Source organism: Klebsiella sp. CN_Kp088 (assembly GCF_040064335.1).
Classification (GTDB): domain Bacteria; phylum Pseudomonadota; class Gammaproteobacteria; order Enterobacterales; family Enterobacteriaceae; genus Klebsiella; species Klebsiella aerogenes.
The window spans coordinates 171,295-286,637 of record NZ_JBEAIQ010000021.1; the positions used below are offsets into that span (position 1 = coordinate 171,295).

The window sequence follows — 115,343 nt, forward strand, 5'->3', positions numbered from 1 at the left end:
GACCAGGTATGCCAGCGCTGCAACGCGGGGCCGCGTTCCGATTCATAGATTCGTCCGATGAAAAACACCACCACAACAATAGCGGCGGCGACCAGCGCTTTTTTCGCCAGCGAGACTATCCTTAATCCAGATTGATTCAGAATCTTGTTAAATCGCATCAAAGCCATAGGTGTTATTTGCCTGTCCCGCTGCATCGCCGAGTTAAGATTTAACAACGTCAGCTAAACGTAAATTAAACCAATGGGTAGTTTCAGTTGTCTTTAAAACGATAACACGGCAATTATCATTCTGAGTGTAACAAGCCTGGGTGAAAACATGGAGTGGTGGGTAAAGAAAGTACGGAAAAATTCCTCTACAGCAACGACTTGCGTGGTTCTACAGAGCGGTCAGTTCGTGGTGATTGCTGAAATCGAAAGCCGATGCAGACTGCAGGAAGGCGATAAGTTAACGCCTGGCCCTAATGCGCTTTATTACATCAACAATAACGGCGCGGCGACATTAAGAGTGATAAGCGCAAGTAATTTTAGCGCCGAACGTTGGGCAAAGACAGCCTGATCCTGGGTGGCTAAGCTTTTATTATCAACGAGTTTGAATATTTATCCGGGACAGTAATTTTCCTTCGCCATTTTCACGCTGTAGCATACTATCGTCAGTATCAGCAGACCTGAAACAAGGAGCGAATGATGAACCAGAAGGCCGTCAGTCTGACCCCGGAGCAGGCGCTTTCCCAGTTGGAAGCGCAGTATGAAAGAGCGGTTAACGCGTTGCGTAAGGCCATTGGCGAGTACATTCACCACAATATTCTTCCTGATGAAATAGCCCGTGCTGAAGGCTTATTCGTCTATCCTCAATTGTCTGTCTCGTGGGATGGCGCCGAGCACAAAGCCTTAAAAACCCGAGCCTGGGGGCGATTCACCCATGCAGGCTGCTACACCACCACCATTACCAATCCAAAACTCTTTCGCGCTTATCTGCTGGAACAATTAACTCTGCTGTATCAGGATTACGGCGCGCATATTAGCGTCGGCAATTCGCAGCACGAAATTCCCTTCCCTTACGTGATTGATGGCTCTGCGCTGACGCTGGATCGCTCGATGAGCGCCGGATTAACGCGTTATTTTCCGACCACCGAACTGTCACAAATTGGCGATGAAACCGCCGATGGTCTGTTCCACGCCACCGAGTATTATCCGCTGTCGCATTTTGACGCCCGCCGCGTCGATTTTTCACTGGCACGCCTGAAGCACTACACCGGCACGCCGGTTGAACACTTCCAGCCGTATGTCTTGTTTACCAACTACACGCGTTACGTCGATGAATTCGTCAGTTGGGGCTGTAGCCAGATCCTCGATCCGGATAGCCCGTACATTGCCCTCTCCTGTGCGGGCGGGATTTGGATCACCGCCGACACGGAGGCACCGGAAGAGGCGATTTCCGATCTGGCATGGAAAAAACACCAGATGCCGGCCTGGCACCTGATCACTAACGACGGTCAGGGCATTACATTGATCAACATCGGCGTCGGCCCGGCCAATGCCAAAAATATTTGCGATCATCTCGCGGTGCTGCGCCCTGACGTCTGGCTGATGATTGGTCACTGTGGCGGTCTGCGTGAGAGCCAGTCGATAGGCGACTATGTACTGGCGCATGCCTATTTACGTGACGACCACGTACTGGATGCGGTGCTGCCGCCGGATATTCCCATCCCGAGTATCGCCGAAGTGCAGCGCGCGCTGTATGACGCCACTAAACAGGTTAGCGGCATGCCGGGGGAAGAGGTCAAACAGCGTCTGCGTACCGGTACGGTGGTGACCACCGATGATCGCAACTGGGAATTGCGTTATTCCGCCTCGGCGCTGCGCTTTAACCTCAGCCGGGCGGTAGCCATCGATATGGAAAGCGCCACCATCGCCGCGCAGGGCTACCGTTTCCGCGTACCTTACGGCACGCTGCTGTGCGTCTCCGATAAGCCGCTGCATGGCGAGATTAAGCTACCGGGACAAGCGAACCGCTTCTACGAAGGGGCAATTTCCGAGCATCTGCAGATAGGGATCCGCGCCATCGATCTGCTGCGCGCCGAGGGCGACCATATGCACTCCCGCAAGCTGCGTACCTTCAACGAACCGCCGTTCCGTTAATCCGCCCACCCGCTTTGTATGGCATCATGCAAAGCGGGTATACCGCAAATCTAGCGAGAATAAGCCAGCGTTCGGGATAAATAATATCGATACAATGAGAACCCCCCCAGGGCTGCGGCGATTACCGAATTCACCAGCCAGACAGCTGCAAAATTAAAGTACTCGAGTATGACGCTGTTGATGGCGTTGGCCGCAAATAACCCGCCAGCCGCCACCAGTGAAATAGCGCCATCGCGCCCCATGCAATACCGGCACGTAATTCATTAAAAATACGGCTAAATACCGTCTGTGCGAAAATAACGAACAAGGTATTAACGAAGAAAACCACGCTAACAAAATACTCGCTATACTGGTGGGTGATAAATATTGGCAACAGGTACTCAATATGAGAGTAAAAATACATAAAGAAAAATTGCAGGGCAAAAACGGGGAATAACGCTGGATTAAACAGGCTAGCCGAGAGCTCGACTATCAGCGACCGGCGCCCCGCCAATACCATTCATCACCGCAGAAACGAGCAGGATCTCATGATTCGCATTCAAATCCAGAAGCGCAAACGACAGCGCGCGCACCCCCACCCCGGCAAGGGCGGCATAAACGGCAGGAAAAATATCAGCCATGCTGCCGCCAAATAAAGCGAAAACGCGCTGTGAAATGACTTTAATTGAGACCAACACACCGGCAAATGCCACGCCATAACCTAAATTATCTGACACATAAATGGCATAGTAAGGATTGATAATAAAGCTGCCGAGGCTGAATATGAACAACGACAGCAAATAGTTCAGACTACGTTTATCGTGGCAGATAAAAGAGGATTTCATTTGTGCTCCACGCGCTTAGCTAATTTCAGCGGCAGACTCAATAGCCGTCGCCAGCGTCTCTAATGAATTGAGTAACTGCTCATGGCTACTATCGCGCAAAATGATATGGCCAATAAAATCGGCATTCGTCTTAATTTCGCCATTAAGGATGTCGCCGATTTTGGCTGAAAAGCTGGCTTCATGAAGCGTAATACCCGCCTGCAATGCCAATTGCTCAACATCTGGTAATGCCTGCAAGGTTCCTGATACGCGGGCCCGAAGCATGCGGATACCAGAGTAATAGTTCTGTTTGAGCGGCTCAGCCGTATATTTACCCTCCGCAGCCCAACATAGCCACAGCAGCCATGGATTGAAATTTTCAAAGCTCAACATCGCCAGATCCCAAATATGCATACCGGCAGGGCGCATATTGGTTTCAACAGCGGCCGTCGCGCCGGGAAGTAAAAATATTTCGTTATGCCAGGCGCCATTCGACGACGACACCAGTTCACGCATATGTTCGCCTGCAGAACGCAGCAGTATTTCATCCGCCGGGGTCAAACAGGCAGGCACCACCTGTTGATACTCCGCACGGTAGTGGCCTTCAGTAGTATGCTTTTCCGTGATCCACTGCTTACCCGCCACACTATCCCAACTAAATTCTTTCGCATTTTCGATAAGAGATTCCACCAGGATCCCTGCTTCGCGATAAGGCGCCAGTGAAGCCCAGATAGACTCGCATTGCTCAATATACTCAATCACCTGGCACCCGCGGCTATTGCCCTCCTTCGCTGGCTTGATAAACGCCTTACCGCCTAACGAATCGACCAGATCTTTAAGTTCATTCAATGATGTTACCGGCTGGCTGGTTACCGTCCGATAACCGGCGGGATGGAATGAAGCCCTGGCATCCAGTTGACGGAATATTTGCTTATCCAGCCCTGCTTTTGCTTGTTCTGGCAGCGCGCCGGGTAGTCTGTTCTTTTGCGCCAGCAGCGCCCCCAAAGGAACACCTCGATCGGAAAATGGTAAAATACCGATGGGAGAAAGTGATTCGGTTGCCAGATATTGATGAACGACATCCGCTGAGGCCGGGAGTTGTGTAACTTCAAGCGTTGTTTCAATCACCAGATCAGCAAATTGCTCATCGCTTGCTGTTTTTTTCTCAGTAATTAATACAACTTTGGCGTCAAAATATTTTTGTGCCTCAACGCGAATTTTAGCAACATCATAAATTCTGACGTTATTATATCCAACGACAATAAAGCATGGCGTATTCATGATAAGGCTTCCACTGTGCAGGTATTAAAAATTGACTCAATGACTCTTGCGATTTTCGTTTGCTCGCCAAAGACCACACCACTCAATGGCGAGGTTGTCGGTGAGTAAGAAATTGTGCCGCGCGAGGAGACATCCTGATTTTGCACTGGCACGCCAGCCGCACCGTTTGATCTTCTATACCAAGCAATTTGAATAAACGTTTCTCTTTTAAAGTCTTGCCCGTGATATTCTCCATCCCTGATAATACCTTGACTCGACACAACCCACAGTTTCCAGTTTTACAACCAAACCTCATGTTCTCCCTGCATTCTAAAAGGCTCACCACATCCCTGAAAGTGAATTCAGTTTCACTTTTCACAAACATCACTGACGGCATCTATATTTTCCTTATAGAATTTATTTGATGAGTACTTATATTTCCACAGCCAAAGTAATAACGCGACAATAGAAATTAAAGAAAGCACTTCTGTGTTAATCGCCACCGGAAAATAACGCATAACCAGAACCGTTAATCCTGCGCCAAGACTGACGGACAACTCTTTTATTAACAGAGAATTTTCTTGCGCTGCACAATAGTCAATATAACTCAATGCACATTCAGCAATTGATAGTATTGTTAGCCATACCGCTGCTCCCCAAAAAGTATAAACATGGAAAATGCCAGGTACTGCCAAAACGATCAAACCAAGAAGTATAATCACTATCGACAACAGCATTGCTTTATCGCCACTGCGATTAATAAGCGCCATTAATGGTATCTGTATTAATGCAACAATTGCGCTGTTAAAGATGATCATCATGCCATACCAGGCTGGTAGAGTCTGTCGATGAACCAGAATTTCCTGCGGCAGGATAGAGAATACCGCAAATAATTTAACCCCAGTAACAATCCCTGCTAATACCCATTTCAACTTTCCAGATTTGGCAAAGTTCTTCGTCAGTAGCGTCTGCGCCGTCAGGTCACTTGATAAACTAAAATGGCGTGCGGTTGGTAAACAAACGAGCAATAAAGCAGCAATTACAATATAAAATAATAATGGACTCCAGTGCGGATAGAGTAATAATAACCCGGCACACAGACTGCCGAGATTAAGCATAATTTTATTATTAGCCGCTCCTGCCGGGGTTCTGGCCGCATCATTCTTCACGATATAACCCAGCACGGCGACACCATAGCTAAAGAGGACCACCGCCAGCCAATTGACGCCCGTTGCAACATTTAGTGCTAATAATACTAGTCCCAGCAGCGAGACCGACAGAGTAACTATTAATGCACGTTGACCAAACAGACCTAGCGTCAATGGGGTCAATATCAACAGAAACCGATAACCAAAAGCCAGTAAGGCATTACTGGCCGTGTCTAACCAAACATTGGCCTGCCCGAGCAGGGAAAACAGGGCAATTGCAGAGACCATCCGTAGTAACAATAGCTGGGCGGAAGATGTGCCCAACCTTTTGATAAATAATAAATAAAAGTTATTTTTTGCCACTGTCATACACTCATCTTCAGAACCACAATTGATGGGCTAAAGATATATCGCGTTAGTGTAGTACTGTTCATAGAATGTTTAGCGAAATATTCGCTTTCCTTACAGGTAAAATCTCCGGTACAGTTCGAAGAGTCAAGGCAAGTATCAGAGGTAGCCCCATTTTTAGCTTATCCCAACTACAACTGGTGAATGGCACTGCCAAAGTCACCCAGATTGTTGATTTTATCAGCGCGGCAATCATCGGCGGCCAATTATTACCGGGCAGTCGTTTACCTTCCCTGAGGGAATTCTGCGACCAGGTTGAAACCAGTAAATTTACCGTTGTGGAAGCACTGGAACGCTTGCGTGCCAGAGGACTGATCACCTCTATTCAGGGAAGAGGATATTTTGTCAGCCATGCACGGCAAACGACTGAGATTGACGCCGACAAGCCTCTTTCGTTAGTCAGCCCCGATCTGCATTCAAGACTGAAACACGCTTTTGCAAAAAGTAGCTATATTCTTCGTCCCGGATGCGGTTTTTTGCCTGAAGAGTGGTTGGATACTGAGTTTTTCCGTAAAGCGCTACGCCAAATTATCCGCAAACCGCAGCTAAAATTCTCTGAGTACGGTAATCCACGAGGATACCTGCCATTGAGAAAAACACTACAGATGAAAATGAATGAGGCGGGAATTAGCGTACCGGTTGAGCAGATTATTATGGCGAATAGCACCATGAATGCCATCGACATGCTGTTCCGTATTCTGATCAAACCTGGCGATACCGTGCTGATTGACGACCCTTGCTATTTCAATTTTCGCGCCAGTCTGAGTCAGCATCAGGCCAATGTTGTCTTTATCCCTCGCGGCCATACAGGGGTTGATATTGATGAGCTTGAAACCTTATTAAAAGAGTCCCGGCCCAGGGCTTATCTCACCTCCGGACTAATGCACAACCCCACCGGGCAAAGTTATAGTCTGGAAGAGATGTTTGCTTTAATCACCGTATTAAACCGCTACGATTGTCATCTCATTGAAGATGACCTATATCATGACCTGATGGAACCGGCAACCAAGCCAATGTCGGCGCTTGCCGGGCTCACTAATGCCAGTTATATATCCGGCTTCTCAAAATTGCTGAGCGCCAATATGCGGGTTGCCTATATTGCAACGAACCCATTGCTGGCTGAAAAATTAGTACAGCTAAAACAGCAGACTGGCGGCGTCACCTGTGAATTTACCGAGCAGACATTACATCAATTCTTCCGTGACGGTAGCTATAATCGCCATCAGCGCCGGCTTATTGGTAATTTGAGTGACGTCTCCTCGCGGGTAAAAAACTGGCTTCAGGAAGCAGGTTGTCGTTTCCCGGTCCTCCATTCTTACGGGTTGTTTTTATGGGCTGAATTGCCTGAACATATCGATAGTGAAACGCTGGCTGAAAGAGCATTAGCGCAGGGTCTGGCTCTGGCGCCAGGTACGCTGTTTTGTCAAAAAGCGGAAGGGCTACGCTATATGCGCTTTAATATCGCCCATAGCCACAATGATAAAGTTGCCGCGCTGGTTACCCGGTTACTAAAACCCTAATCCCTTGCTGAGACAAACCTGACTATGTGGTTTGTCTCAATACCTTAGACTGACCCCATCTGACCAGTAAAACAAAAAAGCCTGATGATACATTAGCATCATCAGGCTTTTTGATAACTTCACGAAGCTGACTTCATGAAGTCCTGAATTTGGCTCCTCTGACTGGACTCGAACCAGTGACATACGGATTAACAGTCCGCCGTTCTACCGACTGAACTACAGAGGAATCGTGTGAACGGGGCGAATATTAACGACCACGCTCAGCCATGTCAAAGGTGTTTTTTATAATGGTGTTCGTTTGCCGATTTATTCTTCACTTCGTCTAAAAAGTAACACTTATCCAGTATATTCATGACTTTTCTTCCAGCCGAGCCTTTAATCGCGGGTACTTCCACAACCAACGCCCGGTGATCATCCGGCGATAGAACAACAGCCCGCGCACCGCCCAGTCGAGCACCATACCCAGCCAGACGCCGATGACGCCCATGCCCAGCATAATCCCCAGCGTATAGCCAGCTACCACCCGGCAGCCCCACATACCCAGCATCGACACCCACATGGTGTAACGCACGTCGCGCGCGCCTTTAAAGGCGCAGGGCAAGGTCCAGGAGAGCGACCAAATTGGCATAAACAGGGCATTGAGCCACAATAACTCTTTAACCACCACTTTTACGTCTTCTTCGCTGGTGTAGAACGAAGCGATCAGGCCAGCGAACGGCGCGGTGCCCCAGGCAATAAGCGTCAGAATAATAGTCGACAGCCAGAACACGAACCAGGCCTGACGTTCCGCCTGACCAACCTGCCCTTTCCCCAGCCGTTTACCGGTAATAATGGTAGAAGCCGATCCCAGCGCGTTACCCGGCAGGTTAATTAACGAAGCCACCGAGAAGGCAATAAAGTTCCCGGCGATGACGTTGGTCCCCATACCGGCAACAAACATCTGCGTCAGCAGCTTGCCGCCGTTAAACAGTACCGATTCGATGCTCGCCGGGATACCAATACCCATCACCTCCCAGATAATGGCAAAGTTAAACGGCTTAAAGTAACTCTTCAGCGAAATACGCAGCGCCGGGTTAAAACCTGTCATCAATACCCAAATGGTTGCCAACGCGCCAATATAGCGGGCAATAGTCAGCCCCAACCCGGCGCCGACAAAGCCGAGCCCCGGCCAGGAGAAGATGCCGTAAATCAGGACACTGCTGATAATAATATTGAGAATATTCATCCCGCCGTTAATTAACAGCGGTATTTTGGTGGTCCCCGCGCCGCGAAGCGCGCCGCTACCAATTAAGGCAATGGCCGCCGCCGGATAGCTCAGCACGGTCAGTTCGAGATAGGTTAGGGCCAGCGCTTTAACCTGAACCGTGGCGTCGCCGGCAACGATATCGATAATTTGCTGGCCAAAGGCGTGAATAACCGCCGCCAGCACGATTGAGAACAAGGTCATGATCGCCAGCGATTGCCGCGCAGCCGCCCTCGCCCGTTTTCTGTCGCGCTTGCCGAGGCTGAAGGCCACTACCACTGTGGTGCCAAGATCAATTGCGGCAAAGAACGACATGATGACCATATTAAAGCTATCGGCTAACCCCACCCCGGCCATTGCTTCTTTGCCGAGCCAGCTTACAAGGAAAGTACTCAGCACGCCCATCAATAATACGCAGGCGTTTTCCAGCAGGATCGGTACGGCAAGGGGACTGATTTCACGCCAGTAGAGCACACGATAGCTCTTGCGCTTTTTAAACCAGGACGTGCGCGCTACGGCCTGGCGTACTGCTGAAGTGACGTTCAAGGGAGACCTTAGTGAGAAGAGTTGAAACAACATTTCAAATGATGATTGAGAAATGCTAATCCTGCAAAGTATTTTTCCTGGTAAATTGTCGGCAAATACGACAAATTGTTGATAGATGCGGCAGGCGTGACGCTGCAGTTGAATTGATGTTTGACAAAAATTTTTTCGCCGCTAAGATACCACTCCACACGATTCCTCTGTAGTTCAGTCGGTAGAACGGCGGACTGTTAATCCGTATGTCACTGGTTCGAGTCCAGTCAGAGGAGCCAGATTCAAAAAAGCCTGCTTACGAGCAGGCTTTTTTATTTCCACAACTTTAGCTTTTCATCCCTCTGAATTCGCTCAAATTTTCGTTTAAAAAGTAATAAAATCACCGCTACTGCTGAATTTACCAGCGAACGATCGCAAAAGACGTATTCTCCTTTGACATCCCGTAACACACTCGCTAACATGCGCCCCGTTCACACGATTCCTCTGTAGTTCAGTCGGTAGAACGGCGGACTGTTAATCCGTATGTCACTGGTTCGAGTCCAGTCAGAGGAGCCAGATTCAGAAAAGCCTGCTTACGAGCAGGCTTTTTGCTTTCTTATCGCAATACTTTCAATCTATCTCTATTCAGAAATTATCTACGCGTTCGATCATTCGTATTTGATGCTGTGCTCATCCTGCCGCCTGATTTTCACCAGCACCGCACCCAGCAACGCCAGATCCGCCAGCACCGCCAGAGCGTAGACAAAGCCTCCCTTTCCTGAATCGGCATAGTGATTGGTTAGCAGAATCGCCAGGGTAATAAAAACGATACTCGCTATCGTCGGGATGTTCGGCATCATCCCCAAAAAACCTCTTTCTGCCGCATGGGTTTGCCAGACAATGCCCAGCCCTAATCCACCAAAGACGATTCCCGGAATGAGCTCCAGCCAACCGTGTTCGCTATTCCATATCACCAGAACCAGCAACCAACCTATAGCGGACAGCACAAAGGCATAACACGATATTGTCACGCTATAATGCGCTGGCCACGGCTGCCAACGCGCGATTGCATAGCCAACAGCAAAAGCTCCCGCCAGCGCCAATAGCAACGCCAAACTGGCGATAGCGCCGATGATGGCGGAAATGCTCAATAACAGCGCGCCTGCCGCGAATAAGCTGCTTAGCGCGATAGCTTGCGCACGCGGTTCAGCACCGGATGTCGCTACCGCAGCACGCGGGTGCAGGAAAATACTCATTTTTCACTCCTGACATTCTCAAACGATGATGAATTAAATTCAGCTCTTATTTCACATTTCAGTAGACTAGCGCCTGTATAATTACCCACACAAACGCATAGATTTCAGCCATAGATGAGAAAAACTCAGCCATGAGAAAAAACCGTCTCCCCCCGCTGGGCGCGCTACGCGCCTTTCATGCCGTTGCCCGCTGCCGCAGTTTTAAACGCGCCGCCGATATGCTCGGGGTGAGCGCTACCGCAGTAAGTCATCAAATCAAGCTGCTGGAATCTGTGCTGGAGTGCCGGGTCTGTGAACGCAATGCCCTTGGCGTCAGCCTTACCGAAAGCGGCGAAATTCTCTATGTCGGAACCCAGCGCGCCTTTAGCGCGCTGGAAGAGGCTACCGCGCAAATTGTTCGCTCACACCAGCCGCCGTCGCTCACCGTCACCACGACTTCCAACTTTCTGACTCACTGGCTGGTACCGAGACTGGCAGCATTTAAAGCGAAATTCCCCGCCATTGACCTGCGGCTACATACCAGCGTCGAACGGGTGGATCTCAACCAGCGCAGCGTGGATGTCGCGATTCGCTATCGTGAAACGCCGGAGCGCGAACTGCACTGTACCTTGCTACATGAAGACCGATTTATCGTCGTCGCCAGCCCCGCGCTGGGTATTACACGGCTGGAGGATTTGCATCACGCGACCCTGTTCCACGTTGAACATCGTCACGTTCCGGCAGATTCGCCGGGCTGGGAGAACTGGCAACGCCGCTACGGACCACCGCAGCTGAATATCGACGCAGGGTTAACCTTCAGCGACGAGACGCATGCGCTACAGGCGGCGGTGGCGGGACAAGGCGTGGTGATTGCCAGCGAACTGCTGGCGCGCGATCTGTTGCAACGCGGGGTATTAACGGCGCCATTTGAAATGTTCTTACCGGGAGCAAACTATTATCTGGTGGCGACACAAGAGTTAGCCCAGCGCGCCGATATCAGCGCCTTGCGGGACTGGTTACTGCAGCAGATAGCGATGAGTTGAAACCAGAGATAGAGGCAGATATCGGACGATATCTGCCTGACTGAATTTTTACCAACCGCAGACGTTAGTCTCTTCGTCAGACTCATAACCGCGCACAATATTGATGAGCTCTTTCACCGCATCAGCGGCATGCAGTGGATCCTGAAGCGCCTCGATTGCAGCAAAATCTTTATCTACCGATACACCGTTATTATTGTTCGTCACCATCAGGCTGAACCCTTTGCCCTGTGCGTTATCGGTTGAAAGATCCTGAAGCAATTCCGCTACTGCCTGAACCGCGATATCAGGGACATAAAGCGCCATCGGCTTGAGATAAATTTTCTCTCGTTTTTCATTATTGTTGTTATTGACTATCGCTAATGAGTAACCTTTATTTTCACTGTTCATAGACTCAACTTATCCCTCAATCAGAATTTTAGGGTCGACGTAAAAATCGACATTAAATACAGTATCGTCAGTTAATGCCTCAATGCAGTGCCATTTTTCCGGAGGAAAGACACCAAACTGCCCCGCTTCAATAGTCATCGTTTCAACAGGGTCTGGGCTCGTTTCATCGGCATAACCATAATAGCGTATTGCGCCCTGCATCACCGATAAACGCGGGTAGACGCCCTGTCGCGTACCGGCATCAAGATGGCGCTTCCAGATGGACGCGGGCGCGGTCTCTTTGGTCCACATGGGGGTGGAACGGGTCTGAACATAATGGGTAGGTATAATGATTCGTTGCATGATTTGCCTCTCTTTCCGCGCCGTGAAATAGCGCCGCGAATGGAACGATATATTGCATATCATATACCCCTTTCAATTGCTAAGGGTATTATTTTTTCGAATCTATTTTACCTACCACTATTTATACCCATTACGGATTATCGTTATTTAAAATATAAAAAAGCGCCAGTGATAGTTCACCGGCGCCAGTTTAAAGACTGAGGATTATCTTGTTTCAGTTGTTATTTAACTGCCCCGGCTTGCCAATTAAATAGCCCTGAACGAGATCGCAACCCAATTGTTGCAGCGAGGTTAATTGTTCCTCGGTTTCAACACCTTCGGCGACAATGCGCATATGTAAGCTTTTCCCCATACTGATGATCAGGCGCACAATATCGAGGTCATCTTTTTGCATAGGTATATTGACCACAAACGAGCGATCAATTTTGATCTTATCAAAGGGGAAATAACTTAACCGTGACAATGACGAATACCCGGTGCCAAAATCGTCAATCGAAATCTGAATCCCCTGCTCGCGTAACTGGCTGAGGATCTCCAGCGAGCGCGTATTTTCGTTAAATACATCAGATTCCGTAATCTCAAGATCAAGGCGCCGCGGGTCGAGGCCCGTCTTCTTTAGCACCGCAACCACCGTGTCTGTGAGTGAGGTATTGATAAGTTGAATCGGTGAGACGTTAACCGAAACTTTCAGTGGTTGCTCCCAGCGGGCCGCTTCCTCACAGGCGGTCTTCAGCACCCACTCGCCAAGTTGGTTAATCAGGCCGGTTTTCTCCGCCACCGGGATAAATTCCGTAGGCGGTACCATGCCCCGCAGCGGATGAAACCAGCGAACCAGCGCTTCGTAACCATAAATTTCACGCGACACCGTGTCGGCGATCGGCTGGTAGTAAACCTTGAACTGGTCATTTTCCAGCGCATGCAGCAGATCGTCCTCAAAGGATTTGTTGTCCTGTAAACGTTGCAACATGCCGGGACGGAAAATCTCCACATGTCCCGCACCGGATTTTTTCGCTTCATACAACGCCAGATCGGCACATTTGTATAAGTAATCGGTGCGACTTTCAGCATCGGAGATTACGATGCCAATGCAAGCCCCGATGTTAATTAATGAATCGTAGATCTGGTACGGCTGACTGATTTTCTCGCGGATCACATCCGCCCGCTCCAGCGCCATTTCTTCGCTCAGATCCTGCGATACCAGGGCAAATTCGTCGCCGCCAAGCCGGTACAGCGTCTCTGATGTTTTACGGAAAAACGACAGGCGGCTGGCGAGCTCCTGCAGCAGTTTGTCACCGGCATCATGTCCCAGCGTATCATTCACATCTTTAAAATTATCCAGGTCGAACAGCATAACCACAGCGCAACCATGATAAGGTTTCACGTGATTAACCACTTCCTGTAGCCTCTGCCAGAAAGAGAGACGATTAGGCATCCCTGTTAACGAATCGTGATAAGCATCATATTGCAACCGGCGGTTCTGTACCTGCAGTTTCTCTTTCGACAGCTGCAAGTCATTCGCGAGCAATTTCATGCGCACATGAGCGCGTCGCAAGTTGTTATTTTGCCGAAGCATCAATAGCCCAAGAGTGATACACATCGTAATCAGCAAGATTGAAATCACCGAATAGATGTAATAGAGATGCTGAATCTTATCGTGCGTAAGATTAACGACATCAAAGTCCTGCGCCAGGGTCATGGAGGCCAGTGAGGTCATCGGACCATCTAACTTACTCATGGTATGCAGCAGAGTCACCATCTGCTCAGGCGTCATGGTGTCCAGTTGCCGATCGAGTTGATCGAGGATCTGAATCAGACTGGTCACCGTTGCCTGCCGCTGCTCGCTTTTTCTGATGAACTGGCCAAGATCGCCCTGTTGCAGCAGCTCGATCTGACTCATCATTATTTCCAGGCGCAGGCGTACCTCATCGCGGTCGGTCCCCTTCACGTTCAGCGCCAGGGCGCTTAAACGAGCCTCGAGACGCATGTATTCGGAGACCATCTGAGACACAGACCACGAGTCGGTATAACGGGTTAATTTTTGCAGCTCACTCTGCCGCTCATGCACCAGATAGGTAATGTATCCGGTGACGATAAAAAGCGACAAAATAATGGCAGTGAGTATTCGATTCAAGATCAGAGCCTTACTCAATTATAATCTTTGAAACCTGCCATGCCGAGCGGGAATAATAGATTTGGTTCTGTAACTCCGCGCTACTATCGTAGGGATAAACAATAAAAAGAGGCCCTTTATCACGAATGCGCATATATTCACCATTCATCTTCAGCGCCAGGATCACCGGGAATTTATGAAAATCCTCCACCGGTACCTCAGTAGTATAATCGTTAAGGGCCATCACCTTCGCCGTCTTACCTTGCGCGCCCACTAAGTCCATAAGTTTGCTAAGTGAAATACCATCAAAGCGCACTTTCCCTGAATACCACGGAGTAGTGGTGATCACTGTCTCATTGCCCAATTTTTCTAGCGCGGCAATGTCAAATACGGCGGTATCACCTTCGTTTGTATTGGTAATCTTTCCTGAAATGGTTAAAACGGGTTTGCCTGTTGGCGCAGGCAGTTTTTCTGCGAAAGCATTGGGTAAAACCAAAACATAAAATAAAACTGCAAAAATTAGACGCATATCACCCACCATATCCAGCGTTGGAGATAGTAATTGTAAACCATTTACGTGAATTCTTAAAAGCTGTCCCAGTAGGGCCACAAAAATAAAATAGTAGTTATGGTCAACAGTTAACCCACACCAGTGGTGGAAATTAAATGTTCGATTTAGACATTTTTTACTTTATTGTCTTTCATGCTGGTAAAAAACTTTTCAGCTGCGCTTATGCGCGGTAATCTCCTTAACGGCGCGAAGATAAGAAAGCGTCTCATTCAAATAATAACAAGTTAACAACAAACAGGACAGGCATGGACTCAACGCTTATTTCTCCCGACTCCGGCAAGGGGGTTGCTTCTCTTCATCGCGCTCGTCGTGCGGCATGGGGAAGCTTTGCTGGCGCCGTCGTCGACTGGTACGATTTTCTGTTGTACGGCATTACCGCCGCACTGGTGTTCAACCGCGAATTTTTCCCACAAATTGGCCCGGCGATGGGCACGCTCGCAGCCTTCGCGACCTTCGGCGTCGGCTTCCTCTTCCGCCCGCTCGGCGGCATTATCTTCGGCCATTTCGGCGACCGTTTAGGCCGTAAGCGCATGCTGATGATGACCGTGTGGATGATGGGAATCGCCACCGCCTGCATCGGCCTACTGCCTTCCTTTAACCAGATTGGCTGGTGGGCGCCGGTTTTGTTGGTTATTTTACGCGCAGTGCAGGGCTTCGCCGTCGGCGGCGAATGGGGCGGCGCGGCGTTGCTGTCGGTTGAAAGCGCGCCAAAAAACAAAAAGGCGTTCTATAGCAGCGGCGTGCAGGTGGGTTATGGCGTCGGTCTGTTACTCTCTACTGGGCTGGTATCGCTTATCAGCAGTTTCACCACCGATGAGCAGTTCCTTAGCTGGGGCTGGCGCCTGCCATTCCTGTTTAGCGTAGTGCTGGTACTGGGGGCATTGTGGATCCGCAACGGCATGAGCGAGTCGGCAGAATTTGAACAACAGCTGCAGAAAACGCCAGCCGCGGTGAAAAAACGCCTGCCGGTACTGGAAGCGTTGGCGCGCCATCCCGGCGCCTTCTTATTGATCATCGCCCTGCGCCTGTGTGAACTGTTAACGATGTACATCGTGACCGCCTTCGCCCTCAACTACTCGACACAAAACCTCGGCCTGCCCCGTGAACTGTTCCTCAATATTGGGTTGCTGGTGGGCGGTATTAGCTGTATTACCATTCCCTGCTTTGCGTGGCTGGCGGATAGGTTTGGCCGCCGTCGTATCTATATTACCGGGGCACTGATCGGAACATTAAGCGGCTTCCCCTTCTTTATGGCGCTGGAGCAGCACTCGCTGTTCTGGATCCTGTTTTTTGCCCTGATGCTGGCCAACATCGCCCATGATATGGTGGTCTGCGTACAGCAGCCGATGTTTACCGAAATGTTTGGCGCCAGCTATCGTTACAGCGGCGCAGGCGTAGGCTACCAAGTGGCCAGCGTGGTCGGCGGAGGTTTTACGCCATTTATCGCCGCCGCGCTGGTCACCTTCTCTGGCGGGTCATGGCATAGCGTGGCGATTTATCTGACGGTCGGCTGCCTGCTCTCCGCCGTTACGGCGATGTTGATGAAAACCCGCCATCCGGCATAAAAAGGGAGGCTTTATGCGCGAACCACATAACGCAGGCTGTTTGCCCATCCGCTTCAATATCGGCGGATTACCGATTGTCCAATGCGATGATCCCACGCTCGCCGAACAGCCTCTGTTCGAGCGCGCGCGCCGCGGCGAAGCCGTCGCTCAACTCTGGCAGGCGCCGCAAGGGTTCGTGGTTCCTGGCAGTTACCGGAAATTCGCCAATCTGGCCACCGTCAGTGAATCCTTTGCCGCCCGTGGCTGGCCGGTGTGGATGCGTCGATCCGGAGGCGGGCTGGTGCCGCAGGGACCGGGGATCCTCAACCTGAGTCTTGCCTGGCCGGTAATCCAGCCATTAGGCGAGGCCGCCGAACCCATCTATCTGTTGTTATGTGGAATATTGCAACGCACGCTTTCGACTCTTGGCGTCGAAAGCCATTTTCAGGCCGTCAGCGGTTCTTTTTGCGACGGCCGCTATAATCTGGCCTGCGGTGAGGGAGAAAACGCGCGCAAGATTGCCGGTACCGCTCAATACTGGCGGCCCGTAGCCGAAAGCCAGGGTCACATCGTCCTGGCTCACGCCGTGATATTACTGGATGCCGATCTGCAGGCCGCGCATCAGGCGGCCAATGATATCGAGGCGCTGCTCGGCAGCGGTAAGGTCTACCGCGCGGACAAAACGATTACGCTCGCCGAATTATTGCCCGGTGAACCCGACCTCATCGAGCGATTCAGGCTGGCGCTAGCTAAGGCATTGCAAGGGGTGTCTTAATAGCATCACTGACGCGCTTTTTGACCGGCGGCGAGACGCAGTCGAGCCTGCTGTTCGATATTCTCCAGTAGTTCCTGCACATCGTCCTCGCCGATATCAAGGAACTGCCCTTCCATCAGCGCGGCGTGAATATCTTCGCGAGTGACTGCAATCCCCATCGGCACTACATTCGGCTTCACCTCTTCCGCCGCCAGCGGATGCGGATAGCGACGCCCGACCAGATTGTTGAAGACGATCGCCAGCAGCGCCAACATCATGGAGTTCAATAATACCGGCGTCAGCACAAACTGGTAGCCTTCACTGTGTACGCCGGCGCCGCCAAGGATGGCCGTGAGCGCCACCGCGCCGCCAGGTGGATGCAGACAACGCAAAAAGTACATCCCGGCGATCGCCAGCGCCGCCGCCAGGCCGCAGGCGATTGCCGTATCCGGCACCAGTAGTCCGACGGTGACGCCGATCAGCGCCGAAAGCACGTTGCCGCCAACGATAGACCAGGGCTGAGCAAGCGGGCTGCTGGGCACGCCAAATAGCAATACCGCCGAGGCCCCCATCGGCGCAATAAACCACAGATTTACCTCACCCAACAGCCAGTGGCTGAACATACTGGTCACCGCCAGTCCGGTTCCCGCACCGATCGATCCCAGCACAATATGCTTTTTAGCAACGGGTAAGGCATGAGGTTTTAAACGGCCAAGAAAAATACGCGCGCGAGAAAATAGCGGGCGCTGTAAAACGCGTAACATCGAACGAATCGCTCACATCATAGGAATAAATGATGTTTCATTGTCTTTATTTAACCATTCATTAACAACCATGTATTTATGATGCCTATTATTTGCAACTTTACCGGGCAGTGTGGGTTATGTGATTTTTACACCCTGCGTTAGAATCATCTTCCCCACCGGGGTTAAACCCACTCTACGGATTAAAGGTCACAATACGGTGAATAATAAGACAAATTTAACGAAAGAAGTGGCATGGGCCAGCCAGAATATGCCGCGTACCCTGCGTCAGGTGGCGGCCCTTCCTGACCTCAGCGAAGTGCGCCTGGCCTGCTGTATGCATCTCGATATGAAAATGATCCCGCTGGTGCAGGGGCTCCTTGAGAAAGGGGCGAAAGTCTTTTTGACCACCTGCAATCCAACCACCGTGCAGGATGAGGTTGTCTCCTGGCTGGTGGAGCGCGGCGCGGAAGCCTGCGCCTGGCGCAATATGAGTGATGCCGACTGGCAACAATCATGGGAAAAAGCCATCGCCTGGGGGCCAACTCACCTTTGTGAAATGGGTGCAGATATTACCACCCTGCTCCACCAGCGTGGCGAGTTCGGCGATGTCGTCGCCGGCCTTGAAGCCACCGGCTCCGGCGTCAATCGCCTCGGTGATATTCGCCCCGGCTACCCTATCTTTAACTGGGATGATCTGCCGGTCAAAGAAGGGCTACATAACCGCCATATGGTTGGCCTGACGGCCTGGCACACATTCTTCCAGACTACTCACCTGACCCTACATGAGAAAAAAGTGCTGGTGATCGGCTACGGCCTGGTCGGGCAAGGCGTCGCCGCCGCGGCAAAAGCCTTCGGCGGCCAGGTTATGGTGGCGGAAATCGATCCCGCGCGCCGTTTACAGGCCGCTTATGACGGCTGGCATGTCGTGGATTTACAGGATGCCATCGCATCAGCCGACGTCGTCGCTACCGCCACCGGCGGCAAAAAAGTGGTCAACAGCCTGGCGCTGGACAGCGCTAAAGATGGCGTATTTATTCTCAACGTCGGCCACGTGGCGGAAGAGATTGACTGCGAACACCTGCGCCAGTTCCCGCATGAAGAGGTTATGCCCTATATCAACGCTTATCGGATGCCGGGGAAAACAATCTATCTAATGGCCGATGGCTCAATGCTCAACCTTACCGCCGGTTTTGGCGATAGCCTGAATGCGTTTGATGTCACCCTTGCGGTGATGGCTAGCGGCATTCGTCATATCGTTACCGACGGCATGCAGGCTAAAGCGGATGTTTATCTGCTGCCGCAAAGCGTGTGGCAGCAGGCGCTGTAAGCACTGTTTCGGGGGGCTGGTCGGCGCCCCGAAGCCGCTTAACGGGTTTCCGGCAGCACGATATTGCTCTCAGCCAGCGTCCCCATATTGTTGAACATTGCCCCTGCCGCCTCGACCAGATGCATGGCTAACGCCGCGCCGCTGCCCTCGCCTAAGCGCATGCCCATCTCCAGATAAGGTTGCAACTGCAGGTGCTCCAGCGCAATACTTGCCCCCTTCTCCGCCGACAGATGCGACGGAATCAGGTACGGATGCAACTGTGGCGCGATCCGGCAGGCCGCCAGTGCTGAAGCGTACGATAAAAAGCCATCGAGTATCACCGGCAATCCGCAGGAAGCGGCGCCCAGCATGACCCCAGCCATCCCGAGCAAGTCAAAACCGCCCACTTTTGCCAGCACGTCGAGGCCATCGCCCGCTGACGGCTGATTGACCGCTATCGCCCGGCGTACCACTTCCGCCTTATGCGCCAGTTGCGATACCGGCAGGTTTGCGCCGATGCCCACAACATCGCCGGCATCATGGCCGGTCAGCACGCTGACCACGGCCGCAGCAGGCGTAGTGTTCGCCATTCCCAACTCGCCCACGCCGAACAGACGCACGCCCTGGTCCGCAAGCTGGCGGGTGTAGCGCATGCTCGCCAGCAGCAGCGCTTCGGCCTGCTCCCGGCTCATCGCCGCGGTACAGGCAATATTGCCGCTGCCGCGCGCCACTTTCATATTTACCAGCCCAGGGATCGGTTCGGCGTCAATACCGATGTCAACTACCTGAACATCAGCCCCTGCCTGCGCTGCCAGCACGCAAACGCCAGTATTCTTACGGGTCATATTGGCCGCCTGGATAGCGGTCACCGTTTGTGGCGAGACGGTAACACCTTCATGCCAGACGCCGTGGTCGGCGCACATGACCACGATAGTTTTGCGTGCAAAATGTAGCCCGCCCTGTAGCCCCGGCATACCTCCCAGCTGAACCGCCAGCGTTTCCAGACGCCCCAGGCTGCCGGGAGGTTTCAACAAGCCGTCAATATGCTCACGAGCCCGCGACATCGCGCTTTCGTCCGGTCGCGGGATGGCCGCTAACCATTCAGTTATTGTATTCATATGCTTCCTGTCAGCGCGGTGTGTGCTCTATAGCAACGCCAGTAAAAAGATAACTTCGCCCAGTTCAATGGCCGCTCCCAGCGTATCGCCGGTTTGCCCGCCCAGCGTGCGCTTCAGCGCCTGGCCAAGCGCCGATACCACCAGCAGCGTTATAACCGCAGCCAGCAGGCCACGCACGCCCAGCAGCAGCGTTGCCAGCGCCAAGGATAGCGCCAGGGTAATGACGGTCTGACGGAAAGTCACCTTGCCAATAAATACGTTACCAAGCCCCTGCTCCCGGGCATAACGCTGGCGGTACATTAGCAACACCGACATCCCACGCGCCACAGCGCAGGCGGCAGCCAACGCCGCCAGCATTGAGGTACCGCGCAGCGCCAGTTCGCTAATGACGAATACCTTCGCCACCAGCACAAAGATCAGCGCCAGCCCGCCGTGCGTCCCGAGCCGACTATCGCGCATGATCTCCAGCATCCGCTCGCGGCGGCGGGCGGAAAAGATCCCATCGCAGGTATCCGCCAGGCCATCAAGATGAAAACCGCCGGTCAGCAGCGCCAGCGCCAGTACGGCAAACAGCGCGGCCAACGGCAGGCCGCACCAGGCATGAAGCACCAGCATCACCAGCCCGGCAATCGCGCCGAGTAGTAACCCCACCAGTGGAAAAGTAACAATCCCGCGCTCATATTGATCGATTTCCAGCCCCTGCGACCAGCGGGCCGGAACCGGCAAGCGGCTCATAAAAGAAAGCGTGGCAAAGAACGATTTAATCATTTGATTTTGACTCCTATCCCTGAAACAACCAGCCACACCTCATCGGCAGCCGCGGCCAGCATCTGATTCACGCGCCCGGCAATATCACGAAAATGCCGCGCCAGCCGGTTGTCCGGCACGATTCCCAGCCCCACCTCATTGGTAACCAACAGCACCGGCGATGGGCAGGCGCGGCAGGCAGCAATCAGCTGAGTGATTTCTTGCGTGACTGCCTTTTCCATCGCAGCGTAATCCCATTCTTCAGGATCCGTTTCCCCACCTTCAGCGAACAGAATATTGGTGACCAGTGTAGTGACGCACTCAAGCAAAATGGCTTCATCGGGTTCATTATCGGGGGTAATGAGTGGCGTTAGATCACGGCTGCGCTCTGCAGTACGCCAATGCGGCGGGCGGCTATTGCGGTGATGTTGAATGCGTGCGGCCATTTCATAGTCAATAGCGGCTGAAGTGGCGATATAGAGCACCGACGCGAAGGATTGGAGTAAAGATTCGGCGTGACGGCTTTTGCCGCTACGCGCGCCGCCGGTAATCAGTATCATCGCGGCGGTACCTGTAGCTGGGACAGCATGTGATAAACCCTTCCGGTATCAATAAGTTCACGGCGGCAGTATAACAAACTGTCGGCTTAAAGGGCGATGCTTATACGGAGGTTTAACGGCAGGAAGATGGAGGAGCCCGGCGGCAAGCACTGCCGCCGGAACTAATGAGAGGTTTATTCGCCGACTTTGGCTTCACCCATCACTTTGAGTTTTTTGGAGATGTCGCGACGTTCTTTCGACAACTCGGCGTTTTTGATGATGTAATCGTCAACGCGGTCTTCATAATCGGTTTTCATGCTGGCGATGATACCCTGAATGGCTTCAACGCTCATACCCGGCTTGATGTAGTCGCTGAGGTTGTCCAGCAGCAGGACACGCTTCTGGTTATCACGGATCTTTTTCTCAACGTCCTGAATTTCACGCTGCAGTTTGTTCTTACGACGGAACAGACGAACAAACTCCAGAACGTCCTGGAAAGAAGGCTTAGTTGTTTCCATTTTTACACCCCTAATATTTGAGATTCGGATTCGCTAAAGCGACTGCCCTATAGGGCTAACATAACTGCTAGCAGTCGCTGATGACAATGTTTTTTCCTTTGCGTTTATCATAACCCTAAATGCTGCTGAATCGAAGCAACCTGTTCACTTCGCGCACGTATCTGTCTTTTATTTGCGCAGCGCGCGGCAAATAAGGTGCGACAGCAGCTCAAGCTGGCGCGCCAGCTCAATGGTCAGCCAAACATAGCCGTGAATCGGCGTTTCCGACAGATTATCGCCCTGATGCTCTTTGATAAGCTGTCGCAACTCGACCACGATCTCGTTGAGCTTCTCGGTGTTGGCGCGTACCGGCTGCGGGTTTCCCTCATACAGAGCATGGGCGATAGTCAGCAACGTTTGCTGGGTCATCTGTTGGGTTTCGCGCAAAGTCTGGGCGTTAAGCATCACAAAATGGCCCTGGCGAGAGGCCCAATAAGCGTTGATCTGCAGTTCCAGCATGCATACCAGATTACGGCTGACGGTCTGGATGGCTTCGAAGATTGCTTTCTGAATATGCGTTTCTTTGCTGGCCGGGGTTATCAACCCACGCATTTTCACCACGTCATTGAGCGCTTTCTGAAGATGTTTTTCCAGCCGCGGGCGCTCAACCAGATTCGGCGAAAAACCGGCCTGATACAGCCGATTAAACGTTGTGACATAATTCGCCATCTGGATGCGCCAGTGCAAAAACGCCCGCTGCGGCCATATACCGGTAAACAGCATCGCCAACAGTGAACCGAAGATAACATCGCCGCTTCGCCACAGCGCGGTGTTCATATCGCCCGGCGGCGCGCCCACCACCACCGCCAGCGTAATGCCAATCAGCAGCGCCTGATAGGGCCGCTTGCCGAGCGCCAACCAGCCGCAAAGGAACATCGCCACCGCGCACCACAGCACCATGATTGGCAGTGAGATAAGCTCGAGTTTGAGCGCCACCAGCCCCAGTACCGAACCGAGGATAGTGCCGCCAATACGTTCGAAGGCCCGCGGCACCACATTGCCCCAGAAAGAGATAGGCCCCATCACCACCACCAGGGTGATCAGAGGCCAGGTGCCCTCCGGCACGTTCAGCAGACGCACCAGCAGGAAGGTCAGGACAAAAGCCAGCGCGATGCGGATACCGTGCACAATTCGGTAATGACGATACAGACGGATCTCAAATGGCTTAAGTGATTTATCAGCGCGCACGGCCTGCTCCGGCAAACAGAAAAGGCCAATTGTAGCCGCTTTTTTCACGAGCGCACTGCGCTAATGTAAAAAACCTTGTCAAGATAAGGGATAACGACTTACGAGCCGATACGGTTCACCGCCACATACATCTCAATATCCCAGTGACCATCCTGGTTGCCATCGTTAAGATAAATTTCAAAACAGGGCTTATCCGCGATTTCGAACTCGCTGCTCTGCAGCAGGCTGTCAAAGAACTGCAGCCACGGCGTGGAGAAGTCATGGTTAATGACCCGCGCGCTGGCGCAGGCGTAATCGCCGCCGGCAATTGCGGTGAGGATGACCCCTTCACTATTCGGCGGGATGACGTAATCATCCGCCACGGTAACAACGGTGTCACAACGCAGTTTTTCCGCCGGTACCTGCTGCGGATTATCATAATAAACCGCGACCCACTCCTGCGCAGGCACCTGGTGGTGACTGACCCACGCCGCCAGTTGTTCAAACCCCTGCTTTACGGTCTGCTCCCAGGGGCCAACCATATGAAACCCGGCAATCTTGCGGGCATCGAGAGATTGAATGCTGTAGTTCATAGCGCCTCCAGCGTTGATAAAATACTGTATAAATATACACCAAATTTAGCAGCCGGATGAACAACAGTATGTGCGCGGATTCACAGAGTCGCCACAAGCGCGAAATGAATAAAGCCCGCCGCAGAGTGCGGCGGGCCAGAGGGTAACAAGATTAAATGCCGTGATGCAGATAATCGCTCAGGCGGGAAAACATCCCACCCTTGCCGACGCTTTCCAGGGTCACCAGCGGCCAATGCCCGACCACTTTGTCGCCATCGTAAAGCGAGATTTCGCCCACGCGTTGGTTAGCGGCGATCGGCGCTTCCAGATCCTTGGTATCCAGCACATATTTTGCTTTGATACGTGGAACTTCTGATTTCGGGATCGCGAGCCAGAAGTCCTGATCGGTGCCGAGCTTGATCTGCTCTTTGTCGCCATACCAGATATGTTCGACGCCGACCTGCTTACCTTTTTGCAGCACCTGCACGGTGTCGAAGTTCTGCTGACCCCAGTGCAGCAGTTTAGCCGCCTGCTCTTCTCGCCCTTTTGGACTATCGGCCCCCATCACCACGGCAATCAAACGACGCTGGCCATCGACCGCCGAGGCAATAAGATTGAAGCCCGCTCCTGAGGTATGGCCGGTTTTCAGGCCATCGACATTCATGGTTTTGTCCCACAGCAAACCGTTACGGTTCTGCTGGGTGATACCGTTCCACGTCAGGCTTTTTTCGCTATACATGTGATAGACATCCGGCTCGCCGTGAATAATCGCCCGCGACAACACCGCTAAATCATAGGCGGAGCTATGCTGGCCAGGCGCGTCGAGTCCGTGGACGGTTTCAAAATGGGTGTCTTTCAAATGCAATTTTTCAACGTAGCTATTCATCAACGCGACAAATTGCGGTTGGCCGCCGGCGACATAGTCAGCGAGCGCGACGCAGGCGTCATTACCGGAATCGACGATCAGCCCGCGGCTAAGATCGCGAACGCTAACCCGATCGCCCGCTTTAAGGAACATCAGCGAAGAACCGTTAAACACCGGATTGCCCTTGGCCCAGGCATCCTTACCGACGGTGACCATATCATCAAAGGTAATGCGATGGCTGTCGATGGCGCGGTCGACAACGTAACCGGTCATCAGTTTGGTCAGGCTGGCGGGGTTACGCTGTTGGTGTTCATTACCGGCGGTCAGGATTTGACCGGTAGTGTAGTCCATCAGCACCCAGGAACCGGCCTGGATCGATGGCGGCGTCACGGTGACGGGCAAATCAGCGGCAGCAAATGCGCAGGAAACGCTCGAAGCGAGCAAAGTTACAGCAAATAAAAAACGGCCTTTCAACGGCATATCCTCAAGATTTACAGATTCGCCGTCCTTTTTACGGAAGTTCGCCTGAGAGATCAGGGCTAAATTGCAAGAAAATATGACATGACAGTAGATGCATCTGACCGTTACCCTTCTGATGGCTCTACAAATCGTTTACCATACGGAATGCCTTACACCATGGATAACGAATCGATTATGCAAGACAGCGCCAATCAGCCTGGATTTTTATTCCACGACTACGAAACCTTCGGTACCAGCCCTTCGCTCGACCGGCCGGCGCAGTTCGCCGCCATCCGTACCGATAGCGATCTGAATGTCATTGGCGAACCAGAAGTCTTCTACTGCAAGCCTGCGGACGACTACCTGCCGCAACCACAGGCGGTGATGATTACCGGAATTACGCCACAGGAAGCGCTGGCCAAAGGCGACAACGAGGCCGCTTTCGCCCGCCGCATCAACGATCTGTTCACGGTGCCGAAAACCTGTATCGTCGGCTACAACAATGTCCGCTTTGATGATGAAGTCAGCCGTAATATTTTTTACCGCAACTTTTACGATCCGTACGCCTGGAGCTGGCAGCATGATAATTCGCGCTGGGACCTGCTGGATGTGATGCGCGCCTGCTATGCCCTGCGCCCGGAAGGTATCAACTGGCCGGAAAATGAAGATGGTCTGCCAAGCTTCCGCCTTGAGCATCTGACCGTCGCGAATGGCATAGAGCATAGCAATGCCCACGATGCGATGGCCGATGTATACGCCACTATTGCGATGGCGAAACTGGTGAAGACCCATCAGCCGCGCCTGTTTGACTATCTGTACAGTCATCGAAATAAACGCAAGCTGGCGACGTTAATCGACGTGCCGCAGTTGAAACCACTGGTCCACGTTTCCGGTATGTTCGGCGCCGCCCGCGGCAACACTAGCCTGGTCGCGCCGCTGGCCTGGCATCCGGATAACCGCAATGCGGTGATTATGGTTGACCTGGCGGGGGATATGTCGCCGTTGTTGGAGCTCGACGCCGATACATTGCGCGAGCGCCTGTATACTCCACGAGACGAACTCGGCGATTTACCTGCAGCGCCGATTAAGCTGGTGCATTTAAATAAATGCCCGGTGCTGGCGCAGGCCAATACGTTGCGTCCGCAGGATGCCGACCGTTTAGGTATCAATATTCAGCGCTGCCTGGAGAACGCCCAACTGCTGCGCGCAAATCCGCAGGTACGTGAGAAAGTGGTGGCCCTGTATGCCGAAGCCGAACCGTTCGTGCCATCGGATAATGTTGACGCCCAACTGTACAACGGATTCTTTAGCGATGCCGATCGCGCGGCGATGAAGATAGTGCTGGAAACCGAACCGCGTAACCTGCCAGCGCTGGATATTACGTTTGCGGATAAACGCATTGAACGCCTGCTGTTTAACTACCGCGCGCGTAACTTCCCCGGTACGCTTGATGAAAACGAACAGCAGCGCTGGTTAGAGCACCGCCGTAACGTCTTTACGCCAGAGTTTTTGCAGGCCTATGCCGATGAACTGCAGGTGATGTATCAACAGTATGCTGACGATAGTGAAAAACAAGCCCTGTTGAAAGCGCTGTGGCAATATGCGCAGGAAATCGTTTAACCCGGGCCAGGCCGTCACCGTAGCCCGGGAGTACTGACTTAACTTTTCGCGCGGCTGGCGATGATATCGTCGGCCACGTTACGCGGCGCTTCTGCGTAATGATGGAACTCCATGCTATAGGTCGCACGACCCTGCGACATCGAGCGCAGCGTGGTGGAATAACCGAACATTTCGGCCAGCGGCACATCGGCACGAATAATCTGGCTACCGAAACGCTCCTCCATCCCCTGCACCATTCCGCGACGGGAAGAGAGATCGCCCATAATATTGCCGGCGTACTCTTCCGGTGTCTCCACCTCGACGTGCATCACCGGCTCCAGGATCACCGGGTCCGCTTTTCGCGCCCCTTCCTTAAAGCCGAAAATCGCCGCCATACGGAAAGCCATTTCGGAGGAGTCGACGTCATGATACGAACCAAACGTCAGGGTCGCTTTAACGTCGACAACCGAATAGCCCGCCAGCACGCCGGTGCCCATCGCTTCACGCAGCCCTTTTTCCACAGAAGGGATGTATTCACGCGGTACGACCCCGCCTTTGGTGGCATCTTCAAACATAAAGCCGCTCCCCGCCGCCAAGGGTTCCAGGGTCAGCACGACGTGCCCATACTGCCCCTTACCGCCGGACTGACGCACAAATTTGCCTTCCACATCCTTCACCGTTTTACGGATGGTTTCCCGATAGGTAACCTGCGGACGGCCAATATTCGCCTCAACGCCGAACTCGCGTTTCATACGGTCGACGATAATCTCCAGATGCAACTCCCCCATCCCGGAGATAATCGTCTGCCCGGACTCTTCATCGGTATGCAGGCGGAACGACGGATCCTCGGAAGCCAACCGCTGTAGCGCAATGCCCATTTTCTCCTGGTCGGCCTTGGTCTTCGGTTCAATCGCCAGCGAAATGACCGGTTCCGGGAACTCCATACGCTCAAGAGTGATGACCGCATCCGGATCGCACAGCGTATCGCCCGTCGTGACATCTTTTAGACCAACACAGGCGGCAATATCACCGGCATGCAGCTCGTCGACTTCGTGGCGATCGTTGGCATGCATCAGCACGATGCGCCCGATACGCTCTTTCTTGCCCTTCACCGGGTTAAAGACCGCATCGCCTTTTTTCAACGTCCCGGAATAGACGCGAATAAAGGTCAACTGGCCGACGTAGGGATCGGTCATGAGTTTAAACGCCAGCGCCGACAGCGGCTCATCGTCGCTCGGGTGACGCTCCGCCGGTTGCCCCTTATCATCAATGCCCTGAATCGCCGGAATATCCAGCGGCGACGGCATTAACTCAACGACCGCATCGAGCATCCGCTGCACGCCTTTATTTTTAAAGGCGCTGCCGCAGAGCACCGGCTGGATTTCGCCGCCGACCGTGCGTTTACGTAGCCCGGCCACAATTTCCGCTTCGCTCAGTTCACCGCTTTCGAGATATTTATCCATCAGCTCATCACTGGCTTCCGCCGCAGCCGAAACCATTTTTTCCCGCCACTCCTGAGCCGTCGGTAGCAGGTCATCAGGCACAGGCGCATAGCTGAACGTCATCCCCTGCGTTGCATCATCCCACAGAATGGCCCGCATCTTTATCAGGTCGACGACGCCGGTAAAATGCTCTTCGGCGCCAATGGGGATAACAATCGGCACCGGATTGGCCTTCAGGCGATCGATCATCATTTGCACCACGCGGAAGAAATCGGCCCCCGGGCGGTCCATTTTGTTAACGAAAGCCAAGCGCGGGACGTGATACTTATTAGCCTGCCGCCAGACGGTCTCCGACTGCGGCTGTACGCCGCCGACCGAGTCATAGACCATCACCGCGCCGTCCAGCACGCGCATCGAACGTTCTACTTCGATGGTAAAGTCCACGTGCCCCGGGGTATCAATGATATTGATACGATGGGGCTCAAAGCTTCGGTCCATCCCGGGCCAGAAGCAGCTTACCGCTGCGGAAGTAATGGTAATCCCACGCTCCTGCTCCTGCGCCATCCAGTCGGTAGTTGCCGCGCCATCGTGTACTTCACCCAGCTTATGGCTCATCCCGGTGTAAAACAGAATGCGCTCAGTGGTGGTGGTTTTGCCGGCATCGATATGCGCGGAGATACCGATGTTGCGATAACGTTCGAGGGGGATGGGTCGGGGCATGATGCGTCCTTAGTCATTTTGACTGTCAATGAGCGGCTAAATCTGCCGCGGTTAGGTTTACGGCATCTATAATAGTACAACTGTACGAGTATATTCGAACTATTTTCACTATCACTGCTATCGGTCAGCTTGCGACGGCGCGCGTGGCGCAAGAAAAGGAGTTTGGGTATAGTAGCCGCCAGCCGCCGATACGGGTTGCTGTTCGCGTGAACAGCACAACCGCCGACACAGGAATATTATGATCGCCAATCACCCCGAACGTGAACAAATTCGCCTCGAAAATGTTCTTTTTGCCCTGGGCAACCCCTTGCGGCTGGAAATCATTCGCACGCTCTCCGACGGCAGCGAGCAGAGTTGTAACGCATTGCGCAAAGAAGATATCGCTAAATCCACCATGACTCACCACTGGCGGGTGCTGCGCGACAGCGGCGTGATCTGGCAACGCCCTCAGGGGCGGGAAAATCTCATTTCGCTTCGCCGCGACGATTTGGATGCCCGTTTTCCAGGGCTGTTGGATACGCTGCTTAATGTGATGCGACAGGAGAAGTAAGCCATCCCTATGCCCCCGGTAAAGCGACAGCCGCCAGCGGGGAAAACCAGCGGACGCCAGAAACAAAAAAGCCGGAGGTCTCCCTCCGGCTTTTCTATCATAAAGCGTAATTATGCAACGTCTTCGTACTGCGGTACCGGGTTGCGGAAGCTTTTGGTTACGCACGCCAGGTAAATCAGACCGATACCGGCCCAGATCAGACCCAGGATCATCGAGCTCTCTTCCAGGTTAACCCACAGCGCGCCCACGGTCAGGGCGCCGCACATCGGCAGGAACAGATACTGGAAGTGGTCTTTCAGCGTCTTGTTGCGTTTCTCGCGGATCCAGAACTGCGAGATAACCGACAGGTTAACGAAGGTGAACGCCACCAGCGCACCGAAGTTAATCAGCGCAGTCGCCATCACCAGGTCAAAGTTAATCGCCAGCAGCGCGATCGCGCCAACCAGGATGATGTTCATCGCCGGGGTGCGCCAGGTCGGATGCACGTAGCCGAAGAAGCTTTTCGGGAATACGCCATCACGGCCCATCACGTACATCAGACGCGCAACGCCAGCATGCGCCGCCATACCGGAAGCCAGCACGGTGATGGTGGAGAAGATCAGCGCGCCTACCTGGAAGGCTTTACCTGCCACATACAGCATGATTTCAGGCTGTGAGGCATCCGGATCCTTAAAGCGCGAGATATCCGGGAAGTACAGCTGCAGGAAGTAGGTGGCAAAAATGAAGATCAGGCCGCCAATCAGCGCAGTCAGGAAGATAGCGCGCGGAATAACGCGTTCTGCATCTTTGGTCTCTTCAGACAGATTGCTGATGCCGTCAAAGCCGGTAAATGAGAAGCAGAGTATCGTCGCCCCGGTAATCATTGGGATAACGTGCGCATCGCCGGACCAGAACGGACGACTGCTGGCCAGCGTACCGGCGCCCTCGCCTTCAAATACGCCATACACCACCATGCCGAGGATCACGGCAATCAGTACCACCTGCAGCACCACGATAACGGTGTTGAAGTTGGCGACGGACTTGATGCTGCGCAGGTTAAAGGCGGTCATGAACGCGACCAGCGCGATAACAAACACCCACGATGGAATCGAAGGCACCAGCGCTTCAAAGTAGATTTTCGCCAACAGGATGTTGATCATCGGCGCGAACAGGTAGTCGAGCAGAGAAGACCAACCCACCATGAAGCCAACGGTCGGGCTAATGGATTTCTGGGCGTAGGTATACGCGGAACCCGCGGAAGGATAACGGCGTACCAGCTTCCCGTAGCTCAGCGCAGTAAAAAGAATAGCGATTAACGCAAAGGCGTAGGCCGTCGGCACGTGACCGTCGGTCATACCAGAGACGATACCAAACGTATCGAACAGCGTCATCGGCTGCATATAGGCCAGGCCCATCATTACAACCGGAACTAACGTAAGGGTTTTACGTAATTCCACGCGAGAGGTATTTGGAGTAGCGTTATGCGACATAGTTATCCCCTTTTACGGCGAAGGCCAGCGCGTAAGCAAAAAATTGCCCCATTTCTTTCTATTCCTCAGCGACAACGACTGTCGGTTTTTAGTAAATATCTATCCGGTACGAAGCCCGGCCTCTTGGTATTGAATGATGTGTCTTTCGACCAAAAAAATAACCGACACTTTAAAAAAAGCGTCGGCTAGTCTCTGGTTTTCAGGCTGCGTATTTTGCAACAACTTCTGGCTTAATGACAAGATGTTGAAAGGTTTATTAATAGGCTAAGAATTCTAACCGCCTAATATTCATACTATTTTAGTATTGTAGATCTGACGAATAGCACTATTTGCTAATATCGCTTGTAACCACCATTGCGCGGCAAGGCCAAAAACGTCTTCATTCCAGCCAATCCATGCCCGATGCAGCCGCACAGGTGTGCTAATACGTTTCTCGACCAATTTTCCCTTCTCCAGCCAGGCCTCAGCCAGGTAGCGCGGCAGGTAAGCCCAGCCCAGGCCGGCGCATACCAGCTCCAGCAGGCTATTCATATCATAAACCGTCACACTCTCCTGCTTTTCGCTTTGCAGCAACCCGGCATTGCAAATAATCGCCCGATATCGCTGTAACACCCGCAAATTCAACGGTTCCTTAGCCTGCGCCAGTGGATGATTAATCGCGACCACAAAACACAGATCCACATCGCCAAGCAGACTAAAACCATAACCCACCAGCGTTGGCGGCTCGTTAAGCGCGCCCAGCACCATGTCGACCTCGCCTGCCGCCAGAGCATCCCAACCACCAGCGCTAGTGAACTGCAAACGGGTCACGTTGCGTTGTTGATAAAACTGTTCCATTAGTGAAGTTAAAAGAGAGAAAGGAAAAGTCATATCGACACTGATGGTCAGGGTATTTTCCCAGCCCTGATGTAGCCTGATGGCCTGCAGCTCAAGTTCGCGAGCGGTATGGAGTAGCTCACGTCCTTTCTCCAGCAGCATCTGCCCGGTGCAAGTAAAGCGCGCCCGATGACCGCTGCGATCCAGCAGTTGGATATTCAGATCGCTTTCTAATTTATGGATGGTATAGCTCAGCGCCGAGGGGGTTTTATAGAGCTTTGCCGAAGCCGCGGCAAAGCTCCCCTCTTTTTCTAAGGCATCAAGAATTACGAGAACATCCAGCAGTGGTTTCATCGCCCCCCCTTACGGTACGCGATCGTCTGCTGGCGATTACTCCATTGGCATCACCAGCGGATCGGGGTACTGGTATTCAAAGCCAAGCTCATAGCATATCCGGTTGCCATCAATGATTTTGCCTTTACCCCCCTCCGGGTTATCGGTAAATACCGGTAACGGCAGCCCAAGTTCACGGGCCATCTGCGGATAAAAGACGCCGCGCGCCGGATGCTGCGGCGCACATATATTATAGATGTGTCCGCCTTTCGGGGCCTGAAGCAATAGCTCAATCGCGGCAATAACGTCCTGCAGATGCACCAGATTGACCCCGTGCTGGCCATCCGGGGCCGATTTACCGGCAAAGAAACGGCCCGGATGGCGCGATGGCCCAACCAACCCGGCGAGACGCAGAATATCCACCGAGGTACCCGGCAACGCATGCAGCCAGTCTTCCAGCTCTTTCAGTACCCTGCCGCTGGCGGTTTGTGGATTGCGCGGCGAATTTTCCTTCATCGTCCCTTCGGTATTGCCATAAACCGAGGTCGAACTGGTAAAAATAATGCGTGGAATATGCCGCGAGAGCGCGGTATCAACAATCTCCTGCACCGCCTGTAGATAAAAATCTTCCCCGGGGCCCGTGCGCCGCGCAGGTAACGTGATAACCAGCGCATCGACGTTCATCATCGCGTCCAGATCCTCAGCCTCACAGATCAGCTGGGGTTCAAGACGCAGCGGATATCCTTCAATACCGCACATCCGCGCCGCCTCCACGCCGTCCTGCGTCGTTTTACTGCCGGTGACATGCCAACCGCGTGCGCGCAATGACAACGCAAGCGGCATGCCCAGCCACCCTAACCCGACAATCGCGACCTTTTTCATACCCTGGCTCCTGACTCATTCGCTGTGCTGATACTAGGCTACGCTAGCCCGCGAGACCTGACAATTTGTTCGACGAATATGAAATGAATTAATGATGGAAAAAAGGGCTTGCTTTATGCGCCGGAACTGGTTTAGGTTAAAAGACATCAAATGCATAGTCATTCAAAGAGAATTTTATGAACAGCGTTCAATTTAAAAACCACCATCATCACCATCATCCTGACTAGTCTTTCAGGCGATGTGTGCTGGAAGACGTTTGGATCTTCCAGTGGTGCATGAACGCAAAGAGAGCCCCCGGAAGATTCACTTCCGGGGGCTTTTTTTTGGACCGAATTCGGACAGATTCAGACAGGTATTCAGAGGAAAACAACAATGTTAGACAACACCCGTTTACGCATAGCTATTCAGAAATCCGGCCGTTTGAGTGAAGATTCACGCGAACTGCTCGGCCGCTGCGGCATTAAAGTCAACCTGCACACCCAGCGTCTGATCGCCCTTGCGGAAAACATGCCGATCGATATTCTGCGCGTTCGCGATGACGATATTCCGGGGCTGGTGATGGACGGCGTTGTCGACCTTGGCATTATCGGCGAGAACGTGCTGGAAGAAGAGCTGCTGAGCCGCCGCGCGCAGGGCGAAGACCCGCGCTATTTCACCCTGCGCCGTCTCGATTTTGGCGGATGCCGTCTGTCGCTGGCGACACCGGTGGATGAAAACTGGAATGGCCCGGCGGCGCTGGACGGCAAACGCATCGCCACCTCTTACCCGCACCTGTTAAAACGCTATCTCGATCAGAAAGGTATCTCCTTTAAATCCTGTCTGCTAAACGGTTCTGTCGAAGTCGCCCCGCGCGCTGGCCTTGCCGACGCCATCTGCGATCTCGTTTCTACCGGCGCAACCCTTGAAGCTAACGGCCTGCGCGAAGTTGAAGTTATTTATCGTTCCAAAGCCTGCCTGATCCAGCGTGACGGCGAGATGGACGAGGCGAAACAGCAGCTGATCGACCGTCTGCTGACCCGCATTCAGGGGGTTATCCAGGCCCGCGAATCGAAATACATCATGATGCACGCGCCGACCGAACGGCTGGAGGAAGTGGTGGCGCTGCTGCCGGGCGCCGAACGACCAACTATTCTGCCGCTGGCGGGCGATAAACAGCGGGTAGCGATGCACATGGTCAGCAGCGAAACCCTGTTCTGGGAAACCATGGAAAAACTGAAAGCGCTGGGCGCCAGCTCCATCCTGGTGCTGCCGATCGAGAAGATGATGGAGTAATCCAGCTATCCGCATACGGGACAAACAGGGGAAATGACCATGAGCTTCAATACCATTATCGACTGGAATAGCTGCAGCGCCGCACAACAGCAACAACTCTTAATGCGCCCGGCGATTTCAGCTTCCGAGAGCATCAGCAAAACGGTAGCCGGGATCCTCGCTAACGTTAAAGAGAATGGCGATGCCGCTTTACGCGAATATAGCGCCAAATTCGATAAAACCACCGTCACGGCGCTCAAAGTATCTGACGAAGAAATTGCCGCTGCCGGCGCGCGCCTCAGCGGCGAACTCAAACAAGCGATGGCGGTAGCGGTCAACAATATCGAGACCTTTCACAACGCGCAGCGGTTGCAGGTTGTCGATGTTGAAACCCAGCCCGGCGTACGCTGCCAGCAGCTTACCCGCCCTATCGCCTCTGTCGGCTTATATATTCCGGGCGGCTCGGCGCCGCTGTTTTCAACGGTGCTGATGCTGGCAACGCCAGCGCGCATTGCCGGCTGTCAGGAAGTGGTGCTGTGCTCTCCGCCGCCGATTGCCGATGAAATTCTTTATGCGGCGCAGCTGTGCGGCGTGCGTAATATCTTTAACGTCGGCGGCGCGCAGGCTATCGCGGCAATGGCCTTCGGCACCGAATCGGTGGCGAAAGTCGCTAAAATCTTTGGCCCTGGCAACGCCTTCGTCACCGAGGCCAAGCGCCAGGTCAGCCAGCGCCTCGACGGCGCGGCTATCGATATGCCTGCCGGCCCGTCGGAGGTTCTGGTGATTGCCGACGGCGGCGCAACGCCAGATTTCGTCGCCTCCGATTTACTCTCCCAGGCGGAACATGGCCCGGATTCCCAGGTTATCCTGCTGACCCCCGACGCCGACATGGGCTCCCGGGTCGCCGCAGCGGTTGAACGTCAGTTGGCTGCCCTGCCGCGTGCTGAAACCGCACGTGAAGCGCTTTCCGCCAGCCGTATTATTGTCGCTCGCGATCTCGCGCAATGTGTAGAGATCTCAAATCAGTACGGACCGGAGCACCTGATTATCCAGACCCGCAACGCCCGTGAACTGGTTGACGGCATTACCAGCGCTGGTTCGGTATTCCTCGGCGACTGGTCGCCAGAATCGGCAGGTGATTACGCCTCCGGCACCAACCACGTGCTGCCGACCTACGGCTACACTGCCACCTGTTCCAGCCTCGGTCTGGCGGATTTCCAAAAGCGCATGACCGTACAGGAGCTGACGCGTGAAGGCTTCGCCTCCCTCGCCCCGACTATCGAGATCCTGGCCGCAGCCGAACTGCTGACCGCCCACAAAAACGCCGTGACGCTACGCGTAGCCGCCCTTAAGGAGCAAGCATGAGCATTGAAGACTTAGCCCGCGCCAATATCCGCGCGCTGACGCCGTATCAATCCGCCCGCCGTCTTGGGGGAAAAGGCGACGTGTGGTTGAACGCCAACGAATTCCCCACGGCCGTGGAATTCCAGTTGACCGAACAGACGTTAAACCGCTATCCGGAACCACAGCCGAAAGCGGTTATCGAAAACTACGCGCAATATGCCGGCGTAAAACCAGAGCAGGTACTGGTGAGCCGCGGGGCTGACGAAGGTATCGAGTTATTGATCCGCGCTTTTTGCGAACCCGGCGAGGACGCGGTCCTTTATTGCCCGCCTACCTACGGCATGTACAGCGTCAGCGCCGAAACCATCGGCGTTGAGTGCCGCACGGTGCCGACGCTCGTCGACTGGCAGCTCGATTTGCCAGGTATCGAGGCCAATCTCACCGGCGTGAAAGTGGTCTTTGTCTGCAGCCCGAATAATCCAACCGGACAGATAATCAATCCGCAAGATTTCCGCGCCCTGCTGGAAATGACGCGCGGTAAAGCTATCGTGGTAGCGGATGAAGCCTATATTGAGTTCTGCCCGCAGGCGTCGCTCGCTGGTTGGCTAAATGAATACCCGCACCTGGTTATCCTGCGCACCTTATCGAAAGCCTTTGCGCTGGCGGGGTTGCGCTGCGGTTTTACGCTGGCTAACGCAGAGGTAATTAATGTACTGCTAAAAGTCATCGCACCTTATCCGCTCTCGACGCCGGTCGCCGATATCGCCGCCCAGGCATTAAGCCCGGCAGGCATTGCCGCTATGCGCGCACGCGTGGCGCAGATCCTGGATGAACGCGCATACCTGGTCGATGCGCTGCGCGAGATCGCCTGCGTCGAACAGGTGTTCGATTCCGAGACCAACTACCTGCTGGCGCGGATAACCGCCTCCAGCGCGGTGTTTAAATCTTTGTGGGATCAGGGCATTATCTTACGTGACCAAAATAAACAACCCTCATTAAGCGGCTGTTTGCGTATCACTATCGGTACCCGTGCAGAGAGCCAGCGCGTGATTGACGCTTTGACTGCGGAGAATGTATGACCCAGAAGTTTCTCTTTATTGACCGTGACGGTACGCTTATCTCTGAACCGCCGGTTGATTTTCAGGTAGACCGGTTTGAAAAACTGGCCTTCGAGCCGCAGGTGATCCCGGCGCTGCTTAAGCTGCAGCAGGAAGGTTACAAGCTGGTGATGATCACCAACCAGGACGGCCTTGGTACCGAAAGCCTGCCGCAGGAGGAATTCGACGGCCCGCACAACCTGATGATGCAGGTCTTCTCCTCGCAGGGCGTTAACTTTGAATCCGTCCTGATCTGCCCGCACATGCCTGGTGATAACTGTGACTGCCGCAAGCCGAAGACCCAGATGGTATTGCCGTGGCTGGAAGACGGCGTGATGGATAAAGCCCACAGTTACGTCATCGGCGACCGCGCCACCGATATCGAGTTGGCGGATAACATGGGTATCACCGGCCTGCGCTATAACAGTGAAACGCTGAACTGGCCGACCATCTGCGAACAGCTGACCCGTCGCGACCGCTATGCTCACGTTGAGCGCATCACCAAAGAGACCCAGGTTGACGTTAAAGTCTGGCTGGACCGTGAAGGCGGCAGTAAGATCCACACCGGCGTTGGTTTCTTCGATCACATGCTCGATCAGATCGCCACCCACGGCGGCTTTCGCCTGGAAATTAACGTCGGCGGCGATCTTTACATCGACGATCACCACACCGTAGAAGATACCGGCCTGGCGTTAGGCGAAGCGTTGAAGCTGGCGCTAGGTGATAAGCGCGGCATTAACCGCTTTGGCTTTGTGCTGCCGATGGATGAGTGCCTGGCGCGCTGCGCGCTGGATATCTCTGGCCGTCCGCACCTCGAATATAAAGCTGACTTCACCTATCAGCGCGTTGGCGACCTGAGCACCGAGATGGTCGAACACTTCTTCCGCTCGCTCTCCTATACCATGGCGGTGACGCTGCACCTGAAAACCAAAGGTAAAAACGATCATCACCGCGTCGAGAGCCTGTTCAAAGCCTTCGGTCGTACGCTGCGCCAGGCCATTCGGGTCCAGGGCGACACGTTGCCATCTTCAAAAGGGGTATTGTGATGAACGTGGTGATCCTCGATACCGGGTGCGCCAACCTCAACTCGGTGAAATCTGCGGTGAGCCGCCACGGCTATGAGCCAGTGGTCAGCCGCGAGCCGGATGTTGTTCTACGCGCCGATAAACTTTTTCTGCCCGGCGTCGGCACCGCGCAGGCTGCGATGGATCAGCTGCGCGAACGCGAACTCATTGACTTGATTAAAGCCTGTACCCAGCCGGTGCTGGGGATCTGTCTTGGCATGCAGTTACTCGGGAGCCGCAGCGAAGAGACAAACGGCGTCGAGCTGCTGGGCATTATTGATGAAGAGGTGCCGAAAATGACCGATCACGGACTGCCGCTGCCGCATATGGGATGGAACCGGGTGTATGCCAAAGCCGGCGATCGCCTGTTCCGCGGCATTGAAGAAGGCGCTTATTTCTATTTCGTCCATAGCTACGCCATGCCGGTCAATCCGTACACTATCGCGCAATGCAACTACGGCGAGGCCTTCACCGCGGCGGTACAGAAAGATAACTTCTTTGGCGTACAGTTCCACCCTGAGCGCTCAGGTAGCGCCGGTGCGCAGCTGCTGAAAAATTTCCTGGAGATGTAATGATCATTCCAGCTTTAGATTTAATTGACGGTACCGTGGTGCGCCTGCATCAGGGCGACTACGGCCAGCAACGCGACTATGGCAACGATCCGTTACCACGCCTGCAATCCTATGCAGACCAGGGCGCGGAAGTATTGCACCTGGTCGATCTGACCGGAGCAAAAGATCCGGCAAAACGCCAGATTCCGCTGCTTAAGACCTTAGTCGCCGGCGTTACGGTACCGGTACAGGTCGGCGGCGGCGTACGTACAGAAGAAGACGTTGCCGCACTGCTTGACGCCGGCGTGGCGCGCGTGGTGGTCGGTTCAACGGCGGTAAAATCGCCGGAGGTGGTCAAAGCCTGGTTTAAACGCTTTGGCCCCGAACATCTGGTACTGGCGCTGGACGTCCGCATTGATGCCGATGGCAATAAACAGGTGGCGGTGAGCGGCTGGCAGGAAAACTCTGGCGTCACTCTGGAAGAGCTGGTGGAAAGCTATCTGCCGGTCGGCTTGCAACATGTGCTGTGTACCGATATCTCCCGCGATGGCACTCTCGCGGGTTCCAACGTCTCACTGTATGAAGAAGTCTGCGCGCGTTATCCGCAGGTGGCGTTCCAGTCTTCCGGCGGGATCGGCGGTCTCAACGATATCGCCGCGCTGCGCGGAACCGGCGTTCGCGGCGTGATCGTCGGCCGCGCGCTGCTGGAAGGTAAATTCAACGTAACGGAGGCTATCCAATGCTGGCAAAACGGATAATCCCCTGCCTTGACGTCCGCGACGGCCAGGTAGTGAAAGGCGTACAGTTCCGCAATCACGAAATTATCGGTGATATTGTGCCGCTGGCAAAACGCTATGCCGATGAAGGCGCGGATGAACTGGTGTTCTACGATATCACCGCCTCCAGCGATGGCCGGGTAGTCGATAAAAGTTGGGTTTCGCGCGTGGCGGAAGTGATTGATATTCCATTCTGCGTCGCGGGCGGGATTAAATCTCTGGAAGACGCAGCGCAGATCCTCTCCTTCGGCGCCGACAAAATTTCAATTAACTCGCCTGCGCTTGCGGATCCGACGTTAATCACCCGTCTCGCCGATCGCTTTGGCGTGCAGTGCATCGTGGTAGGTATCGATACCTGGTTTGATGAACAAACCGGTAAATATCACGTTAATCAGTACACCGGCGATGAGAGCCGGACTCGCGTCACCCAATGGGAGACGCTGGATTGGGTGCAGGAAGTACAAAAGCGCGGAGCGGGAGAAATCGTCCTCAACATGATGAACCAGGACGGTGTGCGCAACGGTTATGATCTGGAACAGCTCAGAAAGGTCCGTGAAGTGTGTAACGTTCCGTTGATTGCCTCCGGCGGCGCCGGAACCATGGAGCACTTCCTTGAGGCCTTCCGCGACGCCAACGTCGACGGCGCCCTCGCCGCTTCCGTGTTCCATAAACAGATTATTAATATTGGCGAATTAAAAACGTTCCTGGCAGCCCAGGGCGTGGAGATCAGGGTATGTTGAGTGAACAGCTGGATTGGCAAAAAACCGACGGCATGATGCCGGCCATCATACAGCACGCTGAATCTGGCGAAGTGTTAATGCTGGGATATATGAATGAGGACGCGCTGGCGAAAACGCAAGAAAGCGGCAAAGTGACCTTCTACTCGCGCACCAAACAGCGCCTGTGGACAAAGGGTGAAACCTCCGGCAACTTTCTTAATGTGGTCAGCATCACCCCGGATTGCGATAACGATACCTTGCTAGTATTGGTCAACCCGACAGGCCCGACCTGCCACAAAGGGACGTCAAGCTGCTTTGGGGAGACCGGACACCAGTGGTTGTTCCTCTATCAACTGGAACAACTGCTGGCCGAGCGCAAACATGCCGACCCGGAGAGCTCATACACTGCGAAACTGTATGCCAGCGGCACCAAACGTATTGCGCAGAAAGTGGGAGAAGAAGGCGTGGAGACCGCGCTGGCCGCGACGGTAAATGACAAGTTTGAACTGAAGAATGAGGCGTCAGACCTGATGTATCACCTGCTGGTGCTGTTGCAGGACCAGGGGCTGAATTTGACGGAGGTGGTAAAGAACCTGCGTAGCCGGCATAAATGATGATTCAGGCAGGGTTAAACTGACGTTATCTAAAAAGTAGTTGTCAGATAAACCTTGATTAATCTCATCATCAGTATTCCTGATTTTGTTTGTCGCCTCAAAACAAAATCAGGATTTTCTATCTAAGATCTCTCACCAGATATTGAATAATAGTACGCTTAGTTTTCTTGTTCATTAAGTCACCTGTTTTGTGTTGAGGCGAGAATATCACCTTTAATCAGGTGGCCAAATTTACTGTGCCATATATGGACGCCCCGGGTAATGCAAGTACTGATTCGATGCGGTTTGCTGCCATATATCCGGCGTCGTTAGTGGATCTGATGACCCGCGCCATGATGTCATCCAGCAGTCACCGGGACTCCTGTCGGAGATCAACCCCGACAGGGTGTACGCAGATATGGCAAGGGCTTATCGAAACATCATCATAGTATATTAATGATATTTCTGGGACTCCCTCAGCCCATAGGGTATATTTATTTAATATGACCTTTTTTAATCATACAAAAACATTTCGCATGAAATCACAAATAGTCGGTGGCAACCAGTTGCTTATTTCGTGAACTTCCCCACGCATCAAAGTTTTTAAGGCAGGTTATTAACGAATACTTATCCCAGTTTTCTGTACTCGCTAACTCAATCATAGGCATTGCTAGCATTTGCGGACTTAATGATAAACCGAGGCGCTGACGAGCGGGATAGAAAACTTGAGCAAAATGCTCACTACCGCGACACAATGCGTTTACAGATTCGGAGAGACTTTGATCCGCACCGCGTCCAGGATCTTCTATAGGAGTTACCGGTTCTCCCGGTAATAATCCGATAATAGAAGCATGAGGTGCAGAAAAGAAAAATTCCACCGCGACTCTGGCACTGTATATCTTCCCAACCAAATCAGGACTACTATTTGAACTATCAAAAAGTGCCGCCATATTCATCGTATTTTGTCGATGTAACCGTTCCTGAGTATCAGCGAGGCAGAAGTAATAACCATAAATATCCACTTTCATAAATGTACTTATTGCCTGGCTGAAAGCTTCTTGGGTCGTACCACTCCACCCGACATCCACTACGGCAATTTTTTGGTGGCTTTTGATTCCAACTTGTCTCAGATACTGGAATAACGCGCGACGATTACGCTGGCACACCTTTAAAATTTCCCAACGCCAAGCGTACAAAAACTCAACCAATTTATCATGCACTGCCGGGGTTATCACTATATCGTCACCGAGACCAAAGGCTTTCATGATATCTCGCGCCGGAACCTTCACCCCAATCCTTTCAAGTACCTCACACGGGGCCAGCCCATCACATCCAGAGATCAGAAAAGGAATATAAGCACTGAAATTACTGTCTGTGATTGCCGCCAGAGTAAAGGTGGTACGGGAACCATAAAAATAATTAAACGGTGGTAACTCCGACTGCATCTGCTGCTTCGCAACATTGGTCAGAACATAACCGTCGCGAGCGAAAAACAGAATATGATCGATACCGTCAGCTTGTGATTTTGCTTTAATCCACTCAAGAAAACCAACGCTGGCAGGCCCACCGGTTAAAAAGCCCAGCTCTTCATACGAACCATAATCTATCTCACGGGCCTCCATGCGCAGCAAGCCTTCAGCCAATGAAGTGCTCAGACTGACATTTTTCTTCTTCTCACGAAAACGACTAGCAATATAGTGGTAACTCATCAGCCCTTTCTCCGCCGGGCGTTTAAAATCACCAATTTCACTATCACCAATGTGCAGAATCTTAGCTGGTGGTACCCCTAACTTTTCACTGACAAGAGTGAACAACTCACCGCTGTCACGCTTGGTTGCATTTTCATCTGCGGATGAAAAAACAGCCACGCCATTAATTTGCTGTTTTGCCAGAGCCTGATCGAAGAATCGCGCGGAAAAATACATATCCGAGATGATAACAACGCGCTTGCCAGCTGCAAGCAACTGCTCAAACAGCGGGAACAACTCATAGTTAGGCTCGATAAGCTGTAGTTCCAGCTCATACTCTGCCTGCATCAGCGCGTCTTTCGTGTACTGACAATCTGGGAAACAACTATAAATATTATCAAGGGTTATTTCTTTACGCCCTTCCCGAACCATAACGCCAAAAGCATCTGCCTGTGCTTGTTGGCGTTTGGCCTTGAAGTTCTCAATATTCAGTTTTTCACCTAAAAGGGTGAATGCATCTTCCGGGTCTGAAAGCGGGCGCAGATATAACGTATCAAAAAAATCGAATGAAACAACCTCAGCCACATCAATCATTTTAGCCAGTTTAGGTTCACAAAGAAGCTGGCCCTTCGAAAGTTCGTCCATCTTTTACTCCAAATCTAAAATCCAGAAGCGACTTAAGCTGTTAAATCAAAGTTAATTCCATTCGGAGCTAAATTGACATTGTAGAAAGGATCATACTGATAGAAATTAGGATGCTTCTCATACAAACGACGTAACTCACTAAATAGACGCTCTTGTTTAACAGGGTCGACGAGGTCTAAACCGCGGCTAATCGATTCGTAGTGATAAAGTGTTACCGCCTGGCATACGACGTTATAGAAGCCATTTTGGGACAATGTAAAACATAAATCCACGTCGTTATAAGCAATAGGGAAAGATTCATCAAATCCGCCAATCTTCTGATATTTTTCTCGTTCGATCATCAGACAGGCTCCGGTTACCGCCAGCCAGTTATATTCCAGAAGGTTACGCATAAAGTAACCCGGGCTATTGCTATCATGGCGCAAGAAGGCATGTACCGGGCCACACTGCAGGTTCAGCACACCAGCATGCTGAATTTGCTGAGTGCCTGGATATAACAATTTTGCACCGACGGCGCCAATATGTGGAAGTTGCGCATATCCCGCCATTCGCTCCAGCCAGTCATCCATCAGCACTTCAGTATCATCGTTAAGGAACAGTAGAATATCGCCTGACGATGCCGCAACCCCTATGTTATTCAATTCTGAGAAGTTAAACGGGATATCATGATGTATTACCTTCACACGCGAAACAGACGTTAGCTCAGAGAAGTAAGCCAGCGTGGTTTCCGCCACCGAACCGTTATCAACGATGATAACTTCATAATGCTCATATTTCGTCTTCTCGATAAGGGAATCAATACAACGACGTAGAACTTCCGCATTATCACGGGTAGGAATAATGATAGAAATCAGCGGGGTACCCGTCAGATGATAATTGACACGGAAATACCCTGGGACCTCAGTCACAGGCTCGACGGTCCCTTGTAATCCACGGCGTTTTAACGCATCGACTCGCACTTGCCGCGAAGCTTCGAGAACATAGGGCTTAGCAGCAATATCTGATGCTACTGAAGCCGGAATGATTCGCCAGTGATAAAGGATCTTATCAATATGGCTAATACGGTTAGTATGTTCAGCAACTCGCAAAACGAAGTCCCAGTCCTGGCAGCCATCAAATTCGGAACGTAACAGACCGGTTTTTTCCAACAGGCTGCGGCGCACACATGACGCATGACAAGTAAACATCGTACTCATCATGGTGTCAGGTGACCAATCGGGTTTGAAGTGCGGCTGGGTATAGTCCCCGTCTTCGGTAAGCTTATCTTCATCACTGTAAATGAAATCAGGTTGCTGCTGCTCGATACACAGAGCCATTTCATACAAGCAGTCGACCGTAAGCTCGTCGTCATGGTCAGCAAATACGATGAAATCCCCTTTTGCTGCTTTGATACCAAGATTAGTCGCACCTGAAATCCGTAAATTAGATTCTGCATGGATAATTCTAATCTGCGGGTGTGAAATATTTTTTAATGCTTGCTGAAGTTGAGGATCCGGGCTGCAATCATCGGCAAGAATTAATTCCCAATGCGGATACCATTGCGAGGTGATTGATTTCAACAATCCGTCGAGCAGATCCAAAGGGGTATTATAAACAGGTATTACAATAGAGAAGAAAGGCTTACTTTCGATCGCTGCAATGCGCTCAGCGAGGTCGACAGGCCGTGCAGGTTCAACATAGCAGTACCCTGAACGACCAGGTTTCAGCTGATAACCGGTTTTGTTATCGTATGAAATCGAGGCGGCAGGTACGGTATTAAGATTCAAGTTTTCTTGCAATACACTGATACTGCGCTGCTGTTTCAGGCGAGCAATAATCCCAGAAACCCCTTCCTGGCGAATATAATACATACCTTTCTGCGCGACAGCTTTCATTCCATGCTTCTGAATCAGTCCCGTAATCAGTCGATTCGCTTTTTTAAGCTTGAGATTCACCCCACCCGCAATACGGAGAGGTTTTGAGACTTTCCAGCTAGTGGACTCTCTGAAATCATTGATGATACTATTCAAAACCTGAATATGCCCAACATAGTTGGCCAGCTGCGCGTTCTGTGAATCAACTTTTGCTTTTAACTCGAGCAACTCTGCCGTTAATTTTTGCTGAGCCTGCTGTAACTGACTCAGTTCACTTTCGGTTAGAGCATGACTGCGGATTCTTTCCGCCAGGGCTTGAGCAACAACATCAGGTGCGGCCATCTGGAGACTAACATTAACCGTTATCTGCTGACCAATAAACACTTGTGGTATCAATATTTGCGGATCGTTAGAGTTGGAATAATACAGCACACCCTGCTCTAACGCGCATACCTCACAGAGATCCACATAGCTGGCAGTGCCATCTTTCAGGGACCACTGGACATGACCCTCTCGATCTTTCACCTGCAGGTTTTCAATCAATATCCAACCGCTGGTTTCCGAAGGATCCAGTCTCAGATAGTGCTTTTCATTTGGGTTAACCGATACATCTAGTGAATGTGAGACCGTCTGACCGAATTTGAGATTAAAAGACGAGCTTTGCAACTGGGTAAATTCCTGCTCACCATTGCGGTAATAAAGACGACCTTCAGAGGAAAATGAGGACGCTCCACTACTCAAGGGTGCATCAGGGTGCCAGACGTCAAGATATGACTTACTTAAGCCTGTAACTTGCTGCTGGAAAATAATTTCTTGTTCATTAAAAGCATTCAGTTCTGATTCATTAAGCGTGAAACCACATTCCCTAATAACCTGAAGAATAAACTCCTGGCGGGTTATTTCTGGATTTTCAGCCGGTAGCATTACCCGGGCACTTTGCCGTAAGAGGATATTGAGCGTTCTGAATAAAAGATACGTTGTCTCAATTGGCTTAGGTGCTGCCCATTCACAATCAAATAGATGAGGCTGCCCACTGTTATCTATAATGATATTCTGCGGCAACGCATCAATAAACTCACCTGGAATGGTCTGATGGAGGTCAGTTGAATGTCCTTTGCCTGCAAGCAATAACTGCAAATGCGCAAGGTATTCACGTAGCAAAGTAACAACCTGCGCTATACGCCATTCAGGTGAGGTGAATAATGTCACAAACTTAAAACTGAACGGAAAACCATTATGGTAGACAGGTTTATCTACTATTCTACAGATATAGTTGCCCTGCTCGGTTTCTGTCGACTCAGCAAGTTTTTCATAATGAATATTTACGGCAGCATTGTCTGAAGAGAAAATAGTCTCTTTAACATATGCAGGTTTTCGTTGTGTACTGTAATGATACGCTAAGATGTTGGCATCAGTTGCCGGATAATCAGCAACGGTTGCAGCAATCAAAAACGAGTTGGCCAGATCCATGCCAAGGTTATTTCTAAAGATAACCGGCCAGGCGTCGGTCAATGAAAAATTCAGCATAGCCGGCAATTGTGGGTCGGCGGCAACGGTTTGCCAGGCAAAAGCGCCTGCATCAAACTCACTAAGTTTACATCCACGCTCAGTGATGATCGAGGTCGGCATTTTATAATCTGGGAAAGGCGCCATAAACTCGACGGCATGATAGCCACTTCCTTTCAGCAGTTGCTCGATGGCAACTTTGCCATAAGTCTCTGGTTCGCCAGACTTATATCGCCCTTCAACACCGTACATCGGTTTTGCCAGATGATCTTCCGGCGCACCAGCAAAGTATTTGAGACCAAGTTGGTTCTCAATAGCAATAAAAAGAAAACCATCAGGTTTTAAAAAACCTCTGATTTTCTCAAGCATGGCATTTGCAGCATGCTCAGCTGAGCTGAACATGCTGGCATATTCAAGTACGCCGATCAGGGTGATAGCGTCGAATTTTTCATCGGTTTGAAAATCATCAAAACGTTCAGCGAGAACCGTAATATTATCCAGATCGCGGGTACGGCTGGACGCAATCGCAGCTCGGCGCTGACTGCCTTCAAGCGCAAGAATTTGCCCACCATTTTCGCCAAGAAAACGGGTAATTGCGCCACACCCGGCGCCGATCTCCAGTACTTTACCTCTCAGCTTATCCTGGAACGGGCGTAAAATATTGCCTCGCTGGGAACTCAGATGATAAAGCGTCTGCCAGTCAATACATTGATTACGTAGCTCAGAGGAAAATATGGATATATCTTTCGCAGATGCGATGATCTTGGCTAATCGTTGTTCTTCGTAATCGCCATCACTATATGAAATATCCTGGTAATCGGCTCGGGACCAAATTCCATGCTGTGCCAGAAATTTATAACCATTTTTTTCAAGATGAAACATATACTCGACCTATGCAAAATTTAAATCGGACGGTGTATTTTCTTATTCCGATTATGCTTGCTGAATTATTTAACAACTGAATTAAATTGATGAACACTTCATTTTAACACCAAGATCAACCAGACCAATAAATCCTGGTGTGGGTTCTACGGCTAAATGAATTGAATCATAACGACGGTCATGAGGTATGATATTGCCTTCAATATCGCTACTTGCAATACCTACAGAAATAAAATAGTCCCCTTGGCTCAGTATTCCTGGGAATTCGATGGCAATAATATACTCATCCTTTGATGTGTTATCATCGACAAATTGAATACCTTGATATTCAGTATTGGTATTATAAATAGTCACACCTTCTTTGGTTTTGATTGCAAACCCAAAGATCGGCCTGATAATCAGTTGGTTGAATTTGATTCTAAATTTAAACTGGAGAAGTTGATCATTTCGGCAAATAGTCGGGTACTCTTCAGCATTTTGAACGAAATGATAGTCAACAATCTCAGCGGCACGATCACCCCAACGATACTCAGCACTATTATAATTTGCTCGTTGGTCAAAACCAGCATCGCCATATTGCCAGGCGGGTGTTGCATTCTCAGACAGGGGTTGTTGCTCAGAGGCCATTTCACGATCAAGACGCTCTTGTTCGCCTTTTGCTGCTTGATCAATGGAATCAGAAAGTGACGCTTTTTCCGCATTCTCTTTTGGTGACTTTCCAAAGAGCAGATCAAGATAGTGATTCACCACAACCCTTGGGGAATCCTGCAGCATTAACTCGCCATCGTTAAGCAATATTGCACTATCACAATGAGTCACAATCTGTTCCGTCGCATGTGACACAAACAATATAGAGGTTCCATTGGCCTTTAACTGTTTCAGGCGAGCAAAGCATTTCGCCTGGAATTTTGCATCACCCACAGCCAAAGCTTCATCAACAATTAATATTTCGGGGTTAATCTGAGCCTGAACTGCAAATGCCAGCCTTACCAGCATCCCGCTCGAGTAAGAGCGAACCGGGGAATCAATAAAGTGCCCAATATCTGCAAAAGCCAGAATGTCATCCAGTCGATTATCGACCTCAGCCTTCGTCAGACCAAGTAACGAAGCATTAAGATAGACGTTTTCACGGCCACTAAAATCATTATTGAAACCAGCCCCCAACTCCAGTAATGCAGCAACCCGTCCATTAACCCTGACCTCACCAGAAGTTGGCGTCAACGTTCCAGCAAGGATTTGCAGTAGTGTTGATTTTCCTGAACCATTTTTCCCAACAATGCCAATAGTCTGACCACGTGGCAATTTGAAGGAGATATCCTGGAGGGCCCAGAACTCATCATGGTAAACGCGCGCAACGCGACCAAGTCGCTGATCAATTTTAGGTACAATAAAATCTTTTAAACGTCGAAGTGGATTGTCATAAACTTGATAGCATTTACTAATATTATCTACTTCAATTGCATAATCATTAGATGACATCAGCAAAACCCTTCCGTGTTTTCTGGAACCAGATATAGCTCAGCACCATTATGATAACTGAAATGAGGGTGTATACCGCCAAGCCAGCAAAATTAGGAAGCCCGCCCCAAATAATAACTGTTCGTGCTTGCTCAATGATGAAGGTAAGAGGATTCAGCAAAACAATATGCTGGAATGATTTAGGAAGCGCTGATAACGGGTAAAATACTGGCGAGAGAAACATGACCACTGTCATAATAATACCGATTGATTGGCCGATGTCTCTGATATAAACGCCAAGAGATGATAGCAACCAAGCCAGCCCCAATGTCAGAATAACCAAGGGCAAAAACACTAAAGGTGCAAATATTATGGTCCAATGAAGAAAACCATTAAATGTTATGAACGCGATAAGTAACACACAGAAACTAATAAAACTATGGAAAAGTACTGAAAGTAATGTCACAACAGGTAAAATTTCAAGAGGGAACACAACTTTCTTAACATAGTTTGCATGCTGGATGATGAGGCCCGGAGCTCGCATCAGCGTTTCAGCAAAGAATCCGTGAGTAATCATCCCCACGAAAAGAATAACTGCAAACTGGGTCTTTGGTTCATTAACGGCTCCAGCACCCCATTTCGCTTTAAAAACAACCGAAAAAACAATGGTATACACTGCAAGCATAAATATTGGGTTAATAAACGACCAAAACAATCCCATCACTGAACCTTTATATCGCCCGCTGATATCTCGGCGGGTCATTTGATATATAAGGTTTTTATTACGCCATATTGAGGCAAGCATTTTATATAATGCTGTATTTTTTAAGGATAGATGACTCACTGGTATCCTCTTGCTGTTTTAATGCTGTACTGGGAAAAGAAGTGGCCGTCGTTATAACTTCTTTAAAAGGACTGCCATAAACAACGCAATATTACCTAGAGTAGTTTGACGATAGGGTTTTAGTAAACAAAAAACACGCAATCGATCGACCAGGCATGCGCTTCGTAATCTAATGAAATTTCCTAACTTAATTTTACTATCAGGAGTTAAGTATTCATTAAGGCTCATCAGCAGATCAATATTCTTTTGATTCCAGTTTTTGAATTTACCATCCATCAGCTTTCTGATGCGCAAAAGCCTTGCCGTCATTGAAATATTAGAGCCAATGATATTTTGGCCATGTTGGCGATAAAGAATAGCAGGATGCGGGTCATAATATATATGACCATTGCAACCAGAAACAAGAATATAGATCCACCAGTCATGCGAGATAATTTCATCATAACACGGAGTTTGGGATACCAACTCCCGTGCCTGATGATTCAGAATCATAGTATTCCCACCAGCGATGCTCTGCACGAGGGCATTACAAAAAGAGGGGGTATATTCGAATAATGGAGAAAAACCAATAGGATGGCCGTCACCATCTATTAGTTGTGTACGGCCACAGTAAACCGCTGGTTTATTAAACTCACTAAAGCTGGCAAGATATCGAACACCACGCTCAAGCTTATCGTCATACCAAATATCATCCTGGTCGCAAAAAGCAAAATAGTTACAGTCAGAGCCGTTACTTTGTAAAGAGGAGATAAAATTCCAGGCAAATCCTTTACGAGGACCATGTGTAATGTGTAGACGGCCTTCTCCTAACTTACGCTGGTACTCCTCTAGAATAGCAATGGTTCCATCCGTGGAACCATCATCTGAAACATAAATAACCCAATTCTTATAGGTCTGATTAATTATCGAATCAATCTGCTCCTTTAAATACATCTCACCATTGTAGGTGCAGAGCAGGACCGCAATTTTATCGTTTATATTCATGAATTAATTATATACTTCAGCATCACTCAATAATAATCCATTCAGATCTTTTGCAGAAAGCTGAATATCATCAATGTCAGGCCATTTGATGCCAATTTCTGGGTCATTCCAGAGAATACTGCGCTCAGACTGTGGCGCATAGTAGTTGGTTGCTTTATAGACAAACTGTACCGTCTCACTCAGGGCCATAAAGCCATGCGCAAATCCTTCCGGAATCCACAGCTGACGCTTGTTCTCTGCGCTCAGCACCACGCCAACCCACTGACCGAAAGTCGGGGATGAACGACGCACGTCCACTGCCACATCGAACACTTCACCTTCGGTGCAGCGTACCAGTTTGCCTTGAGCATGTGGGGCCAACTGATAGTGCAGGCCGCGCAGCACGCCTTTCTGTGACTGCGAATGGTTGTCCTGTACAAACTCAACATGACGACCCACTGCCTCATCAAACATCTTGCTGCTAAAGCTTTCAAAGAAAAAGCCGCGCGCATCACCGAACACGCGGGGTTCAAAAATCAGGACCTCAGGAATATCTGTTTTAATAATATTCATACTAGTTGTTCACCTATTTACCTAAAACTTCAACCACAACCCGTTCTACACCCTGGCGCCAGTCCGGTAACGTCACACCGAACACCCGCTGGAACTTTTCATTCGACAGACGCGAGTTCAACGGACGTTTTGCCGGCGTCGGGTAGGCCGTAGTCGGGATACCGTTAACTTCTTTCACCGCCAGAGCTGTGCCATGCGTACGAGCAACATCAAATACAAAGCGTGCGTAGTCATACCAGTTGGTTTCTCCGCTGGCCACCAGGTGGTAAATACCTGCCACCGCCCTATTAAGCTGTTCTTCACGAATAGCGATGGCGGTACAGTCTGCCAACAGCTCTGCCCCGGTAGGTGCACCATGTTGATCGTCAATGATCGACAGCGTCTCCTTCTCAGCCGCTAGCCGCAGCATGGTTTTGGCAAAGTTCGCCCCGCGGGTGGCGTACACCCAGCTGGTGCGGAAAATTAGATGACGCGGGTTACCCTGCTGCAACGCCAGCTCACCGGCACGTTTGGTTTCACCGTAGACATTCAATGGCCCGGTGGCCTCATCTTCCTGACGATAGTGACTCCCCTCCCCGTCGAACACGTAGTCGGTGGAGTAATGTACCATCAGAGCCCCCAGCTTCGCTGACTCTTCTGCCAGCACAGCTACGCCCCGGTCATTCAGCAGATCAGACAGCTCGCGCTCGCTTTCCGCTTTATCAACAGCGGTATGCGCCGCTGCATTCACAATCACATCCGGTTTCACCTGGCGGACGGTCTGAGCAATACCTTCGAGATTGGTCAGGTCACCGCACAATTCCGCATCGAAGTAGTCAACCGCCACTACCTCTCCCAGGGTAGACAGTGAACGTTGGAGCTCCCAGCCTACCTGCCCGTTCTTACCAATCAGTAAAATTTTCATGATTAAATACTCTGTGTAAATGGTCGGCAGGCCATTAGCGTTCGCTGAGCAGACGCTGCAGATAAGCGCCATATTCGGTTTTCTTTAACTTTTCGGCCTGCGCCGCCACCCCTTCCGCAGACAGCCACTGGTTACGGAAAGCGATCTCTTCCAGACAGGCAACCTTCATCCCCTGACGTTTCTCGATGGTATGAATGAACTGTGAGGCCTCAATCAGGCTGTCATGTGTTCCTGTATCCAGCCAGGCAAAACCACGTCCCAGCAATTCCACCTGCAGATCGCCGCGCTCCAGATACATCTGGTTCAGGGTAGTGATTTCCAACTCACCGCGCGCAGACGGTTTGACGGCTTTCGCCATCTCCACCACGTCGTTGTCGTAGAAATACAGGCCGGTCACCGCCCAGTCAGATTTAGGTTTCAGCGGTTTTTCCTCAATCGACAGCGCTCTGAAGTGCTCATCGAACTCCACCACGCCGAAACGTTCCGGGTCGAGTACTTGATAGCCAAACACGGTGGCACCAGACGTTTTGCTGGCCGCCGCATCCAGTTTCCGGCCAAAACTCTGACCGAAATAGATGTTGTCGCCCAGCACCAACGCACAGGCGTCGTTACCGATGAACTCTTCACCGATAATAAAGGCCTGCGCCAGACCATCCGGGGACGGCTGAATGGCGTAACTGAAGTTCACCCCGAACTGTGAACCGTCACCCAGCAGACGCTGGAATGCCGGCATATCTTCCGGGGTGGTAATGATCAGAATATCGCGGATCCCGGCCAGCATCAGAACGGATACTGGATAATAGATCATCGGCTTGTCGTAAATCGGCAGCAGCTGTTTAGACACGCCCTGAGTGATGGGATATAAACGGGTGCCGGAGCCGCCGGCCAGAACAATACCTTTCATGAGTTTATATCCTTATTCAGTTATTCAGGCCAAGACGTTCACCGGCATACGAGCCGTCCAGCACGCGCTGCCACCAGGTAGTGTTGTTCAGATACCAGTGAACGGTTTTCTCGATCCCGCTTTCAAAGGTCTCCTGCGGTACCCAGCCAAGGTCACGCTCAATTTTTGCAGCATCAATCGCATAGCGCAGGTCATGACCCGGACGGTCCTTCACAAAGGTGATCAGGTCAGCAAAGTGGCTGATATTGCCCGGCTTCTGCTCCACCACCTTGTCCAGGATGCTGCAAATCGTACGGACCACATCGATATTTTTACGCTCGTTATGACCGCCAATATTGTAGGTTTCACCGTTCCGGCCTTCAGTCGCTACCTTATACAGCGCCCGGGCATGGTCTTCGACGTAGAGCCAGTCTCGGATCTGCTCACCGTTGCCATACACCGGCAGCGGTTTACCCGCGATGGCGTTAAGAATGGTCAGCGGGATCAGTTTTTCCGGGAAGTGGTACGGGCCATAGTTGTTGGAGCAGTTGGTCACCACGACCGGCAGGCCGTAGGTACGGTTCCAGGCGCGAACCAGATGGTCGCTACCGGCTTTAGAGGCCGAGTACGGGCTGCTTGGCGCGTAAGACGTCTCTTCAGTAAAGAGAGCGTCGGTACCGTCGAGGTCGCCATAGACTTCATCCGTGGAGATATGGTGGAAGCGGAAGGTCTGCTTTGCTGTCTCATCGAGGGAGGACCAGTAGTGACGGGCCGCTTCCAGCAGGGTAAAGGTGCCAATCAGGTTGGTCTGGATAAAAGCGGCCGGACCGTCAATAGAGCGGTCAACATGGCTTTCGGCAGCCAGGTGCATTACAATATCAGGCTGAAACTCACTGAACTGTTGAGCCACGCTCTGGGCGTCGGTGATATCCGTACGCGAGAAAGAATAACGGCTGTTGTCGGCTACAGAAGCCAGAGACTCGAGATTACCTGCGTAAGTCAGGCAGTCCATAACGCGAACGTCATTCTGAGTATTCTCAATGATATGACGAACAACGGCAGAACCAATAAACCCAGCGCCACCGGTGACAAGGATCTTCATACTCTCTCTCATTTTTCAATAAGTTAAATGTTAGTAAAGAATACATTGTAAACTGCAGACACGCTACCGCCATTGGCTATCGCAACCAAAATGCGTAATGCTGCCGAACTGTATGCTTAACTGTGACTATCAGTGCTAAAAATCGGCACAGCAACCGTCAGGCGTCCACTTGTTTATGATTAAAGTTCATATGTCATACCCAAGTAAGCCATCCTGTAAGAACAGAGCTATGCCAGTAAACATAGCTTTGTTCTCAAACTCATGGCACTTGGCATAACCAGAATTTATCCGCCCATTTTCACCGTTTTAGATCACTTAATCCATCAGGACTTTCTCATTTACTATGTCATGCATAAGCAGGTCTTTAGCAAGGATAGATTTCGTTCATCCCTAAAACGATACAGCCCTCTCTCAGCCCCCCCCCCGACCTCAGTGAAGCACTGATATAGAAGAAATTATCCTGAGATCGACCACTCTCAACTCCTCTTCCTATTGAGGTATTCCGCATTAGTTAATAGGAATCACACTGAATCCAGCACGGATTTGTTAGTTTGTTTTTTCAATAATTCAATGGCAAGAACATAAAATACCGGCACATTATAGCTCTGCTCATGAAGAATAAAAATGAAAAAGCGTGACTAATCCTTCAGACAAGAAGCGAACATTATTTATACAGAAATTAAACCTTTAAAAGAAAAATACGCAACACATTGATATTAAAAGATAAAATAAAACAACTTTTCTATTAACATAACAATAATTAATAGAACTGTGCGTTAACCCTTAAAATTTATAAATAGATACAATAATACGTTGATATGCCAGCCCCATGAGTTGCTTACAATCTGACCTAACTGATACTATTCACAATAAAAAACAGCAGGTATTATTATTATGCTAAGTTATTTTATGTATGATAATAATTACTATTTGCACTAAAATGCACAAACAGGTCCGGACACAGCTCGGAATGGCAGGTGGTGCTGACCTGCTCCCCGTTGATTAATACACACCGATGTTAGTAATGTCTTCATAAGCTACATGAGAACATCCCCATGAAGAAGCCTTTTTCCGACGAACAGATCATTAGTACTCTCCGTGTGAGGCTGAAGCCGGGGTTTCTGCCCGTGAGCGCTGCCGTAAGCACGCCATTTCCGACCCCACCTTTTACACCTGGCGCAAGAAGTAAGGCGGAATGGAGGAGCACGAGGTTAAGCGCCTGAAGTCGCTTGAGGAAGAGAACGCCAGACTCAAGAATCTGCTTGCTGAAGCCATGCCTGGTAAGGAGGCACTTCAGGTGGCTCTGGGCGAAAGTACGGACGACAGACCACAAGCGGGAAGCCGTTAAGTTTATGAGTGATGCGACCGGTCTATCGCAACGTCGTGCCTGCAGGCTTACAGGTTTGTCTCTGTCGACCTGCCACTACGTGGGACAGCGTCCGGCGTCTAATGCGCTTTTATCAGGGCGCATCACTGAACTGGCACTAGAGCGCAGGCGTTTTGGCTACCGCCGCATCTGGCAGTTACTGCGCCGTGATGACCTTCATGCTAATCACAAGCGCGTGTACCACCTGTATCATCTCTGCGGGCTGGGCGCAAAACGCAGACGGAGTCGTAAAGGCCTGGCAACGGAGCATCTGCCGCTGCTCCGCTCGGCGTCACCCAATCTGACCTGTTCAATGGATTTCGTCATGGACACGCTGACCACCGGTCGCAGGATCAAGTGCCTGGCCTGTGTGGTCGACTTCACTAAGGAGTGTCTGACAATTATCATCGCATTCGGGATTTCAGGCGTTCAGGTCACTCATATTATGGATAGTATTGCACTATTTCGAGGCTATCCGGCGACGATAAGAACGGACCAGGGGCCGGAGTTCACTTGCCGCGCACTGGATCAATGGGCCTTTGAACGTGGTGTTGAGTGACAGTTAATCCGGCCGGGTAAACCAACGCAGAACGGATTTATTGAGAGCTTTAACGGGCGATTTCGCGATGAGTGTCTGAATGAGCTCTAGCTCAGCATATCATTCAAGCCAGGAGAATCATTAACGACTGGCGGCAGGATTATAACGAGTGATGGCCACATTCGGCACTGAATTATCAGACGCCATCAGAGTTTGCAGCACGGTGGTGAAATGGAAAATGTGAAGAGAAACAAACCGACATAACTAACTGACGGTCGTTTCTAATTGGGGGCAGGTCAGTGCGTCATGTCATCTACCCATATCTTGCAACGGTAAAGCAGATGACCTCTGAGGCAAGCCAGTGTAAAATAAGCAAATATATAGCGGGTAACAAGCCCCCCGGAGGATGAATATGAAGTTTTTAGTCACTGGAGCCGCAGGATTTATCGGTTTTCATGTAAGCAAGCGCCTTCTGGAGGCAGGTCACAAGGTTGTTGGTGTCGACAACATGAATGACTACTACGATGTCAGTCTTAAGCAGTCTCGTCTGGATCTACTGCAGTCTCCCCTGTTCACCTTCTATAAAACCGAACTTGCCGATCGAGAAGAAATGGCGCAAATTTTCGCCACTGAGAAGTTTGAACGTGTGATCCACCTGGCGGCACAGGCCGGTGTTCGTTACTCGTTAGAAAATCCTCACGCCTATGCTGATGCTAACCTAATCGGTTTTCTGAACATTCTGGAAGGCTGCCGGCACAACAAAGTACAGCATTTGCTGTATGCCTCTTCCAGCTCGGTGTATGGACTGAACCGCAAAATGCCTTTCTCCACCGACGATTCGGTCGATCATCCGGTATCGCTGTATGCCGCGACAAAAAAAGCCAACGAGCTGATGGCACATACCTATTCTCATCTGTATGGCATTCCCACCACCGGATTACGCTTTTTCACTGTGTATGGTCCATGGGGCCGTCCGGATATGGCGTTGTTTAAATTCACCAAAGCCATGCTGGAAGGTAAAAGTATTGACGTCTATAACTACGGCAAAATGAAGCGCGACTTCACCTATATCGATGACATCGTGGAAGCAATCATTCGTGTACAGGATATTATCCCACAGCCAGATGCAGAGTGGACGGTAGAGAATGGCTCACCAGCAACCAGTTCAGCCCCTTACCGCATTTACAACATCGGTAACAGCTCGCCGGTCGAGTTGATGGAATACATCACCGCCCTGGAAGAAGCGATGGGAATGGAGGCCGAGAAGAATATGATGCCAATGCAGCCCGGCGATGTACTGGAAACCAGCGCGGACACCAAGCCGTTGTATGACCTTGTGGGCTTTAAACCGCAGACGTCTGTTAAGAACGGGGTTAAGAATTTTGTGAAGTGGTACAAAGGGTATTACAACGTCTGAGTGCTCACATCTGTCTTCCTGAACCGCAATCCAGATTGCGGTTTTTTTGCCTTTTTTCATGTGGTTGAGTAAAACTCAGTTTAGACAACGCCATGCATGCCGCGCAGTCGGGAAGTTGGTACATGACTAGTCCTGATATAGGTTGACAGCTTTTCGTCTGTAAATGCCTGATGAACTTCATCGGGCGTTTTGTATTTCAGGGCCAGGTGTGGCCGCTCATGGTTATAAATTGACACGGATTCTTTTACCATTTCCCGGACCTGCGCCAGGTCCGCAGGGCGCGAGAGTAAAAATTCATTTTTCAGGATACCGTTTACTCGCTCAGCCAGCGCATTCTGGTAGCAGTCATAACCATCGGTCATTGAACAAGTTATCCCATTTCTCTCATGGACTGACTGATAAAGTACCGAACAGTTTTGCAGTCCTCTGTCAGAGTTATGGACCAGCGGACCTGTCGTTTTTCTCCCCCTCAGTGCTTGTCTGAACGCTTTTACCACGTTTTCTGTCTGCAAGTTTTCCCCAACATGGTAACCCACGATTTTTCTGGAGCAGGCATCAGTGACCAGACTCAGATAAGCCGTGCCGCTGCACAGCGGAAGAGCTCAAGCTGAGCTTCAAGTTCCCTGATTCTTTGCTCGGGTGTAAGCGGGATAGTCGTCTGGGCCACGGGCAGTTTCCTCTTCACCAGGTCAGGAAGTCCGGGGCTCCAGTCAAGCCGCCCATATTTACGCAGCCAGACAAGAACGGTGGAGCGCCCCTGAATGCCATACCGCTGCTGGGCTTGTTTATAGGTCATCTCACCTTTTTCAACTTGCTCTACAACAGCTATTTTAAAGGATAGAGGATAATCACGTTGGGTGCGTTTGAACTCAGTCATCATCACGTTCTCCGGATTTAAGTCAGGAACGTGTCAACGCTATTCAGGACGGGTTAACAAAAACAAAAAAAGCCCTCATTGTAGGCTTCTTTACCCTTACAGCGCTTATTTTCGGCATCAACATCTCAGTGACGGCAGCTCTTTACAAGAGTGTGATTTAACATATCTGACCACCACATTACCTACAATGAGTTTAGAGCAAAATTACAGCACACATCGCACGACTCGGGATGTTTAGAGAAAATTGAACGGAATATAATCAGTGAACAAATTGTTGACGATGGAATCAATCAGACTGGCGGCAACAACACCGCCAGCCCTTAGTACAAGAGGTAACTAATCGTTGCCGAACAGATCGCGGGTATAGACCTTATCGGTTACATCAGATAATTCTTCCGCCATGCGGTTGGAAATGATGACATCGGCTTCTTGCTTGAAGGCATCGAGATCACGGACCACACGAGAATTGAAGAACTCATCCTCTTGCATCACCGGTTCATAGATAATTACCGGGATCCCCTTGGCTTTAATGCGCTTCATAATCCCTTGGATTGAAGAGGCGCGGAAGTTATCTGAACCACTCTTCATTATCAGGCGATAAACCCCAACAACTTTAGGTTTGCGCGCAAGAATGGAGTCTGCAATAAAATCTTTACGAGTACGGTTCGCATCGACAATAGCACCAATAATATTGTTTGGTACGGATTCATAGTTAGCCAAAAGCTGTTTTGTGTCTTTCGGCAGACAGTAGCCACCATAGCCGAATGACGGGTTGTTGTAGTGATCGCCAATACGCGGATCCAGGCACACCCCCTCAATAATTTGCTTGCTGTTCAACCCCTGGCTTTCTGCATAGCTATCAAGTTCGTTGAAATAGGCAACACGCAGCGCAAGATAGGTGTTGGCGAACAACTTGATAGCCTCGGCTTCAGTCGAATCGGTAAACAGCGTCGGGATATCCTGTTTAATCGCCCCTTCTTTCAGAAGATTGGCAAAACGCTCTGCTCGCTCAGAACGTTCACCAATAACAATACGCGACGGGTGCAAATTGTCATATAACGCCCGACCTTCACGCAGAAATTCAGGAGAGAAAATCACATTGTCGATACCGAGTCGTTCCTTGATATCACGAGTAAAACCAACCGGAATAGTCGATTTTATGATCATCACAGCATCAGGGTTAATCTCAGTCACATCGCGAATGACGGCTTCGACAGTTGAGGTATTGAAGTAGTTAGTTTTTGGATCGTAGTCAGTTGGTGTCGCGATAATGACATAGTCAGCATCGCGGTATGCATCCTGCTTGTCAGTCGTCGCACGGAAATTCAGTGTCTTTTCTGCCAGGTATTCCTGAATTTCTTTATCGACAATTGGAGATACCTTCTGGTTAAGCAGATCAACTTTAGACTGTACGATATCCAGCGCGACCACTTCGTGGTGTTGCGCAATCAGGATGCCGTTTGATAAACCAACATAGCCGATACCAGAAATTGTAATTTTCATTCGTTCACACTTTACTCAGTTAGCGGGAGGGCAGCGAATGGCCACACTATTAATCAAACTGCTTGCGGTTTTACTCTCCGGTCAGAGGGCATGTCAAGACGTAACCAAAAATAGAAAGCCTCATTAATGGTTACGTCCCTGATAAATCGCTAGCGCAGAAGAGCTAAGATTTCTTCCGTTTTACTGTTCATCAAGACGGTATCGGCTTTCGATTCCACATTCAGACGCACTACAGGTTCAGTATTAGAGCTACGGAGATTAAAACGCCAATCGGGGTACTCAATGCTAATGCCATCCGTAGTATCAACATGCGCTGCGGAAGGTTCGTATCGCTCGCGAATAAGCGCAATAGCTTCAGGAGCATTCTTCAGCTTACGGTTAATCTCACCTGACGCAGGAAACGCAGCCTGACGATCGGCCACCAGCGCTTTCAGGGAAGTATTTTTCAGGCACAATAGTTCAGCAACAAGCAGCCAAGGGATCATGCCACTATCGCAATAAGCAAAATCGCGGAAATAATGATGTGCGCTCATCTCACCACCATAAATAGCATCTTCCTGGCGCATCCGCTCTTTAATAAAAGCATGTCCTGTTTTGGACATAATTGGTATCCCACCATTCTCGGTAACAATATCGACTGTATTCCATGTTAACCGCGGATCGTGAATGATTTTAGCACCCGGTTGTTTCTGCAGAAATGCTTCGGCAAGTAAACCGACAATGTAGTATCCTTCAATGAATTCGGACTCATCATCAAACATAAAGCAACGGTCAAAATCGCCATCAAATGCGATGCCGATATCTGCATTATTCAGACGAACCGCATCAGCGGTATCCTGACGACACTCAGGCAAAAGAGGGTTAGGGATACCATTAGGGAAGTTGCCATCTGGATGATGGTGTACTTTAACAAAAGTTACGGGAGCTCCAGCGGCGATAAAACGCTTTTCAATTTCGTCGATTACATGACCTGCCGCACCATTACCTGAATTTACTACAAGCTTAAGCGGACGATTGAAGTTCGCCAGATCGACGTAGCTCATCAGGTGATCGACGTACTCCTGCAATATGGTAATCTTATGCAATGTCCCACGGCGGTTAATATCAACAGGAGGGAAATTATTTTCTTCGGCAAGCCTCTGAATATCACGTAACCCAGTATCACCACTAATCGGCTTCGCATTATCACGCACCAATTTCATACCATTGTAATTCATTGGATTATGACTGGCCGTCACTTCAATCCCACCATCAATCCCAAGATGGAAGGTGGCAAAGTAGATTTCTTCGGTACCACTCAGACCAATATCAAGTACATCAGTGCCGGCATCCATCAGGCCATTAGCCAATGCCAGCTTCAAAGACTCACTAGTAAGTCGGACATCACCACCTACAGCAATACGTTTTGGTTTCAAAAACTCACCATAAGCACGCCCGATACGGTAGGCAATATCTTCATTCAGTTCATCGCCTAATTCGCCACGAATATCATATGCTTTAAAGCAGTTAAGCTGCGCCATTTTTAAGTCCCTAGTAATTGTTAGCAGCGACCATACTGGTCTTTAATTCGAATAATATCATCTTCACCAAGGTAAGTTCCGGATTGAATCTCCAGAACTTCTAACGGAATTTTCCCTGGGTTTTCAAGGCAATGTTCAGCACCAATGGGAATGAAGGTAGATTGATTTTCCGTTAGTAAAAATTGTTTACCATTAACTGTGATCTGACCAGTACCTGAAAGGATAACCCAATGTTCAGCACGATGATGGTGCATTTGCATAGAAAAAGCCCCCCCAGGCTTTACAGTAATCCGATTAACATTAAAGCGTGGTGTCTGTACGATGACATCGCTACGCCCCCATGGGCGATAAATTTCACGATGGCGTTTATATTCACTACGTTGATTGTGTTTTAAATGCTCTACAATTTTCTTTACATCCTGAGCACGGTCTTTATCCATGACCAGTACAGCATCTTTTGTACTGATAATAACCAGATTCTCTACACCGATAGCTGCAACCAACTGACCGTCACTATTAATGTAACAGTTTTGACTATTATGCACCCAAGAGTCCCCAGTCAAAACGTTGCCCTGCTGATCTTTCGGGCTAACATCCCACAGAGCGGACCAGGAGCCGACGTCATTCCAGTCAGCATCCAGGCCCACGACAATAGCATCTGATGTTTTTTCCATCACGGCATAATCAACAGACTCATCAGGGCAATTGCTGAAAATATCATGAGCTATACTGATAAAATCACTCCCGTCATCCGCACTAGCGATGGCTTGTTTACAAGAATCAAGAATGTCTGGGCGAAACTTAGCCAACTCAGAAAGGTATTTCTTAGCGCGGAACATAAACATCCCGCTGTTCCAGTAGTAATCCCCAGAAGCAAGATAAGTTTCAGCGCGGGCACGATCTGGTTTTTCAACAAATCGAGCTACTTTATAAGATGTCTGTTGGGAGTCATCTAAAGCATCTCCACGCTGAATATAGCCATAACCAGTTTCGGCTGAACCCGGTACGATGCCAAATGTCACGAGGTGGCCAACTTCAGCATACTTCTGAGCTACCTGGATGGCATTGTGGAAGACCTGAACATTATTGATGATATGGTCAGCAGCAAGAACCAGCAGCAGAGGGTCGTCCCCATTCTTTGTCGCTTGTAGCGCAGCAAGGGCTATTGCAGGCGCAGTATTCCGCCCTACTGGTTCAAGCATGATATTATGGGATAGTTTATCTAATTGTCTTAACTGCTCGGCAACCAGAAAGCGGTGTTCCTCATTGCAGATAACCATTGGCTCTTGGGTATCAAGTCCAGATAAGCGGGTGATAGTTTCCTGTAACATCGAATTCTGGCCATAGAGCCTCAAAAACTGCTTCGGATAGAGCTCGCGAGACATCGGCCATAGACGGCTACCCGTTCCACCAGCCATAATTACAGGAAGCAACATATTGAAATCCTCAAGTAAAAACAAAGTTATCTATTGATCAAAAGAACCTATGCCCTGGAGCATCGGCCCTCAGGTACGTTATCTCTGTCTGGCTCAATCAGACTGGACAAAATTGCAGCTTATCCCCAACAGTCTCTCCTTTGAACTCGGCCACGTGTGAACATAAGAACTCCTACGCCGTGAACTGACGTCATTATACTGTTTTAGCGCACCCTGTAGTAATCGGGTACTGATTTCATCCTATAAAATTCAAGGTCTTTTACCAAACAAGTCAGTTCCCATTTGGTAAACTTGAATCATAAAAAGTCAATACGGAGATACAACTTTCTCCGTTTCTTTTTCTCAAATCCATCAGTACTTTCTCATTTGTCTACACAGTTGCTTATGCAACAGACATCCGCATCGATTAGTATTACTTTCGCGGGAATTGGAGGATTCTGATTGATTCAAAATCAGGGTGAACCTGTATCAATCGTGGGAAATGATAATAAAGAAGAATTAACTTGATACTTTCCTTTGTATTCATACAGCCGAATATCCTTATACACCTTAAGATTAGTACTACCCTAATACACAAAAATTATGACAAGTATGCGGACATCAACAAGATATTAGCATTACACATAACTGCAACTGCCAAAAATGATAGAAAAATACATTTAGTCCTTTTCCTTTACCCCATGCCTGAAAAATAATACGAAAACCCAGAAAAAACCATACCAATAAAATGACTATCACTTATACAACATAATGCCCCACCAACATACTCGACTAACCCATCAGTTAGCCGAGTAAAAAGAGAAAAATTATCAATAAAGTAGATTCTTATCCTTTAGTTTACAGGCCTGGAAAAATATGATGCTGCCCTACTGATGTCTTTTTCATTCAAGGTCCCGGAATCGCTGAGCAATGATATCCACGCTTTGATGTAGGTATATTTCGCCTCTGCAAGATCCCGTTGCGCACCATAAAGTTGTTGCTCAGCATTCAAAACATCAACGTTGACGCGCTGCCCCGCCAGCACACTCTTACGTGTTGCCTCCACCTGTGTGGTGGCTGACTTAACCGCAAAATCATAGGCAAGAAGCTTTGCCTGGCTACTAATACATAGATTAAACTGCTTACGTAAATCATTAATAACATTACCAACTTGCGCATCAAGCTCGTACTTTGCCTGACCATAACGAGCCGCTGCCTGGCGGGTTGATGCAGCCACACTTCCGCCAGAATAGATCGGCATACTGACCTGCACGCCAATGCTATCCGTTCGGTATTTCTGATTAACCGTGTTATCGCTGCTGGAATCATTCTCTGAATGCGAGGCATAAAGTTGAACTTGCGGCATAAAACCCGCTCGGTTCCTCTCCACCTCATATTTGGCGGCATCGACGCCATGCCGGGATGACATTAGTAACGGATTTCGCTCCATGGCAATCTGCTGCCAATCTTCAAATCTGGCCGGTTGTAATGGCCTGATCTGGAACTTTCCGGCACGAAGAGTCTGCAGTTCGTCAAGCTGCTCCAGAGGGATGCCAATGATCACTTCAAGGTCACGTTGGGCAGAATCTAACGCATCCCGGGCTTCAATAAGCTGGGCTTCAGCCAGGCTATAGCGAGCTTGAGTTTCAGCAACATCGGTGACCGTCCCCTCTCCGGCGCTAACTAAGCGATCATTTAACGCTAGTTGCTCTTTATAAGCCTCTTTTTGAGCTTCAGCCAATGCGATTTGGTCCTTGGCGTACGCGACTCCCACATAGGCAGTTATAACTCTCACAGCCAAATCCAGGTATTTACCACGATATTTTTCATCCGCCATTAGTGATTGCGCAACACCGGACTTATATTTTGCATATGCTTCATAGTCAAAAATGGATTGGGTCAATGTTACCGATCCCGCATAGCTACGGTATTGTTGCCGTTTTGTTACATCACTGACATTGCCAAAAAAATCGCTTGTCTGATATTGCTGCGTTTGCCAGTTACGCGGGGCATTTTGATAATTCAGTGAAACTTTTGGCAAAAGCCCTGCACGACCAATGTTCTCTGTTTCATTCCCTGCCTCTTTTTCTTTAATTGCTGCCTGGAATGTTGGATCTTTTTCAAGTGCCAAAGAATATGCATCCAAAATTCCTAACGAATAAACAGGTGCAGAAATCATAAGTGTCAATGCACTTATGGTCAGACCATAAATCTGCCGTTTAACCTGAATCAAAATTATTCCTCAGTCAATGATGTACGAGCGCGATCTAAAATTGGCTTGAACAAATAGCTCAGCAATGAACGTGACCCTGTTTTAACGAATACTTCTACTGGCATGCCAGGCTTAATATCAGCGCCTTGTAGCATTTTGATCCCTTCTGGCGTGACCGTCACCTGCATCTGGTAAAAGGGTTCCCCGGTCCCCTTATCAACCAAACGGTCAGCAGATACCAGCGTCACCGTTCCGGGTATTTTTGGCGTTTTATTCTGATTAAACGCGGTAAACATCAACTCAACAGGTAGACCTTTATAGACTTTATCAATCATCTCAACTTTGAGGCGAGAGTCGACGATCAGTGATGCTTCGCTTGGGACGATATCCATCAGATGCTCTCCGGCCCCTACTACACCACCTTGGGTGAAAATAGTTAGCCCTACTACCGTGCCATCTACAGGAGAAATGATGGACGTGTTACCAAGATCATATTTGGCCATATCCAGCTTATTCTTGAAATCATTGGCATCCATCTGAGTTTGTGCGAGTTGTGTTCTGACTTCACGTTGATAATCGGCATACCGTTGTTCGATTCGCTGCTGTGATTCAAGCAACTGCTTCTGGAGTTGACCGATTCGTCCTATTGTTTCATCAATGCTGCTATTAATTTCTGCGAACTGGCGTTGTGCTTCCAGGTAACGGTTCCTCGGTAAATATCCTTCCGCAGCCAGTTGCTTCATGCTACTCATTTGTTCACGGATGCTACTCAACTGAATTTGTTTGTTAATGCGAGAATCTTGCAATCCTTTTAGCTGAAAACGAATACCGTCACTGGACTGCCTGAAACCATCAATTTCACTTCGCAGCGCTTGCTGTCGAGAAGAAAAAAGCTGAACTTGCAAGGCTATGATTTCTGCGACACGAGGACTATCTTTGAGTGTGTCAAAAACAGGGGAAAAGCGAATCTCACTGAGGTTATCCCTTTCTGCTAATAACCTGCCTGCCGTTGCCAGCGTTGTGTAATATTGATCCTGTAAGGAATCGACCTGAGCTTGAGCCTGAACCTGACTCATCTGCACTAAAACCTCACCGGCCTTAACTTTTTCGCCCTCTTTCACGGCTATGTTTCTGACTATTCCTCCCGCAGGAGACTGAATAGTTTTACGATTACCAGAGACCGTAACTGATCCAGGGGATGCTACTCCCTTATCCAATGGTGCCAGGCTCGCCCACAGAAAAAAACCCGCTAATCCAATGCCGATCACCAACCATCCCAGACGGGTAAACCTGCGTTCATCTGTCTGTGATTGTTCGATATTATTTCCCTGTGGCATATTGATCTGTACAGACATACCAACTCCTTCGATTGCTTATGACGGATATATCCGCCGGCAAGTTCACGTTTTAGTTAATTTGTGATTTTGGAATATTGCCTTAATGCATATCGCTGTTCACCGCATGCGCTGCATGTTGTTGCGCTGTCTGTGATTTTTGGGCATTGGTAAGAGCTTGCAATACCTGATTAGTTGGACCAAAAGCACTAACCTTGCCATTAACCAGCAACAATAACTTAGTGGTCATAGCAAGCAAATTAGTACGATGGGTAATTAAAACAACCGTTTTATTACGTTGCCTGAGAATAGACACTGCCTGATTCAGCGCTAACTCGCCGGCATCATCGAGGTTTGAGTTGGGTTCATCGAGTACAATCAATGATGGATCGCCATATAAAGCACGTGCAAGGCCGATACGCTGCTTTTGTCCACCTGACAATCCAGCGCCGCTATTCCCAATGACAGTGTCATACCCATTTGGAAAATGTAAAATCAGTTCATGTACGCCAGCCAGTCGGGCTGCATCAATCACTTTTTCAGCGTCAATGTCACTGAAGCGCGCAATATTTTCTGCAATTGTCCCTGCAAATAACTCGATATCCTGCGGTAAATATCCGATATAAGGGCCTAGCTCATCTTTGTTCCACTGATAGATATCAGCGCTATCCAGGCGAACAATTCCTTCATCTACTGGCCAAATTCCCACCATTAGACGTGCAAGAGTAGATTTCCCTGAGGCACTCGGACCAATAACGCCAAGGACATCTCCAGGCTGGATTGCAAACGAAACATTATGCAACACAGCTTCACCTTGGGACCCAGGGGGGGTAGCGGAGACATTCTCGACGGATAACTCCCCTTTCGGCGCAGGTAAAGACATATTGGTGCCGCGAGGTGGGTTTTGGTCAAGTAATTTAACCAGCCGCTGATAGGAAAGTCTGGCTGAACTCCAGCTTTTCCAGACGTTAATTACCTGCTCAATCGGTGCAAGGGTTCTGCCCATAAGAATAGAACCGGCAATCATCATACCTGGCGTGATATGGCCATCAATTGCCAACCACCCCCCCAATCCCAGAACAAGTGATTGTAATGAAAGCCGCACAAATTTTGTCACGGAAGCGACTCGGGTTGCGCTTTCACTGGCAGTACGCTGACTATTCAGAAATCTCTGATGTAAATTATACCAACGGGACTTTATGTTAGGTAGCATGCCAAGAGCTTCAATCACCTCAGCATTACGCAAATTTGTACTTGCCAGACTGCCTGATTGCAAAGCCAGCCTGCTGGCTTCAGCCAAAGGTTTTTTTGACACCATTTCGTTGACAATAGCTAATCCCACCAACATCAACGAACCAATTAACGCAAACAGGCCAAGCCAGGGATTGAAAAGGAAAATTACCAGTAGATATACCGGGAACCATGGGGCATCGAAAAAAGCGAAAAGAGCGCTTCCGGTCATAAACTGCCGCATATTGGTCAAGTCATTTAACATATTCCCGGCGTCTGCTGATTTGTTCTTAAGATTATCTTCATAAGCTGCGGTGTATACACGCGAATTTAAGCGCATATCCAACTGAGCGCCGATGCGTATAACGACCATACTACGTGCATATTCTAATAGGGCCATCATCCCAAACATGCCTAGCATGATCAGCGTCAACATTAAGAGCGTGATTTCATTGCCAGAAGGAAGCACTCGGTCATATACCTGGAGCATGTAAATTGAGGGCACCAACATCAATATGTTGATAAATGCGGTGAAAACGCCGACCGTCCAGAATATTTTACTGCGGGTACGTATTACATCTGCGATTTCATTTCGCGGTATAAAATGTTCCACTTTTTATCCTTACTCTATACGCACCTTGAGCCGCCCACACCCGACCAGGCATGAGAGAGTCCTCTTGCCCATACCACGAACGGCGACTGATACTTTTCTTTAACTATAGATAACAAAAGTGGATAACAGCAAGCTCATAAAAAAAATATTTGAACGATGTGAATTCGAGTGTTTAAAGGCATATAATAAACAAGGTAAATTAAGGCAAAGTAGTTAGATCTTCATCACATAAAAGCGGAAAGGTTACCCTTTCCGCTTTTAATATATTAACGCACATAATGAATTACTAAATAGGTACCATTATTATGCGTAATGTAAAGTATCAACCAGTTGTTGATGGTTCTGCCCAGAAAGGAAGACGATTGTGTCTGAAGAATCCAGGTTATGGTTATTGTTGTTATCAATAATCAAGTAGGAATCTGCAATGTTTGATTGTCCGGACCAGACAACTGATGCCACACCAACTTTTTGAGTTAAAGAACCATTTTGTAGGCCAAGGATATTAGCCAACAGACCAGCAACACCACCTACCACACCGCCGACCAGTGTACCCAACAATGCATCTACCTGATCTGAAGTACGGTAACCATAATCAGTAACGGCAGTATGAGAGGTATCATTATTAATCGTCAGGCCAGAAACATTGTCAATGATAGTGTCTTTTGCACTGTTAAAATCAGAAACAGTGACACCTTTATCTACTGTACTGGATTTGAGGACATACTGGTTGGCACCGTTACCGCCAGCAACAACTGTATTCCCCTGAACAGCAAAATGATCACTAGAAGAGGTCCCCGTAACATCAATGTGATAGCCTTTATTCAGCCCTAGTCCTACCAGACCCAGCACTGTATCCAGTAAGCCAATAGTAACGGCACTCAATGGCAAAATTTTCAGCAATTGGACAATAATGCCATCGCCAGTACCGCTGGCACCCAAGTCTAAATTCAGACCAGCTGTATTACTTGCAGCATTGACGTTATGGATGTTACTAAAACCTGAACCAACGTTAAGATTCAGGACATGATCTCCACTAACGTTAATCCCTGTGACCTGGGTATTGGTATCAGCCAGAGTCAAGGTATTACTAAAATTACCAATGCCCCCAGAAGCGATATTTAAAGTCGTCAACTGTGGCCCAGTAACATTACCTAAAATGTCTGTTGTACTGCTGCTATGCAACGCAAGCGAACCGGCGTTTACATCAGTATTGCTGGTTGCGGTAAAGTTAATACCAAAACTGGTTACTGCATCCTTGAGGAAAGTGATATCAACACTGCTGGCTGCAGTCGCATCACCGGTAACTTCCAGTTGCGCTGAGCTGCCACCGGCAGCATTTATCACGTGTACCTGATTTGCAAGCCCGGAGAGTACAAACCCTTGCGAGCCGATGGTGGATGTTGTTGGCTGATTGACCGTGGTGGTTAATGTACCAGTGAGTCCCGATTCATTAGATGCGTTACCCGTCAGTATACCAAAGTCAAAAGTATGATTCGCAGGAGTCGTTGCTCCGGATGTAGAGCCACTAAGAGTCGCTTTACCAATATAACCCGCAAGATCAACTTTCTCAAAGTTAGTAAACTGCGAGGAGTTGGTACTTATCGTAACGGTACGTGTAAGGCCTGGAGCCGAAACCGCTATATTTTTAGTGAGTAGGTTTGCGGAAATGGTATCAACGCCAAGACCGCCATTGGCTGTAATGTTAGTTGAAACTGTGTTAGCCCCGTTCGATATACCGTTACCTAACCATTTCAGCGAATCATTACCGGCCCCGAGGTTAAACTGACCAGTCGCAGAAGCAACAACAGCATCAGTGGTCAAAAGCACTTTATCAGCACCAGAACTAGCGTTTAAAATTACGCTTCCGTTATTCACAGTAACTTTAACGCCTGGGTTCACCCCGTTATCAGAAAGGTTAATTGTTGCGGCGCTAGCACCGCCTATCGACAGATCTGCCAGATGATCGGCAAATTTTAAGTTAACTGTAGTTGCAGCGTTAGCATTGAGCATTACATTGGTTAAGACAGCAGTTTCTGCATTAGTTAACTGGTGACTAGTGTTTGTATTTACTGTGCCAGTTGCATTGCCGCCACCAGCAGTAGCAGTAAGAATTGCGCCAGTTTTATAAAGTAAACCGGTGCCAATTTCGTATTCAAAAGCGTGTTGGCTTGTAACGGTTGCAGTATTTGTTGAGGTTGAGCCACGCAGATCTTCAATAATAGCTTTAATGACAGCTGTTTTGTTGGAACCAAATACTTGATAAGTTGCAATTGTTGCATCATTTGGTTCAACACCATAAATACCTTTATAAATATGCTTAATAAGGTCTGAACCAGTTAGGCTTGTACCTTTACTCTTGAACTCTGCTGTACTTATCATTGATTTCAAAACGGTATCAAACGTCTGACCATTCTGAGTTAATTTTGTTGTCCAGTAACGTAAACCACTCATATCTGCAGATCGTCCTGCGATACTTATATACGCTGAAACAATCTGTTCTTGCTGTGATAATGCACCACTCCAAGTATTCCAAGTGGCTGTACCATAATCACTAAACATCATACCATTGAGTGTAACATCAAAATCATGCTGTAGAGATAAAGTGTTAGTATCAAAACCATTATAGAACAGAAGATTACTTATTGCAGTATAAATAGCAGTACTTAAATTACTTCCGCTTAAATACCCTTGGAGTACATTGTCCGCAGGTGAACTACCCAAAAGTGAGGTATAAACAGCACTTAAAATTTCAACATCAGTTTTCCCTGAATATATAGCCCTTCCCTCTCCCGAGGAAAGTAAGTCACTGATGTATTGCTGTTGTGTCATTGTCCCATTAAGAAAACTTTTAGATACACTATCAAAAGCGTTTTCTCCTGCATAAGTATTCGTACCTAACACTGCAAATTGAATGGCAGCGACTTCTTTCTGTGTGAGCAAATATTGAGAAACCATCTTAATATCCTCAGATTAATTGAGTGCGAACAATCCAGTTCCAGTCTAAAAACAGTAGTACTCTAACCGTTCACAGCATCTATAAGCGAAGTCCAACAAACACATTCAGTCAACACCTGAAAGCAAAAAAACAACAACAAAATAAAACACTAAAAAAAACAACAAAAAAAGATATTAAAGCAGTCAACCCCGAGCATCTACCATACTTTCATACTAAACTATATTGTAAGCATCCTAGCTTCAGTTCCATGCACTTTTTGAAAGTTCCTGGGTTTTCAGCCATCAGGCGGTACTCTTCCGGCGTCAGGTTATTCAGGGATTCATGAGGCCGCTCGTTGCTATATTCCATCAGCCAGCGCTCGGTAACCTTCCGTGCTTCATTTAGTGTTCTGAACAGGTAAAAATCCAGGATTTCTGTCCGGTATGTCTGGTTGAACCGTTCGATAAAAGGATTTTGTGTAGGCTTACCCGGCTTGATAAATTCGAGCTGCACGCCATGCTCTTCGGCCGATTGTGCCAGCACCAGCGAGACCAGTTCTGGCCCGTTTTCCATCCGCATTTTCAGCGGGTAGCCGCGGTTTACCGCGATCCTGTCCAGCACCCGAATGACCCGCTGAGCCGGGACATTCAGGTCGATTTCTATCGCCAGTGCTTCACGGTTAAAATCCTCCACCACATTAAAGGTCCGGAAGCGTCTGCCGCAGACCAGCGCGTCGTGCATAAAATCGATGGGCCAGCTCTGGTTTAACGCTTGCGGTGTCGCCAGTGGTGCTGGATTACGCACAGGCAGCCGCTGTTTTCCCTTGCGACGAAAATTCAGTTTCAGCAGACAGTAAATCCGGTGAACAAGTTTATGGTTCCAGGTATTACCCTGCCTACGCAGCAGCTGGAACAGTTTCTTAAAACCGTAGCGCGGATAGCGTTCTGCCAGTTCAGTCAGCGTATGGCTCACCGGTTCTTCACGCCGGGTATCAGGCTGATAAAAATACACCGTCCTGCTCAGCGATAACGTCCTGCAGGCCTGGGGTAAACTCATGGCAAATTGTGCCGTCAGATAGCTGACGAGTTCACGCTTTATCGCTGGTTTTAAAGTTTTTTTCGATGACGTCTTTAAGTGCCCGGCACTCAAGTCTGAGGTCGGCAAACATCTGTTTCAAACGTCGATTCTCATCCTCAAGGTCTTTGATTTTTTTTAATATCGGCCGCTTCCATCACGCCATATTCAGCCTTCCAGTTGTAATAGCTGGCTTCCGAAATAGCGGCCTCACGGCACACATCCTTGACGATACGTCCGGCTTCAACGGACTTCAGAATGGCGATGCTCTGGAGTTCAGTGAATCGTGCTTTACACATAGCGATCTCCTCAGGGGACATAATCAGTATGTCGGAAGATCTCTAAAAATGAATGGACCGTTTTGCCTGGATGCTTACAAACCAATCAAGCCTGAATAACTACCATACTTTCATACTAAATCATATAAAAGCTTACAACTGTTTAATCGTTAAAATTATAATTGAGAAAAAGACAAATGAATGCAAAATAATACTCCTCTTTAAAAGAGGAGTATTGAACAAAAAAGGGTGGTTTACAATAAGTCACAACTAGCACAAACCATCAAACGTTACAACTTCAGACATTTTTAATAACTAATCGCTTTGTCCTAGAATTTAAATAATTGATTATTGGTTTTTCTACAAACAAATGGAAAATAATACCGAAGACTAAAGCAGGAAGAAGCATTAATATATAAAGTATGACAGGGTTATTTAACCCTAAGAATCTATGTCCAATTAAAAAAATGGCGCTAATTGAGAGAAGATGTGTCAGATATATAGAATATGATGCATCACCTATAGTAGATAGCACGCCTGCCCCTGCATTCTTGAACAAACTCACATAGGAATTAAATATTATAAAACTGGGAATACCCAAGTCAAAAAAACGAATGCCTACTGGAGAATAATACATCCAACTCACAGAGATAAAGATCATTAAAAACTTAACTACTGCACTTCTTGGGAAAGACAATTCTTTATATAAAACATACGAAAAAACACCAAGAACGAATTCAAACATAACTGAATTACTTAAGAAGTCATTATTAAATAATCGACCCAAAATGAAAAAACACAGAATTGCAAATGGAATAGAAAACTCTTTCCTTACAGACAATTGCATACATATAGCAAAAACAAGATAAAAAAACAATTCATAACTTAACGTCCACCCGACCATAACTATATTATTATCTATAGGAAGTAAGGTTAAAGTGTTAAGCAATGAGAATTTTTTATCCAGGTTATGGGCATTAGATATACTCGGAAAAGAATAAAACATTAAAATAAAAATAGTTGCGACAATTAAATAAACTGGATATATTCTGACGACCCTCTTTAATAAAAAAATAAAAAAATTATTTTCTCGCTTTGAGATCAGCATCATGATGAAACCAGATATCACAAAGAATATATCAACTCCGGACATTCCAATAGAAAAACCATATTGCCAAAAACCATTATCACGTAACTTAGTTGTCATATGAAACAAAACAACGAGGAGAACAGCAATGCCTCGCAATTGTTGTACGCTGATCATGTAACCACCTATTTTTTTGTTTACCCTGTTTTGCAAAATACTATGAATTAAATAGCATCGGAATTTAAAATAAACCACTTTATACTGAAAACTAAAAAGCATTAACTAACATATTTTTCAATGGTAAGTTTCTCAATTAAAAAATTAAGTTTCTTGGCTGAATTTATCCATGAAAATCTACGTACATTATCCCACCCTTTAACAATCAGCTCCCCCCTTAACTCTTTATCACTATTAAGCAGTGAGATAGCTTTAATTATCTGATAGTTACATTCCGGATCAAAATAAATAACACTATCATGCAATACTTCTTTCATGGCAGAACGATCTGATGAAATAACAGGACAAAAACAAGACTGAGCTTCTAATGGAGGTATGCCAAACCCCTCATACAATGAGGGAAATATAAATGCTTTCGCACCTTTGTATAACTTAGCAAGTTCATCATCGCTAACATGCCCTAGAAAACATATTCTGGGATCATTTATGTTAATATTAACATTCCGGAATACTTGGGTAGTTCCGCCGATAATTTTAAGATGTATTTTTAGGTTGCTCTTTAATATTACCTGAATGAGACGTTGAATATTTTTGTGATGATTGATTGATGAGACAGTTAAAAAATACTCAGCATTATCATTTGTAGGTGTTGCCCCCTCATAAAACCTTTCACTTACTGCATTTGGAATAACAAATATATTATCTTTCCTGTGATTATAATATTTAATAATTTCATTTTTCGAGAAATTACTTACCGTTACTACAGCTTTCGAATTTCTAAGTAAAAAAGGAGCAAGGCTTGAATAAAAAATACAGAATATTTTTGAGAAACTAGAGGGATATCGAACATAAGATATATCATGTAAGGATACGATTTGATTCTTATAAAACGCAGGTCCAGTATTACATAAATTAACAAGGAGTCGAGCTTTCTGTCTCATCATGAACAATGGTAAGGTAACCTGCTCCCAATAATGCCCTTTACCCCCAACAAGCTCATGGATATTTAAACCTTTTGTGGGATATTCATTTTGGATTGATGAAATATTAGGTACTAATATAATGATATCTGAGCGCAAATGGGATAAATGCAGCACAAGTTCATACGCAAAGCGTTGAACACCTGTTAGTTGTTGAGTAAGAAATCTACCGTTGATGTAAATAGTATTCATGATTAGCATTATATTTAATTATTATGAGTAAGATTATAACACTTGATAGGGCACTAGTTTTTTTAATAAAAGTTGACGCAAAAAAACCCTGTCTATAAACAGGGCCTTTCTGATATATCCAGGAACAGTTATTCCATCCACTCAGTATGGAAAATACCTTCTTTGTCAGTACGCTTATAGGTATGAGCGCCAAAATAATCACGCTGAGCCTGAATGAGGTTAGCCGGCAGGACCTCAGAACGATAGCTGTCGTAGTAGGCAATAGCAGCAGAGAAAGTAGGTACAGGAATACCGTTCTGTACTGCATAAGCAACAACATCACGCAGCGCCTGCTGATAATTGTCAGCAATCTGTTTGAAATACGGGGCCAGCAGCAAATTGGCAATACCAGCATTCTGTTCGTAGGCATCGGTGATCTTCTGCAGGAACTGAGCACGGATAATGCAACCGGCACGGAAGATTTTAGCGATCTCGCCGTAATTCAGATCCCAGTTGTATTCATCCGACGCAGCACGCAGTTGGGAAAAGCCCTGAGCATAAGAAACGATTTTGCCCAGATAAAGAGCGCGACGAACTTTCTCGACAAACTCCGTCTTGTTACCAGCCGGTTGAGCTTTTGGCCCAGTCAAGACTTTAGACGCTGCAACGCGCTGGTCCTTAAGTGAAGAGATGTAACGCGCAAAAACAGACTCGGTAATCAGGGACAGCGGCTCGCCCAGGTCGAGTGAGCTCTGGCTGGTCCATTTACCTGTACCTTTGTTGGCCGCTTCATCAAGAATCACATCAACAAGGTATTTACCTTCTTCATCTTTTTTAGTGAAGATGTCTTTGGTGATATCAATCAGGTAGCTGCTAAGCTCACCTTCGTTCCACTCAGTAAAGATTGTTGCCAGTTCTTCATTAGAAAGAGCCAGACCACCTTTTAGTAAAGCGTATGCTTCCGCGATAAGCTGCATATCGCCATACTCAATGCCGTTATGCACCATCTTGACATAGTGGCCAGCACCGTCAGCACCAATATAGGCAACACAGGGTTCACCGTCTTCTGCACGAGCAGCTATCTGCTCCAGAATTGGTGCTACCAGTTCATAAGCTTCTTTTTGGCCACCAGGCATGATAGACGGGCCCTTGAGTGCACCCTCTTCGCCACCAGAAACCCCTGTGCCAATGAAGTTAAAACCTTCGGCTGACAGTTCACGGTTACGACGAATTGTATCCTGGAAGAAGGTGTTTCCACCGTCGATGATGATGTCACCTTTGTCCAGATACGGCTTAAGGGAATCAATCGCACTGTCGGTACCAGCGCCGGCTTTAACCATTAACAGGATACGGCGTGGAGTTTCGAGGGATTCAACAAACTCCTGGACGGTATAATGTGGGACCAGTTTCTTGTCAGGATTTTCAGCAATCACTTCTTCGGTCTTTTCACGGGAGCGGTTGAAAACAGAGACGGTATAACCACGGCTTTCGATGTTGAGCGCAAGGTTACGCCCCATCACTGCCATACCGACAACCCCGATCTGTTGCTTGGACATTACATACTCCTGTCTGGTGTGGTCACTGCGACTTGTTCGCAGCTTAAATTTGATGATCATGTTAGCTTAAAGATGGTGATGAGCATAGCCTAAAAAGGGCTTGTTCACATAGAAACGCATTGTGGTCCCAAAGTGCTAAACATTTCTCATCAAAACTATGTTTAATGAACTACGATGAAATTATTCGGCGATGAATTGGTCAACTTTACTTAAATTCAACACCTGCATTTGAATTAACCTAAACACTTATTCACTTATATTTTTCACACCTTGGGTGTGCCCCCATCAAAAAGGTTTTCAACAATAAAATACAATCATTAACATTTAACTTAAAAAGACATAGAATGATTTTTTTGATGAAGGCTAAATATAAGCGCGTGCTAGGATAATGTCTGACAGTCAATGCAAAGTCAATTAAACGTTCATTATGTCTGAACTTAGACTGTACGGATTCGATCTTAGATAACGAATGTAGCAAAGTAAAACTAGAGGATATAGAAAAAACCTCACCTTTTACTTGTAGAGCATGCAAGCGTCTAAAAAAACTAAAATCGACCCCATACAATGCATAGTGCTCATCGAATAAATCCATTTTGTTCTTTATAAACTTCGCAACAACACCTTTAGTGAGTGTTAATCCTGAACCGATGGAGAAGATATTACCACCTAATATTAAGCCATCTTCATTAAACACGCCTTCATCGACAAGTGGATAGTAGATTTTATTGTCAATTCGAGACAATATTTTAGGAAGCTCGATTTCAACCCCCTTTTTTCCAATGACGGTTGAATATTTCTCAGGTATAGTTGAGTCGTCGTCAAAAAATGAGAACACATCACAATGAGAGTTGTCTCTAACGAAATCATTATATACAACAGAAAGAGGTTCATTGCTTATGCAATTAACTAACACAAAATCATTGCCACTTGCATCGAAAGTCTTTTGTTGCTCGTCTGATATACTAATTTCACAAGGCCCATTATTATGAAGAACAACTTTTGCCCCTATCAAACCAGATTTCAAAAGAGAGGAAACTGTTGCCGACTCAGATATTTCTTTATCATACAGGATAATTAAAACAGCAATCATTTTCATTGTCTTTTAAAGTGAATGGTTTATCTTTTACTTATTTATAACATTTTGGAGAAGTCAGAAATACTTTCAAAAATAAGAGACTGTGCTTTTATAACAGCTTTATCTAATTCATCTAGAGATGTCTTCGAATATTGTAAAGTTTCCGGTATCTTTGATATATGAATTGGCTTATTATAAGGGTATACACTCCACGTCTCTAAAAATGACGTTAACTTGGCGATATTTTTATTAATACAGTAATGTGGAACTCTAAAAGACATAGCCGTAATAACACCATGCAAACTTGTTCCGTAAAATGCTTGTGATTTAACAATTAAATACATAATTTCCCAGACATTCAAATCATCTTCTAAAAAGTATTTGCTGCCAGAAGCATTATTAACCTTATTTAAGAACATAACATCATCATGGCCACTGGCATATCCTATTGGCAACAAAACAACTTCATATTCAGTATCTAATTTAGATAACTCTTTAGCTAATTCATCAGGGGTGAAATCAACTTTGTATGGACAAGCTTGAATGGTAATGTACTTTTTACTCGCGTATCTAGTGATTAATTCAGATCTAACCTTAGTTTCAATGAATTCAAGATCAATAACACCAGAAGCCATCAATACAGAATCTGGAACTAATTTGGCCTGAGCAAAGCTTGATATAGACTCATATGTTCGATTATCTCTCACTGAGATATAATCTGAATTTTTTATATTAATCTCTTGAGATTTTACAGGTATACCACCAACAGTATTAAATATAATATTTACTTTGTTTTTGAAGGATTCCTTCTCTGGTATATAAGGGAAATCCCATACAGAGCCGTATGCATTTCGCGCTATTTTATTTATAATACCAGGAACAATCCTCCTCATAAATCTAATACATTGAACTTTAAAATGACTTGTTTGAACATGTGTATATAATACTCCAATATCAGCACCAAGTACTTCACCGCCAACGATGATAATAGAAGAACCTTCATTAACACCTAGTAAATCTTTCATAGCAACAGTCGGTTTGCATAAATATCTACTTAGATCCGAATCACTAATTGATGAAAAAATAAAATCATCCTCTGTAATCGCTGGGTTGCACCCCTTTAAATATTCGGCCAATAATAATGGCATCAAATTATCGCCATAATTATATCTATCAAACGCACCATAAAATACAACACTACGACCCATATTATTTTCCTTTATAATATCTTATTAACCTGCGAATATTTCCAGGTAACCAAAGCGACTTCGTCTTTTGAATAAAAGCATATCTGGTTCTTGTGCTTAACGCATCAAAAAAATAACCAGCACATCCAAATGCTATCAACGTGGCATAAACAGAACCTTCTGCACCATATTTAGGAATCAATATATAATTAAGAATAATACCTATGGCTAGCCCCGCTAAATTCCTGGTTAAAGCATATTTTTGCAATCCTTCATTAATGTACCATCTACCACTAGCTGAGCTTAGGAAATAAAAAATACTAACCCATGCATATAATTTTATAATTTTAGATGCAGCGAAATAGTGATGGTCATAAAGTAGCGAAATGATGTAATCAGAAACAAATGTGATGAAAAGTGCAAGCGTGACACCTATAATAACTAATAGATCATAAAGGAATTGCAAACGTTTATCATAAGACTCTATGCTCTGCTCGCGAACTTTAATTATTTTCGGAAATAATGAAGAAACTATCGCGACTGGAATAAAATACCATACCTCGACCATTTTCACTGCAACAGAATAAATACCAACAGCGGCATCACCAATAATATTACCTATCATTATCTGATCTATACGCATATATAGCATCAGTGCCACCCCAGAAAGCACAAGCGGCCAGCTAATATTTAGTAGCCTCTTGGCTTCTGTATAATCAAATCGCCATTGGAATTGCTTGTTTTTTTTCCTATAAAAGAAAAATAACATCACTGATGCCAAGAAAGCCTCAATCGAAACTGTTATCGCGATAAGATAGTAACTTCCACCACAGGATATGATCAAAATCTTTAAAAATGCACTGATGAAGAATGCTGTGTTTTGTGAAATTACAGTATACTTTGATGAAACTGTCGATTCAAACCAATATTTAATAATATCAGAAGAACGAAATATCACTGAAGGTAGCATGCATATGACACTCAGCATTAGCATTGATTCGCCAGGCCTTAATGCCATTACAGTAAAAATGACCAAGACTGAAGCTGAAAGGCTACCAATGACCTGGAGAACAAAGGACGTTCCCATTATGGTAATATTGTCAATATCCCCTTTGACTAACTCACGGACAACAACCCCATTCATTCCTAAAGAAGCAACAGCTGAATAAATTGAGATCATAGCGAATGCATAGTTGAATGAGCCAAACTGGGCAGGTCCCAAATATCTGGCTAGCCATACATTTATTATAAACCCCATGCCGAGCCGCAAAATACTATCTGACATAAGCCAGATAATATTTGCGATAGAGCGCTCCTTGAAAATATAGGATATTTTACTCATCAAATAATTTTTCTCATGCTATATCTCTAATTTTATGAAATCAAAACTCAAAATAGAGTAATTAATATGCGGATTTGTTTATAAACCCTTTAAATATCGTTAGAAAAATAATTTTCAAATCAAGCCAAATACTCCACCCCCTAATGTAAATCAAGTCAAACTCTACCCTTTTCTCCATTTTTTCTAAGGTATCTGTTTCCCCTCTCCATCCATTCACCTGAGCTAATCCAGTAATGCCTGGTTTAACTTTATGCCTTAGCATATAACCTTGGATCAGTGATCGATATTGTTCATTGTGAGATACTGCGTGGGGCCGAGGGCCGACTACTGACATTTGGCCGAATAATACATTAAAGAACTGAGGTAATTCATCTAATGAGGTACTTCTCAAAAATTTACCGACCTTGGTTATACGTATATCATTTTTTGTTGCTTGTACGACTTTGTCATCATTCTCCATTACTGTCATTGAACGAAACTTCCAAACTTTAATCGGTTTTCCATCCATACCGTAGCGAACCTGTCTAAAAATAACAGGCCCTTGAGAAGTCATCTTCACAGCTAAAGAAATAACAATCAACACAGGAGAAATTAGAAGAATAATAATCAACGATACAATAATGTCCTCGAGTCGTTTAAATATCATATTGATACCATTAAGAGGCGTATCAAACAAAGATACCACAGGTACTCCATTTATTTCCTCTGTTCGAGATTGCAAAATATTAAAGGTGAATAAATCTGGAATCAATAAAACTGAACATGTGGTATCAGTAAGTTGACTTACAATTTCTTTTATTTTCCCCTCATCTTTCATACCAAACGCTATATATATACGATCCAACTTTCCATCTCTAGCATCTTGGATGAGTTTTCTTAAAGTACCTGCATAAGGTACGCCTTCATAATCATCAATGGGATTATCATCATAGATACCTTGCACAATAAAACCTAACCAAGGTTCCTCCATAAAGCCCTTTAATAGGTTAATACCAGCCGGCATAGAACCAACTACTGCCACATGCCTGGTATTATAACCCAATTTACGTAAAGCTCCTGCACCTAACCTTATTGAGGACCGGCAACATATAAATCCAATAGCTACGATCAAATACCATTGAATAAAAATCGTTAAACTTATTTCAAAGTCAGAATGCAATGAGACTAACCCCAATGTTAGAAGTATACTAAGGGTCCAATTTTTGAGTATTAAAATTAGCTCAGCAGATATCTTAACCCCTCGCCAAGACCGATAAAAATCAGTTATCCCTCCAATCATCTGGAATACTACTAGTACTGCTAACGATAGTAATGTTTGTGTATATCCAAACTCAATGCCATTGGCAAAGCAAATAACATACAGCCCAACAAAGATAATAGTAATATCTGAAAAGCGTTGTACCATTGAGATAAGCGAAGCATTTGCGTTTGACCGCGCTCGATGAATATAAGTTGTCATGCTGGTTTCACTCTTTTTAACCATAGGTCAACAATTTAAAATATTAATTATCAAATAATATAGCTCATCATTTTCAAAATAGTATTAAATTTATCAATATTCGATTTTTTTAGACTCTTTAAATAAACACCATTTTTGTTCTACATATTGCTTTATTTCTCTTTGGAAACGTTCATTTGAAAACCGCAAAGCATTTTTCCTACAGTATTCAGGTTTTAAAATGTGTGATTCCTGCTCAAACCTATTTACAGCAGCCATTACAGCCTCAACTTTTTGTTCATTGAAAAATACACCAGTTGGTTCTGCAACATCTATCGGGCGAATGGTTTCTAGCGCCCCCCCCTTACCAAAAGCAATAACTGGAGTGCCACAAGCTTGAGCTTCTACTGGAGTAATTCCAAAATCCTCTTCCGCGGCAAAAACAAATGCTCTTGCCTTTTTCATGTAATCTTCCATAACATGATTAGGTTGGTATCCAAGAATTTCTATATTATTACTTGCCTTTGATCTGATCTTATTCATCTCTGAGCCATCGCCAATGACAACTAATTTCTTATCAGGCATCTGACTGAATGCTTCAACAATTAGATCTATTCGTTTGTATGGTACAAGTCTTGATGCTGTAAAATAATAATTATCTTTTTCTTCACAAAAACTAAAACGCTCTACATCTACTGGCGGATAAATGACATCGGCATTTCGTCCATATACTTTTTTAATTCTTCGTGCTATAAATTTCGAGTTCGCAATAAAATGATCTACACCATTTGCAGTTCTGGTGTCCCACAAACGGATTTTATGTAAGATTATTTTTGCTAAAAGCCCTTTTAGTCCTTTATTCAACCCTGATTCCCTTAGGTATTGATGCTGCAAATCCCATGCATAACGGATAGGGGAATGAACATAACTTATATGTAACTGATCAGGGCCTGTTAATATTCCTTTAGCTACAGCATGACTGCTCGAAATAATTACATCATGAGAAGAAACATCTAGTTGTTCAACAGCCAGTGGCATCAATGGTAAATATTTTTGATATTTCCTGTTTGATAAGGGAAGCTTTTGAATAAATGTGGTTTTAGCCTTTTTATTATGAAGGTAGGCTCTTGATTCATCAGTTAAGAAATCAACCACTGAATAAATTTCAGATGAAGGATAAAGGTCTACAAACTCCTTAATAACTCTTTCAGCACCTGCATAAGTAACTAGCCAGTCTGCTACAATTCCAACGTTTAGCTCTTTTGACATAATAAACCTTTAATCCATAGTAATTAGCACAATCTAAGAATGGAATAGTCTAATAATTAGATCTAATTGCTACTGAGATAAATCTAAGTTAATGAGTGTGGAATGCAAAATAATTATTTACTAATAAGTATACCTTGCCACTAAATTATACCTATTCTATATACTCCAGAAGTAAATTAACCTTGCCAATCCAAGAGTTAGATTCTATTTTCGATGTAAAATTATCTGGTGCTTTCGTTTCAAAATATGCTTTTTTAAATGCCGAATCTATATCCAGTAGATTATCATATCTGTATAAACAGGGGGTCTGACTAACGTGCTCAATACTGGAATAAATGACATTTAAACCGCAAGACAGATACTCCCATAACTTCATCGGACTTCTGCCTTTATTTGATTCATTATCAATAAGAGGAAGGAGTCCTACTTTATAGCGATTAAGAATATCAGGCACTTTTGCATAATCTAACTCCCCTTTAAATCTTACATTGTCACATTTAACGAAAATCGGCTTTATAGCAGAAGTAAAATCTCTTGGTAGCGGTCCATAAATATCAAACATTATTTTTTTATTTTTACTAGCCAAGTGCTCGAGCGCTATAAAGTCGAATCTGTAGTCTAATGCACCGATATATACACAATCATTTCTATTCGCTGTAATATTTTTGTTATAAAATAATTTCTGATCATAACCATTTTCTATGACGTATGTTTTATTTTTTAATTGTTCACCATAATTTTCAATTAGTTCGTCTCTAACAACTACTGAGGTCGCTATTATTCTATGCGCTTCTGAACATATCTTATTTTCATAAACCCTAACTTTTTCCCCACTCATTGCTGCATAATTATCCGTGGGTCTATATACTAATTTTTTATATTTTATATTCTTCAATACAGGATAAAAGAATGGATAATCACATATCACTATATCATAATCAACATGAAATATTGAATTATCAATTACATTAGACATAAAGAAATCATTTACAATTCGTTTGAACCATGTTTCTTTCATTGTTAAAGGCAGAAAAGTTATAATGTCTTTAGCTATGATTGTGTCTATAATTTTTTTATTTCCTTTTTTTTCATTACCTATAAATCTTTTTAATTTATGAAAGTAAGAATTTGAAATTCCCGAATAGTATACACTAAAGCCTAATTCGCTCAGCATATTAGCATAATGATGACTTCCAATTTTAAATGTTGAATGTGGACCAGTGTGACTAAGAATTAGGATTTTTTTATTGGGAATTTTCATTGCTTAGTTCCATCAATTATTTATTAACATTGAAAATTTAAATCGAGGATGCAATATTAAGTACTAGACTTTACCTCATAGTTATACTTTTTAATATCCAACTTCATTTTATACTTGTTAGGTAAGTATCAACTAGTTTAGCGGTTTTACCCCACGTATAATTTTTACTATTTAACAATCCATTTTCGATCATTTTATAACAACCATTCTTATCATTAATTACTTTTTCAATACCTGACACAATTTCGCTAACCTGACACGGATCAACCAGTATAGCAGCTCCTCCAGAAACTTCACCTAAGGAGGTAGTAGCAGAAGTAATAACAGGAATGCCACTGGCTTGCGCCTCTATTACCGGAAGTCCAAAGCCCTCATAAAAGGATGGAAACACTAAGGCAGAAGCTGATCTATATAATTTCGGTAGTTCAGATGCATCTAAATATCCAGTAAATACAACTCGTTCTCTGAGCTCAAGCCGATCTATTAGTGCTTCAATACTTGCATTGGGTTTCCCTGTAAATACTAGTTTTATTTTTTTATCTATATCGGCAATTTTAAATGCATGTAAAACACCAGTTTCATTCTTATGTGTTTTTCGATTACTTACACAAAGCAAATACTCAAACCCGAAATTAATAAAATCTCCGTCAGGTCGGTATACTTCTGACACGCCATTACCTACATTTATAACTTTATCGCTAGTAACACCAGCCCACTCGATTATTCTCTGTCTAGAGAAATTAGACACAGTAAAAATATAAGACGCGTCTTTACATCCTTTTTTTATTATTGTGTTATAAAAAATCTTCTTGGCACAATTTGAATTGTCATCTCTATCGAGATGATTTAAATCATGAATCGTAAATACATATGGTATATTACTAAAGAGAGGTGGTATATAACCAGGAAAAAATACAATTGAATTTTTACTTAATAACATTTGTTTAGAGGTGCGAATTGTATCGACCGGGGAGGCTGGACTCCCTTTAAAATCAATTTCTTTATAGCCATTTATTTCGTTTATTTTTTCGTAAAAAGTACCAATACCTCCAGCATTTTTCCATCTCGGATCAATATATATATTTCTGGAACTCATGTGTTTTTCCTTTGTCAGTCAATAGCTATTTTTTACATGGCCTTATTAAACTTAATGTTAATTAGCATAGCAATGATGCTATTCAGCGATTAACATTTACTTCTCTATTTTTTTATTATTTCGCATGCTTTCAGCGATAGGTTTTCCAGTTAAATTTTCATTTAGCATACCAAAATTATGCTCTTTTTTTGTTTTGTCCGCGCCATCATTAATGAAATCGTACCACCAAACACCTTTCACATATCCGAGTTCGCTGAAATTTCTTATAATGTATTCGAAATAATCTTTTATGTCTTGTTCGTTATAATTATTATTTTTTAAGCTAGGTACTCCTATCTCTGTAATATATAATGGGAGATTGTACCCAAGGTTTAACTCATTCCGGATAAAATTTTGAAATAGCATAACTGCTGTTACTGTTTTTTCAGGAATTAGTTTTTTGTTTGGAGAAGATGCATAAATGTGTAATGAAAGACCATCAATACACGATAATACATTTTTTTCTTTCAAAACTGCTGAGAGCCACTTTAATTCATTACGATCCGATGGAGAAGTAGATCCAATAATTACTTTTTTATCTGGATTGGTCTTTTTAATCGCAGCACAAGTTTCAGATACTAATTTCGCATACATATTTGCTGATTCTATGCTCGAACCTGCTTGTAAATTTCTTTTGCCAGAACCTTGTACCCATTCATTCCAAATTTCATACATTGAAACCTTACTGCCAAAGTGCTTAACGGTCCAAAGAGAATAATTTACAAACGCAGATATAGAAGCATCAGTCGTCGGTTTTCTTTTAGGGTTTTCTAATGTTGCTTCTTCATAAACAGGATTGCCATAATCCAATATAAGAAGTGGTTTAATATCATTGTTCGCGCTAGCACTTATAAATGACTCTAACTTCTCATTACCAGGTGTGTATTTCCCTTTCTCTTTTTCCACTGAACTCCACGGATAATCAGTTCTTGTCGTTGTTATATTATAATGTTTTAATAATGATATTAGCTGTTCCGTTGTCCCATTAAAATTAGTGGGATGTATTCCTACACCCACTAACATATCCTCTGAATAGCATTTAAATGATAATAGGAACAACATTATAAACTTTAATGTACGCATACTACCTCTCTCAAGTCGTTAGTCACTCCATATTATCAGATGTTTAATATGTTAATTACTTACTAAAAAGATCACTAACATAATAAAATGGAGTTAATTCAAACCAATTATAAGTATCCCACATTTCAAAACCTGGAATCCCTCCACCAACTAACCGCTGGGGTTCAAACAAAGATAAAAGAACAAATACCAACATTAAGAATTTAAAGAAATTTGGGTATTTTTTACTAATCGGTAAAAACACATAATAAATGAAAAAACCAGGTATAATAAGAAAGAACCTGCTTGCATTTGGTAATGTAACAAAACTCATATTACAAATACTGCCCCAAAGACAAAACTCATATATCTTTTTACTTATTCCATCTATCCTCGATGTTTCTTTCTTCAAAAATATTTTATTTGCGAGCATGATGAATATAATAAGAAGATAAAACTTACCCGCTGCAATGATTTCTGATGCACCTGAAGCCCTGGCGGTTAAATAGTACTGTATTTTTTTTGCTAAAAAAGGCAAATATAATGCATTGAAAACATTTATTACTATACCTGGAAATAATGAAATACATAATGAAAAAGCAAAAAGAAAAGCAAAAATAAATATTTTACCCCAAAGCCTAACGGAAGGAAATAACAGGTAAAAGATGAATATAATTAGCGAACTACTATGTATAAATGTTGCTGTTATTATAAAAAGAATACTTGGAAACTTCTTTTTATCCCAGATATAGATTGCCATCAATAAAAAAGGGGTTGCCATTTCCTGTCTGAGCGTTTGAGTCAATAAACCAACCTGCATGAACGCTAAAGATATGGCGATTGCCATACCTTGCTCTTTTTTATCAACACTCTTAGCAAAGAAGAAATTTATCCATATTAGATAAAACGTCAAAGTAAATAACACACAAAAAAACAATAACGTTCTTGCATCAGTTATTTTGAAGAAATTTAGTATAAAATCAAGATAGATAACTATACCTAGCTCAATGCCGAGTCCAGTGGATTCAAACGTCCCATACTCTTTCCACTTGTTCAATATTGGCATATAAGTGCCAATCAAATCGTCAGACAAGCTAAAGCCTATCTCTCTAGAGACTGCAGCAAATAACAGCATTGCTACAGCTATGGCTGTTATGCCCTCTCTTATAATTTTAGATTTTGAAAATGCCCCCATTAATAAAAACACACATGACCAAAATGCAATATGTGGACTAAATAACACTCCGAAAAACATTAACATTAAAAATGAAATGTTATAAACATAGTATAATCTTGTCTGAAGGATTATAAGATCATCATTACTCTTATTCATAATAGAAACTCTGGTAAGATAAAAATTGTAAATACAGAGCATTATTTACGCTTTTATTTTAATATCATATGGTTGCGGCTTACGAATTGACATCTACAGTTAATCATCATTACCATTTAATCCTGGCACACATATATTTATTATTTCGCTTCAATAGTACATAGAAAATATTTACTATCAAAAAATAGGTGGCAATCGTCCATGAGTACCACCGCCTAGTAATTACTCTTTATCCGTATAGCTATAGCCATAATTACTATAGCCATAGCCATAGTACGTACTTGCTTTCTTAACTACCCCGTTTAATATGCATCCCTTAACTACAACACCACTTTGCTCGAATCGTTTTACACTAACATCAATTTCTTTTACAGTATTAAGTTCAAAACGCGCAATCAGTAAAGTTGTCCCAGCATAATTACCAATTATTGCTGCGTCAGTCACAGCTAATATTGGTGGTGTATCTAATATAACAATATCGTAGTTACTACTTGCCCAACTGATTAGCTCATCAAATCGTTTATGCATCAATAACTCTGCCGGATTTGGCGGCACCATACCTCTAGATATATAATCGAACCCGGCGATTGATACGTTTCTAACCGCTTTAGTTAAGTCAATTTTACCCGACAAATAATCCGAAAGCCCGGTTTCATTACCCATATTAAAAAGCTTATGGGTATAGCCTTTACGCATGTCAGTGTCGATAAATAATACTTTTTTACCCGTCTGTGAAATAATCGATGCTAAGTTAGAACTGACGAATGTTTTACCTGCATTAGGACTGGCGCCAGAAATCATTAACACATTATTTCTTGACTCCATCATTGCAAAATGCAGACTTGTTCTTAAGCCGCGTATTGCCTCGATTGCTAAATCAGCTGGATTATCAATTGCTAATAGCCCTTGATTAATTTCTGCATTATTTTTCCTACGACTGCTCTTTATTTTATTCGTTCTTTTAGCATATTCCTCAGATACTGGAATGCTTGCATAAACATTTACGCCAATTTCTTCCAACTGCTCAGGGCTTTCGATTCCTCTACGTAAAAATACTCGAAGAAGGACAATACCAATCGAAAGCATGGCACCAAAAATCATACCGGCCAATACTATCAGTACCTTTTTTGGTTTAACCGGGATTGGTTGAGTGACTGCATCATCAATTATGCGCACATTCCCAATAGCACTCGATTTAGCGATATTAAGTTCTTGTTGGCGGTTTAATAATTGCATATAAACAGCCCGACCAGATTCAACATCTCTGCTTAATCGCAGAATCTCTTGCTGAGTTTCTGGCATTGCCGTCACTCGTTTATTGAGTTTCCCTTTTTCATCTTGTAAAGTTTTTCTTTTCTCCATTAAAGCTTTGTATGTAGGATGCTCTTTTGTGAAAAGCTGTGAAATCTCTGACTCACGAAAAGTTAATTCATTTAGTTGATTATCAACATTGACTATTTGGTCAAGTACAGATTTAGCCTCAAGAGATAAATCAACAGAATCATTCTGCCTTCTATAAGCATTAAGTTTATCTTCTGCAACATCCAAGTCCCCTCGAACCTTAGGCAGTTGCTCTGACAGAAAATCTAAACTTTTAGCATCTTGTGCAGCTTGCCGTGAAATATTTTGAGCCAAATAATTATTACTAATACTATCCACGATTTGTTTAATTAAATCAGGATCGCTACCAGTCAATGATATAGATAATATCCCAGTATCTTTACCCTGATCCGATATATTTAGTACATCTTGAAGAGATGTTATCGCCTTCAATTTAGATACATACTCTATATCGAATACAACACCAGGTTCAGCATCTAATTTATCAACCTTAATTGAAATGCCTTTTTCATCTAGTAATTGACCGACCTTTCCATGTAATTCAGTATCGTCTGAAGAAATAATATAATTAGATGAGTCAACTACTTTTAGTTTTAATTTAGGTGTTTCATCATCTTTTTTAGCTACATATAGCCTTGAAATTGCAATTTGCGCAGGTTTATCTCCACTTAAACGAGCCAGCCCTCTACCAAAAAGGGGAAAATAGTGCTGTGTTGCTATAGATTGAAGATTCAAATCATCAACAGTTTTCCCTAAAATCATCCTAGACCGTAACAAGGCGATTTCAGGTGCTGATTGTGGTTGACCGTCTGGCAACATCTGACTTAAGTTGCTTAAAATTGCGTTGCCTTGTTTTTGCTCCACCTGTACTAATGCATCAGCCTGATAAATAGGTGTTGCAAATAATGCGTAAACCAATGCTAAGAGAGTAAATAATGACACTATGGATATTATTAACTTACGGTGATCAATAACCTCCCCGATTAGACGGCTTAGATCAATGTCTTCTATTTCTTTATCTACAGGTTTATTTTTTACGGATGACATGCGCGTTTCCCTGATTATTTAAGCTTAGTTTTTCAACCCACAGTTGACCGGCCTGTTCGATTAATTTATATACTGAAGAAAATGCTTCATCACTTTTACGATATGGATCGGGTATCTCTCTTTGATTAAGCCAATGTCCGAAAAGCATAGTCTTTCCCCTTGCTTCAGGTGCTATTCTACCGATTTGATCAATATGAGATTTTTCCATCACCAATATCAAGTCATACTGTCTTCCGAGAGAAGAGGTAAACTGCTGTGCTTTATGCCCTTCTAACGACAAATCATGAATGGATGCTATTCTCACGGCAGATGTATCTGCACCATGATCAACAAGGGCTCCTGTACCTGCAGAATCTATTTTCTTGTCACCTAGGTATTTACGTAAGAAACGCTCTCCAATTGGAGAGCGACAAATGTTACCGGTACACACAACTAAAATTGAATCAAACATATTTATGGCCAAGTTTTTATATAACGAGTGGTTTCAGTCATATCATGTACACCCGTAATGGTCGGTACAAGTTGAGATACAACCCTGTTCCAACGAACCAATGGGGCAGTTGTTACATAAACAATATCATACGGTTGTAACTGAAACTCCGTACCAAGTACCATTGCAGAAGCATCTTGCGCATTCAGTTGATATATATTAGCGATTTTACCTTGCTTATCCCCTTTCAACTGGCGAACAACGAATATCCCTGTTGCATCGCTCATCGCTTGAGAGATACCTTCAGCATTTCCTATCGCCTCAGCTAATGTCATGCCGCTGCGATCCATTTTCAGGGTACTTTGCTTACCAACCTCACCCATCACAAACACTTTTAAATCATCATTACGTGGTACAAACAGAATGTCCCCGGGATATAAAAGATGGTTTTGAGTTAGGTCTCCCTTCTGCATCAACGCATATAAAGATATTTTGGTATCTTTACCATTATGGGTAAGTACTACATTTCGCCAATCTGCATCAGCGGACAGGCCGCCAGCAGCATTAATTGCGTCCATAACAGTTAATGGTATGTTCGTTATTGCTTGCTTACCAGAGGTAGTCACCTCTCCAGTAACGTATACTTTCTGAGATCTAAATGCCGCAATGCTGACATCAACCTGTGGACTTTCAATATAGGTAGTTAAACGACTTGCAATGATTTGTCGTACCTCGGCCAGAGTTTTGCCAGCTACCTGAACCTTACCAATATATGGATAGAAGATTGTGCCATCGGAGTTAACCCAGTTACCAGTATCACTCGCACTGCGATATTGGCCTGCTGGCGTGGTCAGTTCAGGGTGATCCCAAACTGTTACCATCAATACGTCACCAACCCCGATATGATATTCATAGCTTTTAAGCAAATTATCTAATTGAGGGTTCGATTGTGCCAGTACTGTTTCAGGTCGTAGTTGTTCAACCAGACCGGGGGTCATTGGGTATACATTAACCAATTTATCCAAATCGTAATCGCTATCCGGAAGTTCAACTACATTTTTGCGCAAGCTGTTCAACCCCTGACCCGGAACAATAGTACAAGCTGTCAAAAAGCTGATTGCCACCGCCACTGCTGAAACCCTAACAATTTTTTTCTTCATAATGTCACATCATCAATAAACCAAATTATGTCAATTACTGATTCGCTGTATGAGTACTTATTGATTAGTCGTTAATAATCAATAGTTGCTGCATTCTTCTCAGCATCAAGCCTATAAACTAAAAGGAATCTCTATCCCTGCGCTGACACCAACATCGTCGCTATCGCTGTTATCGGCATCCGTGTACCAAAGATTAGTATTCAATCTAACAGATTTATAAACATCGCCACTCCAACCCAACTGTATACCTTTTAGCGTATCTGAGTTAGGAAACGCTTTATTGATAGACTGATTTTCCGGATTTACCTTTGCATACACCAGACGGGTACTCCAGCGCTGATTATCTTCAGTAACCAATTCGATTTTACCTGCAAACAGCTGCCCATCCCCTCCCATGGCATCGCCTAGAGGATAGCCTTGCTGATAATAACCATCTTTATAAATGTGGTGGGTATAGCTGTAATTGGTCCGATTCATATTGGAACGGGTATCATGGCCTTCCACATACCAGTTAATCGCATTTTTCCCCCAGCCATGATGACCTTCGATACCGCCCAGGTACATATTTGCCGAAGGTAAACCACCTGCTTCATCCTCACCAATCATCTGGCCATAGAAGCTAACGGGCCACCCTAATGTAGGTTCAAGCTTAAATTTAAAGTCGAAGCCTGCAAGCTGGTTGCCCGGTTCATTATCGGTGCCGGTATTATCCTGTCCGGTAAACCCATCCCAGAAACTGCTAAACGATTCTGGTCGCCCTTCCCCACCCCACTGCATTATGCGTGAAGCGCCAAGTTCAAGTGACTGGAACGGCGAGAAAGTTAAACGGCCGCCAATGATTTTGGTATGCGGCACCGCAGTATACTGGTTCATCTGGCTGGCGGAAATTTGATACTGCCACGGCCCAATCCAGCGCAGCCACCATGTCTCCGGAGCAGCTTGTTCAGCGCGCTGCATTAAAAAACCGGTCATCGGTCTGGCTGCATCTCCGCGGATCAGGCTGCCTTCATAACCAGGCCCCCACCATTGCGGCACCTGACCAAATGATAACCACTGGTTCCAGAACTTGACGGCGCCGTATGCACCATTGGCATTAAAACGTGAACCGTTGCTAATACGTTCGCCGCCTTCAACATTGCCCTGCAAATGCACATCCCACCACTCACCGCTGTTATTAAAAGCAAGAGAGAGCGAGTTATCTGCCGGCTGGCTTTGGCCAAAGCCCTGTGGCGTACCTGGTTGGTCAGTCGACGTATAGCCGCTAACGCGAAAATCCGCCTTCAGATTAGAAAGCCGCTGATTGATGCGCGCCAGTACGACTTGTTCAGAGGAATATGAAGGTTTTGCTTTTTTCAACGCTCGGGTGATTTCTTCCTGACTGAGCGGCCAGGTGGAAAGACTGAGATGAATGACCCCACGATCGGAAAGCCATGCCAGATCGTTACGCAGTTCATTATCATTTTGCACCAATCCAGCTGCATATACCTGTGAGCTAACTGATGCAACCAGACCCAAAGCAAGTGCGATACGAGCAATTTTCATCATTGTTCAAGTTCCATTTACGAGTCCCTTCCCACCAGGTGGGTACGGCAATGGGGATTTTTAAGAATCAGGAGCTTATGAGTTCGACAAGCCTATTTTTTACAACAGCGATCCATTGCCTCGATAGACAACATCCTCAAAGTACGAGCGGTTTGCTGTAAACGGATGTGAACTTAACGCATTCATAATGTAAGCGATATTGGTTGCCAAGGCTACTTTCACGGCCTCAATAATGTGCACATGATCAGATGTCGATGACGTAGCTCGGCGTAGGGCTGATTTACTCAGGCCTTTTCAATACGAGGAGGACCGGGGAACTGGATACGCTACCGCCCTTGGCTTAACAGCTACCAACGCACTGTACCTCTTATCCAGCAATTTTCTTTACGTCCTGTTGTTGGTTAATTAACCACAACTATTATTTTTACCGCCCCGAGTTTACGAGATTCTTCCTGCAAATGGCAGTATAAATTTAACCACACAGACCTGTTAAGATGATATTTTTCATTTTCCCCGGCAGGATTTCATCCGTTAATAAGATTATTTGATGGATTCTTTCCCCATCCGGCATGATATTACCACCGCAACAGTATGGCTACGTAACTGCATGATTATAAAGAAAATAAAATAATCCGCATGTTTAATGCAAAAAAACAACTATAGAACAGTCAACTACAAAATATGATAGCCATCATTACCCACTTCGTTTATGGGTTCCAGAAAGATAACTCTGATTTCCGAAATTCCGTTTTGATTTAAGAATCATCCTAGCCGCAATATCATGATAGTTCGTGCTTTCAAGTATTCTGTTAACATTATTATGTTTCATCTTTATGAAAGCCACGATTCTATTATCCCTTAATTGTCCGCAGTCTGGCATTTTATCATACCAATCACCCCAGGCTGATAATGTACAGCTTTGTCGAATTGCATGATTAATATATATGCTTATGCAGATCGGCTCTGGTGAACGGTTTGTCCAATGGGCCGATCATCGTTGCAACTTCCCCCAGCAGCGATTGTGTTGGCGCTTTAGCCCCGGTGTTTAACAGCACAAGGGGAATGATTACCATGCTCAGCGCTCCTGCCCATGAGATCTGCGCAGTGCGCGATGAATGCCTACGCCATTGCAACAGCAGAAAAATCAAACTCCCGCAGGCTCCGAGGATAAATCCACTCACCACTTCCGATACCGAGTGTGCATGAATCATCAAACGGGAATAGCCAACTATGACAGCAAGGGCATAACCTACGAATACGGCGCTACAGCGGACGGAGAAAGGCGCCCGTGAGGTTAACAGCCATAAAAGGATTGGCCAAAAAGCGGTAGAAAGCGCGGTATGTCCGCTGAAACCGGTAAAATCGATTTCCCGTATGCCAATACCCCAGCCCATAAAAGCCAGCTTTGAAATACACACGACAGTACCCGTAATGCCAAAAAGCAACGCCCATTGCCAGGCCAGCGTCCGGGATGCTTTGCGCAGCGCCAGCACCGCAAACAGCACCACTGCACTAGGCAGTAGCACGGTACTATCGCCAAAAAAAGAGACTAATTGCCAGTTCATTTACGCTTCATCCTCTGACGATACATCCCTTTTCCCTGTATCTTATCCATGATCTCCCTATGGGCATATTCATCCATTAACATTACGTTTTTATGCATGTATCACCGTTGTTTAATGGGTAAACATGATCTCAGTCAAGTTTTATTTCGCATCGCTAGCTTTTGTTACGTACATTTCGTTAAGAAAGCTCACACTAAGCAACTATCAGCTAAGCATTATTTTAACTCATCTGACCAAATGCCCGGCTCACGCCCTGCCCATCATCGATAAGCCATCAAATCCACATACTTGATAAGATTCAACTGAGATGAAAATCTCATTGCATTTACTGCACCGAATGCTAATAACCTCGGTCTCATTTCAGTTGGATCTTGTTACGCTGGCGCGACACCAAACATCTTGCTGTTATCTGCACGCCAGCTCTCGCTCGAATTAAGCGCTCAGTTTCACGCCAGCAGCTTCTTGATGCTCTCGCGGAATTTGGTCCCTTCTTTATGGTTACGTAAGCCGTAACTCACAAAAGCCTGCATGTAACCCATTTTTTTGCCGCAGTCGTAGCTCTCACCGGTCATCAACATGGCATCGACAGACTGTTTCTTTGCCAGTGCCGCAATAGCGTCCGTTAATTGAATACGACCCCAGGCGCCAGGTTCAGTACGCTCGAGTTCTTCCCAAATATCAGCAGACAGCACATAACGTCCTACGGCCATCAGGTCAGAGTCGAGCGTTTGTGGTTCGTCTGGTTTTTCAATAAATTCAACAATACGGCCAATCTCTCCTTCCACTTTCAAGCCATCTTTGGTTTGAATGACGGAATATTCTGAGAGATCGCCAGGCATTCGTTTGGCCAGAACCTGGCTGCGCCCGGTTTCATTGAAACGCGCGACCATTGCCGCCAGGTTATAACGCAGCGGATCGGCGCTTGCGCCATCAAGAATGATATCCGGTAACACCACAACAAACGGATTATTGCCAACCGCCGGGCGCGCACAGAGGATAGAATGCCCCAGGCCCAGTTGCTGGCCTTGTCGAACGTTCATTATCGTTACGCCTGGCGGACAAATCGCCTGAACTTCGGCTAATAGTTGACGCTTAACACGCTGCTCGAGTAGCGCTTCCAGCTCATAGGAGGTATCAAAATGGTTTTCTACAGCATTCTTAGATGAATGGGTGACCAGCACAATTTCTTTGATTCCGGCGGCGACAATCTCATCGACGATATACTGAACCATCGGCTTATCAACGATTGGCAGCATCTCTTTCGGTATCGCTTTGGTGGCAGGCAACATATGCATCCCTAACCCTGCTACCGGAATAATTGCTTTCAAACTCACCATTATTTCATCCACCTATATGGTTATAAACTTTCGAATTTTTGTCAGAACGCTGATGTCACTGGCATTTGTTTGTGATGGTACAGCATCGTGTCGCGCACGACTTTAACCAAAATCCTAAATTACTCTCTTAGTCCAAGAATACACGCAAAAAATGCTAGCTGACAGGTCGCTTTAAGAAAATTCTCACGCGTTTGTCCTGGTCAATCGGCCTTCGAATAAACAGAGCAAGAAAAACGCTTAATCCATTGTTATTAAACAATAATAATTGATCAATGTTCCTGGCGATAAGCTACTTACTTTGCAGATTTAACACCTTCTTTCTTAAAAATCACCGTGGTAAGCCACTACAGAAAAAGTCAAATCCCATGCGAACGAGCAATTTGGCGATAGCAATCAGCAAAATCGTCTAAACTTTGGACAAAAGCTTCTCTAACTAACCTTCTTACCCGTGGATTAACCCCTTGACCATCGCTGATACTGCTGATTTTATGCAACATTGAGCCATGTTAAGGGTCTTATTAAACGCAGGTCCTGACAAGCTACAGAATTCAGTAGGAATATTCCCCTTAATAACATTTTGGTGAAAAATACGGCAATATTTTGACTTTACCCGCTGTTAATAACCCCTCCTTATCCCTGCTATTACCGCACAGTAATTACAGGGATTTCTAATTAATTCCAAATCAGCCCAGATCGATCTTAAACACCCGATATTTAGCAGTGGTTAATTACGTTACCGCTTTCGTTTGATATGCCAGACTGGTGCGCGTTGCCGCGATAAATCGTTGCATTTTACCTGGCGCTTATCCATGATCGATAGATCATACGATTATGTTGTAAAGGTTCTAAGTGATTATGGAATGGATTGCCGATCCCTCGATCTGGGCTGGTCTCATTACACTGGTGGTTATCGAACTGGTTCTGGGGATAGATAACCTGGTATTTATTGCGATCCTTGCTGAAAAGCTTCCCCCGGCGCAGCGCGATCGCGCTCGCGTTACCGGCCTGCTATTGGCAATGGTGATGCGTCTGGTACTGCTGGCGTCAATTTCCTGGTTAGTCACCCTCACGACACCGCTCTTCAACTGGCATGACTTAAGCTTCAGCGCCCGCGATTTGATCATGTTATTTGGTGGACTGTTCCTGCTGTTTAAAGCAACCGTTGAGCTTAATGAGCGGCTGGAAGGAAAAGACAGTAATAACCCCACCCAGCGTAAAGGCGCGAAGTTCTGGGGCGTGGTGGCGCAAATAGTCGTACTTGATGCTATTTTCTCGCTGGATTCGGTCATTACCGCGGTGGGTATGGTTGATCACCTGGCGGTGATGATGGCAGCGGTCATTATTGCCATTACGCTGATGCTGATGGCCAGCAAAGCTCTCACACGCTTTGTCAACAGCCACCCCACGATCGTCATTCTGTGCCTGAGTTTCCTGCTGATGATCGGTTTTAGCCTGATTGCCGAAGGATTTGGTTTCCCAATCCCGAAAGGCTATCTGTATGCCGCCATCGGTTTCTCGGTGATGATCGAATCGTTCAACCAGTTAGCCATCTTCAATCGCCGCCGTTTCCTCTCGGCCAATCTGACCATGCGACAGCGGACGACTGAAGCGGTGATGAATCTGCTAAGCGGGCGCAAAGAGAATGCAGAGCTTGATACCGAGACGGCAACCATGGTCGCCGACCAGGGCGAAAGTCCGTTGTTTAATCCGCAGGAACGCTTAATGATTGAGCGCGTACTGAATCTGAATCAACGTACCGTCAGCAGCATTATGACTTCACGTCATGATATTGAGCACATCGACTTAAGCGCGCCTGAAGAGGAAGTTCGCGCGCTGCTGGAGAAAAACCAGCATACCCGTATTGTCGTCACCGGCGGCAACGATAACGAAGATCTGTTGGGGGTTGTTCATGTTATCGACCTGCTACAACAGTCATTACGCAATGAGCCGCTGGATTTACACGTTCTGCTACGCCAACCGCTTATTTTTCCAGAAACCTTGCCGTTGCTCCCGGCGCTGGAGCAGTTTCGCCAGGCGCGGACGCACTTTGCTTTTGTGGTTGACGAATTTGGCTCCGTTGAAGGCCTGGTAACCATCAGCGATGTTATGGAAACCATTGCGGGTAATCTGCCTAATGAAGTCGAGGAGATCGATGCTCGTCATGACATTCACAAAAACGCCGATGGCAGCTGGACCGCTAACGGCCATATGCCGCTGGAAGATCTGGTTCAGTACGTTCCGCTGCCGTTGGATGATAAACGTGAATATCACACAATAGCCGGATTATTGATGGAATATTTGCAGCACATTCCTGCCGCTGGCGAAGAAGTGAAAATCGGCGGTTATACTCTGCGTACTCTGGAAGTGGAAAGCCACAGGGTGCAGAAAGTACAGATTATCCCGCCGGTTGAAGTAGAAGATGAATTAGATTATGAAGTGTGAATGAAGTTGAGGGTTAAGCCGCCGCGAGTTGCTCGCGGCGGCTTAATGATTACAGCTTATCAAGCAGTTTCTTCACATCTTTGCCGTTCTGGCTATTACTGTTGCGTTCCGCCCACTCATTCAAACGCTGTCTGGCTTCGTCCTGCAACTGCTTACGCAGGATCTGATCTACCTGTAGGCTATAGCTTAGCGACTGCCACTTGCCATAGATACGTAGCGGGATTGCCGTCTGCTTGAGACGATCAATAAGCTTGCTTTCGCCTTTCCAACCGCCTAACACCCGCACGTTGAAATGCATGTCGCAATCCTCTGCTTGCAGACTCAGATTTCCTTGCCCGGTCAACGCCATCATTGCCGACTGTCCCTGCAAGCCGTTAAGCGTGATTTGGCCATTATTCAGGGTCAAATCACTGCTTAATGCGTCAAGCTGGGTCGCGTTATCGAAGTTTTCCTGCGCCTGTACATTAGTGCTCCTCGCCACAGCCTGCTGTACTAGCTGCTGGAAGTTGAGCCCTTCGGTACGCGTATCCTTCATCTGCAGCTGTGCCTGTCCCTGCCAGTTGCGACGGAAGTCTTCTGCATCAATGCGCGGCCCCGAGAAATCACCTTTCAGAGATAATTTCCCCGTCAGGTTAATCGGGTAGTTAAACGCCTGCAAAATGGTACCGATTTCCACATTATCCAGTTGTGGCTGGAAAGCGGCATGCGAAGTGTTGCCTCTGACATCCAGCATCCCTGGTAACGAGAGACGTCCCTCTCCCAGACTACCCTCCAGCTGTTTCACCGTCAGCAGCCCCTGCTGGTTAGTGATATCACTCTTCACCTGACTGAATCGCATACCACGCCACTGCACCTGGTCCGCCGACAGCGCCAGTTGGCCGTTAAAGCCAAGCAAACTATGATAATCCTGCTGAATATCGCTATCAGCAATCACAGGGCGTAGCTGTCTCGGCTGGCTTTGTCCACGCTGATCGACATTCCCTTCATTGGCCGTCGCGCTTTGCGCAAGCAAACTATCCAGATTCAGGGTGGTCGCCTGCAGGTTTAGCGCCCAGTCAGGTTTCTCCCCCAGTACAACACTACCGCTGCCGGTAATTGCGCTGCCATTAGCAGTGAGATTGAGATTGTTGAAATCGAGTTTTTTCGCTTCTTCGATCCAGCTGGCTTGCAAACTTCCCTGCCCGCTCAGGCCGTCCGGCGGCAGCTCCGCCCCACGTACCTGCCAGTTAAGCTGCGAAAAATCCGCTTTCAAAGAGTGAGGGTAATCGCCGCCCTGAACCTGGGCGGTAAAGGACAACGTTAAGTCACGTTGATCGCGATTGACCCTGCCGGAGAAATCTACCGTCGCCAGATGGTTGTCATCCTGCTCCATCTGTAAGCGTATATCGCGCACGGTAACCTGTTCGCCATTTTCATGCTGGAAGAACAGGACGCTATCGGCCACCTGCAGTTTACGGACATCGTAGGACCATCCGCGATCTTGCGGCGCCTGCGGCAACGTATTGTCATGTGGCACCACCGGCGCGTTCTGGTTACGCACCGCTTCCGTTTTCGCGGTAAGCTGAATGACCGCGCCTTTCAACATCACCTGCTTCACCTGCAGTTGGTGAGAAAGTAGCGGCATCAGCGCAACATCCAGCCGCATGTTATCGGCACGCACCACCGGTTCGGAAGCGCCTGTCGCCGTCAGCGCCATACGACCGGAGAGAATACTCAGCTGCGGCCAAACATGCCAACGCAGCGGCCCGTCAAGCTTCAGTTGATAGCCGCTACGCTCCGCCACTTCCTGCACCATATAGTTGCGGAAGTCATTAGGGTTGACCAGCAGCACCAGCGCAGCGAGCCCCGCAACAATGACGGTCAACAAGATCATCAGCGTGGTCAGAATTCGTCTCATGGCATCCTCGATAAGCCGCTAACTTTATCAATCCTTGTCGATTCGACTCGCTACCGCGCCCTGCTGGTCGCGATATTTGGCATCTTCACGGCGGTTATATGGCCGCGCCGCCGGGCCCGAAAGCGGCTCAAAGCTCAGCGCGCCAATGGGCATTCCCGGGCGCAACGCCAACGGCAGCTTGCCGGAATTATAGAATTCCAGCACGATGCAGCCAGACCAACCCGGATCAATACGGTGCGCAGTGACATGTACCATCAGCCCAAGGCGCGCCAGTGACGAACGGCCATCAAGCCAGCCGACGAGGTCAGCCGGAAGCGTTACTGACTCATAAGTCACAGCCAGCGCTAATTCTCCTGGATGAAGATAGAAAGCCTCGCCTTCCGGCAGTACGATCTCTTCGCTCATTACCCGGTCCAGCGCCGCGCTCACTTCCGCCTTCGGGCCGCTCAGGTCAATAAACGGCGCCGTATGACCGCGGAAGGTACGGAATTTATTGCCTAAGCGAACGTCAACGGTGGCGCCGTTAATTCGATCCACCGGCGGGCGCGGGCTGATTGCCAGGCGCCCTTCATCCAACCAGGCTTCTATATCTCGGTCACACAGACGCATGAGCTTTCTCCTTTAAGGCATCTAGCCCTTACGCTTTCCGGGAATAAGGGCAATTGGGATTCTCTTTGCACGTTACACAATTAGTACGTGTTATTCAAAGAACTGACTGATTTTGGCCTTCAGAATATCGATGGCAATACGGTTTTTACCGCCGCGCGGGACAATGATGTCAGCATATTGCTTGGAAGGTTCAATAAATTGCAGGAACATTGGCCGCACCGTCTTCTGATACTGCGCCATCACCGAGTCCATGGAACGGCCACGCTCGTTAACATCACGCTTGATGCGGCGCATCAGACAGATATCCAGCGGGGTATCGACGAAAATAGAGAAGTTTAATTCATTGCGCAGTCTGGCATCCGTCAACAGCAGGATCCCTTCGAGAATGATCACTTTCTTCGGTTGAATATGAATAGTTTCCGGCATACGCGTATGTTCAACGTAGCTATACACGGGCAATTCAATTGGCTGGCCGCTTTTCAGCGTCTGTAAATGCTGGAACAGCAAGCTATGATCCATTGAGCTTGGATGGTCATAGTTGGTTTTTACACGCTCTTCCATCGACAGATGGCTTTGATCTTTGTAATAGCTGTCTTCCGGAATAACGCCAATATGCTCATCGCCAACTTGTTCACGTAATTCACGATAAAGTGTGCTGGCGATAAGGCTTTTGCCCGAAGCCGATGCGCCGGCGATGCCTACAATGACGCACTGATGAGACGTATCAGTCATAAATTTTTGCGACCTGATTAACCTGGATGTAGATGGAGGGTGACGGTTGACCGTCAAACGCGGCAATTATAGGGATTTCAGGGCGGCGATACCAGTGATATGCGCCCTGTACGCCTATTCCTCGTCCGGCGCCCAGCCTTCGGTGTACCAGATATGCAACAAAGCATAGGAGCGCCAGGGTTGCCAGCGACTGGCATAGCGCGCGATGCGCGCAGGCGTCATTCCGGGAAAACGCTGTTTAATCAGATAGTCATCGGGCAGAAAAATATCTTTTGCCTGCCAACCGCGCAGCGCATAGTAATTCGCCGTCCAGCGACCGATGCCCGGCAGACTCTGCAATTGTTTCATGCCGGTTGCCATATCAGCAGGCGCCGTCAACGGCAATTCTCCGCTCAATGCCGCTTTGCCAAGGTGAATTAACGCTTCCGCGCGGCGAAGCGGCATCCCTAACGCCTTAAGCGCCAAAGGGTCGGCTTGCGCCAGTTTCTGCGGTTCGGGAAAAATAACATAACCAGGCGCTTCGCTTAACGCTTCCCCATAGACCGCGGCCACTTTCGCCGTCAGCTTCGCCGCCATCGCTACGCTCACCAGTTGCCCCAATACCGCACGCACCGCCTGTTCAAACGCATCCAGCGCCCCCGGCAAGCGAAGTCCTGGTCGCGGCTGCGCCAGTTTGCCTAAGGTTTGCGTGACCTCAAATGGATCGCATGCTAAATCAAACAGTTGCGCTACACGCGCCAGGCACTGATCTGCTACCGGTAACAGCCCATGAGAAAGCGTAACCTGGAACCCCTGGCTGCGTTCATCCGGTTTAACGGTAATCAACCCACGATGCCCATCTAAACTGAAGCTGCGGGTATATTGATCTTCATGGAAGGTTTCAATTCCCGCCACCGCACGCGCGCTGAGAAACGCGAACATCCATTGCCAGTCATAGGGCGCTCGCCAGGATAATAATGTCATGCACTCTCCTTATTAATCGCGACAAGCATAGATGCTCTAAGCCTGCTGCGCCTTGCTTTTAAATTCCAGTTGTCGGCATGGCGGCAATCCGCTAAAGTCGCCCCCCTTCTTCACTGGCATGGGGATTTTTCAGGTCATGTTTATTGGTTTTGACTATGGTACCGCCAACTGTTCGGTCGCCGTCATGCAGGATAATGCGCCACGGCTTTTAACGCTGGAAAACGGTAGCCCGCTGCTGCCATCAATGCTTTGCGCCCCGACGCGCGAAGCGGTCAGCGAATGGTTATACCGCCATCATAATGTCCCGGCCGACGGCGCAGAAAATCAGGCGCTACTACGACGCGCCATTAATTATAACCGTGATGAAGATATCGAAGTCCTGGGCAACAGCGTCCAGTTCGGCCTCGCCTCACTGCATCAATACGTTGACGATCCGGAAGAGGTCTACTTCGTTAAGTCGCCAAAATCGTTTCTTGGCGCCAATGGCCTTAAACCCCAGCAGGTCGCGTTATTTGAAGATCTGGTCTGCGCGATGATGCTACATATTAAACAGCAGGCGCAGTCTCAGCTTAGTGAACAGATTACCCAGACGGTTATTGGTCGACCAATTAACTTCCAGGGTCTTGGCGGCGATGATGCTAACGCTCAGGCACAGGGTATTCTCGAACGCGCGGCGACGCGAGCAGGATTCAACGATGTCGTGTTTCAGTTTGAACCCGTTGCGGCGGGGTTAGATTTTGAAGCCACGCTCAATGATGAAAAACGCGTGCTGGTCGTCGATATTGGCGGCGGCACCACCGACTGCTCACTGCTGTTGATGGGGCCGCAATGGCGGCAGAAAGCCGACCGTCAGGATAGCCTGCTGGGCCACAGCGGCTGCCGTATCGGCGGTAACGATCTGGATATCGCCCTGGCCTTCAAATGCCTGATGCCGTTACTCGGCATGGGCGGTGAAACGGAAAAAGGCATTGCGCTGCCGGTACTGCCCTGGTGGAATGCGGTGGCGATTAACGACGTCCCGGCGCAGAGCGATTTTTACAGCGCCGCCAACGGACGTATGCTCAATGACCTGCTGCGCGACGCTCGCGATGCCGACAAGGTCGCACTGCTGCTTAAAGTCTGGCGTCAGCGCCTGAGCTATCGCCTGGTACGCAGCGCGGAAGAGAGCAAAATCGCCCTTTCCGCTCAGCCGGATTTCAACGCCGAACTGCCGTTTATTAGCGATGAGCTGGCTACCGCTATCAGCCAGCAGGGGCTGGAAGAGGCGCTCAATCAACCGCTGGCTCGCATTATGGAGCAGGTAAAGTTAGCGCTGGAAAGCAGCCATGAAACCCCGGACGTTATCTATCTCACCGGCGGTAGCGCACGATCGCCGTTAATTAAAAAGGCGCTGGCCGCACAGCTGCCGGGAATACCGATCGCCGGCGGCGATGATTTTGGTTCCGTTACCGCCGGGCTTGCCCGCTGGGCGCAGGTGGTTTTCGCCTGAAACGCGAGCGCCATTCGGTAACCTGAGTTGACTTTGCCGCTTTTTCGTCCTAACTTGCAGGATGAAGGGTAAGGGAGGATTTCTCCTCCCCCTGGCGTCTTAGTAAGCCGGTAAGCTAATCACTAAGAGTATCACCAGTATGATGACCAGGTTCATCATAACCCTTTCCTTATTTAAGGCCCCTTCCTCAGGAGGGGCTTTCCTGTATTTAGCCTCCGCTAAATCAAGCTGACGTTACCATGCCGCGTCTGACACATTTCTTTTCAGCGTTCGGCTTTGCGAGCCTCCTCGTGAAAGCCCGCCAATTCAGACCTTTCCATACGCGCTTTTCATAATTCCTCCATTTTTGCGGGGCGTTCCGTTACTAAACTAGTATCATTCAGCGAAAGCTTCAGAATGAGATAGCAAAATAATGAAAAGCAGTAACACACTTCGTTGGGGAATAGTCCTGACGGTAATTTTGGCGGCGGGAGCCGCCTATTGGTTCTGGTACGATCGCGCCGAAGAGACAACCGCAGGCGCTGCTGGCGCGAGTCAGCAAGGAGCAAAGGCGCCTGCCGGGGCGCGTCATGGGCGTTTTGGGGCCACGCTGGCCCCGGTGCAGGCGGCAACCGCCACCAGCGAATCCGTCCCCCGCTACCTTACTGGCCTGGGGACTATCGCCGCGGCGAACACCGTGACCGTGCGCAGTCGGGTTGACGGCCAGTTACTGAGTATCCATTTCCAGGAAGGTCAGCAGGTAAAAGCCGGCGATCTGCTGGCGCAAATCGATCCCAGCCAGTTCAAGGTCGCGCTGGCCCAGGCGCAGGGGCAGCTTGCCAAAGATAACGCCACCCTCGCTAACGCGCGCCGCGATCTCGCTCGCTATCAACAACTGGTGAAAACCAATCTTATCTCCCGTCAGGAGCTGGATACCCAGCAGTCGCTGGTGGTTGAATCCGCCGGTACGGTTAAAGCCGATCAGGCCGCCGTCGCCAGTGCGCAACTGCAGCTGGACTGGACCCGCATCACCGCGCCGATTGACGGCCGCGTGGGCCTGAAACAGGTCGACATCGGCAACCAAATCTCCAATGGCGACACCACCGGCATTGTCGTTCTCACGCAAACTCACCCTATCGATTTGGTCTTTACCCTGCCGGAAAGCGATATCGCCACCGTGGTACAGGCGCAGAAAGCCGGTAAAACGCTGAGCGTCGAGGCCTGGGACCGAACCAATAAACAGAAGATCAGTACAGGCAGCCTGCTGAGCCTCGATAACCAAATCGATGCCACCACCGGCACCATTAAGCTTAAAGCGCGCTTTAATAACCTCGATGACGCGCTGTTCCCGAATCAGTTCGTCAATGCCAGAATGCTGGTGGATACCGAGCAGGATGCAGTAGTGATCCCCACCGCCGCGCTACAAATGGGCAACGAGGGGCACTTCGTGTGGGTGCTGAACAGTGAGAATAAAGTCAGTAAACATACGGTCACGCCGGGTATTCAAGATAGCCAAAAAGTGGTGATTAACGCCGGGCTGTCAGCGGGCGACCGGGTGGTGACCGATGGTATCGATCGCCTGACGGAAGGCGCTAAGGTCGAAGTCGTCGAAGCTCACAGCGCCGTGCAGGAACAACCTACCACCCGCCCGAGTGGTAAAAACGGAGCGGGCGCCTGATGCAAGTCTTACCCCCAAGCAGTACGGGCGGCCCTTCCCGACTGTTTATTATGCGTCCGGTGGCGACAACGCTATTGATGGTCGCCATTCTGCTGGCCGGTATCATCGGCTATCGCTTCCTGCCGGTCTCTGCGCTGCCGGAAGTTGACTACCCAACCATTCAGGTAGTAACGCTCTACCCCGGCGCCAGCCCGGATGTGGTGACGTCATCGATTACCGCGCCGCTGGAACGCCAGTTTGGCCAGATGTCCGGCCTTAAGCAGATGTCTTCACAAAGCTCGGGCGGCGCGTCGGTCATTACTCTGCAGTTCCAGTTGACCCTGGCGCTGGATGTCGCCGAACAGGAAGTGCAGGCGGCCATCAACGCCGCGACCAACCTGCTGCCGTCTGATTTACCCAACCCGCCGGTTTACAGCAAAGTGAACCCGGCGGATCCGCCGATCATGACCCTGGCCGTGACCTCCAGCGCGATGCCGATGACGCAGGTTGAAGATATGGTGGAAACTCGGGTAGCGCAGAAGATATCTCAGGTTTCCGGGGTCGGCCTGGTGACGCTGGCCGGCGGCCAACGTCCTGCGGTGCGCGTTAAGCTCAATGCCCAGGCGATCGCCGCGTTAGGTTTGACCAGCGAAACCGTGCGTACCGCCATTACCAGCGCCAACGTGAATTCAGCAAAAGGTAGCCTTGACGGCCCGGCCCGCGCGGTCACCCTTTCCGCCAACGATCAGATGCAGTCGGCGGAAGATTACCGTCGGCTGATTATCGCCTATCAGAACGGCGCGCCGATCCGTCTTGGCGATATCGCGACCATCGAACAGGGCGCCGAGAACGCCTGGCTGGGGGCGTGGGCCAATAAGCAGCGGGCGATAGTGATGAACGTCCAACGCCAGCCGGGAGCGAACATCATCGCCACTGCCGACAGCATCCGCCAGATGCTACCGCAACTGACCGAGAGCTTGCCTAAATCCGTTAAGGTACAGGTGCTTTCTGACCGCACCACCAATATTCGCGCGTCGGTCAGCGATACGCAGTTCGAATTGCTGCTCGCCATCGCGCTGGTGGTGATGATCATTTATCTCTTCCTGCGCAATGTCCCGGCGACTATCATCCCCGGCGTCGCCGTACCGCTGTCGCTGGTCGGCACCTTCGCGGTTATGGTGTTCCTTGATTTTTCAATCAACAACCTGACGCTAATGGCATTGACCATCGCCACCGGTTTCGTGGTCGATGACGCCATCGTGGTCATTGAAAACATCTCTCGCTACATTGAAAAGGGCGAAAAACCGCTTGCCGCCGCGCTGAAAGGCGCGGGGGAAATCGGCTTCACGATTATTTCATTAACCTTCTCGCTGATTGCCGTACTGATTCCGCTGCTGTTTATGGGTGATATCGTTGGGCGATTGTTCCGTGAATTCGCCATTACCCTGGCGGTGGCGATTCTGATTTCGGCGGTGGTCTCGCTGACCCTGACGCCGATGATGTGCGCGCGGATGTTAAGCCACGAATCGCTGCGCAAACAAAACCGCTTTTCGCGGGCCAGCGAGCGTTTCTTCGAGCGGGTGATTGCCGTCTATGGCCGCTGGCTAAGCCGGGTACTAAACCACCCATGGCTAACGTTGAGCGTGGCGTTAAGCACCCTGGCGTTATCGATTCTGCTGTGGGTCTTTATCCCGAAAGGCTTCTTCCCAATCCAGGATAACGGCATTATTCAGGGCACGTTACAGGCCCCGCAGTCGGTGTCGTTCGCCAGTATGGCGCAACGCCAGCAGCAGGTATCCGATCTGATTCTGAAAGATCCGGCGGTTGAAAGCCTGACGTCGTTCGTCGGCGTTGATGGCACCAATCCAGCGCTGAACAGCGCGCGTCTGCAGATTAACCTCAAACCACTGGATGAACGCGACGATCGCGTGCAAACGGTCATCAGCCGTCTGCAGCAATCGGTGGCTAGTGTACCGGGTATTGAGCTTTATCTCCAGCCAACGCAGGATCTGACTATCGATACCACCGTCAGTCGCACTCAGTATCAGTTTACCCTGCAGGCTAACTCGCTTGATGCGCTGAGCAACTGGGTGCCGCAATTGCTGTCGCGCCTGCAATCCTTACCCCAGCTTGCCGACGTCAGCAGCGACTGGCAGGATAAAGGGCTCGCGGCTTATATTAATGTCGATCGCGATAGCGCCAGCCGGCTGGGTATTTCCATGGCGGATGTCGATAACGCGCTGTATAACGCCTTTGGCCAACGGCTGATCTCGACAATTTATACCCAGGCCAACCAATATCGTGTGGTACTGGAGCACGACACCCAGGCGACGCCGGGGCTAGCGGCTCTTGATAATATCCGCCTCACCAGCAGCGATGGCGGTATCGTGCCTCTGAAATCCATCGCCAGCGTCGAGCAGCGTTTTACCCCGCTGTCGGTGAACCATCTCGATCAGTTCCCGGTGACCACTATTTCATTCAACGTGCCGGATAACTACTCCCTCGGCGAAGCGGTAGAGGCTATTTTGTCAGCCGAGCAGTCGCTGGATTTCCCAAGCGACATCCGCACCCAGTTCCAGGGCAGTTCCCTCGCATTCCAGTCGGCGCTCGGTAGCACCGTCTGGCTGGTCGTCGCGGCGGTCGTCGCCATGTATATCGTCCTCGGCGTGCTGTACGAAAGCTTCATTCATCCCATCACCATTCTTTCTACCCTGCCAACCGCTGGCGTCGGGGCGCTGCTGGCGCTATGGCTGGCCGGTAGCGAGCTGGATGTGATTGCCATCATCGGCATCATTCTGCTGATTGGTATCGTGAAGAAAAACGCCATCATGATGATTGACTTTGCCCTCGCCGCCGAGCGCGAGCAGGGAATGCCGCCGCGCGAAGCCATTTATCAGGCCTGCCTGCTGCGCTTCCGTCCGATTCTGATGACCACCCTCGCCGCCCTGCTCGGCGCGCTGCCCTTGATGCTCAGCACCGGCGTCGGCGCCGAGTTACGCCGCCCATTGGGGATTGGTATGGTTGGCGGTCTGATGCTCAGCCAGGTACTGACGTTATTCACCACGCCGGTGATTTATCTGCTGTTCGACCGGCTATCGCTGTATATGAAGAGCCGCTTCCCGCGCCGTGAAGAGGAGGCGTAAGTGAAGTTCTTCGCTCTCTTCATTTATCGGCCGGTGGCGACGATTCTTATCTCGTTGGCGATTACCCTATGCGGGATCCTCGGATTCCGCCTGCTGCCGGTCGCACCGCTGCCGCAGGTGGATTTCCCGGTGATCATGATTAGCGCCTCGCTGCCCGGCGCCTCGCCGGAAACCATGGCCTCGTCGGTGGCAACACCGCTGGAACGCTCGCTGGGGCGCATTGCCGGGGTCAATGAAATGACCTCGTCGAGCTCGCTTGGCAGTACCCGCATCATCATGGAGTTTAATTTCGATCGCGATATTAACGGCGCCGCCCGCGACGTGCAGGCGGCGATTAATGCCGCGCAAAGTCTGCTGCCGAGCGGGATGCCCAGCCGCCCCACGTATCGCAAAGCTAACCCGTCCGATGCGCCGATCATGATCCTGACGCTCACCTCGGATACCTATTCGCAAGGCGAGTTGTACGATTTCGCGTCAACCCAGCTGGCGCAAACCATCGCGCAGATTGACGGCGTCGGCGATGTCGACGTCGGCGGCAGCTCACTGCCGGCGGTGCGCGTCGACCTTAACCCGCAGGCGCTATTTAACCAGGGCGTCTCACTGGACGCCGTGCGCAGCGCCATTGATAACGCCAACGTGCGTCGCCCGCAGGGCGCGCTGGAAGATAAGACCCACCGCTGGCAGGTGCAGACCAACGATGAATTGAAAACCGCGGCGGAATATTTGCCGGTGATCGTCCACTACAATAACGGCGCGGCGGTACGCCTTGGCGACGTGGCAAAAGTGACGGATTCAGTGCAGGATGTGCGTAACGCCGGGATGACCAACGCCAAACCGGCGATCCTATTGATGATCCGCAAGCTGCCGGAAGCCAACATCATTCAGACGGTTGATAGCATTCGCGCCCGCCTGCCGGAACTACAGCGTACCATCCCCGCCGCCATTGATTTACAGATTGCGCAGGATCGTTCGCCCACCATCCGCGCTTCGCTGGAAGAGGTCGAACAAACGCTGGTGATTTCGGTCGCACTGGTGATTCTGGTGGTCTTTCTGTTTTTGCGCTCCGGGCGCGCAACGCTTATCCCGGCCGTCGCCGTACCGGTATCGTTAATCGGTACCTTTGCCGCGATGTATTTGTGCGGCTTCAGCCTCAATAATCTGTCGTTAATGGCGCTGACCATCGCCACCGGTTTCGTTGTCGACGACGCCATCGTGGTGCTGGAGAATATTTCCCGCCATCTTGAGGCGGGAATGAAACCGCTGCAGGCCGCGTTACAGGGCAGCCGTGAAGTCGGCTTTACCGTGCTGTCGATGAGCCTGTCGCTGGTGGCGGTGTTCTTACCGCTGCTGCTGATGGGCGGCCTGCCGGGTCGTCTGCTGCGCGAGTTCGCCGTCACGCTATCGGTAGCGATCGGTATTTCGCTCGCCGTGTCGCTCACGCTGACGCCAATGATGTGCGGCTGGCTGCTGAAAAGCGGCAAACCTCATGAACCAACGCGCAAGCGTGGCTTTGGCCGCCTGCTGGTCACTATTCAGGGCGGCTATGGCAAATCGTTAAAATGGGTGCTGAAGCATAGTCGCCTGACTGGCCTGGTGCTGCTCGGTACGATGGCGCTCAGCGTGTGGCTGTATATCGCCATTCCGAAAACCTTCTTCCCGGAGCAGGACACCGGGGTGCTGATGGGCGGCATTCAGGCGGATCAGAGTATTTCGTTCCAGGCGATGCGCGGCAAACTGCAGGACTTTATGAAGATCATCCGCGAGGATCCGGCGGTCGATAACGTGACCGGTTTTACCGGCGGCTCGCGGGTGAATAGCGGTATGATGTTTATCACCCTGAAACCGCACGACCAACGCCACGAAACGGCGCAGCAAATCATCGACCGGCTGCGGAAAAAACTGGCGAAAGAGCCCGGCGCTAATCTGTTCCTGATGGCGGTGCAGGATATCCGCGTTGGCGGACGTCAGTCGAACGCCAGCTATCAGTACACCCTGTTATCGGACGATCTGTCGGCGCTGCGTGAATGGGAGCCAAAAATCCGCAAGGCGCTAGCGGCACTGCCGGAACTGGCTGACGTTAACTCGGATCAGCAAGATAACGGCGCGGAGATGGATCTGGTCTACGACCGCGACACCATGTCACGCCTGGGCGTCAGCGTGCAGGATGCCAACAGCCTGTTAAACAACGCTTTCGGCCAGCGGCAGATCTCGACCATCTATCAACCTTTGAACCAGTACAAAGTGGTGATGGAAGTCGATCCGCTTTATACCCAGGACGTTAGCGCGCTGGAGCAAATGTTTGTCATTAGTAACGACGGTAAACCCATCCCGCTGTCATACTTCGCCAAATGGCAACCGGCGAACGCACCGCTTTCGGTCAACCACCAGGGGCTATCGGCCGCCTCGACCATCTCCTTCAACCTGCCGACCGGCAAATCGCTGTCGGAAGCCAGCGACGCCATTGACCGGGCGATGACCCAGCTTGGCGTGCCGTCGAGCGTGCGAGGATCGTTTGCCGGCACCGCACAGGTATTCCAGCAGACGATGAACTCACAGGTGATCCTGATTATCGCCGCCATCGCCACGGTGTATATCGTGCTGGGGATCCTCTACGAAAGCTACGTGCATCCGTTAACCATTCTCTCAACCCTGCCGTCAGCGGGGGTTGGCGCGCTGCTGGCGCTGGAATTATTTGGCGCCCCATTCAGCCTAATCGCCCTGATAGGGATCATGCTATTAATTGGCATCGTAAAGAAAAACGCCATCATGATGGTCGATTTCGCCCTTGAAGCGCAGCGTACCGGCAATCTTCCGCCGGAAGAAGCGATATTCCAGGCCTGTTTGCTGCGTTTTCGCCCGATCATGATGACCACCCTGGCGGCGCTATTCGGCGCGCTGCCGCTGGTGCTATCGGGCGGCGACGGGTCCGAACTGCGGCAGCCGTTGGGGATCACCATTGTCGGTGGCCTGGTCATGAGCCAGTTGCTGACGCTGTACACCACCCCGGTGGTCTATTTGTTCTTTGATCGTCTGCGGCTGCGTTTTACGCGCAAGCCTGCTCAACCGGTAAGCGAATAAGATGACAGATCTACCCGCCAGCGTACGCTGGCAGTTATGGATTGTGGCCTTCGGCTTCTTTATGCAGTCGCTGGATACCACCATCGTCAACACCGCCCTGCCCTCGATGGCCAATAGCCTTGGGGAGAGCCCGCTGCACATGCATATGGTAGTGGTCTCATATGCGCTTACGGTGGCGGTCATGCTGCCGGCCAGCGGCTGGCTGGCGGACCGGGTCGGCGTGCGCAATATCTTTTTCAGCGCCATTGTGTTGTTTACCGTCGGCTCGCTGTTCTGCGCTCAGGCCAGCACTCTCGATCAACTGATAATGTCCCGGGTGCTGCAAGGCGTCGGCGGCGCGATGATGGTACCAGTCGGGCGTCTGACGGTGATGAAAATCGTTCCACGCGATCAGTATATGGCGGCGATGACCTTCGTCACCCTGCCCGGCCAGGTTGGACCGCTGCTCGGCCCGGCGCTTGGCGGGGTACTGGTCGAATATGCCTCCTGGCACTGGATTTTCTTGATTAACATCCCGGTTGGCATCATCGGCGCTATCGCCACATTATGCCTGATGCCGAACTACACCCTGCAGACCCGGCGTTTTGATATTCTTGGTTTTATTCTGCTGGCGACAGGAATGGCCGCCCTGACGCTGGCGCTTGACGGCAAAAAAGGGCTGGGTATCTCGCCGCTGCTGCTCGCCGCGCTGGTCGTCGGCGGCCTGATGGCGATAGTTTTTTATTTGTGGCACGCCCGTGACAACGTTAACGCATTGTTTAGCCTCAAACTGTTTCGCAATAAAACCTTCTCGCTCGGTCTTGGCGGCAGCTTCGCCGGGCGTATCGGCAGCGGGATGTTACCGTTTATGACCCCGGTATTCCTGCAAATTGGCCTCGGCTTCTCGCCGTTCCACGCCGGGCTGATGATGATCCCCATGGTGCTGGGCAGCATGGGGATGAAACGCATCGTGGTGCAGGTAGTGAATCGCTTTGGCTATCGCCGCGTGCTGGTTTTCGCGACGCTCGGCCTGGCGCTGGTGAGTTTGCTGTTCATGGCCGTCGCACTGGCCGGCTGGTACTGGCTGCTGCCGCTAGTGCTGTTCCTGCAGGGCATGATTAACTCCAGCCGTTTCTCGTCGATGAATACTCTGACGCTAAAAGACCTGCCTGATGAGTTGGCCAGTAGCGGTAACAGCCTGCTCTCGATGGTTATGCAGCTCTCGATGAGTATCGGCGTGACCATCGCCGGGCTACTGCTCGGCATGTACGGCCAGCAGCATATCAGCGCCGATGCCCCAGCCGTTCATCAAGTTTTCCTCTACACCTATCTGAGCATGGCGGTGATTATCGCCCTCCCGGCGCTCATCTTTTCCCGTGTACCGAACGATGTCGGCAGCAACACCGTCATCCGCCGACGCAAAAGGAGTGAATCGTGAAACTTTGGCGCCCGGGTATCACCGGTAAGCTGTTCCTGGCTATTTTCGCCACCTGTATCGTGCTGCTGATTAGCATGCATTGGGCAGTGCGCATCAGCTTTGAGCGCGGCTTTATCGACTATATTAAACGCGGTAATGAACAACGACTAACGATGCTCGGCGACGCGCTGAGTGAACAGTACGAGCAGCACGGCGACTGGAAATTTTTGCGCAACAACGATCGTTTTATCTTCCAGTTACTGCGCACCTTCGAGCGCGATAACGACGAACGTCCACCGGGTGGGCCGGGTCCGCATGGCGAGCCAGGGCCAATGCCCGGCCCTGGCCCGCGGCCCGATATGCCGCCGCACGGCTGGCGCACGCAATTTTGGGTTGTCGATCAACAAGGGCGCGTGCTGGTAGGCCCGCGGGCGCCGGTCCCGCAGGACGGTACCCGCCGTAACATTGTCGTCGACGGCGTGACCGTCGGGGCGGTGATCGCCTCGCCGGTTGAGCGGCTCACGCGCAACACGGATATCAATTTCGACCGCCAGCAAAAACGCACCAGTTGGCTGATTGTCGCCCTTGCCACCCTCCTCGCCGCGCTGGCCACCTTCCCGCTGGCCCGCGGGCTGCTGGCGCCGGTCAAACGGCTGGTGGAAGGCACCCATAAGCTGGCGGCGGGCGATTTCTCCACCCGCGTCACGGTCACCGGCGGGGATGAACTGGGTCGTCTGGCGCAGGATTTTAACCAGCTTGCCAGTACGCTTGAGCGTAACCAACAGATGCGCCGCGATTTAATGGCCGATATTTCGCATGAACTCCGCACGCCGCTAGCGGTCCTGCGCGGTGAGCTGGAGGCTATTCAGGACGGAGTGCGTAAATTCACCCCGGATTCGATCTCTTCGCTGCAGGCGGAAGTCGGCACGCTTACCAAGCTGGTGGACGATCTGCATCAGTTGTCGATGTCCGATGAAGGCGCGTTAGCCTACCAGAAAGAGTCGGTGGATTTAATTGCGCTGCTGGAGGTCGCCGCAGGTGCATTCCGTGAACGCTTCGCCAGCCGGGGTTTAACCATCGGCGTCTCGCTGCCGGATAACGCTATCGTTTTCGGCGATCGCGATCGTCTGATGCAGCTGTTCAATAACCTGCTGGAAAACAGCCTACGCTATACCGACAGCGGCGGCCGCCTGCAGATTGACGCCAAACAAAATGGTCGCATGTTGACGCTCGATTTCGCCGATAGCGGCCCCGGCGTTAGCGACGAGCAGCTGGCGCGGCTCTGTGAGCGTTTTTATCGCACCGAGGGCTCACGCAACCGGGCCAGCGGTGGATCCGGTCTTGGGCTGGCAATCTGTATGAATATCGTCGCCGCCCACGGCGGCAGCCTGAACGCCGGTCATTCGCCTTTTGGCGGGGTTAGCATTAAAGTAGAGTTACCTCTGGAACAGGATTTATCGAGGGATGTATGAGCGAATTACCTATTGATGAAAACACGCCGCGCATTTTAATCGTGGAAGACGAGCCCAAACTCGGTCAGTTGTTGATCGACTATTTGCAAGCTGCGAGCTATGCGCCAACGCTCATTGCGCATGGCGATCAGGTACTGCCCTACGTCCGCCAGACGCCCCCGCATTTGATCCTGCTGGATTTAATGCTGCCGGGCACCGATGGCCTGACCCTGTGCCGCGAGATCCGCCGATTTTCCGAGATACCGATTGTGATGGTCACTGCCAAAATCGAGGAGATCGATCGCCTGCTGGGGCTGGAAATCGGCGCCGATGACTATATCTGCAAACCGTACAGCCCGCGTGAAGTCGTGGCCCGCGTGAAGACGATCCTGCGTCGCTGTAAACCACAGCGCGACCTGCAGGCTCTGGATGCGCAAAGTCCGCTAATTGTTGACGAAAGCCGCTTCCAGGCCTCGTGGCGCGAAAAAATGCTGGACCTGACTCCCGCCGAGTTTCGGCTATTAAAAACGCTGTCGCAGGAGCCGGGTAAAGTCTTCTCCCGCGAACAACTGCTCAATCATCTGTACGACGATTATCGCGTAGTTACCGACCGTACCATCGACAGCCATATTAAAAACCTGCGCCGTAAGCTGGAATCGCTGGACGCGGAGCAGTCGTTTATTCGCGCCGTCTACGGCGTTGGCTATCGCTGGGAAGCCGACGCCTGTAGAATGGCTTGAACATCGCGCCTCTTAGCGCAGAGAGGCGCGAAGGTTTACTCCCTCTTTCCACAGAGCTACAATGCCCGCCCTTAATGTGGGGACACTCCCCCGAATCGCCGTACCTGGTGCGGCGAGTCTGACCTGTCATCAGAACGAGAAAATCATGTTTAAACCGGAACTTCTTTCCCCGGCGGGAACGCTGAAAAATATGCGTTACGCTTTCGCTTATGGCGCCGATGCGGTCTACGCCGGCCAGCCGCGTTACTCACTGCGCGTCCGCAACAACGAATTCAACCACGAAAACCTGCAGCTCGGCATCAATGAGGCCCATGAGCTGGGGAAAAAATTCTATGTGGTGGTTAACATCGCGCCG

General features: G+C 48.4%; 90 protein-coding genes, 3 tRNA genes, 3 pseudogenes and 1 other annotated feature (2 of these 97 only partly in view). Of the genes and pseudogenes, 31 read left to right on the top strand and 65 right to left on the bottom strand.

All coding sequences use genetic code 11. The features are described 5' to 3' along the window. Window positions 1–158 carry the 5' end (the start) of an alpha/beta hydrolase gene (locus tag ABLV08_RS11485; RefSeq protein WP_183268816.1) on the bottom strand. It extends 1,411 nt beyond the left edge of the window, so only the first 158 of its 1,569 coding nucleotides appear in the window; the start codon lies at window positions 156–158; the stop codon falls past the left edge of the window. Window positions 159–315: 157 nt separating this feature from the next. Between ABLV08_RS11485 and ABLV08_RS11490 the strand changes: the two genes are divergently transcribed. Both ABLV08_RS11490 and ABLV08_RS11495 read left to right on the top strand, forming a co-directional pair. Continuing rightward, window positions 316–555, top strand: coding sequence for a histidine kinase (locus ABLV08_RS11490; RefSeq protein WP_348855858.1), 240 nt, complete (start codon window positions 316–318; stop codon window positions 553–555). Window positions 556–683: 128 nt separating this feature from the next. Beyond that, complete coding sequence (locus ABLV08_RS11495) at window positions 684–2,138, top strand: AMP nucleosidase (protein ID WP_015365878.1); 1,455 nt, start codon at window positions 684–686, stop codon at window positions 2,136–2,138. Window positions 2,139–2,268: 130 nt separating this feature from the next. Here the strand turns inward: ABLV08_RS11495 and ABLV08_RS11500 are convergent, their stop codons facing one another. From ABLV08_RS11500 to ABLV08_RS11520, 5 genes are all read right to left on the bottom strand, one after another. Then, on the bottom strand, window positions 2,269–2,637 hold the full coding sequence (locus ABLV08_RS11500; RefSeq protein ID WP_162866863.1) for a hypothetical protein: 369 nt from the start codon (window positions 2,635–2,637) through the stop codon (window positions 2,269–2,271). Beyond that, window positions 2,591–2,962 carry an MFS transporter gene (locus ABLV08_RS11505; protein WP_045389785.1) on the bottom strand — a complete coding sequence of 124 codons (372 nt, stop codon included), beginning with the start codon at window positions 2,960–2,962 and terminating at the stop codon, window positions 2,591–2,593. The genes ABLV08_RS11500 and ABLV08_RS11505 overlap by 47 nt, the downstream gene beginning before the upstream one ends. A 15-nt stretch (window positions 2,963–2,977) precedes the next feature. Continuing rightward, entirely contained in the window at window positions 2,978–4,222 is a 1,245-nt protein-coding gene (locus ABLV08_RS11510; protein ID WP_015706005.1) for a hypothetical protein, read from the bottom strand. Between the two features lie 82 nt (window positions 4,223–4,304). After that, entirely contained in the window at window positions 4,305–4,598 is a 294-nt protein-coding gene (locus tag ABLV08_RS11515; RefSeq protein ID WP_071647699.1) for a 2Fe-2S iron-sulfur cluster-binding protein, read from the bottom strand. After that, complete coding sequence (locus tag ABLV08_RS11520; RefSeq protein ID WP_077203624.1) at window positions 4,570–5,718, bottom strand: hypothetical protein; 1,149 nt, start codon at window positions 5,716–5,718, stop codon at window positions 4,570–4,572. Before ABLV08_RS11520 ends, ABLV08_RS11515 begins: the two co-directional genes overlap by 29 nt. Before the next feature lie 68 nt (window positions 5,719–5,786). Here ABLV08_RS11520 and ABLV08_RS11525 point away from each other — a divergent pair, with 68 nt between their 5' ends. Beyond that, complete coding sequence (locus tag ABLV08_RS11525) at window positions 5,787–7,277, top strand: PLP-dependent aminotransferase family protein (protein ID WP_348855861.1); 1,491 nt, start codon at window positions 5,787–5,789, stop codon at window positions 7,275–7,277. 150 nt (window positions 7,278–7,427) lie between these two features. On the opposite strand, the gene ABLV08_RS11530 is transcribed toward ABLV08_RS11525, so the two are convergent. Then, a tRNA-Asn gene (locus tag ABLV08_RS11530) sits at window positions 7,428–7,503 on the bottom strand. 123 nt (window positions 7,504–7,626) lie between these two features. Next, window positions 7,627–9,066 carry an EmmdR/YeeO family multidrug/toxin efflux MATE transporter gene (locus ABLV08_RS11535; RefSeq protein ID WP_348855863.1) on the bottom strand — a complete coding sequence of 480 codons (1,440 nt, stop codon included), beginning with the start codon at window positions 9,064–9,066 and terminating at the stop codon, window positions 7,627–7,629. A gap of 193 nt (window positions 9,067–9,259) precedes the next feature. Here ABLV08_RS11535 and ABLV08_RS11540 point away from each other — a divergent pair. Both ABLV08_RS11540 and ABLV08_RS11545 read left to right on the top strand, forming a co-directional pair. After that, window positions 9,260–9,335: transfer RNA gene (locus tag ABLV08_RS11540), tRNA-Asn, on the top strand. A 201-nt stretch (window positions 9,336–9,536) separates the two neighbouring features. Next, a tRNA-Asn gene (locus ABLV08_RS11545) sits at window positions 9,537–9,612 on the top strand. Between the two features lie 92 nt (window positions 9,613–9,704). Here the strand turns inward: ABLV08_RS11545 and ABLV08_RS11550 are convergent. Then, a complete protein-coding gene (locus tag ABLV08_RS11550; RefSeq protein WP_348855865.1) occupies window positions 9,705–10,292 on the bottom strand; it encodes a hypothetical protein in 588 nt (195 codons plus the stop codon). A 131-nt stretch (window positions 10,293–10,423) separates the two neighbouring features. Here ABLV08_RS11550 and ABLV08_RS11555 point away from each other — a divergent pair, with 131 nt between their 5' ends. Beyond that, window positions 10,424–11,314: a LysR substrate-binding domain-containing protein gene (locus ABLV08_RS11555; protein ID WP_020078378.1), complete on the top strand. Its 891-nt coding sequence runs from the start codon at window positions 10,424–10,426 to the stop codon at window positions 11,312–11,314. 48 nt (window positions 11,315–11,362) lie between these two features. Here ABLV08_RS11555 and ABLV08_RS11560 read toward each other — a convergent pair whose 3' ends face one another. From ABLV08_RS11560 to ABLV08_RS11575, 4 genes are all read right to left on the bottom strand, one after another. Continuing rightward, the gene (locus tag ABLV08_RS11560) at window positions 11,363–11,701 is read right to left on the bottom strand and encodes a DUF1869 domain-containing protein (protein ID WP_015365845.1); all 339 of its coding nucleotides are present in this window, start codon (window positions 11,699–11,701) and stop codon (window positions 11,363–11,365) included. Window positions 11,702–11,710: 9 nt separating this feature from the next. Beyond that, window positions 11,711–12,043, bottom strand: coding sequence for a DUF1971 domain-containing protein (locus tag ABLV08_RS11565; protein ID WP_015706013.1), 333 nt, complete (start codon window positions 12,041–12,043; stop codon window positions 11,711–11,713). Between the two features lie 214 nt (window positions 12,044–12,257). Then, window positions 12,258–14,174 (bottom strand): EAL domain-containing protein, encoded by a 1,917-nt coding sequence (locus ABLV08_RS11570; RefSeq protein ID WP_015706014.1) that lies wholly within the window; start codon window positions 14,172–14,174, stop codon window positions 12,258–12,260. 10 nt (window positions 14,175–14,184) lie between these two features. Continuing rightward, on the bottom strand, window positions 14,185–14,682 hold the full coding sequence (locus tag ABLV08_RS11575) for a molybdopterin-dependent oxidoreductase (RefSeq protein ID WP_015365842.1): 498 nt from the start codon (window positions 14,680–14,682) through the stop codon (window positions 14,185–14,187). A gap of 287 nt (window positions 14,683–14,969) precedes the next feature. Between ABLV08_RS11575 and shiA the strand changes: the two genes are divergently transcribed. Continuing rightward, on the top strand, window positions 14,970–16,289 hold the full coding sequence (gene shiA / locus ABLV08_RS11580; RefSeq protein WP_032711963.1) for a shikimate transporter: 1,320 nt from the start codon (window positions 14,970–14,972) through the stop codon (window positions 16,287–16,289). Between the two features lie 13 nt (window positions 16,290–16,302). After that, window positions 16,303–17,043, top strand: a complete 741-nt coding sequence (locus ABLV08_RS11585; RefSeq protein ID WP_348855868.1) for a lipoate--protein ligase family protein — start codon at window positions 16,303–16,305, stop codon at window positions 17,041–17,043. Between the two features lie 5 nt (window positions 17,044–17,048). Here the strand turns inward: ABLV08_RS11585 and ABLV08_RS11590 are convergent, their stop codons facing one another. Next, complete coding sequence (locus ABLV08_RS11590; RefSeq protein ID WP_015365839.1) at window positions 17,049–17,786, bottom strand: HPP family protein; 738 nt, start codon at window positions 17,784–17,786, stop codon at window positions 17,049–17,051. A 199-nt stretch (window positions 17,787–17,985) separates the two neighbouring features. Between ABLV08_RS11590 and ABLV08_RS11595 the strand changes: the two genes are divergently transcribed. Then, window positions 17,986–19,095 (top strand): adenosylhomocysteinase, encoded by a 1,110-nt coding sequence (locus ABLV08_RS11595; protein WP_348855870.1) that lies wholly within the window; start codon window positions 17,986–17,988, stop codon window positions 19,093–19,095. A gap of 38 nt (window positions 19,096–19,133) precedes the next feature. Here the strand turns inward: ABLV08_RS11595 and cobT are convergent, their stop codons facing one another. The 7 genes from cobT to dacD all read right to left on the bottom strand — a co-directional run bounded on the left by cobT (window position 19,134) and on the right by dacD (window position 25,113). Then, window positions 19,134–20,192 carry a nicotinate-nucleotide--dimethylbenzimidazole phosphoribosyltransferase gene (gene cobT, locus ABLV08_RS11600; protein ID WP_077203621.1) on the bottom strand — a complete coding sequence of 353 codons (1,059 nt, stop codon included), beginning with the start codon at window positions 20,190–20,192 and terminating at the stop codon, window positions 19,134–19,136. Window positions 20,193–20,219: 27 nt separating this feature from the next. Next, window positions 20,220–20,960, bottom strand: coding sequence for an adenosylcobinamide-GDP ribazoletransferase (gene cobS, locus ABLV08_RS11605; protein ID WP_047041866.1), 741 nt, complete (start codon window positions 20,958–20,960; stop codon window positions 20,220–20,222). Then, window positions 20,957–21,499 carry a bifunctional adenosylcobinamide kinase/adenosylcobinamide-phosphate guanylyltransferase gene (gene cobU, locus ABLV08_RS11610; protein WP_015706019.1) on the bottom strand — a complete coding sequence of 181 codons (543 nt, stop codon included), beginning with the start codon at window positions 21,497–21,499 and terminating at the stop codon, window positions 20,957–20,959. Before cobU ends, cobS begins: the two co-directional genes overlap by 4 nt. 173 nt (window positions 21,500–21,672) lie before the next feature. Next, the gene (locus ABLV08_RS11615) at window positions 21,673–21,996 is read right to left on the bottom strand and encodes a DUF496 family protein (protein ID WP_015365834.1); all 324 of its coding nucleotides are present in this window, start codon (window positions 21,994–21,996) and stop codon (window positions 21,673–21,675) included. A gap of 168 nt (window positions 21,997–22,164) precedes the next feature. Continuing rightward, window positions 22,165–23,223 (bottom strand): FUSC family protein, encoded by a 1,059-nt coding sequence (locus ABLV08_RS11620; protein ID WP_020078369.1) that lies wholly within the window; start codon window positions 23,221–23,223, stop codon window positions 22,165–22,167. 98 nt (window positions 23,224–23,321) lie between these two features. After that, window positions 23,322–23,795, bottom strand: a complete 474-nt coding sequence (gene sbmC / locus ABLV08_RS11625) for a DNA gyrase inhibitor SbmC (protein ID WP_020078368.1) — start codon at window positions 23,793–23,795, stop codon at window positions 23,322–23,324. Window positions 23,796–23,946: 151 nt separating this feature from the next. After that, complete coding sequence (gene dacD, locus ABLV08_RS11630) at window positions 23,947–25,113, bottom strand: serine-type D-Ala-D-Ala carboxypeptidase DacD (RefSeq protein ID WP_015365831.1); 1,167 nt, start codon at window positions 25,111–25,113, stop codon at window positions 23,947–23,949. A 180-nt stretch (window positions 25,114–25,293) separates the two neighbouring features. On the opposite strand from dacD, the gene sbcB reads away from it, so the two are divergent. Beyond that, the gene (gene sbcB, locus ABLV08_RS11635) at window positions 25,294–26,718 is read left to right on the top strand and encodes an exodeoxyribonuclease I (protein WP_032706256.1); all 1,425 of its coding nucleotides are present in this window, start codon (window positions 25,294–25,296) and stop codon (window positions 26,716–26,718) included. 38 nt (window positions 26,719–26,756) lie between these two features. Here the strand turns inward: sbcB and fusA are convergent, their stop codons facing one another. Continuing rightward, complete coding sequence (gene fusA / locus ABLV08_RS11640; protein WP_348855873.1) at window positions 26,757–28,859, bottom strand: elongation factor G; 2,103 nt, start codon at window positions 28,857–28,859, stop codon at window positions 26,757–26,759. 238 nt (window positions 28,860–29,097) lie between these two features. On the opposite strand from fusA, the gene ABLV08_RS11645 reads away from it, so the two are divergent. Further along, on the top strand, window positions 29,098–29,409 hold the full coding sequence (locus ABLV08_RS11645) for a helix-turn-helix domain-containing protein (protein ID WP_015365828.1): 312 nt from the start codon (window positions 29,098–29,100) through the stop codon (window positions 29,407–29,409). Between the two features lie 110 nt (window positions 29,410–29,519). Here ABLV08_RS11645 and plaP read toward each other — a convergent pair whose 3' ends face one another. The 3 genes from plaP to ABLV08_RS11660 form a co-directional block, all read right to left on the bottom strand. Further along, window positions 29,520–30,878 carry a putrescine/proton symporter PlaP gene (plaP, locus tag ABLV08_RS11650; RefSeq protein WP_015365827.1) on the bottom strand — a complete coding sequence of 453 codons (1,359 nt, stop codon included), beginning with the start codon at window positions 30,876–30,878 and terminating at the stop codon, window positions 29,520–29,522. 288 nt (window positions 30,879–31,166) lie between these two features. Then, window positions 31,167–32,048 carry a LysR substrate-binding domain-containing protein gene (locus tag ABLV08_RS11655; RefSeq protein WP_117025918.1) on the bottom strand — a complete coding sequence of 294 codons (882 nt, stop codon included), beginning with the start codon at window positions 32,046–32,048 and terminating at the stop codon, window positions 31,167–31,169. Window positions 32,049–32,084: 36 nt separating this feature from the next. Beyond that, window positions 32,085–32,909 carry an SDR family oxidoreductase gene (locus ABLV08_RS11660; protein WP_015365825.1) on the bottom strand — a complete coding sequence of 275 codons (825 nt, stop codon included), beginning with the start codon at window positions 32,907–32,909 and terminating at the stop codon, window positions 32,085–32,087. A 176-nt stretch (window positions 32,910–33,085) separates the two neighbouring features. Between ABLV08_RS11660 and hisL the strand changes: the two genes are divergently transcribed. The 9 genes from hisL to hisIE all read left to right on the top strand — a co-directional run bounded on the left by hisL (window position 33,086) and on the right by hisIE (window position 40,325). Next, on the top strand, window positions 33,086–33,136 hold the full coding sequence (gene hisL, locus ABLV08_RS11665; protein WP_009654477.1) for a his operon leader peptide: 51 nt from the start codon (window positions 33,086–33,088) through the stop codon (window positions 33,134–33,136). Next, window positions 33,112–33,234: a sequence feature (His leader region), on the top strand. Its footprint overlaps the gene before it by 25 nt. A gap of 47 nt (window positions 33,235–33,281) precedes the next feature. Next, complete coding sequence (gene hisG / locus ABLV08_RS11670) at window positions 33,282–34,181, top strand: ATP phosphoribosyltransferase (RefSeq protein WP_015365824.1); 900 nt, start codon at window positions 33,282–33,284, stop codon at window positions 34,179–34,181. Window positions 34,182–34,220: 39 nt separating this feature from the next. Further along, window positions 34,221–35,525 (top strand): histidinol dehydrogenase, encoded by a 1,305-nt coding sequence (gene hisD / locus ABLV08_RS11675; protein ID WP_047063890.1) that lies wholly within the window; start codon window positions 34,221–34,223, stop codon window positions 35,523–35,525. Continuing rightward, a complete protein-coding gene (gene hisC, locus ABLV08_RS11680; protein WP_348855875.1) occupies window positions 35,522–36,583 on the top strand; it encodes a histidinol-phosphate transaminase in 1,062 nt (353 codons plus the stop codon). The genes hisD and hisC overlap by 4 nt, the downstream gene beginning before the upstream one ends. Beyond that, window positions 36,580–37,647 carry a bifunctional histidinol-phosphatase/imidazoleglycerol-phosphate dehydratase HisB gene (gene hisB / locus ABLV08_RS11685; protein WP_047045727.1) on the top strand — a complete coding sequence of 356 codons (1,068 nt, stop codon included), beginning with the start codon at window positions 36,580–36,582 and terminating at the stop codon, window positions 37,645–37,647. Before hisC ends, hisB begins: the two co-directional genes overlap by 4 nt. Beyond that, window positions 37,647–38,237: an imidazole glycerol phosphate synthase subunit HisH gene (gene hisH, locus ABLV08_RS11690; RefSeq protein ID WP_015365820.1), complete on the top strand. Its 591-nt coding sequence runs from the start codon at window positions 37,647–37,649 to the stop codon at window positions 38,235–38,237. Before hisB ends, hisH begins: the two co-directional genes overlap by 1 nt. Beyond that, on the top strand, window positions 38,237–38,974 hold the full coding sequence (gene hisA / locus ABLV08_RS11695; RefSeq protein WP_015365819.1) for a 1-(5-phosphoribosyl)-5-[(5-phosphoribosylamino)methylideneamino]imidazole-4-carboxamide isomerase: 738 nt from the start codon (window positions 38,237–38,239) through the stop codon (window positions 38,972–38,974). The genes hisH and hisA overlap by 1 nt, the downstream gene beginning before the upstream one ends. After that, on the top strand, window positions 38,956–39,732 hold the full coding sequence (hisF, locus tag ABLV08_RS11700; RefSeq protein WP_015706032.1) for an imidazole glycerol phosphate synthase subunit HisF: 777 nt from the start codon (window positions 38,956–38,958) through the stop codon (window positions 39,730–39,732). The genes hisA and hisF overlap by 19 nt, the downstream gene beginning before the upstream one ends. Then, a complete protein-coding gene (gene hisIE, locus ABLV08_RS11705; RefSeq protein ID WP_048229017.1) occupies window positions 39,726–40,325 on the top strand; it encodes a bifunctional phosphoribosyl-AMP cyclohydrolase/phosphoribosyl-ATP diphosphatase HisIE in 600 nt (199 codons plus the stop codon). The genes hisF and hisIE overlap by 7 nt, the downstream gene beginning before the upstream one ends. A 521-nt stretch (window positions 40,326–40,846) precedes the next feature. Here the strand turns inward: hisIE and ABLV08_RS11710 are convergent. The 9 genes from ABLV08_RS11710 to rfbB all read right to left on the bottom strand — a co-directional run bounded on the left by ABLV08_RS11710 (window position 40,847) and on the right by rfbB (window position 53,605). Further along, the gene (locus tag ABLV08_RS11710; RefSeq protein WP_045389235.1) at window positions 40,847–42,637 is read right to left on the bottom strand and encodes an HAD family hydrolase; all 1,791 of its coding nucleotides are present in this window, start codon (window positions 42,635–42,637) and stop codon (window positions 40,847–40,849) included. A gap of 32 nt (window positions 42,638–42,669) precedes the next feature. After that, a complete protein-coding gene (locus ABLV08_RS11715; RefSeq protein WP_053040961.1) occupies window positions 42,670–46,878 on the bottom strand; it encodes a glycosyltransferase in 4,209 nt (1,402 codons plus the stop codon). Between the two features lie 81 nt (window positions 46,879–46,959). Beyond that, complete coding sequence (locus ABLV08_RS11720; protein ID WP_045389232.1) at window positions 46,960–48,357, bottom strand: ABC transporter ATP-binding protein; 1,398 nt, start codon at window positions 48,355–48,357, stop codon at window positions 46,960–46,962. Further along, window positions 48,347–49,141: an ABC transporter permease gene (locus ABLV08_RS11725; protein ID WP_206435281.1), complete on the bottom strand. Its 795-nt coding sequence runs from the start codon at window positions 49,139–49,141 to the stop codon at window positions 48,347–48,349. Before ABLV08_RS11725 ends, ABLV08_RS11720 begins: the two co-directional genes overlap by 11 nt. A gap of 90 nt (window positions 49,142–49,231) precedes the next feature. Beyond that, a complete protein-coding gene (locus ABLV08_RS11730) occupies window positions 49,232–50,164 on the bottom strand; it encodes a glycosyltransferase family 2 protein (RefSeq protein WP_348855879.1) in 933 nt (310 codons plus the stop codon). Window positions 50,165–50,167: 3 nt separating this feature from the next. Beyond that, window positions 50,168–50,716: a dTDP-4-dehydrorhamnose 3,5-epimerase gene (gene rfbC, locus ABLV08_RS11735; RefSeq protein ID WP_045389224.1), complete on the bottom strand. Its 549-nt coding sequence runs from the start codon at window positions 50,714–50,716 to the stop codon at window positions 50,168–50,170. Between the two features lie 13 nt (window positions 50,717–50,729). Then, window positions 50,730–51,620 carry a dTDP-4-dehydrorhamnose reductase gene (rfbD, locus tag ABLV08_RS11740; RefSeq protein ID WP_063421145.1) on the bottom strand — a complete coding sequence of 297 codons (891 nt, stop codon included), beginning with the start codon at window positions 51,618–51,620 and terminating at the stop codon, window positions 50,730–50,732. A gap of 34 nt (window positions 51,621–51,654) precedes the next feature. Beyond that, the gene (gene rfbA / locus ABLV08_RS11745) at window positions 51,655–52,524 is read right to left on the bottom strand and encodes a glucose-1-phosphate thymidylyltransferase RfbA (protein WP_045389221.1); all 870 of its coding nucleotides are present in this window, start codon (window positions 52,522–52,524) and stop codon (window positions 51,655–51,657) included. A gap of 16 nt (window positions 52,525–52,540) precedes the next feature. Then, window positions 52,541–53,605, bottom strand: a complete 1,065-nt coding sequence (gene rfbB / locus ABLV08_RS11750) for a dTDP-glucose 4,6-dehydratase (RefSeq protein WP_045389218.1) — start codon at window positions 53,603–53,605, stop codon at window positions 52,541–52,543. Between the two features lie 1,055 nt (window positions 53,606–54,660). On the opposite strand from rfbB, the pseudogene ABLV08_RS11755 reads away from it, so the two are divergent. Further along, window positions 54,661–55,739: pseudogene (locus tag ABLV08_RS11755) on the top strand (IS3 family transposase). Between the two features lie 182 nt (window positions 55,740–55,921). After that, window positions 55,922–56,926: an NAD-dependent epimerase gene (locus ABLV08_RS11760; RefSeq protein WP_063421124.1), complete on the top strand. Its 1,005-nt coding sequence runs from the start codon at window positions 55,922–55,924 to the stop codon at window positions 56,924–56,926. 80 nt (window positions 56,927–57,006) lie between these two features. Here ABLV08_RS11760 and ABLV08_RS11765 read toward each other — a convergent pair. The 27 genes and pseudogenes from ABLV08_RS11765 to galF all read right to left on the bottom strand — a co-directional run bounded on the left by ABLV08_RS11765 (window position 57,007) and on the right by galF (window position 95,412). Next, a pseudogene (locus ABLV08_RS11765) lies at window positions 57,007–57,806 on the bottom strand (IS3 family transposase). A gap of 333 nt (window positions 57,807–58,139) precedes the next feature. After that, entirely contained in the window at window positions 58,140–59,306 is a 1,167-nt protein-coding gene (gene ugd / locus ABLV08_RS11770) for a UDP-glucose 6-dehydrogenase (RefSeq protein ID WP_045389209.1), read from the bottom strand. 149 nt (window positions 59,307–59,455) lie between these two features. Further along, on the bottom strand, window positions 59,456–60,826 hold the full coding sequence (gene rfbK, locus ABLV08_RS11775; protein ID WP_045389206.1) for an O9 family phosphomannomutase RfbK: 1,371 nt from the start codon (window positions 60,824–60,826) through the stop codon (window positions 59,456–59,458). Between the two features lie 20 nt (window positions 60,827–60,846). After that, window positions 60,847–62,262 carry a mannose-1-phosphate guanylyltransferase/mannose-6-phosphate isomerase gene (locus ABLV08_RS11780; RefSeq protein ID WP_348855883.1) on the bottom strand — a complete coding sequence of 472 codons (1,416 nt, stop codon included), beginning with the start codon at window positions 62,260–62,262 and terminating at the stop codon, window positions 60,847–60,849. An 832-nt stretch (window positions 62,263–63,094) separates the two neighbouring features. Then, window positions 63,095–64,474 (bottom strand): TolC family outer membrane protein, encoded by a 1,380-nt coding sequence (locus tag ABLV08_RS11785; protein WP_348855884.1) that lies wholly within the window; start codon window positions 64,472–64,474, stop codon window positions 63,095–63,097. 2 nt (window positions 64,475–64,476) lie between these two features. Beyond that, the gene (locus ABLV08_RS11790) at window positions 64,477–65,808 is read right to left on the bottom strand and encodes an HlyD family type I secretion periplasmic adaptor subunit (protein ID WP_045389194.1); all 1,332 of its coding nucleotides are present in this window, start codon (window positions 65,806–65,808) and stop codon (window positions 64,477–64,479) included. A gap of 82 nt (window positions 65,809–65,890) precedes the next feature. Further along, complete coding sequence (locus ABLV08_RS11795) at window positions 65,891–67,630, bottom strand: type I secretion system permease/ATPase (RefSeq protein ID WP_320896668.1); 1,740 nt, start codon at window positions 67,628–67,630, stop codon at window positions 65,891–65,893. 303 nt (window positions 67,631–67,933) lie between these two features. Beyond that, window positions 67,934–70,585 carry a DUF4214 domain-containing protein gene (locus ABLV08_RS11800; protein ID WP_045389188.1) on the bottom strand — a complete coding sequence of 884 codons (2,652 nt, stop codon included), beginning with the start codon at window positions 70,583–70,585 and terminating at the stop codon, window positions 67,934–67,936. A gap of 240 nt (window positions 70,586–70,825) precedes the next feature. Then, window positions 70,826–71,938 (bottom strand): annotated as a pseudogene (locus ABLV08_RS11805) (IS3 family transposase). 277 nt (window positions 71,939–72,215) lie between these two features. Then, window positions 72,216–73,181, bottom strand: coding sequence for an acyltransferase (locus ABLV08_RS11810; RefSeq protein ID WP_164520555.1), 966 nt, complete (start codon window positions 73,179–73,181; stop codon window positions 72,216–72,218). 101 nt (window positions 73,182–73,282) lie between these two features. After that, window positions 73,283–74,353, bottom strand: a complete 1,071-nt coding sequence (locus ABLV08_RS11815; protein ID WP_348855885.1) for a glycosyltransferase family 1 protein — start codon at window positions 74,351–74,353, stop codon at window positions 73,283–73,285. Between the two features lie 128 nt (window positions 74,354–74,481). Beyond that, complete coding sequence (gene gndA, locus ABLV08_RS11820) at window positions 74,482–75,888, bottom strand: NADP-dependent phosphogluconate dehydrogenase (protein ID WP_045389181.1); 1,407 nt, start codon at window positions 75,886–75,888, stop codon at window positions 74,482–74,484. Between the two features lie 250 nt (window positions 75,889–76,138). Next, the gene (locus ABLV08_RS11825) at window positions 76,139–76,978 is read right to left on the bottom strand and encodes a glycosyl transferase (protein WP_348855886.1); all 840 of its coding nucleotides are present in this window, start codon (window positions 76,976–76,978) and stop codon (window positions 76,139–76,141) included. 41 nt (window positions 76,979–77,019) lie between these two features. Then, the gene (locus tag ABLV08_RS11830) at window positions 77,020–78,171 is read right to left on the bottom strand and encodes a polysaccharide pyruvyl transferase family protein (protein ID WP_348855887.1); all 1,152 of its coding nucleotides are present in this window, start codon (window positions 78,169–78,171) and stop codon (window positions 77,020–77,022) included. Between the two features lies 1 nt (window position 78,172). Next, entirely contained in the window at window positions 78,173–79,492 is a 1,320-nt protein-coding gene (locus tag ABLV08_RS11835) for a flippase (protein WP_348855888.1), read from the bottom strand. Window positions 79,493–79,553: 61 nt separating this feature from the next. Beyond that, the gene (gene wcaJ, locus ABLV08_RS11840) at window positions 79,554–80,951 is read right to left on the bottom strand and encodes an undecaprenyl-phosphate glucose phosphotransferase (protein ID WP_045389257.1); all 1,398 of its coding nucleotides are present in this window, start codon (window positions 80,949–80,951) and stop codon (window positions 79,554–79,556) included. Between the two features lie 93 nt (window positions 80,952–81,044). Further along, window positions 81,045–82,199 carry a glycosyltransferase family 4 protein gene (locus ABLV08_RS11845; protein WP_045389169.1) on the bottom strand — a complete coding sequence of 385 codons (1,155 nt, stop codon included), beginning with the start codon at window positions 82,197–82,199 and terminating at the stop codon, window positions 81,045–81,047. 151 nt (window positions 82,200–82,350) lie between these two features. Continuing rightward, window positions 82,351–83,460 (bottom strand): hypothetical protein, encoded by a 1,110-nt coding sequence (locus tag ABLV08_RS11850; protein WP_348855889.1) that lies wholly within the window; start codon window positions 83,458–83,460, stop codon window positions 82,351–82,353. Window positions 83,461–83,563: 103 nt separating this feature from the next. Further along, entirely contained in the window at window positions 83,564–84,556 is a 993-nt protein-coding gene (locus ABLV08_RS11855) for a glycosyltransferase family 1 protein (protein WP_045389163.1), read from the bottom strand. A gap of 96 nt (window positions 84,557–84,652) precedes the next feature. Next, window positions 84,653–85,612: a glycosyl hydrolase gene (locus tag ABLV08_RS11860; protein WP_157843422.1), complete on the bottom strand. Its 960-nt coding sequence runs from the start codon at window positions 85,610–85,612 to the stop codon at window positions 84,653–84,655. 121 nt (window positions 85,613–85,733) lie between these two features. Next, window positions 85,734–86,990 (bottom strand): EpsG family protein, encoded by a 1,257-nt coding sequence (locus ABLV08_RS11865; RefSeq protein WP_045389157.1) that lies wholly within the window; start codon window positions 86,988–86,990, stop codon window positions 85,734–85,736. Between the two features lie 222 nt (window positions 86,991–87,212). Beyond that, entirely contained in the window at window positions 87,213–89,378 is a 2,166-nt protein-coding gene (locus ABLV08_RS11870; RefSeq protein WP_045389154.1) for a polysaccharide biosynthesis tyrosine autokinase, read from the bottom strand. Then, a complete protein-coding gene (locus tag ABLV08_RS11875; protein WP_072044741.1) occupies window positions 89,359–89,829 on the bottom strand; it encodes a protein tyrosine phosphatase in 471 nt (156 codons plus the stop codon). The genes ABLV08_RS11870 and ABLV08_RS11875 overlap by 20 nt, the downstream gene beginning before the upstream one ends. A 2-nt stretch (window positions 89,830–89,831) precedes the next feature. Further along, complete coding sequence (locus ABLV08_RS11880) at window positions 89,832–90,968, bottom strand: polysaccharide export protein (RefSeq protein ID WP_045389151.1); 1,137 nt, start codon at window positions 90,966–90,968, stop codon at window positions 89,832–89,834. A 111-nt stretch (window positions 90,969–91,079) separates the two neighbouring features. Then, the gene (locus ABLV08_RS11885; protein ID WP_348855890.1) at window positions 91,080–92,513 is read right to left on the bottom strand and encodes a capsule assembly Wzi family protein; all 1,434 of its coding nucleotides are present in this window, start codon (window positions 92,511–92,513) and stop codon (window positions 91,080–91,082) included. 932 nt (window positions 92,514–93,445) lie between these two features. Next, window positions 93,446–94,075, bottom strand: coding sequence for a phosphatase PAP2 family protein (locus ABLV08_RS11890; protein ID WP_063421133.1), 630 nt, complete (start codon window positions 94,073–94,075; stop codon window positions 93,446–93,448). 446 nt (window positions 94,076–94,521) lie between these two features. Beyond that, on the bottom strand, window positions 94,522–95,412 hold the full coding sequence (galF, locus tag ABLV08_RS11895; protein ID WP_015706060.1) for a UTP--glucose-1-phosphate uridylyltransferase GalF: 891 nt from the start codon (window positions 95,410–95,412) through the stop codon (window positions 94,522–94,524). A gap of 855 nt (window positions 95,413–96,267) precedes the next feature. Between galF and ABLV08_RS11900 the strand changes: the two genes are divergently transcribed. Then, complete coding sequence (locus ABLV08_RS11900) at window positions 96,268–97,854, top strand: TerC family protein (RefSeq protein ID WP_015706061.1); 1,587 nt, start codon at window positions 96,268–96,270, stop codon at window positions 97,852–97,854. A gap of 49 nt (window positions 97,855–97,903) precedes the next feature. On the opposite strand, the gene asmA is transcribed toward ABLV08_RS11900, so the two are convergent. From asmA to alkA, 4 genes are all read right to left on the bottom strand, one after another. After that, window positions 97,904–99,751: an outer membrane assembly protein AsmA gene (gene asmA / locus ABLV08_RS11905; protein WP_348855891.1), complete on the bottom strand. Its 1,848-nt coding sequence runs from the start codon at window positions 99,749–99,751 to the stop codon at window positions 97,904–97,906. Window positions 99,752–99,778: 27 nt separating this feature from the next. After that, the gene (gene dcd / locus ABLV08_RS11910; RefSeq protein WP_015365790.1) at window positions 99,779–100,360 is read right to left on the bottom strand and encodes a dCTP deaminase; all 582 of its coding nucleotides are present in this window, start codon (window positions 100,358–100,360) and stop codon (window positions 99,779–99,781) included. Between the two features lie 90 nt (window positions 100,361–100,450). Further along, a complete protein-coding gene (gene udk / locus ABLV08_RS11915) occupies window positions 100,451–101,092 on the bottom strand; it encodes a uridine kinase (RefSeq protein ID WP_015365789.1) in 642 nt (213 codons plus the stop codon). A gap of 114 nt (window positions 101,093–101,206) precedes the next feature. After that, a complete protein-coding gene (alkA, locus tag ABLV08_RS11920; protein WP_045367112.1) occupies window positions 101,207–102,055 on the bottom strand; it encodes a DNA-3-methyladenine glycosylase 2 in 849 nt (282 codons plus the stop codon). 136 nt (window positions 102,056–102,191) lie between these two features. Here alkA and yegD point away from each other — a divergent pair, with 136 nt between their 5' ends. The 8 genes from yegD to yegQ all read left to right on the top strand — a co-directional run. Continuing rightward, window positions 102,192–103,544: a molecular chaperone gene (gene yegD / locus ABLV08_RS11925; protein ID WP_348855892.1), complete on the top strand. Its 1,353-nt coding sequence runs from the start codon at window positions 102,192–102,194 to the stop codon at window positions 103,542–103,544. 412 nt (window positions 103,545–103,956) lie between these two features. Next, window positions 103,957–105,201, top strand: a complete 1,245-nt coding sequence (locus ABLV08_RS11930; RefSeq protein WP_348855893.1) for an MdtA/MuxA family multidrug efflux RND transporter periplasmic adaptor subunit — start codon at window positions 103,957–103,959, stop codon at window positions 105,199–105,201. Then, window positions 105,201–108,323: an MdtB/MuxB family multidrug efflux RND transporter permease subunit gene (locus ABLV08_RS11935; RefSeq protein ID WP_015365785.1), complete on the top strand. Its 3,123-nt coding sequence runs from the start codon at window positions 105,201–105,203 to the stop codon at window positions 108,321–108,323. The genes ABLV08_RS11930 and ABLV08_RS11935 overlap by 1 nt, the downstream gene beginning before the upstream one ends. Next, window positions 108,324–111,401 (top strand): multidrug efflux RND transporter permease subunit MdtC, encoded by a 3,078-nt coding sequence (mdtC, locus tag ABLV08_RS11940; RefSeq protein ID WP_348855895.1) that lies wholly within the window; start codon window positions 108,324–108,326, stop codon window positions 111,399–111,401. A gap of 1 nt (window position 111,402) precedes the next feature. Continuing rightward, window positions 111,403–112,818 carry an MFS transporter gene (locus tag ABLV08_RS11945; RefSeq protein WP_348855896.1) on the top strand — a complete coding sequence of 472 codons (1,416 nt, stop codon included), beginning with the start codon at window positions 111,403–111,405 and terminating at the stop codon, window positions 112,816–112,818. Next, window positions 112,815–114,269: a two-component system sensor histidine kinase BaeS gene (baeS, locus tag ABLV08_RS11950; RefSeq protein WP_015706068.1), complete on the top strand. Its 1,455-nt coding sequence runs from the start codon at window positions 112,815–112,817 to the stop codon at window positions 114,267–114,269. Before ABLV08_RS11945 ends, baeS begins: the two co-directional genes overlap by 4 nt. After that, window positions 114,266–114,988 carry a two-component system response regulator BaeR gene (gene baeR, locus ABLV08_RS11955; protein ID WP_015365781.1) on the top strand — a complete coding sequence of 241 codons (723 nt, stop codon included), beginning with the start codon at window positions 114,266–114,268 and terminating at the stop codon, window positions 114,986–114,988. The genes baeS and baeR overlap by 4 nt, the downstream gene beginning before the upstream one ends. A 145-nt stretch (window positions 114,989–115,133) precedes the next feature. Further along, window positions 115,134–115,343, top strand: the 5' end (the start) of a protein-coding gene (yegQ, locus tag ABLV08_RS11960; RefSeq protein WP_032708727.1) for a tRNA 5-hydroxyuridine modification protein YegQ. It continues 1,152 nt past the right edge of the window; only the first 210 of its 1,362 coding nucleotides appear in the window; it begins with the start codon at window positions 115,134–115,136; its stop codon lies off the right edge, out of view.

What these genes read in the sequence shown, in the direction of transcription:
- ABLV08_RS11760 (WP_063421124.1), top strand. Translation starts at nt 55,922, where the DNA reads ATGAAGTTTTTAGTCACTGGAGCCGCAGGATTTATCGGTTTTCATGTA.
- ABLV08_RS11930 (WP_348855893.1), top strand. Translation starts at nt 103,957, where the DNA reads ATGAAAAGCAGTAACACACTTCGTTGGGGAATAGTCCTGACGGTAATT.
- ABLV08_RS11575 (WP_015365842.1), bottom strand. Translation starts at nt 14,682, where the DNA reads ATGCGTCTAATTTTTGCAGTTTTATTTTATGTTTTGGTTTTACCCAAT.
- cobU (WP_015706019.1), bottom strand. Translation starts at nt 21,499, where the DNA reads ATGATACTGATTACCGGCGGCGCGCGTAGCGGCAAAAGCCGTCACGCC.
- asmA (WP_348855891.1), bottom strand. Translation starts at nt 99,751, where the DNA reads ATGAGACGAATTCTGACCACGCTGATGATCTTGTTGACCGTCATTGTT.
- hisF (WP_015706032.1), top strand. Translation starts at nt 38,956, where the DNA reads ATGCTGGCAAAACGGATAATCCCCTGCCTTGACGTCCGCGACGGCCAG.
- yegD (WP_348855892.1), top strand. Translation starts at nt 102,192, where the DNA reads ATGTTTATTGGTTTTGACTATGGTACCGCCAACTGTTCGGTCGCCGTC.
- ABLV08_RS11885 (WP_348855890.1), bottom strand. Translation starts at nt 92,513, where the DNA reads ATGATGAAAATTGCTCGTATCGCACTTGCTTTGGGTCTGGTTGCATCA.
- ABLV08_RS11880 (WP_045389151.1), bottom strand. Translation starts at nt 90,968, where the DNA reads ATGAAGAAAAAAATTGTTAGGGTTTCAGCAGTGGCGGTGGCAATCAGC.
- ABLV08_RS11730 (WP_348855879.1), bottom strand. Translation starts at nt 50,164, where the DNA reads ATGAATATAAACGATAAAATTGCGGTCCTGCTCTGCACCTACAATGGT.
- ABLV08_RS11550 (WP_348855865.1), bottom strand. Translation starts at nt 10,292, where the DNA reads ATGAGTATTTTCCTGCACCCGCGTGCTGCGGTAGCGACATCCGGTGCT.
- ABLV08_RS11525 (WP_348855861.1), top strand. Translation starts at nt 5,787, where the DNA reads ATGTTTAGCGAAATATTCGCTTTCCTTACAGGTAAAATCTCCGGTACA.
- ABLV08_RS11830 (WP_348855887.1), bottom strand. Translation starts at nt 78,171, where the DNA reads ATGGGTCGTAGTGTTGTATTTTATGGTGCGTTTGATAGATATAATTAT.
- hisH (WP_015365820.1), top strand. Translation starts at nt 37,647, where the DNA reads ATGAACGTGGTGATCCTCGATACCGGGTGCGCCAACCTCAACTCGGTG.
- rfbA (WP_045389221.1), bottom strand. Translation starts at nt 52,524, where the DNA reads ATGAAAGGTATTGTTCTGGCCGGCGGCTCCGGCACCCGTTTATATCCC.
- ABLV08_RS11565 (WP_015706013.1), bottom strand. Translation starts at nt 12,043, where the DNA reads ATGCAACGAATCATTATACCTACCCATTATGTTCAGACCCGTTCCACC.
- galF (WP_015706060.1), bottom strand. Translation starts at nt 95,412, where the DNA reads ATGGTGAGTTTGAAAGCAATTATTCCGGTAGCAGGGTTAGGGATGCAT.
- ABLV08_RS11835 (WP_348855888.1), bottom strand. Translation starts at nt 79,492, where the DNA reads ATGAGTAAAATATCCTATATTTTCAAGGAGCGCTCTATCGCAAATATT.
- ABLV08_RS11490 (WP_348855858.1), top strand. Translation starts at nt 316, where the DNA reads ATGGAGTGGTGGGTAAAGAAAGTACGGAAAAATTCCTCTACAGCAACG.
- ABLV08_RS11790 (WP_045389194.1), bottom strand. Translation starts at nt 65,808, where the DNA reads ATGTCTGTACAGATCAATATGCCACAGGGAAATAATATCGAACAATCA.
- gndA (WP_045389181.1), bottom strand. Translation starts at nt 75,888, where the DNA reads ATGTCCAAGCAACAGATCGGGGTTGTCGGTATGGCAGTGATGGGGCGT.
- ugd (WP_045389209.1), bottom strand. Translation starts at nt 59,306, where the DNA reads ATGAAAATTACAATTTCTGGTATCGGCTATGTTGGTTTATCAAACGGC.
- hisA (WP_015365819.1), top strand. Translation starts at nt 38,237, where the DNA reads ATGATCATTCCAGCTTTAGATTTAATTGACGGTACCGTGGTGCGCCTG.
- shiA (WP_032711963.1), top strand. Translation starts at nt 14,970, where the DNA reads ATGGACTCAACGCTTATTTCTCCCGACTCCGGCAAGGGGGTTGCTTCT.
- hisG (WP_015365824.1), top strand. Translation starts at nt 33,282, where the DNA reads ATGTTAGACAACACCCGTTTACGCATAGCTATTCAGAAATCCGGCCGT.
- ABLV08_RS11865 (WP_045389157.1), bottom strand. Translation starts at nt 86,990, where the DNA reads ATGAATAAGAGTAATGATGATCTTATAATCCTTCAGACAAGATTATAC.
- hisC (WP_348855875.1), top strand. Translation starts at nt 35,522, where the DNA reads ATGAGCATTGAAGACTTAGCCCGCGCCAATATCCGCGCGCTGACGCCG.
- ABLV08_RS11505 (WP_045389785.1), bottom strand. Translation starts at nt 2,962, where the DNA reads ATGAAATCCTCTTTTATCTGCCACGATAAACGTAGTCTGAACTATTTG.
- ABLV08_RS11845 (WP_045389169.1), bottom strand. Translation starts at nt 82,199, where the DNA reads ATGTCAAAAGAGCTAAACGTTGGAATTGTAGCAGACTGGCTAGTTACT.
- ABLV08_RS11715 (WP_053040961.1), bottom strand. Translation starts at nt 46,878, where the DNA reads ATGTTTCATCTTGAAAAAAATGGTTATAAATTTCTGGCACAGCATGGA.
- ABLV08_RS11780 (WP_348855883.1), bottom strand. Translation starts at nt 62,262, where the DNA reads ATGTTGCTTCCTGTAATTATGGCTGGTGGAACGGGTAGCCGTCTATGG.
- hisIE (WP_048229017.1), top strand. Translation starts at nt 39,726, where the DNA reads ATGTTGAGTGAACAGCTGGATTGGCAAAAAACCGACGGCATGATGCCG.
- cobT (WP_077203621.1), bottom strand. Translation starts at nt 20,192, where the DNA reads ATGAATACAATAACTGAATGGTTAGCGGCCATCCCGCGACCGGACGAA.
- alkA (WP_045367112.1), bottom strand. Translation starts at nt 102,055, where the DNA reads ATGACATTATTATCCTGGCGAGCGCCCTATGACTGGCAATGGATGTTC.
- dcd (WP_015365790.1), bottom strand. Translation starts at nt 100,360, where the DNA reads ATGCGTCTGTGTGACCGAGATATAGAAGCCTGGTTGGATGAAGGGCGC.
- ABLV08_RS11710 (WP_045389235.1), bottom strand. Translation starts at nt 42,637, where the DNA reads ATGGACGAACTTTCGAAGGGCCAGCTTCTTTGTGAACCTAAACTGGCT.
- sbcB (WP_032706256.1), top strand. Translation starts at nt 25,294, where the DNA reads ATGCAAGACAGCGCCAATCAGCCTGGATTTTTATTCCACGACTACGAA.
- ABLV08_RS11825 (WP_348855886.1), bottom strand. Translation starts at nt 76,978, where the DNA reads ATGATTGCTGTTTTAATTATCCTGTATGATAAAGAAATATCTGAGTCG.
- ABLV08_RS11615 (WP_015365834.1), bottom strand. Translation starts at nt 21,996, where the DNA reads ATGGAAACAACTAAGCCTTCTTTCCAGGACGTTCTGGAGTTTGTTCGT.
- cobS (WP_047041866.1), bottom strand. Translation starts at nt 20,960, where the DNA reads ATGATTAAATCGTTCTTTGCCACGCTTTCTTTTATGAGCCGCTTGCCG.
- ABLV08_RS11725 (WP_206435281.1), bottom strand. Translation starts at nt 49,141, where the DNA reads ATGCTTGCCTCAATATGGCGTAATAAAAACCTTATATATCAAATGACC.
- ABLV08_RS11945 (WP_348855896.1), top strand. Translation starts at nt 111,403, where the DNA reads ATGACAGATCTACCCGCCAGCGTACGCTGGCAGTTATGGATTGTGGCC.
- ABLV08_RS11855 (WP_045389163.1), bottom strand. Translation starts at nt 84,556, where the DNA reads ATGAGTTCCAGAAATATATATATTGATCCGAGATGGAAAAATGCTGGA.
- ABLV08_RS11660 (WP_015365825.1), bottom strand. Translation starts at nt 32,909, where the DNA reads ATGAAAAAGGTCGCGATTGTCGGGTTAGGGTGGCTGGGCATGCCGCTT.
- ABLV08_RS11890 (WP_063421133.1), bottom strand. Translation starts at nt 94,075, where the DNA reads ATGAACTGGCAATTAGTCTCTTTTTTTGGCGATAGTACCGTGCTACTG.
- plaP (WP_015365827.1), bottom strand. Translation starts at nt 30,878, where the DNA reads ATGTCGCATAACGCTACTCCAAATACCTCTCGCGTGGAATTACGTAAA.
- ABLV08_RS11900 (WP_015706061.1), top strand. Translation starts at nt 96,268, where the DNA reads ATGGAATGGATTGCCGATCCCTCGATCTGGGCTGGTCTCATTACACTG.
- ABLV08_RS11500 (WP_162866863.1), bottom strand. Translation starts at nt 2,637, where the DNA reads ATGGTATTGGCGGGGCGCCGGTCGCTGATAGTCGAGCTCTCGGCTAGC.
- ABLV08_RS11510 (WP_015706005.1), bottom strand. Translation starts at nt 4,222, where the DNA reads ATGAATACGCCATGCTTTATTGTCGTTGGATATAATAACGTCAGAATT.
- ABLV08_RS11520 (WP_077203624.1), bottom strand. Translation starts at nt 5,718, where the DNA reads ATGACAGTGGCAAAAAATAACTTTTATTTATTATTTATCAAAAGGTTG.
- ABLV08_RS11560 (WP_015365845.1), bottom strand. Translation starts at nt 11,701, where the DNA reads ATGAACAGTGAAAATAAAGGTTACTCATTAGCGATAGTCAATAACAAC.
- baeR (WP_015365781.1), top strand. Translation starts at nt 114,266, where the DNA reads ATGAGCGAATTACCTATTGATGAAAACACGCCGCGCATTTTAATCGTG.
- ABLV08_RS11655 (WP_117025918.1), bottom strand. Translation starts at nt 32,048, where the DNA reads ATGAAACCACTGCTGGATGTTCTCGTAATTCTTGATGCCTTAGAAAAA.
- udk (WP_015365789.1), bottom strand. Translation starts at nt 101,092, where the DNA reads ATGACTGATACGTCTCATCAGTGCGTCATTGTAGGCATCGCCGGCGCA.
- hisD (WP_047063890.1), top strand. Translation starts at nt 34,221, where the DNA reads ATGAGCTTCAATACCATTATCGACTGGAATAGCTGCAGCGCCGCACAA.
- ABLV08_RS11590 (WP_015365839.1), bottom strand. Translation starts at nt 17,786, where the DNA reads ATGTTACGCGTTTTACAGCGCCCGCTATTTTCTCGCGCGCGTATTTTT.
- ABLV08_RS11800 (WP_045389188.1), bottom strand. Translation starts at nt 70,585, where the DNA reads ATGGTTTCTCAATATTTGCTCACACAGAAAGAAGTCGCTGCCATTCAA.
- ABLV08_RS11555 (WP_020078378.1), top strand. Translation starts at nt 10,424, where the DNA reads ATGAGAAAAAACCGTCTCCCCCCGCTGGGCGCGCTACGCGCCTTTCAT.
- sbmC (WP_020078368.1), bottom strand. Translation starts at nt 23,795, where the DNA reads ATGAACTACAGCATTCAATCTCTCGATGCCCGCAAGATTGCCGGGTTT.
- ABLV08_RS11875 (WP_072044741.1), bottom strand. Translation starts at nt 89,829, where the DNA reads ATGTTTGATTCAATTTTAGTTGTGTGTACCGGTAACATTTGTCGCTCT.
- ABLV08_RS11585 (WP_348855868.1), top strand. Translation starts at nt 16,303, where the DNA reads ATGCGCGAACCACATAACGCAGGCTGTTTGCCCATCCGCTTCAATATC.
- ABLV08_RS11815 (WP_348855885.1), bottom strand. Translation starts at nt 74,353, where the DNA reads ATGAATACTATTTACATCAACGGTAGATTTCTTACTCAACAACTAACA.
- ABLV08_RS11810 (WP_164520555.1), bottom strand. Translation starts at nt 73,181, where the DNA reads ATGATCAGCGTACAACAATTGCGAGGCATTGCTGTTCTCCTCGTTGTT.
- ABLV08_RS11495 (WP_015365878.1), top strand. Translation starts at nt 684, where the DNA reads ATGAACCAGAAGGCCGTCAGTCTGACCCCGGAGCAGGCGCTTTCCCAG.
- rfbB (WP_045389218.1), bottom strand. Translation starts at nt 53,605, where the DNA reads ATGAAGATCCTTGTCACCGGTGGCGCTGGGTTTATTGGTTCTGCCGTT.
- rfbC (WP_045389224.1), bottom strand. Translation starts at nt 50,716, where the DNA reads ATGAATATTATTAAAACAGATATTCCTGAGGTCCTGATTTTTGAACCC.
- rfbK (WP_045389206.1), bottom strand. Translation starts at nt 60,826, where the DNA reads ATGGCGCAGCTTAACTGCTTTAAAGCATATGATATTCGTGGCGAATTA.
- wcaJ (WP_045389257.1), bottom strand. Translation starts at nt 80,951, where the DNA reads ATGACAACTTATATTCATCGAGCGCGGTCAAACGCAAATGCTTCGCTT.
- ABLV08_RS11935 (WP_015365785.1), top strand. Translation starts at nt 105,201, where the DNA reads ATGCAAGTCTTACCCCCAAGCAGTACGGGCGGCCCTTCCCGACTGTTT.
- ABLV08_RS11645 (WP_015365828.1), top strand. Translation starts at nt 29,098, where the DNA reads ATGATCGCCAATCACCCCGAACGTGAACAAATTCGCCTCGAAAATGTT.
- rfbD (WP_063421145.1), bottom strand. Translation starts at nt 51,620, where the DNA reads ATGAAAATTTTACTGATTGGTAAGAACGGGCAGGTAGGCTGGGAGCTC.
- ABLV08_RS11850 (WP_348855889.1), bottom strand. Translation starts at nt 83,460, where the DNA reads ATGAAAATTCCCAATAAAAAAATCCTAATTCTTAGTCACACTGGTCCA.
- ABLV08_RS11870 (WP_045389154.1), bottom strand. Translation starts at nt 89,378, where the DNA reads ATGTCATCCGTAAAAAATAAACCTGTAGATAAAGAAATAGAAGACATT.
- ABLV08_RS11720 (WP_045389232.1), bottom strand. Translation starts at nt 48,357, where the DNA reads ATGTCATCTAATGATTATGCAATTGAAGTAGATAATATTAGTAAATGC.
- hisB (WP_047045727.1), top strand. Translation starts at nt 36,580, where the DNA reads ATGACCCAGAAGTTTCTCTTTATTGACCGTGACGGTACGCTTATCTCT.
- ABLV08_RS11515 (WP_071647699.1), bottom strand. Translation starts at nt 4,598, where the DNA reads ATGCCGTCAGTGATGTTTGTGAAAAGTGAAACTGAATTCACTTTCAGG.
- fusA (WP_348855873.1), bottom strand. Translation starts at nt 28,859, where the DNA reads ATGCCCCGACCCATCCCCCTCGAACGTTATCGCAACATCGGTATCTCC.